We start from the raw sequence: 86,234 nt of genomic DNA, 5'->3' as shown, positions 1-86,234 counted from the left end.
CCTGAATGCCGTTTCCCAGGAAGCAGGCGATGCGCAGCGGGGTGGTTATCAGGTATTTCTGCATCGTCCTGTTTATGTGCGTACGGATAGTGTCCGGGATGCTACCATCAGCATCCCGGTAACTTATGGCCTCCCAGCGGTAATCATTCCGCCCGGCCGCTCTTAATGCGTTCCGTGGAACAAGCTGCTTCAGCTCTGATTTGCTCAGCCAGCAGCATTTGCGAAAGTGGGTAATGAAGGCCACTGGATGGAAATGCCACAGCCTGCCGGTGCCGTGTTCACCGGTCTCGAAGCACAGCGCTGAGGCATGACTTTTCAGCCGTTCATAGTCTTCTTCAGACATGGCAGGAACATCGTCAGAGCCGGTTCTGAGCCAGGCATAGCGCTGGTCAAAGGTGGCAGCATTCCACTCCAACGGAAAATGGCAGACCAGACGGCTGCTCAGGTCGCCGAAATGCCCGCTGTCCTGCAATCCAGCGATAAGGGGAGAATTACACTGACTGTTGTTGTCCGTGTCATCGTCCACCATCCGCCACCCTGTCCAGTGCGGGAAGTCGGCATCGCTGAATTTTTTGATGTCAGGGGAAGCCAGATTGACCATGCCCGTTCCACCGGGGAACCTGACGGTACGCCATAACGGGGCATCAGCAGGCGTCAGGGTTTCATGTTCAGTGCTGATGACCCGCCCGAAACGGAGCAATTCGAGCCCGGCAGACGGATTCTGCGGGTACAGACGGCACGCTGTCCGGTACAGATTGTATTCATATTTAAGATATGTTTCGGCAATGGAATTGTCTGCCGGACTGGCATCTGCATTCACCAGCGGCTCCCCCACTGTGTCGAAACGTGCCGCCGTGGTGGTGTTCTGCCTGCGGGTTACCATCGTGCAGTCGCCTTTTTCGAAGGTCATGCTGACGAATAACGGTTCCGTGGTGGTATGAACTGAATTCAGGCGGTCCGTGTCCGGTGAGGCAGCGTCAGTCACCGATTCATAAAAGTGTGTACCGGGCGGCAGATAAAAATGGATATCGCCGTAAAGGGTGTCGGTTCTGCCGTCACGGGTGATATCGAGTTCAGGAGTGATGCGTCCGGTCAGCTTCAGCATGTTCTCGTTGTCACAGAACACCTCAAAGTGAAAGGCATTGGTTTCGCTGACCATACCACTTTGCCCGATACGGTCCTTGCGCCAGACTTTTGCTCCGGCTCTGATTGCCGGGTCCAGCCGGTCCATGAGATGCATGTACAGGGAGTAGTACACGACACGACAGTTTTCACCGATATCGGTCTGATGCTTTAGCAGGACATAACCGTCATCGGTTCTGCCATCATAATGCAGCGGAAAAGTATCACGTTTGTGTGTGGAAGATGGAGAACGAAAAGAAACAACTTCCCCATCCGCAATCGCGCGGACAAACTCAACGCGGTCATAGCCTTCCTCAGTGCGGTCGGTGTGGAGGACGTGCACGCCCCCGTGCCATGATGCGTGCCGGTTGAGCGGGAAATTCCGGTTGATATCCACGGGCATCATTCGGCTGACCCATGATACGTCACTTTCTCCGGCATTCCGCGGGCGAACAAATGGTGGGCTGATTATCATGCAGTTGACTTCCTGTCAGGTCTGAAATCCAAGAGGTCGCAGATTAACGCATTTTTAATTATACAAACGTTGATGACAGACAGGGAAAGCGGCAAATCATCATGATTCGCTCAGGATTTTATTGACCGTGGAGTAGAAAATGTCGAGCTGACGTGAGTCTTATCTGTAACAATTTGGTTTATCCTCGTCCTGCTTTCCCAAAATAATGCCCCAGACCGTGACGCGCATCACTTATCGCTATATAATCCAATGCATAACGATTTTCGAGGATAGTTAATGAAGCGCTTCTGGCAGGTATGCACACTCGGTTTACTGATATTTCTTCCGCTCTCTTCCCACGCCTCACGCCAGATCACCGACCAGATTGGCCGCCAGGTTACGATTCCTGACCACGTTGACCGCGTTGTTGTGCTTCAGCATCAGACGCTGAACCTGCTGGTGCAGATGAACGCCACCGATAAAATCGTCGGGGTGATGGCGAACTGGAAGCAGCAACTCGGCGACGGCTATGCCCGACTGGCCCCTGAGCTGAACCCTATGGCTACGCTTGGCGATCTGACGCACGTTGATCCGGAGAAGCTGGTGGCGCTGCATCCGCAGGTGGTGTTTGTCACCAACTATGCCCCGCATGAGATGATCGACAGTATTACCGCGCTGGGGATCCCTGTCGTGGCTATCTCGCTGCGTCATGGCCTGCCGGGTGAACAGGACAAAATGAATCCGACCCTCACTGATGAGGAAATGGCCTATGACAAAGGTCTGCGCGACGGCATTACGCTGATTGGCGAGATCGTCAATAAACCCGCTGAAGCGAAAGCGCTGATTGAGGCTACCGATCAGGGGCGCAAAATCGTCAGCGACCGGCTGAAAGATATTCCGGCGGAAAAACGTATTCGCGCCTATATGGCAAATCCGGAACTGACTACTTATGGTTCCGGGAAATATACCGGTCTGATGATGCAGCATGCGGGAGCGGTTAACGTTGCTGCGGCGACCGTGAAAGGATTTAAAACTGTGTCGATGGAGCAGGTGATCGCCTGGGATCCGCAGGTGATTTTTGTCCAGGATCGCTATCCTTCTGTCATCAATGAGATCAACAGTTCGCCGCAATGGCAGGCCATTGATGCAGTAAAAAATCATCGCGTTTATCTGATGCCTGACTACGCAAAAGCCTGGGGCTATCCGATGCCGGAAGCGATGGGGATTGGCGAGCTGTGGATGGCAAAAAAACTCTATCCGCAGAAGTTTCAGGATGTCGACATGAGCACGCTGGCTAACCGCTGGTATCAGCATTTTTATCGCACCACTTATCAGGGGCCAGAGTGATGCAGATACTGGCGGCGGGCAGCCTGAAAGGCGTCTGGCCAGCACTAATGGCGTACTTTCCGGCGCCGGTTGACACCCGTTTTGGTCCCGCCGGCCTGCTTCGCGAAAGGATTGAGGCCGGTGAGTCGTGCGACCTCTTTGCTTCAGCCAGTGAGGATCATCCGCAGACGCTGCTGGCTGCCGGACGCGCGCTGGCAGTCATGCCGTTTACCAGCAACCGGCTCTGCATTACGGTGCGCAGCGAATGTCTTCTGCCTGGAGACGACTGGTTCACATTGCTCACCCGTGACTCGCTGCGAATCGCCACGTCCACACCTGGTACCGACCCGTCGGGTGACTATACGCAGGTTCTTTTCTCCCGGATGGGTAATGCCGGTGAAGCGGTGCGCCAGCGCGCCCTCCCACTTGCTGGCGGGCGTGACTCACCAGTAATTCCCACAGGAAGGCTGGCAGCAGAGTGGATTATTCAGGCGGATATGGCGGATCTGTTTATCGGCTATGCCAGCTATCGGACAGCCCTGAGTCGGGCTGCGGGGTTGACGGTTTTGGATATTCCGGCGGCTGTTAATCCTGTTGCACGCTATGCCTGTGCGGTCATCACGCCAGAGGCGCAAAGGCTGGCGACGTTCTTAGGTTCAGAGCAGGCAAAAGGGGTATTACGGGATGCGGGATTTGGTTGTGAATAAAAAGCGTTCTTGCTATGACTTTGCGCCCCGTCAGCCTGACGCTTCGGGGGCGAAAAATCGAATCAGAGCTTAGCGAAATCCACCTTAAGCTTATGACTGATGTGTTCCGCCTGTTCGGTGGCTTTGTCGCCCTCACCTGTCAGAGTAAAAGCGATGGCGAAGGCGAAATCAAACGCCGCGCCCAGATCCTGTCCGCTCAGCAGATTGCCATCTTTCACAACCGATGCATTAACATAAACGCCATCGGTCACACCCTCTGAAGAGGTGCCGGAACTGACATAACGCCGTCCCTTTAAAAGCGCGTGAGGTGCCAGCACTCTGGCCGCTGCGGAACAGATTGGGCAGACCAGACGACCCGCTTCATCATGCCGGCGAATAAAATCGATCACCGCAGCATTCGCTGACAGATTTTTGCTGCCGTCCGGGCCGCCTGGCACAATCACCGCATCAAACAGCCGCTCGCAATTCTCCTCCAGCAGCTCATCAGCCACGACCTTCACCTGATGGTAGCTGGTCACTTCCCGGTAAGGCTGACAAGCCACAGTGGTCACGCGAACGCCAAGCCGTGAAAGAATATCGAGCGTGATAATGGCTTCAGCTTCTTCAAAACCGGGCGCGAGCAGCAGGGCAACGTTCTTATCCATGAAAAATCCTTTTACATTGTGGGTGTGGATGGAGCAAAGAATGTTCATCCTGGTCTGTGCAGGCACACCGTTTACTGATCCGAATCAAATCCGGGCGGGGTTTAGTTCAGGGCTAAAAAGCGGCAGCGGAAACACGGCCGTCATGAGTTATGTCAAAAGCCGCCACCTAAAACTCTTCAGGTTCTCCCGGCAGCGGCTCGGTCAGTTCCTGTCCTTTCACACCGGCATACGTGATCACCAGTTCAGCGGGTTCATCCAGAGTGTAACCACGATGCGCGCTGTTAACCGTTTCATTCAGAGCTTCACCTGCTGTGAACGTGCGCTGTTCGCCGCTCTCTTTATCCTCAACAATCAGGGTGCCGGAAAGAATAAACGCCGCATTCGGCATCGGGTGGGTGTGCCAGGGCAATGACGTATGGGCAGGCAGTGACAGTCGCATCACTGTCAGTTCAGGTTCGCCGGTGGGATAAGCATTAATCACCTCACCGTTCCAGGCCTGGCCGCTGCGCATCACTTCGACTGCGTTAATCTTGTTATCCTGCTTTGACATGGTTAATCCCTGTTGTTAATTAATAGAATGCCAGTAGTGACTGAGCAGTAAGCGTAGAAGAAAATGGCGCTGAGGGTTTCATACGTGATGAACCAGTAAACGATCAGTCCGCCAGTGCAAAAAAATAGCGGGAATGATTGGGCCAGCAGAGTGGGTGGTTAATTAATGTTCGAAATTTGCTTTGCGGTTATAAGATATATTCCGCCGTCAGTACGCAACCTGTGCGTTCTGTATTATCTTTGAAGCCATCTACTATCTGAGGGATTTCTGATAATGAAAGGTTTGTTTACGGCATTACTCGCCAGTTCTGTTTTATTATTATCCGCCTGCTCTAAAGACGACGATAACAAAGTTAAAGTCGCGATTAATACCGGGCCGGATGAAGCAATCTGGCAGGTCGTACAGCAGGTTGCCAAAGATAAATACAAGCTTGATGTCGAAGTCCTTAACTTCAATGATTATGTGCTGCCAAACGAAGCACTGAATAACAAAGAGGTTGATGCCAACGCCTTCCAGAGCCTCCCTTATCTTGAAGACCAGTCGAAAGAGCGCGGCTATAAATTTGCGGTGGTAGGTAAGACTTTCGTGTTCCCGATTGCGGCCTATTCACACAAAATCAAAAACATCAGTGAACTGCCGAATGGCGCTACTGTGACGATCTCTAACGAGGCGACGACACTGGGACGCAGCCTGCTGTTACTTCAGGCGCAGGGTCTGATTAAACTGAAAGACGGTGTGGGTTATTTACCGACCTCGCTGGATATCATCGAAAATCCAAAAAATCTGAAGCTTGTTGAAGTGGACACGCCACAGCTGACCCGCACGTTAGATGATCCGAACGTCTCTTTATCCATCATCAATACCAACTTCTCGGCTCAGGCTGGATTATCAGCGCACCGCGATGGTTTATTTATGGAAAGTGCTTCGTCGCCTTACGTCAATGCACTGGTATCACGTGAAGATAATAAAGACAGCGACAAAATTCAGAAGCTGAAGTCTGCGCTGCAGTCACCGGAAGTCGCGGCGAAAGCGGAAGAAGTCTATAAAGGTGATGCTATTAAAGGCTGGTAAATCGCCCTTAATCGACCCTGAACGATCAAAAAAGGCCGCACTCTGATGCGGCCTTTTTTATATCTGCCCTTTAATCTGCACGTCTGTCGGCACGGTTGCGTACAGGCGACCGTCAGGAAAGCCAGAGGTGAAGTTACGCAGCTGCACCTTTAGGCTGAGCAGAGAGATGCCCTGCCCACAGACTCGCCACCCATTTCACCCCTTTTGAGGTGAAGCGCGCCTGAGAAAAAGCGTGCTGGTTTTCACCGGTGCCGGTATGCAGCGTAAAGTAGCCCGCCTGCATATGGTAGTGTTGCGGCGTCAGGGTTCCTTTGGCGCGGTACATGATGTTGCGCTCCAGCAGGAACTGGCGGAATTCTGGTTCTTTCACTTTCAGCATCTTGCAGAGCTGACGAAAGCCCAGCGAGTCGTCAACTTCCACGAAGCTATCAAAGAACGCCGCCTTGGGAGCCGAAAGGGCCAGTTGCTGCTCAGCTGCCTGACGCTGTTCAAACTGCTCAGCCCATGCGCGAGCCGCTTCAGCCGGGTTAGTGAAGTCAGGCAGATGCGTGGTTTTTTCACGATCCTGCCAGCGGTCCAGCACTTCAGCCGTAAAGCCCGGGGAAAGACGTGCTACAGCCAGCAGAGAGTCACGCTTGCTGAGACGATACTCCTGGCGCACTTCTCCATCCCGCTCATAGTCATTTACTTTGAGTGGCTGAGAAAGACGCTGAGCCGTTTCCAGACTTTTGATTAACCGCTTCACTTCTCCGTGTGTAATGCCGGTCATCTGAGCCAGTTCACGGCTGCTCATTGTGACCGATTGTTCCAGAGATTTGAGGCTTTCAGTCGAAATCATCATGGGTTCACCCCTCGCTAACGCTACCAATACCCGGCGGGCAGTCCATTTATTATACAAACACCTGTTCAAATATCCAGTATTTTATTTAAGCAATAACGTAAATGGAACCGGTTACGCAAATATGGGAGCAGAAAGCGTTTTCCGGTCTGGGAGACGTGTTCAGGACGAGCTATCGATGGCAGGCGTACTTTTTTTCATGCGGCCAGTAAGGCTAATGATGTCATCTGTTATTTACATATAATCACAATGATGGACACAGACTCTTTACATTGCAGTATAGTGAAGGCTCTCAGCAGGTTACTGACCTGCGATGCTCACTATTTTGATTCGGTGTGCTGAGGCTCAGTCTGGCCCGTTACCACTGAATGTTATCTATTACTGGAGTAAGTCATGCAGCCGTTGAAAGTCGCCTTTATCAAAGCTAACTGGCACAGCGAAATTGTTTCTCAGGTTCTGACCGGGTTTGAACAGGAACTGGAAAGTCGCGGAGCCTCATACGAGATTAAAACATGGGATGTTCCTGGCGCTTTTGAAATGCCGCTGCTGGCGCAACGTCTGGCACAGACCGGCAATTACGATGCGATTGTCTGTGCGGCACTGGTGGTGGATGGCGGCATCTATCGCCATGATTTCGTCGCTCAGGCGGTCGTGAGTGGTCTGATGCAGGCGCAGCTGACGACTAACGTGCCCGTCTTCTCCGTGTCACTCACACCACATAATTTCCAGCCATCGGCCGAGTTCATCGATTTCTATACCCAGCACTTTGTTAAAAAAGGTCAGGAAGCGGCACGCGCTGTCTGTCAGATCCACGCGCTCGACCTCTGATTAACCTGTCATGGATGCGGATAACGCATCTGCCCGCGCCGTTGAGGAGAGAAAGTTGAAAAATTCACGCCCGCCCTTACCGCCATTTACACGGCCTGAACAGGCAATGGAAAAAGTACGGCTCGCTGAAGATGGCTGGAACAGTCGCGATGCTGAACGTGTGGCGCTGGCCTATTCCGCAGATAGCCGGTGGCGTAATCGCGATACCTTTCTGACCGGCCGGGCAGAGATTGTCGCGTTCCTGCAGCAAAAATGGCAGCGGGAGCACCAGTATCGGCTGATTAAAGAGCTGTGGAGTTTTGACCAGAACCGGATTGCGGTGCGCTTTGCCTATGAATGGCACGACGAGCAGCTACAGTGGTATCGCTCTTATGGTAACGAGAACTGGGCGTTTGATGAGCAGGGTTTGATGACGCAGCGTTTTGCCAGCATTAACGATCTGAAAATCAGCGAAGAACAGCGGCTGTTTCACTGGCCACAGGGGCGTCGCCCGGATGACCATCCTTCGCTAAGCGAGCTCGGTTTATAACAGCCGTTTCCAGCGGAGAGCGCTGCTCTCCGCCGTTAATAACTCAGCCCTGCTCGCCCTTGTTCTCGACAAAGGTCGCTTTATTGCGGGTGACCGTATAGGCCACTTTTTTGACATCTTCAGGTGACGTGGTCACTTCAACTGGCGCAATAGTGACACGGCCCATACCAAACAGCGTCGGCACATACCCACCGACCTGATGCTTACCCGCCGGCACATGCAGCAGTTTGCTTTCACCATTCGGCAATCTGCCAGCGTCTTTGCCATCTACCGTCAGGAATACACTGGAGCCATCATCCGCACGGGTCTTGATATGCGAGACATCGATCTGTGTCGGACCAGCAGCAAATTCATCTGGTGCTTCGCTGGCGGCATGTTTCGCACAGCCGGTCAGTACAGCAGCAACCGTCATAACGGCGAGAGTAAAACGATAACGCATTGGACACTCTTTCTCCTGATCATCAGAACCAACTATTTTAGCGGTTTGCAGGCCGGATGTAAGGGGGTGTGAAGTCAGCATGCTCTTAAAATGGATAAAACAGCGCTGCTTTTGCGGACTATCTGCGTAAAGAATATTTACTGAATAAATACACAGTCTTTTTATGATGAGTCATCACGCATTTAACCTGCTGATCACCCTGAATTTAACCTGTTCAAAAACCCGAATAAGCGCAGCGTGATTGGTGCTATTTAGCGCTTTTAACAGGCGTTAACGCTGTTAATTAACGATTATAAGGTTCATAGTGGTTGTTCATCCCCGGTTAATTCCGGCGGCCTTTCCCTCAGCAGAGGGCACGATATGCAATTTCATACTACTGATACTGTTTGTGCGATAACCGGCACGCATCCTGCGAATCTGAAGCGCTGGATGAAGCAGGGATTACTGACATCACAGCAGAATGCTGACGAGTGGAGCAATGCTCATCTCAGCGAAATCCACACTCTGGTTGGCCTGACGGCAACCGGTGCAACACTTAATGAGATCAGGCAGGGTCAGCAGGACGCCTCATCGGTTAAGACCTACGGCTGGGCGGCGCGCAAGGGCGACATGCTCTGGCAGCTTGAATTTGGCACACCGTTGTCGCTTTCACGTCAGATGCACGACATGTCCAGTAACTATAGCGGTGATGATTTAATCATTAATTTGCTGCGACCGCTGAGCGTCTGGCTCTATGCCGACCACCGTCAGGGCGCGGCACGACGCCTTGACCGTTTTGAGAAAACCGTTAAGCAGCAGGCGGACAAAGTGATGCGTGTCTCATCGCGCAGTGAATCGTCCGTTCCTCTGTTTCTGGAAGCGGTAAGCGTACTGGATAAAACGGAAATCTGGCTGGAGGCAATTCGTCTGACGGCATTGGGCTTTAATGTCGCGGTTGACTCGCGTGCCACTGGACAGCCTGCCATTAAAACCGCCATTCATCAGCATCATGTGATGTGGTGTGGTGCGGGGATCAGTCAGGTGATGCAGGACTATTATGACCAGCAGAGTCAGGATGGTTTTCCGGTCATGCTCAGTGGACCTGATCGTAATCTGCATTTTTCACAAACCTCCTCTTCCAGCGCTGCCTGATAGCAGGCAGCTTCACTATTCCCCTGCTTTTCCGCGCCAGTAAATAATTTTTTTCGTTAAGAATCTCTTAAGGTGGCTACGTATACTGGAGTCTCAACCCTGACTCATTGACGAGACTACGATGAAAAAGACTTTACTGACCCTGACTCTGTGCCTGTCACCACTCGCTTTCACCGCTGCGCATGCGGCTTCTAATCTGACCGGTTGTGCTGCCAAACAGCAGGAGATTGAGACACAGCTCTCCTTTGCCCGCCAGCACAATAATACCCATCAGGTTGCCGGCCTTGAAAAAGCGCTGCGTGAAGTGGATCAGAACTGCACTGAAGAGAGCCTGTTAAAGCAGCGCCAGGAAAAAGTAGCAGAGAAAAAGTTTAAGGTGCAGGAGCGTGAAGAGGAGCTGGCAGAAGCGAAAGCGGAAGGACGTAGTGCCAGCAAGATTCAGAAGCGCGAAGATAAGCTGGCAGAAGCGCGTGAAGAGCTGAAAGAAGCCGAACAGGCTTTGCGGCAGTAATGCTTCGGGGCCAGCCTTGCGGCGCTGGCCCGCCAATTTTATTTTCCTCGCCTTATCATTCCTGTCTGTTCTAACCAGATGATTAAGCTGCTTATTTTCCGCTCAACCCATTACTTAAGATAATCCTTCGATTACTTATTCTCATGCACTTAATTGGTGCAGCAAAGTCAATGAAGTTAAGATCAATTATTTAACTTTTTGAACGTCCTCAAAGAATTGAAAGATAGCGAGCCCCCCCTTATATGCAGGCTGTACGCACCTGTAGCGCATTATTATTCGTCTTTAAAGGGCATCTCTCAAAATCTATTCACTACACACGCCCCAAAAAGGGGCATGTCTGCACTTTTCCAGGGCGGATACCCCATCTTATTTGTTTCAGAAGTGTTAGATTATGTCCGCGCCATACAATGCGCTCACCATCCACGGCTCCACACAATAAATAACTTCATTAAGAAAGGTTTTTTATGGATAAGTTATCTTATGCGTCTGAAAGCAGCACATCTGCCTGGTCCACCTACTTACAGCAAATCGACCGGGTTGCGCCCTATCTTGGCGATCTTTCACGTTGGATAGATACTTTGCGGCATCCAAAACGCGCACTGATTGTCGACATTCCTCTTCAGATGGATGATGGCTCGATTCGCCATTTTGAAGGCTATCGCGTTCAGCACAACCTTTCACGCGGCCCGGGTAAAGGCGGTATTCGCTATCATCCTGATGTCGATCTTAATGAAGTCATGGCGCTATCTGCATGGATGACGATCAAATGTGCGGCAGTCAACCTGCCCTATGGCGGTGCCAAGGGCGGCATTCGTGTTGATCCTTTCAAACTCTCCGATGGTGAACTTGAGCGGCTGACCCGTCGTTATACCAGCGAGATCGGCATCATTATTGGACCGCAGAAAGATATTCCGGCACCGGACGTCGGCACTAACAGCAAAGTGATGGCGTGGATGATGGATACCTACTCCATGAACCACGGCACCACGATTACCGGTGTGGTGACCGGCAAACCGATTCACCTGGGCGGCTCACTGGGCCGCGAAAAAGCGACCGGCCGTGGGGTGTTTATTACTGGCCGTGAAGTGGCTCGTCGCTCAGGTATTGACATCGAAGGCGCCCGTGTGGCGGTTCAGGGCTTCGGTAACGTCGGCAGCGAAGCGGCACGTCTGTTTGATGAAGCAGGCGCGCGCGTGGTGGTGATTCAGGATCACACTGCAACGATTTATAATTCAGAGGGCATTGATATGGCCGCGCTGAGCGAATGGCAGATCACCCACAAGCAGATTGCCGGTTTCCCTGGTGCGCAGAGCATTGATAAAGAGGCGTTCTGGACCACTGAGATGGATATCCTGATCCCAGCCGCGCTGGAAGGTCAGATTACCCGCGAGCGCGCGGAGATCCTGAGCTGCAAAATCGTGCTGGAAGGCGCAAACGGCCCGACCTATCCGGATGCTGATGACATGCTGGCAACCCGCGGCATTATCGTTGTGCCGGATGTGGTCTGTAATGCCGGCGGCGTGACCGTCAGTTACTTTGAATGGGTTCAGGACATGGCCAGCTTCTTCTGGAGTGAAGATGAGATCAATCGTCGCTCCGATAAGATTATGACCGAAGCGATGGTTCATATCTGGGAGAAGTCAAAGGAGAAGGATTGCTCGCTACGTACTGCGGCTTATATCGTGGCGTGTGAACGGATCCTGATGGCGCGTAAAGATCGCGGTATCTACCCGGGTTAATGCTTAGGGCGCTGTTGCAGGTAACAGCGCCCTTTTCTCGCCTATTTCATTAATACCTGAAACTTCGGGTTAAACTCATCAAAAATCGGTTACGCGGCGGCTCCCAGTGCAGCGGTATCGCTGCCGGTCATGCCCCTCTTCAGCCGCATATCTAACAGGTAACGTCCACGTACCGACTGATAAAGCGGCGGCAAGCGCGCGTCCATCTGTTCCAGCAATGGCGCAGGCATCATCCCGCCAATAATCACTGCCTCTGCATCAAACACCGACTCCAGAATATTGATTGCCTGGCGCAACGGCGTTGTTACGCTCTCTATCCATGCAAGGAAACGCGCAGGTTCAATCTGCAGCAGATCTTCAGGCAGCGCCCGCTTCGGATCGAGACCACAGAATTCATAGGCGGCCTGCAACGAGACATAACGTTCCAGGCAACCCTGATTACCGCAGTAGCAGTCGCGGCCGCCTGGCTCCACCACAATGTGACCAATCTCGCCACCGGTATAAATGTGGCCATCGGTGAAGATGCCGGCACCCAGACCGGTACCGATATAGAGATAGATAAAGGAGTTGAGGTTGAGATGGCGCGCCGTACCGTGAACACGTTCGCCGGTCTGGATAGCGTCTCTGGCGGGGCAATTCTGCTGGATAAAAAGCAGTTCAACGACCTGAGTCCCGCTGACCGGGATATTGTCAGGATGTTTCAGAGCTATGCGCTTTATCCGCATCTGACCGTCGCCGAAATTATTGATTAACACTCCCCCCAACTTCAACAGCAACCAGTCGTCGCTAAAGACGTTTTCAGGGGGGGAACGGGATTGCCCGAATTAATTTTTCCTGAACGGTGGCCGATCTAAATAGTGGACGGCAGAGCCACTGGATGTTATCGCTATTTCTTCGCCAATAACGTCAGCTAAACTTCTTCATCATTTTTTTAAAGAAATGCTCCTCATCTTTAACCTGACAATCAGATATTATTTCTTCAGTAACATTTTTCTCACTAATGTTTTCAACAAGGATCTTAAACCTACGCTTTACTTCTTTACCTGCAGGAGTGCAATCTCCTGAGCTTGCCAGATAAACGGCCGCACTGTATGCCGCATAGCAGTCATCAATGTTGGCCGGATGATCTTTACAACCACTATATACACTATAAGCCAGATCAGCATGACCTTTATAATAATTAATTTCAGGCGTATTTCTTAACTGTGAAAATACACCAGGAAGTAATAGTGCGAAGACCAGACTAAGTGTTACCATTCCCATCAGGACTATATATCTGAACTTCATCGCCTTGCCTTTTTAGTCATTAATGTTAAAAAACCCTTTCTACTGCACGCGCCAGTAAGACTGGTGGTTTGCCAGTGATATTGAAAATAACTCAGTCAATTCGTCATTTCAATACTACACTGTCCCTGGTATTCAACATAGTTGCGTTTCATTTATTAGATAAGGTTGTCTTCTTTCCTGTTATACCTCTTCAGAACAGGCAATTTCCCTTACTTTCCTGGCACAAAAGAATAGTTCTGTGTCCACAAAACAGACAAATTTAGCCAATACGTTGAAGAACCGTGTATTCATTTTCTATGCCCGGCATTCGTTTTATATATAACAGCCGCAGCCAGTAAATATGCCAGAGCAAACTCATGTCTGACCTCAATTCCCGCAGCGTCAACACGAGCGGATATGAGTTCGGCAGACATTTGTCACGACGATTAAAAGGGACATAGAGCATCAATGTAGCAAGACCTTATCGCTTTGACAGCTTAAGTTCCGCTGAAACGTATAGCTCTGCACGCTTTATCGCAACTTGCTGTATTACCCATAAAGTGCAGACAAACTTAAATAATGAAAATACAGAAGTATTAAGCTTCCCGAGAATTGGCTTTTTATGTTTGGGGATTTATCCCCCGATGAATTAATAAACAGGATTAGTTTCAGATATGCAGTATGAATTGGATTTGCTGGCATAAAAGGTGACGCTGGGACCATGTGCTGCTAAATAAGTTTCAGTGTGGCAATGGCCACAAGGACGAAGACGGGCGTACTCTGCTTCACCGGTGGTAGTTAATCACCCTATCAGTGTTAGCGAAAAGGGATGGCGCTCTTATCTCTTTGCGAAGGACGTATGCTATTTGAACCGCCGCCGCTTTATCCAGCAGCGACGGTTTTTCAGGAGTATCAGCCCGCTTTACGCCAGATGAAACTGCTCCACCGTCTGTGACAGTTGCTGCGCCTGATCTTCCAGTGAACTGGCAGCCGCCGACATCTGCTGCACCAGCGCGGCATTCTGCTGGGTAACACCATCCATTTCATTAACCGCTATCGTTACCTGACTGATGCCACGTGCCTGTTCGCTTGACGCTGTAACGATCTCACCGATAATTCCCTGCACTGAATTTACCGCCTGCATCATCTCCTGCATGGTCTTACCGGCATCGTTCACCAGCCGGACGCCACTCTCCACCCGTACGCTCGACTCTTCAATCAGTGCGCCGATCTCTTTCACCGCATTAGCACTGCGCTGGGCCAGATTACGCACTTCTGAGGCGACCACCGCAAAACCGCGACCCTGCTCTCCGGCGCGTGCTGCTTCTACCGCCGCGTTGAGCGCCAGAATATTGGTCTGGAAGGCAATGCTATTGATCATCGTGGTAATGTCGCCAATCTTTTTCGAGCTGTCATCGATCTGCGCCATGGTCTGCACCACTTCGCCTACCAGCGAGGCACCGCGACTGGCAATGTGCGTCGCGTTTTCAGTCAGGCTGGTCGCCTGCTGCGCATTGTCGGCATTCAGGCGGATCGTGGCGCTGATCTGCTCCATGCTGGCTGCGGTCTGCTCCAGCGCGGCGGCCTGTTCTTCGGTGCGTGACGCCAGATTCAGGTTGCCGCTGGCAATTTCGCCCGCGCCCTGTCGTACTGATTCACTGGAATCTTTAATCTGCCCGACAATCTGCCGGAGCTGGCTTTGCATAGTATGAAGCGCAAAGAAGAGGCTGCTGCGATCGCCGTTTTTCACTGCAATTGCGTTATCCAGCTTGCCATCCGCGACGGCCAGCGCAATATTTGCCGCTTCAATCGGCTCGCCGCCAATCGGCCGCAGCACCTTACGACTGAACAGCATGCCGAGTACGGTGCCGACCAGCAGAATACTGACCACCATCAGCAGCAGTGCCCACATCAGTTGCCGGTTGGCAGCAGCCATCACCTGACTGACCGGTGCGACAACGCCGAGATACCAGGGTTTGTCACTGTTACCAATCACCACCGGCTGCCAGGTGACTAATGCGTCTTCGCCCAGCACGGCATCAAAATGCTGTACGACTTTCGTCGTAAAACCATCTTTTTCGCCTTTCCAGGGCTTACCGGCTTCCTCTTTCACGGGTGAGGACACCACATTCCCGCCATTCGAGAGCAATAGCGCATAGCCGCTGCCCTGCCAGGGTTTGATCTGATTCACTTTCTGCTGCAGTGAGGCCAGTGAAATGTCAGAGGTGACGATCGCTTTTAAGGTCCCCTGATCGATAATCGCGGCAGCTACGGAAGTCAGCAATGTCGGCACGCCGTTGTAGGCATAGCTATAAGGTTCGGTAAGCGTATCTTTTTGTGATTTTTGCGGGATCAGATAGTAATCGCCCTGACCCGGTGTCAGATAGGAGAGAAGCGGATGCATCGCGTATTTACCTGATGCGTCACGATCCACAAAAAAGGCATAGCGTCCCTGTGGCGCCTGGCCCGGCTGTGACGCGAACTCCGCATCGCGGCCATCAAACGCATTCTGTTCGAATATCACCGACATCGACAGATAATCAGGGTTGGCGCGCAGCGCATACTCCATGACTTTATCGGCCACTTTACGGTCGGTAATAGCGGCCTGAGGCAACGCGATCAGACTTTGCCCGAGATGACTGGCAACATCACGGGCATGCCCCAGCTCCTGCTGCACCTGAAGCGCACGGCTCTGTGCAATCTGCTGCAGATAGTTTTCTGCGAGCACCTTCTGCTCTTTACCCGACTGCCAGCTGAGGACGCCGATGGTCACGGTAAATCCCAGCATAATTGTCAAACCACCCATGATCAGCATCTGCGCACGGGTACTCATTCTTTTCTTATGTGTTAACTGACTGGCCATAGTGATCCCCTGAAATTTACCTGGCTCAATACCTCCTTGTAGTTATGGTGCTCCTGAGATCATCTATCGGCGGCGTTTTTTTGAACTTTAATGGCCATTTCACCGCCGTGATGGGGGTCTCACAGAGCGTGATTACGGGAAGTTGATCGCAAAGGGATTATGGCGCTGCTAATGAACGGCCTTTTTTTGATCTGCAACAATACTGGTGCCCACCATTACTGTCAGTTTATGTCAACAGTTGCTGTAGCCCCCTTATCGCAGTGGAGATAGAACAATGATCGGTAAATCAGGATTAGCTATCGGGATGGTTGTCTGGCTGGCGTATGTCGCCTGGATCGTTCACTACTATTCAGACACCTTTATGCAGTTCTCCCGCTAAGCAAACAGGACCTTCGGGTCCTTTTTTTTGCCCTCAATTCAGCCGGGTTGACCTGTGAGCCAAATACTCGCTATTATCGGCTCATTCTGTGAGCCGAATAGCCTCCTTTATTCGGCTCATCCACCCTTAGCGTGAGCCGAATATGAGCATTACCTGGATCTGGCAACAGCCGGACTGGCCCGATTTTAAATGGCAGGATGCCGTGCTGTTACCGCGCCTGCGCCATCTGCAGCAGCAGCGCGGATTGCTGCTGGGCCGTGCCAGCCTGCAGTCAGACAGTGATTCGCAGACGCTGGATACTCTGTTAAGTAATATCCTTTCCTCTTCCGCGATTGAAGAGGAGCGGGTAAACGTACAGTCAGTACGCTCATCGCTGGCACGCCGGTTAGGCGTCACAGAAGAACAGCCTTATCCGGTCTCTGATCGCTCAGAAGGGCTGGCCGCCATGATGCTGGATGCCATCAACAACCGCAGTCAGCCACTGACGCTCGACCGATTATTTCAGTGGCATCACTGGCTCTTCCCGGCCGATGAATGGACGGTGCAGCGTCTGAGCGTCGGCACGCTGCGCGGCAGTGAGCCAATGCAGGTTATATCAGGTCGCATTGATCGCCCCACGGTGCATTTTGAAGCGCCGCCGCGACACGGACTGGAGCCGCAGCTCGCGCAGTTTATTGAGTGGTTCAACAGCAGTCAGCAGGATGTGATGCTGGACCCGATGCTGCGCGCTGCCATCTGTCATCTCTGGTTTGTTACGCTGCATCCATTTGACGATGGGAATGGCCGTATCACCCGTGCGCTAACCGATCTGGCACTGGCGCAGGCCGACAGTCAGAGCATTCGCCTTTATGCCATGTCACCCGCTATCCTGGCGCAGCGTGCCGGTTATTACCGCATCCTGGAGCAGACGCAGAAAGGCGGCCTTGATATCACAGACTGGCTGGTGTGGTTTCTTGATATCCTGGATGAGAGCCTGAAGCAGGCGATGCACGTCATCGATCGTACCCAGATGAAAGCGCGTTTCTGGCTACGTCACCAGGGGATGGGGTTAAGCGCGGAACAGGTGAAAGTGCTGAACCGGCTGCTGGATGGTGGCGAGCAGGGTTTCGAACGGGGGATCAGCGCCAGTCAGTATCAGAAGGTGGCTAAAGTGAGTAAAGCGACCGCGACCCGTCATCTGGCGGACCTGGTAGAGAAAGGTTGTCTTTACCGGCTTGAGGGTGGCGGCAGAAGCACCCGCTATCAGGTAGTAACAGATGCTAAAAAGCTATAGCGTTAATCACGTGATGTTCTGTAACGTTAACTACCAGGTTAGTTTAACCCTGAACATAACGCTCAAGCGACTCAGTACTTAATTGAGAGGCAGAAGCCCTGTCAGCGATAATTAACAAAGAAGGATGTAATTTCAGAACGGATGCAGGAATCTGCTCCGTCACCGCTCCCTCAATAACCTGTGCCAAAGCCCAGGCTTTATTTTCGCCGCTGACAATGAGTAACAGATTTTTTGCTGCCATAACGCTCATCGGCCCCATAGTTACATAATGATCAGGCACAGAGCTTAAATCACCCTTCATTTCAGTCCGGGCAATGAATTCAGCGAGATCACCCTCTATGGGATGCTTAACCACCGGGTGATGAAATCGGGTCAGGCCAGGGATGTTGCCGCAAAAATGTCCATCTGACCCCAGTCCCATTAGCACTAAATCTAATCCACCCTCCTGCTTTAACAGACGCTCAAAATCCAGAAAATTGTCATCGGTGAGTTTATGAATGTTCGTTTCTTTAATTTGTGCTGGTGACAGAAAAAGCTGACGCAGACTGGATATCGTAACGCCCTCACGATGTTGACCTTTGAACGCAATTTCATCAAAGTTATAGTAATGAACATGTGAATAGCCGGAGCGTCCGCCGATGGCTGAAACAAGATATTCGTACAATTTAGCAGGCGTACGACCTGCCGTTATTGCCAGATTCACACGTCGGTTTTGTGTCATATAACCCAGCATATGATGACTTGCGATCTGGCTCATTTCATTATAATTGTCCGTCACGATCAGTTTCATTTCATCATCCCGTAATCGTTTTACTGACAAACATCAATGTGGCATCGCGACCTGTCGTGAGCCACAATGATGGGTATTAACAGGCAGTCATCTCACCCTTTAAGTGAGGCTCCGTTTGTCGCTATAACCTCCTGATACCAGTAGAAGCTTTTCTTGCGGCTACGCGCCAGCGAGCCTTCGCCATTATCATCGCGGTCAACATAGATGAAGCCGTAACGTTTAGAGAGTTCGGCTTTGGATGCGCTGACCAAATCGATTGGACCCCAGCTGGTATACCCCATGACCTCAACGCCATCTTCAATGGCCTCCCGCACCTGAACCAGATGATCGTGGAGGTAGCTGATGCGGTAGTCATCCTGCACGACGCCGGTGGCATCCGGTATGTCTTTGGCCCCCAGTCCGTTCTCAACGATGAACAGCGGCTTTTGATAACGATCCCACAACAGATTCAGCAAGGTACGCAACCCGACCGGATCAATCTGCCAGCCCCATTCAGAGCTCTGCAGGTGGGGATTAGGCACCATGCTCAGAATGTTACCGCGCATCTGCTGATTCAGCGCCTCATCGGCGGTGACGCAGCCGGACATGTAATAGCTGAAAGAGATAAAATCGACGGTCGATTTGAGTATCTGGCGATCGGCATCGGTAATATCCAGTTGGATATCGTTTTCGCGGAAGAAGCGCAACATATAGCCCGGATAAGCTCCCCGGCACTGTACATCGCCAAAAAATTGCCATTTGCGGTTCTCCTGCAGCGCTTCAAGCACATCATCAGGCTTACAGCTCAGCGGATAGACCAGCCCACCCAGCAGCATATTACCGATACTGGCTTCAGGGTTACTTTCGTGACAGGCTTTAACCGCCAGAGCACTGGCCACCAGTTGATGATGAATCGCCTGATAAATTTCGCCCAGGCTGCTGGTTTCTGGCAGGCCTACGCCAGTCATCGGCGCATGTAAAGACATATTGATTTCATTAAAGGTCAGCCACAACCTGACTTTTTTCTGATAGCGGGTAAACACCGTACGCGCGTAATGCTCAAAAAAGCCAATCACCCGGCGGTTTCCCCAGCCGCCATACTGCTGAACCAGATTCCAGGGCATTTCGTAATGTGACAGTGTCACAAGTGGCGTAATGTTATGTGCTGCCAGCTCATCGAATAATCGGTCATAAAAGGCCAGGCCTGCTTCATTAGGTTGTTGCTCGTCACCGTTCGGGAAAATACGCGTCCAGGCAATTGAAACCCGCAGACAGCTAAATCCCATCTCTGCAAACAGTTTTATATCGTCCGGATAGCGGTGGTAAAAATCAATCGCCACATCTTTAAGGCTTTTACTCCCCGCAACGCGATCGACTACCGGGCCAAAAATCCCTTGTGGCTGGACGTCAGAGGTGGAAAGGCCTTTCCCCTCTTCACGCCAGGCGCCTTCAACCTGATTAGCGGCGACCGCACCACCCCATAAAAATGTATCCGGGAAAGTTTTCATCCTGTGCTCCTTTTACTGATGAATGATGCTGAGTAATGGCGTTCCTGCGGTGACAGCTGTCCCTGCCACCGTCAAAACTTCATGATACGCATCGCTGTTAGTGATAATGATCGGTGTTGCAAGGTCATATCCGGCATCAAGAATGGCCTGACGATCAAACGTCAGCAGCAGATCGCCGGGCTTAACCGTGTCGCCCACGTTTACATGTGCCGTAAAAGGTTTGCCATCAAGCCTGACGGTATCGATACCCACATGGATTAGCAGCTCAATCCCACTGTCACTCAACAGGCCGATGGCGTGCCGGGTCTGAAACAGAGAGGCAACTTCACCCGCGAAAGGTGCAATGACTTTGTTGTCGGAAGGAATGATGGCTGCGCCCTGTCCCAGCAGGCCACTGGCAAAGGTCGGGTCGGGCACCTGATCAAGCGCGATTACGGTACCGGTCATCGGTGACAGAATGTCATCTTCGCCAGTTATCACCGGGGTTGCCGTAACTGGCACACTGGTAGCAGGCATACCCGCTACCAGCGTCAGGCTACAGCCCAGTATCAGCGCCAGTGTGGTCCCGGCAATACCACCCCATAACGTGGCGTCGACACCGCCAGGCGGGATCATCTGGGCGATAGTGAAGATGTTGGCAAAGCCAAAGGAATAAACGTGTGTGCTACTGAAACCGACAATGGCACCGCCGATAGCGCCCGCCACACAGCCAAAGATAAAGGGACGACGCAGGGGCAGATTAACCCCATAGACGGCCGGTTCGGTAATACCAAAAATCCCAGCGGTCACGGATGAACCCGCCAGCATCTTCTGCCGCGCATCCCGGCTGCGCAAAAAAACGGCCAGCGCCGCGCCAACCTGACCCATGACAGCAGGCAACAGCATAGGCAGCATCGAGTCATGCCCCAGTACCGCAAGATTGTTAATCATCAGAGGTACCAGTCCCCAGTGCAAACCAAAAATTACACAGACCTGCCATAGCGCGCCCATGGCGGCGCCAGCCAGCCAGGGGGCCAGCGCATAAATCCACTGGTAGCCATTCGCCAGCATCTGACTTAAGGCCGTGGCCAGTGGACCGATCACCAGAAAGGTCAGCGGCACAGTGATGCTCAGACAGATCAGTGGCGCAAAGAAGTTTTTCATGGAGGCGGGCAGCCGACGGGTACTCTGTTTTTCCAGCCAGCAACTCACCCATGCGGCGAGGATGATGGGTATCACCGACGCGCTGTAATTAAACCAGGTCACAGGGATGCCGAGAAACGCTTCCGTCATGGCGCCGGATTGCTGGCTGGCATTGAAGGCGGCAATCATCGTCGGATGAGTGAGCGCCCCGCCAATCACCAGGGTAATAAAGGGATTCCCGCCAAACTTTTTTCCGGCGGTGTAGCCCAGCACTAGCGGAAAGAAGAAAAACAGCGCATCACTTGCCGCAAACCAGATTTTATATGTTCCACCTTCAACAGAAAGCCAGCCGCAGACCACGGCCAGAGCCAGCAAGCCTTTGAGAATACCCGAGGCGGCAAGTATCCCGATAAACGGCGTGAAAATGCCAGACACAACATCGATCAGGCGACTGAAAAGGTTACCTGACGCCTTATCTTCGGCTGATGCAGGGGCCTCATCCAAAAGTCCCGCTTCAGCACGGACAGCCTGCCAGACATCATGAACATGGTTGCCAATCACCACCTGAAACTGACCGCCGCTTTCGACGACCATAATCACCCCCGGATTTTTCTTCAGTCCTTCCGCATCGGCTTTATGGTTATCTTTCAGTTTAAAGCGAAGCCGGGTGGCACAATGAACCAGACTTACGATGTTATCTCTGCCACCGATATGGCCGAGGATATCCTGCGCCAGCGTGTGATATTCCATCTCGATTTCCTTAAACCGATGTCCATGGACATCCGTTGACTGAGCCAAAAATAAAAAAACCCGAGAACGTCCTCCTTTCAGAGGCCGCGCTCAGGTTTTGCCTGCGTTAAGCAGTAACAATCCTGTTTGATGGGGCTTAGTGCCCCTCTTTCCTCACCCGCTCAATATGAATAGCGAGAAACATAATCTCTTCTGCGGTCAGCTCACGCTGATAGCTTTGTTGCAAATGCTGCGCGATTTTCACCGCGCATTTCCAGGCTTTGGGGTAGTTATCTTTTACTGCCGTATGCAATGAAACATCGTCATCGTCGACTACGGTTCGCGTCAGCATACGCTGCGCGAAAAACTTCAGATGGGTGACAAAACGCTGGTAACTCAGCGACGATTCGTTATATTCCAGCCGCAACTGATACTTCACCAGTTGCAGAATCTCCTGCATTACCCGCGTAACATGCATCACTTCCGGCATTTCGTTATTGAGCTGTGCCGTCACCAGATGTAACGCGATAAACCCGGCTTCATCCTCAGGTAGTTCGACATTAAGACGACGGGAGATGATTGCCCTGGCCTCCTGCCCCAGTTCGAACTCTTTGGGATAGAGACGTTTGATGTCCCACAGCAACACATTTTTAATCGCCAGACCTTTTTTCTGTCTTTCAATGGCAAAGAAGCAGTGGTCGGTCAGCGTGATATACAGACTCTCCTGCAGTTTCCCGAGACGCTGTATCGCAAGATCAATAATGCAATTGGAGGTCGTCATCACTTCAGGCGGGATTTGATGTAACAACTCCTCCAGCCGACGGACCAGCAGATCACTTTGTGGTGCAAACACTTTCTCAATTTGCGCGTCATTGAGACTGTCGCCGACGCGCTTCTGGAAGGCCAGCCCACGTCCCATGACGACCTGCTCGCGCCCCTGCTCATCCTGAACCATCACCACGTTATTATTCAGAATTTTGGCGATTTTCATCGGAACCCCAGAAACAAAAAAACCTGACATCCGGCAGAGGCCAGAAATCAGGTTTTGCCTGCCTAAGCAGTAACAATCCAGTCCGGGCACTCTATCAGTTTTATTCGTGACCTCAATCTGTCAGGGTAAAAAGCGTGACAGCGATCGAAATCCGCTTATTAACTTAAAAAGTAACCACCGTTTTGAGTTCAGTCACCCAGGCATCCTGCGTATGGGCAATACCCGCCGGACGATGCCAGTACTGAAGCCCGGGTTGCAGTTCCAGCCAGGAAACGGGGCGGAATCGGTAATAGAATTCTCCATTCAGTGAATGGCCAGGCACCGGATGATAAGCCGCATCGTTGTAGTCAGAAATACCACTGATCGTGTTCATGTAGCGCTGGTTACGCGCGTATTGATTGCTCATATCTGTCCAGGTCAGGCCAAAACCTATCCAGTCTTCAGGACGAGCGTCAGACAGACCCCGATAGCGGAGCGAAGCCGCATAGACCGAGTGCATGTAGTTAGTGCGTTGATCGGCCAGGCTCATACTGAATGAAGTACTTAACCCGCGACTTGCGTCATCCTGATGTCGCGTCAGTTGCTGATTAAGTCCGGCGTAAAGAAACCCTGTCCGGTTATGCTTCTCATCACCGCCGGGATCACTGACTCCCGCGCCACCGGACCGGCCGCGATAGAGTTCAGTTTGCGGAGCATTGGTAAAAACTACGCCCAGGTTGTAGGCTCCCGGCAGGCCATTAATGATTGGGCGGGCTTCGATCTCAACCGGCAGCAGGACACCTTTGCTACGTCGGGTGGAACCACTCCAGGCGTGATGACGACTGGAAGCGTCCGGGTTCTGCTCCATCACGCCGCCTTTCAAAGTGACAATGGGCGTTAACCGGTATTCGAGCGTGGTTCCCCATGTATGAACGTTCCAGTTATTCCAGGTTAGTGAGTTCGCGGATTTTCCGCCACACTGTGAAAGCATCTGGAAATCACAGGGTATAATCTGATCGAAGGTCTGAACCTTGTTCATCATTCCGATACGCCATGTTATACGCCGATCATCAAAACTTCGGGCAAAGGTCAGCCAGCCCAGTCGGGTAATAGATTGTCCGCCCCAGCTCTCCTGCGTGAGATCGTTAACATTCACGCGAGGATCCTGCACCCGTCGCGTGGTCAGATCATCGTTGTGATTGCGGTTAACAATGTTCGCTTCAATACGTGCATCGGGAATATTTGTCCAGCGCGACAAATCCTGATTAAAGGTCAAAGCAAACTGATCGATATAAGCGACGTGTGACGCATGATTGTATCCACCGCCGCCATTCCAGCCAATTTCATTCAGATAACCCAGGTTAAAGGTAAATCCATTATTGTTAAGCGATTTACGAAGACCATACATATCACCCAGAACGGGATCCGGTGGAGATTCAAACCCTAATACCGTTCCGCTCCATTCCTGCGCTGTCGACAAGGGTGAAAAGGTCAATAATGAGAGTGCGCACAGCATACTTTTATATTTCATCTTAGCAACCTGTTTTTGATTTTAATGATGTACGGTTCGCAGGAGAGCCCTGAACCTGCTTTGCTCAACGTCATGTTTCCCTGGCCTGAATAGGTCGATTCGTTATCGCTATGGTTATTAATGATTTACGCTATGACGGAGTAAATTTATGGCAAAAAAAAACCTAAGCCCCCCACAGTGGTTAAGACTGTGGAACGCTTAGGTTTTGCCTGTTATCCAGTAACAACCCTACGCTGAAAACGGCTCTAACCTAACACTGCTTTTTAAAATTGAATAGCACTGCCGGATTATTTCACAAGAAAATGTGAGCCGATTAACAATTAATATCTCTTATTTCATGTGACTGGTGTTAATTAATATTTAAAATGAGGTAAGAAATCACCAAGAGAATATCATATTAGTTTTCTTGCTAATTCATTCAATTAAGACTGATGATGTTTATGCGTAGAGTTAAAATACGCAAACGGCGTCAAAGCTTAAAAATGAATGATCAAAAATCCAGATTATTGAATCCTGATTGATGCTATAGCGCTGAGTTCAAAAATGTAGCTGGTTGATTTGCGTGATTTACAGGGAGATTGCAGGCGGGCATTCAGCACAAGGAAATGACAGGAGGATGTGTTTTGTATGTCCTGACAAAAGGTCGGATAAATCCGTTAATCAGAAACAACAACGCCGGGAGGGTCGCTTCCGGCGTTGTGGCAATTACGCAGCTTTAACGGGGCGTACTTTCTTCGCAGCAGGCTCTTCCACCTGCTCATCCGCACCATTATCTGCCACGGCTTCAGGCTTCGTCGCGCCTGCGGACACGTCCGGCAGTTTGCTGGTACGCAGAATATGCTGCACTGTGTCTTTCTGCTCTGCAATCAGCAGGCCCAGCGTTTCTGCCTGAGATTCATCCAGTGCAGGTTGATGCTGTAACAGCCAGTCAGTAAAGGCTTCGGCCATATCGAGCATTTTGTCGTAGGCATCGGCCTCTTTCTTATTGGCAAACGTCATCTTCTCTTCACCCTTTCTGACTACAACAAATTTTGTTTCAACAGCCATCTTTTCGCCCTCAGGTACTGTGTATACATACAGTATATCATGCCGGTTATGCTTTGCCAGCAGAGAATCAAGTTTACTTGCTACGCGCAGGCTAACCTTAACCGGGCGCAGGTTTTTTTCTTTTTCCTGCCGCTTCTCTGCCAGAAGCCAGGCTGACTACACCAGCAGCTCTTCAAGGAACATCGCCAGCGCCTTACGCGGATCGTCTTCTTCGGAAACGATCACCTCGATCCCCCACTGCCCCAGCACCTCTTTGGCTACCGGGTTATTACGGTTAGTGAACAGATACGATTTGGGCCGGGCTGTCGCCAGCCCGGTGCGGCCCCACATCTTGGTCAGACGGTAAAACAGGAGGCGGATGTTGAAATCGCTGATGCTATAGCCGACAAACAGCACAGAGTTGCCCATTACGTCATGGGTCAGTTTGATGTCGAGCGGTGAGTCGAAATAGAGGCGTTCAAAATAGCTGCTCTCATCAAGCACGATAGAGGTGTCATCATCGAAGTCACCGTGCAGTTTGATAATGTGACGTTTATCTTCGGTCAGTGAGACCAGGTCAGCGGCGTTCGCCACTTTATAATAGGGAACACCGTGCGCATCGTGCGCTGCTTCCAGCCAGCGATCGTAGTTGGTAGTGTAGATACGCGAGAAATTACCCTGAGTAATCATGGTGTGAATTTCTGAAGACCGGACATCGATATCCGGGCGGTGCCACTCGCGATCCATCCAGCTGCGCAGCGGGCCAAGTGAACCTTTCTTCTGTTTGTAATATTCCGCCAGCGACAGATGCGTGCCGTAGGTATTAAAAATCTTAGGATCGTAGCCCAGCTCATTTGCGAGGTGAGCAATCAGTTCATGCCACTCGGGTAAGCCAAAATTGCGCGAAATACCGGCACCGGCAAAAAGAATCAGTTTGCCGGAATCATAGGCGCGTTTGAGTTCAGGTTTCATGCCACTCCCCGCGAGGTTTTTAAAAAGGTGGCGAAGCGATCCAGCGCGATGCGCCGCATTGAGATCTCGTTCTTGAGTTCGCCCATTTCTGCAAAGGTCTGCTCATAGCCTTCGGGAATAAACACGCAATCCCATTGAAAGCCGCGCGTTCCTGCAGGTTTAGGGGCGATGGTGCCGCGCAGTTCACCCGAGAACTGATACATTTTGCGGCCGTCGCAGTAGCCGAGCACCGTTTTGGCCGTCACGGCCTGGCTGTCCAGCCCCTGCACCAGCGCGGTAAAGCGCTCTGCGTCCAGGCGGTTCCAGAAGATGCGGGTCAGACCGGCCGGCAGACCATTCAGGCCGTCCAGATAGAGGCCGGTATGCTCCACAAACAGTGGCCGCCCAATCAGCGAAAAGGCTTTGGTCAGTTTATCGCGCACCAGGTCCAGCTCGTTTTCAGTCTGAATTTCTTCGATGCGACGGGCGATGGGCAGAACTTCGACCCCGATGGGTTCGAGTATTTTGCGCACCTCAGCCAGTTTTGGCTCATTGGCAGAAAGGAATCTGATTTTCATGGGGCTTCCAGGTCAATTACTCCGCCACGCAGTGAGGATTTTTACGAAAACAGGCGGGCAGGATAAATCACTAACGCTGGAGAGTGTAGTTCAATTCTGTGGGCATTAAATTGCAGAACCGGCTTCAGCAGGAGAGCCGGTTCTGTAGCCTCAGTAAACAATGCCCGGTGGATTCACCGTGGAGTGTGTAACCGCTTCATCCTGTTCACCCCAGCGGGCCAGCACCTGCTGATACTGCCCACCTGTAATGGTGCCATCCAGAGCGGCTTGTAAAGCCGGTGCCAGCCCATTGCCCTTTTTGGTGGTCACGGCAACCCAGGCGCGAAATGGACCGCTGCCAACCAGCTTTGTCTGTCCGCGTGAGGCCACTTTCCAGGCGGCCATCGAGTGCGGACCAAAGATCGCATCGGCTCGTCCCGACAGCAGCGTCAGCGTCGCTGAGGCATCATCGGTAAGATAGACTGGCGTCACCGCAGGCAGACCATTGGCCCGATTCTGCTGATCCCAGCTCAGCAAGATGCGCTCCTGATTGGTGCCCGACGAAACGATAATCCGCTTACCGGCAATATCAGGCGGGCTGTTTATCTGGCTGATTTTACTGTCGATTTTTACCGCAAAGGCGTGGTTATCAGCGCGATAGGTTGCGAAATCGAACTTCTTCTTACGCTCTTCGGTAACGGCAATATTAAACATCGCGACATCATAACGTCCGGCGCTGATGCCCAGCGGCCAGTCTTCCCACGAGGCCGGAACCAGCTTCAGCTTTAATCCCAGACTGTCAGCCAGCAGCCTGGCAATGTCCGGATCGCTGCCGATCCGCGTGACGTTGTCAGACGCCAGCAGCGACAGCGGCGGAGAATTAGTCGCGGCGGTCGCCACCGTCAGCGTACCGGGTTGTATAAAGTGAAAGCCAGCCGGGATTTTCGCGATCGCCTGCGGATTCGCCGGGGCATGGATTGGCGTCTCATTTTTCAGCACATCGAGCTTCTCCGCAGCCGAACAGCTCAGCACCGGGAGCAGCGTCAGCGCTGTTAAGGTCAGCGCCCTCATAACACGCGCGCCAGGAAACGGCGGGTGCGCTCATGGCGCGGATTGTTCAGTACCTGCGTCGTGCTGCCCTGCTCAACAATCCGGCCATCCACCATAAAGACCACGTTGTCCGCCACTTCACGGGCAAAGCCGATCTCATGGGTCACAATCACCAGCGTGGAGCCGGAACGCGCGAGCTTTTTGATCACGTCGAGCACTTCACCGACCAGCTCCGGATCCAGCGCCGAGGTCGGCTCATCGAACAGCATCACGCGGGGATTGAGCATCAGTGCGCGCGCAATGGCGATACGCTGCTGCTGCCCGCCCGACAGATGACGCGGCCAGGCATCGGCTTTATGGCGCAGGCCGACAATGTCCAGCAGTTCACCCGCCCGCGCTATCGCTTCAGATTTCGTCAGCTGACGATGGGCAATCGGCGCTTCAATCAGATTATCCAGCACACTGAGGTGCGGAAACAGATTGAAGTTCTGGAACACGTAGCCGACGTTGATACGCTGCCGCAGAATCGCCTTCTCTTTGAGTTCATACAGCTTGTCGCCGCGCTGCTGATAGCCGATATAGTCGCCATCGATCTGAATGAATCCCTCGTCGACCCGCTCCAGATGATTGATGGTGCGCAGCAGCGTGGATTTGCCGGAGCCGGATGGCCCCAGAATCACCGTGACCGAACCGGGTTCCAGCGACAGCGAAACATCATCCAGTGCTTTGTGTTTACCAAAACGCTTGGTCACGCCGGTAATAGTGATGGCACCTGTTGTGTGAGAAGTACGGTAATCAATGGCTTCGGACATGGCTGATCTCCTCGGTCGGATGAAGTGGCGTGACGCGATTGCGCCATTGTTGCCAGCGCGAAGGCTGCGGCTCACGGTTCACGCTGCGGGCCAGCCAGCGCTCAACGTAATACTGAATCACGGACAGGACGGTGGTGATAATCAGATACCAGGCGGCACCGACCATCAGCAGCGGGATCACTTCCTGATTACGGTTGTAAATCATCTGAATGGTATAAAACAGCTCCGGCATCGCCAGCACGTATACCATCGAAGTCCCTTTTGCCAGACTGATGATCTCGTTGAATGCGGACGGAATAATGGCGCGCAGCGCCTGCGGCAGAATGATGCGGAAGGTCCGGCGTGAGGCGGAAAGCCCCAGCGCGGAGGCGGCTTCAACCTGCCCGTGATCGACGCCGAGGATCCCGCCGCGGATAATTTCTGCACTGTAAGCCGCCTGCACCAGCGTCAGACCAATTACCGCCGCCGGGAACTGGCCCAGCACATTAATCGTCTGAAATGCGCCCCACGACAGGCCGGTAAATGGAATGCCGATCGACAGCGTGTCGTAGAGGTAGGAGAAGTTATAGAGAATGATCAGCACCACGATCAGCGGCAGCGAACGGAACAGCCAGATGTAGCCCCACGCCAGCGTGCTCAGCAGCCACGATGAGGAGAGACGTGCCAGCGCCAGCAGACCGCCGAAAAAGAGGCTGAATATCGTGCCCAGCAGGGTCAGCAGTAGCGTCTGACCCAGACCGTGCAGGATCACCGGATCGAAAAACCAGCGGGCAAACACGCCCCATTCCCAGCGCGGGTTAAAGGCCACTGACTGCACCACACCCGCCAGGATAAACAGCGCCACAATAGCGCCGGCGGTGCGCGCCGGATAACGTGCCGGGACCACCTGTAGATGTTGATGTTTGCTCATCGTCACTCCTTAACTCGCCTCAGCGACGTTATAAACGCCGATTACTTTAATAAAACGCAGTCGCCCGTCATGTGGCGGCTGGCCGTAACGCTCCAGATCGCCGCTCAGATCGAACTGTGGCTGATAGCCGTGACCGGTATAAAGCCGCACCGCCTCTGGCTGGCGAAAGCCGGTGGTGAGAAACAGCCGCTGATAGCCCGCCTGCAGCGCGCGCCGTTCCAGTTCCTGCAACACCACCAGCGCCAGCCCCTGACGGCGCAGATCGCTGCGGGTCCAGATGCGCTTCAGCTCAGCGGTCTGTGGGTCATAAGGTTTATAAGCGCCCATCGCAATGATTTCGCCGTCGCGTTCCAGCACAATAAACAGCCCCTGCGGCGGCAGATACCATTCCGTCAGCTCCTGCTCCTGCTCGTTACGGCGGGAAAAGAAGTCGCCATAACGTGCCGAATATTCACCAAACAGACCACCCAGAATCGGTTGCAGCTCGGGGGCCTCGGGCGAAACTTCGCGGAAAGTCGATTCACTCATGCTCAGCTCCTTAGTCGCCCAGCCCGGCGGGGTTAATTTCAGAACGATCGATATGCTCCACGCCTTCACCCCAGCGGTTCAGCACCTTCTGATAATCACCATTGCTGATGACGCCATTCAGCGCAGTGCTGATCGGTTCTGCAAGGCCGCTGCCTTTTTTCACCGTAACGGCAATGTGCGCCGCTTTTGGCCAGCCACCATCCACACTGCCGATCAGCCGGGTTTTACCGGTCAGTGCCGCTTTCCAGGCACCAATGACGTTAGGACCAAACCAGGCATCGGCCCGCCCCGCCTGCAGTGCCAGCGTCTGGGCGGCGTCATCTTTGGCGTAGATCGGGGTAAAGCCCTTCAGACCCTTTGCCTGATTCTCTTTATCCCACGCCAGCAGAATCGCCTCCTGATTGGTGCCGGATCCCACAATGATCCGCAATCCGGCAATGTCTTCCGCTTTGGTCAGTGACTTAATCGGGCTGCTGGTTTTGACATAGAAGCCAAGTGAGTCTTTGCGATAGGTGGCGAAGTCGAACTTCTCTTTGCGCTCTTTAGTCACGGTAATGTTGGAGATCGCCGCATCATACTTGCCCGAGGCCACACCCAGCGGCCAGCCTTCCCACGACGTCGGCACGACATTGAGTTTTAATCCCAGGCTATCCGCAACCAGTCGGGCAATATCCACCTCGCTGCCGAGCAGGGTTTTGTTGTCATCGGAAAATACCGTCAGCGGCGGAGAGTTCTGCGCCGCCACGGCCACGGTAAAGGAGCCCGGCACTACAAAGTGATGTCCCGCGGGCAGTTGCGCGATGGCGTCAGGATTCTTCACCGTATTAATCGGCGCTTTATTGGCTTCCAGGCTGACGCGCTGGCCGTTATAGGACACGCTGGTGCCTTCAGCCAGCGCATGGCTGCTGGCGGTCAGAATAAGCAGGGCAAGAAGACGCGATGTTTTTTTCATGACGCAGGCTCTTATTGTGAGGTGAACTGATTAACGGGTTGCTTCAGGGCGAAGCTGTCTCGCAGCGTACTGCCCGGGTAGTCGCGGCGCGTCAGGCCGCGAGCCTGCAGAATCGGCACCACGCGGTCAACAAACCGTTCAAAGGTGTCGGGTGTGCCGCCATTGATAATGAAGCCGTCTGTGGCGTGGGTTTCGAACCAGAGCTGCAGGCCATCCGCGACCTCTTCCGGCGTACCGTGAAACAGCGGACGTGGCGTTGCGGCTTCCAGTGCCGCCTGGCGCAGCGTATGGCCATGCTGCTGTGCTTTGCGTTTGATCTCGTCGGTGGTGCTGCGGAAGCTGTTCTGACCAATGTCGCCGATGTCCGGGAACGGCTGATCCAGCGGATATTGAGAAAAGTCGTGGTGGTCAAAGAAACGACCAAGGTAGTTAAGGGCATCGGTAATCGATACCAGCGCCGCCGTGGTCTGATACTGGCGCTCTACGTCTTCCGCATCATCGCCCACGATCACGCTGACACCCTGGAAGATGTGAAGATCCTCTGGCTGACGACCGTTCGCTACCAGCTGCTGTTTCACATCCTGATAAAACGCCTGCGCTTCTTCGCGGGTGGGCTGATGGGTAAAGATGGCGTCAGCATGACGCGCCGCCAGCTTTTTACCGTCGTCGGACGCACCCGCCTGGAAGATAATCGGACGGCCCTGCGGCGTGCGGGCGATGTTTAGCGGTCCCTGCACCTGGAAGAAGTCGCCATGATGATCGAGCGTGTGCAGCTTCGCCGGATCGAAGAACTGCCCGCTCTCCTTGTTGCGCACAAAGGCATCCTGCTCCCACGAATCCCACAAGCCTTTCACTACCTGCAGATACTCGTCGGCAATGCGGTAACGCAACGCGTGTTCCGGGTGTTTCTCGCGGGAAAAGTTTTTGGCGGAACCCTCCAGCGGCGAGGTAACAACGTTCCAGCCCGCACGCCCGCCGCTGAGGTGATCGAGGCTGGCAAACTGACGCGCTACCGTGAACGGCTCGCTATAAGAAGTGGAAACGGTGCCGACCAGCCCCAGATATTCTGTAACGCCCGCCAGTGCAGAGAGCAGCGTCAGCGGTTCAAAACGATTGAGAAAGTGCGGGATCGATTTCTCATTGATAAACAACCCGTCGGCAACAAACAGAAAATCGAGCTTGCCCTGCTCCGCCTTGCGGGCGATTTTTTTGGCGTACTCCAGATTAATACTGGCATCGGCCTGCGCCGCGGGATGGCGCCAGGCAGACATGTTTCCCGATGCGCCATGCAGAATAGTGCCCAGCCGAAGTTGTCTTGTGGTCATGATGCTCTCTCTTTTTTAGTCGTAGCGATGCCCGACGAGGGTTGTCAGAACCCCCGTGTTTTGGCGGGCTGCAGATGAATTCAGTTCAGAATGGCGTCCCGACATCGCGCATTGAGGTGTTGCAGCGCCTGGCGTGCCAGTCGGGCGAAGTAGTCGGCGGCGGGGGCAATCAGCGCCTCATCCGGGGTAAAACTGGCATGGTGCAGACCAAAATCACTGGCGCTGCCGATACTGACAAACGCGCCTGGCACCTGTTGCAGATAGAACGCAAAATCCTCACCCAGCAGATGCAGTTCGGCGGACTGCACCCGATAGCCAGCCTGCTGCGCGACGTCACTGCTGAAGGTTGCCCAGTGCGCATCGTTGATTAGCACTGGCGGGCCGGGCTGCCAGCTCAGGGTCGCCTGCGCGCCATTGGCTTCAGCAAAGTGCTCAACCAGCGTACGCACCCGCTGTTCCAGTTCGGCACGCAGTTGTAAATCGTGCGTGCGGGCGGTGCCGCCAAACTCAACGCCGCCCGGCAATACGTTCCAGCTTTTGCCGCCGTCGATGCGGGTAATGCTCAGCACCAGACTGTCCAGCGCACTAAAGCTGCGGCTGGTGAGTCCCTGTAAGGCCTGAATGATCTGGCTGGCGGTGACAATACTGTCCACGCCCTGCTCCGGATACGCGGCATGTGCGCCTTTGCCGGTGACGCGAATAATAAATTTGTCCGTATTGGCGTAAAACGCCCCGCTGCGGGTAGCAAACGTACCAACAGGCAGTGAAGGCTCGTTGTGCATACCGAAAATAGCCTGCACCTCATCCAGCACGCCCGCCTCGATAAACTGGCGTGCTCCGCGAGCAATCTCTTCAGCGGGCTGAAAGAGGATGCGCACCCGACCAGGCAACTGATCGGCCTGGTCGTTAAGCTGTAACGCCGCGCCTAGCATCACAGCGCTATGGAGGTCGTGACCGCAGGCGTGCATCACACCGGGATGACGGGAGTGAAAACGCACACCGCTCGCTTCATGGATTGGCAACGCATCGATGTCGGCGCGCAGGGCGATGACGGTCTCTCCGCTGCCAATTTCCGCCACAAGACCCGTCTCAAGGGGATAGTCGAGCAGCCTGATGCCCGACGCCTGCAACCAGCCCCGCAGCCGGGCGGTGGTGGCGAACTCCTGACCCGACAGCTCTGGCCAGGTGTGCAGTTCACGCCGCCATTCAATCAGTTGTGATGCATTGCTCATGATGACTCTCCACTCAGACTCAGGCTGCAACCAGATGATGCGTAGCCAGCAACTCCAGTGACTGCAGGCGGGCAACCGGCTCGGTAATCGGCGTGTCGATAACGAACTCATCAATGTCGAAATTATGGTGCAGCGCATCAAGCTGGGCATGAACCTGTGCTGCGGTGCCTTTCAGCAGTGACGGTGTGCGCGGCTCAATCTGATAATCGCGATATCCACCCTGCCGCACATAGCGCTCAGCCTGTTCCAGACTCGCGACGTTAACGCCAGGTCCGCCTTTCACCGACACATGATAATGACGCAGCGTGGAAACCAGCAGGTCAGCCTGGGCGGGCGAGTCGGCCACCACTACCTGAACAGCCACCAGAGCGCGCTGGCCGTTACTGAGGTGAGAGAAAGTACTCAGTGCATGCTCCAGCAACTGGCGGTCGCCATTGAGATGAGCTGCAAAGACAAACTGCCAGCCCAGACTTGCCGCCAGCCGGGCGCTCTCTTCACTGGCGCCCAGCAAAAATCGGTTAGCAGGACGTGATGGCAGCGGCGTCGCGGCTAAACCTTCGACATCAGGCTGCGCCTGTGTGGGTTTAAGCCAGCTATCCAGCAGTTGAAGCTGTTCGGCAAAGCTCCCTTTTTTAGCCGCATCGACACCCTGTTGCAGTGCATGTGTGGAAAGTGGCAGTCCGCCCGGCGCTTTGCCCACACCAATATCAATGCGGCCCGGTGCCAGTGAGGCGAGCAGGTTAAAGTTTTCCGCCACTTTATACGGGCTGTAGTGCTGCAACATCACCCCGCCCGATCCGACGCGAATATGTCGGGTCTGGGCAATGATCCAGGCAATCAATACCTCAGGTGAAGGACTGGCCAGCTGCGCGGTGTTGTGATGTTCCGCCAGCCAGAAGCGGTGATAACCCCACTCCTCTGCTAGCTGTGCCAACTGCAGCGTACGCTGCAGTGCTGCTACAGGCGACTCGCCCTGCAGCACGGGCGCCTTATCTAACAGACTTAATCGATATGCCATTCACCTGGTCCTTGTTCATTCCGGTTGCGGACCAGTGTGCTGCGCAGTCGATAATTGGTAAAACATCATATTGTTTTATGCTTTATTGAATTCGTCATAATGGGGAACAGTGAGAAGTGAAAGAGGGAAAACGGGCTCTGAAACAGGGAATCAGGCAGATATTTTGCGTATAACGTTTTTCGATGCCTGATATTCAGGTGAGTAAAATCGGCGAACTGGCAAAGGTCTGCAGAAAATCGTCTTACGTATGGAGAGATGACAGTTGTTATTAGCCGCGACTGCAGGAATTTCATTCATCAGGGATGGAGCATTATTGAGTCGACTCTTAACGGGGCAGAAAAATGAGACAGGAAAATAAGTCTTGTAAGCATTCGTACAAGTCAGAGGCTACACAGCATGTAGCCTCCGGAATATTGTTAACTGGCCGTAACCTGGCTGATCATTACGCCCTTGATGGTGCTGTTTTCACGATAATATTGAAGGCAATTCAACTGAGTAAATTCTCCGTATCGACGTGAATCATTGCAATATTGGTTAATTTTCCCTTCTGGCTTACTGGAGAACATCGAGAACAGAGTGTCTGAAGATGCATTGAGTAAAGGGATGCCTGTAACAGAGACATTCAAATACCCTTGATATTCAGAACACTCTTTTTTCGTTCCCTCGCTCGCAATGGCTATCGTCGTTAAGTCTCCCTGCCCCATCTCGTTATCTGAAATAAACCAGAAGTTTACATTTCTGGATGTCAGGCAGAACCACGATGCCTGATTATCGTGGTTAACTACAGCTCCGGTTTGTTTTGCAATGTCTTCAAGGCGGCTAAACTCCATGGCAAAAAGCCTGTCACCAATGATTACTTCGGGAACTAATTCTTTGCGTGTGTCGTGATAAGTGACTGATGATTTGTCATCATAATAACTGGCGCCGAAGCCAGTCATCTGAGCAGCCATCACAGCAGGAGAAAATATTGTAATGATAAGAAGTGATTTCATTTAACATTTAACTCCCTGTCACCACTTGCCCATATGCTTTTTCGTACACTGAGTGAAGCGATTATACAACCTTCAGATGAATCCGGTGGATGCTTCTTGCTTGCTCCATGAATACGAAACGCAGAGCGGCCACACATGGCATTGCTCAGAGCGGGTGTGAGATCGAGAGTATATTTTCCGGTGTGAACTGAATTATGCGGAGAACCAATGGTATAATTACCCTTGGGTAGTGGGCCTTTGCTGCTTACACATTCCTGAAAAAAATCATTCTTATAACCTGTCGCCCCGGCGTAATCTGCGGTGTATGTTTCACCATTGCGGCTGAAGGTGTGTGATGTGACATCATATTTCCATGCCATTATCCATTCCTCTCATTCCATGAATCAGAATAAATGACATTACCGTCCAGATAATGCCATGTAATTTTTTTATAGGAAAAATCAATAAACTCAACATGATTGTGCCTGGCCCACTGGTGTTTTTTAACATCCATCATCAGGGAATTTACTTCTGTAACCTTAATGTTCTCAAGGCTGGTTCGAAAATACTCCTCCTCCTGTCCGTTATTATTTATTCTATAGAATTTAAATACTGCTGACTTTAGTGTTTGCCCCGTAGACAGGGCTTTGTAAAGCCAGGGAGAAGAACTATCAATTTCTTTCATAAATGAGAATGAACTATGTAAGCATTTTGCGGTGATTTTTCCGGTTAAAGTCTCTGTAGGTTGTTCAATAGAGTGCATTAGTTCGCTAACTTCTATACTTCCCTCTCTGCCTTTTACATCAACGCTTCCTTTTATGGTCTTACCACTATCATCCATAAGCCATAGCTAAACTGGAATAGCCATTACTAACTCCCTTTTATTATCAGACAGTGTAATAATCATCTGTTATATCTTTTTAGCAAGAGAGTATTGGAAGATTTTTTGATATCAATCAAGTGATGGCATTTCTTTGGATTTTAGTGAAAAAACAAGTTAAGTCATCGAGTAATTACTCATGTAAATTAAAATCATAATGATATTGAACAATTTTATTTTTAGATGAAAGATCATTTTGTCTGATGATACCGAAAGCGGCTGATTAAAGCATGCTGCCTGGCATACTTGCTTACACGCCAAAGCGCAAACTCTATCCCGGAGTCAGCTGATTCAGGATCGCTTGCCTGTTGATGTCTGCGCAAAGTAATAGCGTTGATATACGTAAAAACAGGTGTCTAAAGCGTATTTTCTAAGGCCGTTGCGAGTTTTGTTTCAACGGGAAAAAGCGGGTGTTGATAAGCGCCACATTCACTTCACAGGGAACGCCGTCGTCGAGATAAACGGTTTCATTGAGCTGAATGACAGCATCCCCTTCCGCTAAATTAAGCAGAGTCAGCGTCTGTGAATCAGCGAGATTCACGGCCGTCAGATGCTGATCCCTGAGCTGCACTTTCTTACCGGTAACCTCTTCAATATAGCCATATTTTGAGACCTCCAGCTTGCTGAATTCCAGGCTATTAAACATATTCACCGGCAGGTGAATATGTTCCAGAGCCACGGGGATATCATCGAAACACATCAGGCGTAAAATTTTATAAATCTGATCGCTGTTTTTAATACGGAGCGCCTGCGCCATATCGGCTGAAGGGACTTTAATTATGCTGACCGAAATGATTTTCCTGACGCCTTTATGCCCCTTTCGTTGCGCCTGAAAATCAAACGGTGAAAGCACATGATATCTGTGCGCCTGACTGCTCACTTCAGTAGAGCCCACAAAGATACCTGAACCTTTGACGCGATAAATTCTCTGCTGCTCAACCAGAATACGTGTCGCTTCACGAACCGTCGCACGGGTAATGCCGATATTTTTTGCGATGGATATTTCGGTATCCAGCTTTTCTCCGGGGAGAAGGCCATCATCCTTAATTTTATTGAGGATGTAATCAACAACCTCTTTTTGCTTTTCTGTGATGCCATCAGCCATCGAATGTCTTCCTGTATGCGTGAAGGTGGAACGCCATCAATCCGTATCAGTACAGTTCTGCCTGACATTGCCGGATAAGTACTAATTCGGCGACCTGAATATGTGACCAACTTATCAAGTTGGCACTGATGTTAAGGCTGTTCAGCGATATTTTGACTTTACAGGTTGTGTCCATACACATCGAGGGACATCATCAGGATGACTAGACATCTTCAACATGTACAGATGTGATGACGAAGATGAAATACAACCTTACGTCCACGGTCAGCAACTAACTTTCTCGTAACACTATGAGAAGAGGCTTTTTTAATCATCTTAAGCCCTTCATTATCCTGAGCTTCGGTTGTCAGCAGGCTCAGTTAAAAAGTGGTGAAGCAGGAGTTTTAAAAAACTGACTGTACATACTCAGGCATTTTGAGGGAGATCAAAGCGATGTCACACCTGGCGAAGTGGTTAAACAATGAGAAAGTCCAGTACGTTGAACGCGTTGCGGACTGGCAGGAAGCGATAGCGATAGCCGGGCGACCTCTGCTCAGTGAAGGCGCAATATCGCAGGATTATATTGATGCCATTATTCGACAGAAAGAGGAGATCGGTCCCTTTTTTGTTATCGCGCCGCAGATTGCCATGCCTCACGCGCGCCCGGAACAGGGCGCGCACAAACTGGGTTTGTCGATTGTGCTGCTGGGCACACCTGTAAATTTTGACTCTGAAGAGAACGATCCGGTAAAGGCGATTTTTATGTTTGCGGCACCGGACAGTAATAGCCATATCGAAATGATTTCCCAGCTGGCGGAAGTGCTGTCCGATGAAGAGATCATGGCTCGGATCTTTAATGCGAGCAGCCAGGACGCGCTCATGACGATTTTATCAGACGTCTGATCCGCCCGTTAAAAGCGACTTGTAATCAACAGTTAATGAGGTTTGATATGAAGATTATGGCAGTGTGTGGTTCAGGCCTGGGCAGCAGCTTTATGATGGAAATGAACATCAAAAAAGTGCTTAAAACAATCGGCGTTGAAGCGGAAGTTGAACATTCAGATCTTGGTTCTGTTACGCCTGATGTGGCGGATGTTTTTGTGATGGCAAAAGATATTGCCTACAGCGCAAACCTGCCGGAACAGAAGGTCATCATCATCAACAATATTATCGACCTGAAAGAAGTGGAGCAAAAAATACGCGAGTATTTTGAGAAAAACTGACGCTAATAATCAGATAAACGCCTTACCTCGAGGTTAATATGTTTACTCAAAATCTTTTGCAGTTCGTCGTCGATGTACTGAAAGTGCCCTCAATCCTGGTCGGACTGGTGGCATTTTTCGGACTGATTGCGCAGAAAAAGCCGTTTCCAGATGTGATTAAGGGCACGGTAAAAACTATTCTGGGCTTTCTGGTGCTGGCAGGTGGCGCGACCGTTCTGGTCGGTTCCCTGACGCCACTGGGCGACATTTTCAAACATGCGTTTGATGTTCAGGGCATCATTCCAAATAACGAAGCAATGGTCTCTATCGCGCTGGCTAAATATGGCGCGCCAACCACCATGATCATGGCCTTCGGCATGGTTGCCAACATTGTGGTTGCCCGATTCACCCGACTCAAATATATCTACCTGTCAGGACATGTGACGTTTTACATGGCCTGTATGATCGCGATTATTTTATCGGTTGCTGGTTTTGAAGGTATTCAGCTTATTTATACCGGGTCACTGCTGTTAGGTATTCTGATGGCCACCTTCCCGGCTATCGCTCAGCCCTATATTCGCAAGATCATCGGAGGTGACCATGTCGCGCTGGCGCATACCGGGACAATAGGTTATGTCTTATCAGGTTGGATCGGCTCTTTAGTTGGTAAAGGTTCGAAATCCACCGAAGAGATGAATATGCCAAAAAACCTGAGTTTTTTGCGCGACAGTACAATCTCTATCTCCCTGACGATGATGATTATTTACTTAATCCTGTCGGTGTCTGCCGGTAAAGAGTACGTAGAGTCTAACTTCAGCAATGGTCAGAACTACCTCGTTTACTCCTTCATTCAGGCCATTACCTTTGCCGCAGGCGTCTTTATTATTCTGCAGGGCGTGCGTTTAATTCTGGCTGAAATCGTTCCGGCCTTTACCGGCTTTTCAGAAAAACTGGTGCCGGAAGCCAGACCCGCGCTCGATTGCCCGATTGTCTTCCCCTATGCGCCGAATGCGGTGCTGGTTGGCTTTATCTCCAGCTTTGTCGGTGGCCTGGTCGGACTGTTTGTCCTGGGTCAGCTGCATTGGGTCTTGATTCTGCCGGGTGTTGTTCCTCACTTCTTCTGTGGTGCGACAGCTGGCGTGTTTGGTAATGCGACCGGCGGCAAACGCGGAGCAATCTGTGGCGCCTTCGCTCATGGCCTGTTAATCACCTTCCTGCCTGTCGCCCTGTTGCCGGTGCTCGGACAGATTGGACTGACAAACACCACTTTCTCGGATACGGACTTTGGCGTAACAGGCATCCTGCTCGGTAATATGGCGCACTTTATGGATAAGGGAACCATTACCCTGATTATCATCGGCATTTTTGGCCTGCTTGTGGTTTATAACTTCATGGCCAAAAAGAAAGTTCCTGCTGAAACAAATGAAGTGTAATCAGCCGCTGTAATGCTAACCGGAAAAGGCCCTCCGCCTTTTCCGGTTTTTCACACCCGACCAGACTGACCGAACCCCCGGTATTCCCACACTTACTGGCTGCAGCGCGCCGATCCTGATATCGATTAATGTCATTTCTCCCCTTTGTTTTGCCCGTACGCTGACGCACAACGCCACTGCTCCCCTCATTTCTGGTTCAACCCGGTCCTGATTTTCCATAAAAAAAGGACTATTCCGAACGTAAAAAGTGATCTGAATCACATTTTCAACATTAGACATACTAATAAATAAAATTTAACAACAAAACAATTGAATGATAATGATTAACATTTACACTCTCATCCGCATATAAGAAAGCGTTAAACGCTGCCAAATCCACAAATAATATGCGGTATTTTCTCTTTTTAAGGTGAAAACCCTAACCCACGTAATGGTCAGGGTTTTTATCTGGTTAGTTAGTTTTATGTTTACTGGAGTTGTTGAGCGGATTTCTAACGCTGCTGACGTGGTGTCGGCAGGGTCACTGATATTCACGCACAGGAACTGAAAATGCTTTTACGCTCATCCACTCAGACGGCACTGGACCTCGCGCCAGCCTCCAATGCCAGCGGAGCCGAAACGGCTATTTTTAACGATCAGCAACTGGCGGCGTGGTCGCAGCAGACTCAGGAGGTGCTGGCGCTGATGACGCGCACCGTTACTGGCGTAGAGAAGCCTTTCAGCGGGATTCTGCCCCACGAACTGGCGGCGGCGTTCAGCGATGTCGATCTCGATCGTCCGCTGGGCAATAACGATGACGCGCTGGCAGAGCTGAGTCAGCTCTATCTGCGTGACGCCGTCTGGTTCCACCACCCTAAATACCTGGCGCATCTGAATTGCCCGGTCGTGCTGCCCTCTCTGATGGCCGAGCAGATTATGGCGGCAGTGAACAGTTCGGTCGATACCTGGGATCAGAGTGCCGGCGGCACGCTGATTGAGCAGAAGGTGATCGACTGGACGCTGGGCCGTATTGGTCTGCCTGCCGGATCGGATGGGATCTTTACCAGCGGCGGCACCCAGTCCAATCTGATGGCAATGCTGCTGGCGCGTGACAGCTGGTGCGCGGAACATCATCCGGGGCATCTGATCAAACATCGCGGCCTGCCGGAGACAGCGCCGAAGTGGCGGGTATTTACCTCGAAACTCAGCCACTTCAGCATTCAGAAGTCGATGGCGATTCTGGGTCTGGGCTATGACGCGGTTATCGCCGTTGATCACGACGACCACTACCGAATGGACGCAAAATGCCTGGAAAAAGAGATCGCACGCTGCCGCAGTGAAGGGCTAATCCCGATTGCCGTAGTCGCCACCAGCGGCACCACAGACTTTGGCAGCATCGATCCGCTGCCCGAAATCGCCCGTCTCTGTGACGATTACGGTCTCTGGATGCATGTTGACGCCGCTTACGGCTGCGGCCTGCTGGTTTCTGAGAATCATCGCGCACGGCTTAACGGCATTGAGCATGCTGACTCCGTCACTGTCGATTATCACAAATCGTTCTTCCAGACTGTCAGCTGTGGCGCCTTCTTTGTGCGCGACAGTCATGACCTGAAGCATGTCACGCACCATGCAGATTACCTGAATCCACTCAGCGCTCAGCAGGAAGGCACGCCCAATCTGGTGAACAAAAGTATTCAGACCACCCGCCGTTTTGACGCCCTGAAGATGTGGCTGACACTGCGTGTGATGGGCCCCGCGGCGCTGGGTGACGCCTTCGATACGCTGATAGATCTGACCCAGGCCACGCACCAGCTGTTAACGGCGCATCCTGCCATTGAAGTGCTGCATGCGCCTGAGCTGACGACCCAGATTTTCCGCTACGTTCCCGGCAAACATGCCAGCGACGCGCAGATCGACGAGATCAACGCTGCCATCCGTAAAGCGCTGTTCCGTTCCGGTAATGCGGTGATTGCGGGCACAAAAGTCGACGGGCGTCAGTATCTGAAATTTACCCTGTTAAATCCCACCACGACCACTGCCGACATTGAAGATGTACTGAGCCTGATTGCGCACTATGGCCGCGAACAGGTGCGTGCCTCTGCGCTGAGCGCGGCGAATCATGGAGAGATCTGAAATGAATAATCCTGTTTACGATTTTATTGGTATCGGCATCGGCCCGTTCAACCTGAGCCTGGCCTGTCTGAGCGAGCCGGTTGAGGGGCTGAATGGTCTCTTCCTGGATGAGAATCCGGGCTTTGACTGGCACACCGGCATGATGCTGGAAAATGCTCATCTTCAGACGCCGTTTATGGCCGACCTGGTGACGCTTGCCGACCCCACCAGCCCGTATAGTCTGCTCAACTACATGAAGGAAAAGGGAAAGTTATACTCTTTTTATATCCGTGAAGATTTCTTCCTGATGCGCAAAGAGTATAACCAGTACTGCCAGTGGGCCAGCTCGCGGCTCTCCAATCTGCGCTGGAACAGTCATGTCGAGTATGTCAGCCATGATGAGGCCACCGGGATCTATCATCTTCAGGTGACCGACACCCGAACGGGTGAAAAACTGCGCTATCAGGCGCGTCATCTGGTTCTCGGCACCGGGCCTAAAGCCTGGATGCCAGCGTGCAGCCAGCCGCATCGTCAGCGCCTGACGCACTCCAGCCACTATCTGGCTAACAAAGCAGAACTGCAGCAGAAGCGTTCAATTACCGTACTGGGCAGCGGCCAGAGCGCCGCAGAAATTTACTACGACCTGCTGACCGATATTGACCGCTTTGGTTATCAGCTCAACTGGATCACCCGCGCGCCGCGCTTCTATCCGCTGGAGTACACCAAGCTCACGCTGGAGATGACCTCACCAGAGTGGGTCGACTATTTCCACGCCCTGCCCGCCACCACCCGTGATGAGCTGAATGCGCGCCATAAGAATCTCTACAAAGGCATCAACAGCAGCTTAATCAATGACATTTATGACCTGATGTATGTCAAACAGCTCGACGGCGATCTCAACGTCAACCTGTTTACCCACTCGGCGCTGACCGCGATGCGCTGGCTGCCGCAGGGCGAATTCGAGCTGACGCTACATCAGGAGGAGCAGGATTGCACCTTCACCCGTCGCTCTGAAGGACTGGTGATGGCGACCGGCTATCACTATCAGCCACCAATGTTTTTAGAGGGCATTACCGCACGCCTGCGCTGGGATGACAAAGGCCGCTACGACGTGCAGCGCAACTACAGCATCGATCATCATAATCAGATTTTCGTACAGAACGCCGAACTGCATACCCACGGCTTTGTCACGCCGGACCTCGGCATGGCTTGCTACCGCAACTCTGTACTGCTGCGTGAACTGACCGGACGCGAGGTCTATCCGATTGAGCGCCAGATCGCCTTCCAGACCTTCCCGGCAAAATCGGAGCACTGAGATGAAATCACTAACACTGTTCAGTGCCGACCGCCCCGCAGGACGGTTTACCCTGAGACCGATGCTTGAGAGTGATGCGCCGCTAATCCACAGCTGGGTTACCCGCGATTACGCCCGCTTCTGGGGCATGCAGCAGCAGAGCCTGGAGCAGGTCGCGGCGTTCTACCAGACGCTGACGGCAACGGATCCCCATGCAGCGCTGATTGGCTGCTGCAATGATCAGCCCGTCTGCCTGATTGAGTGCTACCGCGCCTGTGACGACGAGGTTGGCAAGTTTTATCCGGCCGCGTCCGATGATTACGGCATGCATATTCTGATTGCCCCAGCCAGCCAGCCGATCAAAGCCTTTAGCTGGCAGGTCTTCACGCTGGTGATGGACTACATGTTCAGCCGTCCAGAGGTGCGTCGCGTGGTGGTCGAGCCAGACGTGCGCAATGAAAAAATTCACGTGCTGAATAAACGCGCCGGATTCCGCTACCAGCACACCATCGACATGGGCCATAAAACCGCCTGGCTGGCCTTTTGCCAGCGGGAAGATTATCAACACGCGTTACAGCAGGAGTCGCAGACCATGAACATTCCCCCTTCACTGACCGACGGCACGCATCTGACGGGCGACCACTGGGCGCAGGCAAACCGCATGCTGATCCGCAAGGCAATTGCTGAGTTCGCGCATGAAAAAATCATTGCGCCGCAGGAAACGGGCGATGGCAGTTATCAGCTGGCGGTGCCGGGCGGTGAAGCAACTTACCATTTCCGGGCGTCGCGGCTGGCGCTGGATCACTGGGAGATCGACGCAGATGCCCTGCGCAAGCAGGAGAACGGTCACGCGCTGCCGCTGGATGCGCTGAAGTTTATCGTGGAGTTCAACGGTGAGATCGGGATTCCGCAGGCGCTGCTGGCAACTTACATGGAAGAGATCAGCAGCACGCTGTGCAGCAGCGTTTATAAGCTGCAGAAGAATAACCCCGACAGCCAGGCGCTGGTCGCAGCTGATTTCCAGACGGTAGAAGCGGCGATGACCGAAGGCCATCCCTGCTTTGTTGCCAACAACGGACGTATTGGCTTCGATGCACAGGACTATCTGGCCTATGCGCCGGAAGCAGCCGCGCCCGTGCATCTTATCTGGGTCGCGGTCCACCGCCGCAACGCCCATTTCTCCAGCCTCAGCGAGCTGAGCTATGAGCAGCTGATGCGTGATGAGCTGGGCGACACTACCGTGGAACAGTTCAATGCGCAGCTGATAAAGAAAGGGCTGGCGACAGAGGACTATATCCTGATGCCGGTACATCCGTGGCAGTGGCAGAACAAACTGCTGACCGTGTTTGCAGCGGACATCGCTAATCACGATATTGTTTATCTCGGCACCGGCGACGACGCATACCAGGCGCAGCAGTCCATCCGCACCTTCTTTAACCGCAGCCAGCCTGAAAAGCGTTACGTGAAAACCGCGCTGTCAGTACTTAACATGGGCTTTATGCGCGGCCTGTCGCCCTATTACATGGCGACAACACCCGCGATAAACGGCTGGCTGGAACAACTGGTGGCGGGCGATGACTGGCTGAAACGCTGTGATTTCCGCATCCTGCGTGAAGTTGCGTCGGTTGGCTATCACAACCGCTACTACGAGCAGGCCATCAAAGGCGACTCCGCCTATAAAAAGATGTTTGCTGCGCTGTGGCGCGATAATCCAGCCGCCAGCCTGCAACCAGGCCAGCGTCTGATGACGATGGCCTCTTTCCTGCACGTCGATCACCACCAGCAGCCACTGCTGCCCGCGCTGATCGCGGACTCCGGTTTACCTGCGAAGCAGTGGATTGAACGCTATCTGACCTGCTATCTCAGCCCGCTGCTGCACTGCTTCTACCAGCACGATCTGGTGTTTATGCCGCACGGTGAAAACCTGATCATGTTGCTGGAAAACAACGTGCCGGTCAGCGCCTATATGAAGGATATCGGCGAAGAGATCGCCGTGATGAACCCTGACGCGGTGCTGCCGGAAGGCGTGCAGCGCCTGGCCGTCGAGGTGCCGGAGGAGCTTAAGTTGCTCTCTATCTTCACCGATGTGTTTGACTGCATCTTCCGCTTTATCAGCGCGATTCTCGATCAGTCAGAGACGCTGCCGGAAGACGATTTCTGGCAGGCAGTGGCGCAGTGCGTGAAGGATTACCAGCAGGCGCATCCGGAGCATGCGACTAAGTTCGCGCGCTATGACATGTTCGCGCCTGAGTTTACCCGCTCCTGCCTGAACCGCCTGCAGCTGGCGAATAACCAGCAGATGATCAACCTTTCCGATCCCGCCGAGAACCTTAAGTTCGCCGGTACGCTGGTCAACCCGATTGCCCGCTGGCGTTAACAGTTACACTGTCACTCGATTATTATGCGGTCACCCTGGTGGCCGCTTTTTTTAATGGTTTTATTGCAGGAATCTTTAATGGCTTCTTTTCAACCGCTGGCAACGCTGACCCGGCGACATCTGATCTTTCCGCTTTCTCTGGTGCTGTTCGAGTTCGCCACCTATATCGCCCATGACATGATCCAGCCCGGCATGCTGCTGGTGACGCAGGAATTCAAGGTCGGCCCGGAATGGGTTTCCACCTCGCTGACCGCCTATCTGTTCGGTGGCATACTGCTGCAGTGGCTGCTGGGTCCGCTCTCGGATCGCATCGGGCGGCGTCCGGTACTGCTCAGCGGCGTGGCCTTTTTTATGCTCTCCTGCATCGCGACCCACTGGGTGCAAAGCATTGAGCAGTTTGTCCTGCTGCGGTTTCTGCAGGGGATCAGCCTCTGCTTTATCGGTGCGGTGGGTTACGCAGCGGTGCAGGAGGCGTTCACGGAGTCGCTGAGCATCAAAATGATGGCGCTGATGGCCAACGTCGCCTTGCTCGCCCCGCTGGCTGGGCCGCTGGCAGGCGCGGCTTTTCTGACCGTGGGAGAATGGCGCACCCTGTTCTGGCTGATTGGCGCGGTTGCGGCGCTGGCGCTGGCCGGGCTGTGGTATGCCATGCCTGAAACGGCGGGCGATCGTCAGAAACCGCTGTCGCTGCGATCGATCATCAGTGGTTACGCGGCGTTGCTGAAGGATCGTCAGGTGATGCGTGGTTCACTGGCTATCGGACTGGTCACCGTACCCTGCATCGCCTGGGTGGCGCTATCACCCGTGATTTTGATCCACGGCGCGCAATTCAGCCGCATCGACTATGCCCTGCTTCAGCTGCCGGTCTTTGCCGCGATGATTGCGGGCAACCTGACGCTGGGCCGCTTATGCAGCCGTCTGCCGATTGAACAGCCGATACGGCTTGGTGCCTGGCCAGTAGTCTGCGGACTGGCTATTGCGGCGGTCGCTACCCTGCTGGAACCGCAAAGTTATCTGTGGCTCACCGCCGGAATGAGTCTTTACGGCTTCGGTACCGGGCTGATTAACGCCGGACTGTATCGCATGACACTCTATTCAAGCAGCGCCGGAAAAGGCAGCGTGGCGGCAATGCTGGGCATGGTAAGCATCCTGATTATTGCGCTGGGCATTGAAGCCGCCAAAACCGCGTATTTCAGCTTTGGAACCGGCGGCTTTAGCCTGGTGAACCTGATCTGCGGGTTGCTGTGGCTGGGTCTGGTGAGTGCGTTCCTGCGTGCCGGACAGCGTAAATTATGTGCCGAATTGTAATAACGCCCCCGCTTGCCGTTAAGAAAATATAATCCCGCGGAATGGCAGATGTTTATTTGCCATTCCGTACATTCAAACCATTCATAAATTCCCACCCACTCCCGCATTTATTATTTTCAGATAAGCTTTGACCAAATCGTTACTTTATCTGTGTGTTGCGTCATTCGATGATGATTCCGCCTGCTGAGGCAATTGATAACAAAGGAATTCACCATGACGACGTTATTTCCCCTTAAACCACGCGCACAGACGCTGGTTTTTACCTTACTTACTGGGATTCTCACCTTTAATGCAGTGGCCGCGCCGGTTAAAGGCGGCACGCTGATTTATCTTGAACAGCAGGCACATACAAACCTTTATCCGCCAGCCGGGGGCTTTTACCCTAATGGCGGCATTCTCAATCAGATCACCGATAAATTAACCTGGCAGAATCCTGAAACTTTACAGGTTGAACCCTGGATTGCGGAAAGCTGGACCACCAATGCCGATAAAACGGAATACACCTTTAAATTACGTCCGGGTGTGACTTTTTCCGACGGCACACCATTAGATGCCAACGCGGTGGCGAAAAACTTTGATACCTACGGGCTGGGAAATAAAGCGCTGCGCCTGCCGGTTTCAGAAGTGATTAATAACTACGACCACAGTGAAGTGATTGATCCGCTGACGGTGAAGTTTTATTTCAAAAAACCCTCGCCTGGATTTTTGCAGGGCACCGCCACCATTGGCTCCGGCCTGGTGTCGCTGAGTACCCTGGCACGCAGTTTCGATCAGCTGGGTGATGCCCGGCATATCATTGGTTCCGGACCATTTGTGGTCAGTGATGAGAAGCTCGGTCGCGAAGTGGATCTGGTGGCGCGCAAAGCGTACCAGTGGGGCCCGAAAAACATCAGGCAGCAGGGTCCGGCTAACCTCGACGGAATTAAAGTTATTGTGACGCCGGAAGACAGCGTGCGCATCGGTGCGCTGCTGGCGGGCCAGGCGGGCCTCATCCGTCAGGTGCAGGCTTATGATGAGAAGCAGGCGAAAGATCAGAACTTCCCGGTTTATGCCGCGCCGACCCGTGGCGTCAACGACAGCCTGAGCTTCCGTCCTGATAATCCGCTGGTGAGTGATATCCGGGTGCGTCAGGCGCTGCTGCACGCCACCAATGCGAAGCAGGTGGTTGAAACGCTCTTCTCTCCCAACTATCCGCAGGCAACCTCGGTCGTCGCGACCACCGCTGCCGGCTACGTCAATCTGGCGGACAAACTGACGTTTGATCTGGCGAAAGCGAAGGCATTGCTCGACCAGGCGGGCTGGAAACCGGGCGCAGATGGCATCCGTGAAAAAGCGGGCCAGCGACTGGCTCTGACCGTCTATGAATCCCTGCCGCAGCCGCAGAACAAAGAGGTGCTGCAACTGGTCGCGCAGCAGTGGCGACAGGCGGGGGTTGCCCTCACTGTGAAAGCCGGTGATGCAGGCAGCAAAACGCTGGATAACCTGGATCCTCTGAAAACGCCGCTGAATGTCACGGAAGTTGGCCGCGCCGATCCCGACGTGATTAAAAGCAGCTTCTACCCGGCTAACCGCGACAACCTGCTGCAGAAAGGCGGCTCCAGCGACAAAGTAAAAAACTTCCGTGATGACAAACTCAATCAGCTGCTGGTGGACGTCTCCTCCGAAGTTGATCCGGCAAAACGACTGCAGCTGACCGGTGATGTTCAGCGCTATCTGCTGGACCAGGCCTATGTGATTCCGATCTTTGAAGAGCCGCAGGTTTATGCGGGCGCGCCCTGGCTGAAAGGGGTCAGTTTTGAGGCGGTAGGCCGTCCGGCACTCTATGGTGCCTGGCTGGAAAAACAGTAACCGGAGGTGAGGATGCGCCACTATCTGCTGCAACGCGCCGGTCTGGGACTGCTGGTACTCTGGGCTGCCTTTACCCTGTCATTTGTGCTGTTGCAGGTGCTGCCGGGTGATGCGGTGCTGATAAAGTTTCAGAATCCGGATCTCGGCCTGAGTCCACAGCAGATTGCTGAGATGCGTCAGGCCTATGGCGCAGACAGCCCGCTGTGGCAGCAATATCTGCATACGCTGGCGGCGATGCTGCATGGTGACTTCGGCTATTCGGTGCAGGCGGGCGTACCGGTCAGTGAACTGCTGATCAGCAACCTGCCCGGCACGCTGCGACTGGCGCTGTGCGGATTTCTGCTGGCAACGCTGCTGGCTTTTGTGCTGGCGACCCTCTCCAGACTGCCCGCCCTGCGCTTCCTGCGGAATCTGCTGCAGTCCCTGCCCGCGCTGTTTATCTCCGTGCCGACCTTCTGGCTCGGCATCGCCCTGATTCAGCTCTTCTCATTCCAGCTGCGCTGGATCCCGGTCATCAATCCCTCGCCGTGGCAGGGACTGATTCTGCCCATTATCACCGTCGCCGTTCCGATCTCAGCGCCGCTGGCACAGATTCTGCTGCGCAGCATTGATGAGGTTTCCACCCGACCTTTCGTGGCAGTGGCGCGGGCCAAAGGTGCCAGCGAGCACTATGTCCTCTGGCGGCATATCCTGCGTAACGCGATGCTGCCGGTGCTTACCGTAGCGGGACTGCTGCTGGGGGAACTGATTGCCGGCGCGCTGATTACCGAAACGGTCTTTGGCCTGGGGGGGCTGGGTCAGCTGACGCAGCAGGCGGTGAACAATCAGGATGTGGCGGTGTTGCAGGCGGTAGTGATGATCTCCGCGCTGGGTTTTGTGGTGATCAACCTGCTGGTGGATCTGCTGATGCCGCTGTTTGACCCGCGCTTACAGCTCTTAAGAGGTGCAACATGAGTCTGGTTGATTACGCGGCCGCCCGGCAATCCGTCTCGTCTAAGCGTTACCGCTTCGCGCCGGGCCTGTGGCTGGCCCTATTCGTGATGGTGCTGGCCGTGCTGGCGGCCCTTTTTCCGGCCCTTTTTACCCAGGCTAACCCGCTGGAAGGCATCGCGGGCGCACAGCGACTGGCGCCGCAGGCCGGACACTGGCTCGGCACCGATCAACTGGGCCGCGATCTCTTTTCCCGCATTGTTTACGGCGCGTCACATTCCCTCTCTGCCGCCGTCATATCAGTGGCAATCGGTCTGCTGGCCGGAACCGCGCTAGGCGTCCTGGCGGGAGCCACGGGCGGAAAAACTGAATCGATAGTGATGCGCGCTGTGGATGTATTACTGGCGATCCCCTCGCTGCTGCTCTCCCTGAGCGTGCTGATTCTGCTCGGCTTCGGCACCCTGAATGCCGCGCTCGCAGTGGGCATCGCCTCCATTGCCAGCTTTGCCCGGCTGGCGCGGGCCGAAGTGGTGCGCATTCGCCACAGTGAATATATCGAGGCGGCATATGGCAGTGGCGGCCGCTTTTTCAGCGTGCTGTGGCGTCACATTCTGCCCAATGCACTGACGCCGGTGATCGCCTATGCCGCCCTGCAGTTTGGTCAGGCTATTCTGGCGCTGTCGACCCTGAGTTTTCTCGGCTACGGCACGCCGCCGCCGATTCCGGAATGGGGTCTGTTAATCGCTGAAGGCCGTAATTATCTGGCTACCGCCTGGTGGCTGACCACATTTCCTGGTGTGGTGGTAGTGGCTGTCGTGCTCGCTGCGAACCGCATCAGTCAGCAACTTTCAGGAGGACGCCGATGAGCGCTCAGCCGTTACTCGCCGTCAACAACCTGACGTTAAGCTATCGCCGCGGCAACCAGTGGCAGCCGGTGGTGAATAACGTCAGCTTCGAACTGCACGCCGGTGAGATGGTGGCACTGGTCGGCGAATCCGGTTCCGGCAAAACCACCACGGCACAAGCCATTATGGGCCTGATGGCAGAAAATGGCCGCCGCGAAGCGGGCGAAATCCGGCTCAACGGCGTTGATATCAGCCAGTGGTCACAGAAGCGCGTCGACTCGCTGCGCGGTGCGCGCATCAGCCTGGTGCCGCAGGATCCCGGCAACTCACTGAATCCGGTTAAAACTGTCGGCGAACAGGTGGAGGAGATCCTGCGCCTGCATCTGCGATTACCGGCAGCACAGCGCAAGCAAAGGGTCATTGATCTGCTGACCCGCGTCGGTCTCAGCCACCCGGAACAGCGGGTCAGGCAGTTACCACATCAGCTCTCAGGCGGCATGAAGCAGCGTGTTTTGATCGCTATCGCCCTCGCCCTGCAGCCGGAGATCATTATTGCGGATGAGCCGACCAGCGCACTGGATGTCACGGTGCAGAAGCGCATTCTCGATCTGCTGGATAACCTGCGGCAGGAGTCTAATACCGCCGTGCTGTTTGTCACCCATGACCTGGCGCTGGCAGCACAGCGTGCAGACCGCATCATTGTTTTTCGCCACGGTGAAATTCAGGAAGCGGGACGCACCGCCCAGGTCATCAGCGCGCCATCACATCCCTACACCCGTCAGTTACTGAACGATGCTGCGCCAGAGCGACCGGCCCGCGTAAAACCTGCGGCCGCCCGTTTTTCTGCTCCGGCAATTCGGGCAACCGGCGTGATGAAAAGCTTTTCGCTGGGTAAACAGCAGCGGTTACAGGCGCTGAATAACGTCAGTTTTCAGGTGGCACGTGGCACCACGCATGCGCTGGTCGGCGAATCCGGATCCGGAAAAACGACGCTGGCACGTATCATTCTGGGCTTTGAAACCGTCGATAGAGGCGCAGTGACGCTGAACGGCATTGTAGTCAATGGATTGCGCGGCGAGGCAATGCGTCAACTGCGCCGTAAGATCCAGGTTGTCTATCAGAACCCGTTTTCCTCGCTCGATCCCCGTCAGACGGTCTATGCGATTATCGAAGAACCTCTGCGTAACTTTGACCGGCTGAACCGCAGCCAGCGCCGCGAACGGGTGGAAGCGATCACCTCGCGGGTGGCACTGCCGCTCTCTCTGCTGTCACGTCAGCCGCATGAACTTTCGGGCGGTCAGCGGCAGCGTGTCGCCCTGGCGCGAGCGCTGATCTGTGAGCCTGAAATCCTGGTGCTGGACGAGGCGACGTCGGCGCTGGATGTCACGGTGCAGGCACAAATCCTCAACCTGTTGCAGCAGCTTCAGGCCGAACTGGGGCTGACTTATCTCTTTATTACGCACGATCTGGCGACTGTGCGACAGATTGCCGACAGCATCACCGTATTAAAAGCGGGCGAAGCGGTAGAGCAAGGTGACGTTGTCACGATATTCAGCGCACCTCAGCATCCCTACACGCGCGAACTGATCGGTGCGATTCCTCCGCTCATTCCGTTAACGCATAAGGAGTCAGCATGAGCCGACGTCTCGGATTTTTTACCCGACTGCTGGATAACGTCCCGGCTAAACAGCGCTATCAGTTGGCCACTGAGCAGATTCAGCATGCCGAGCACTGTGGCTTTGATACGGCATGGATTGCTCAACATCACTTTCATGAGGATGAGGGCGGACTGCCTTCGCCACTGGTTTTTCTGGCGCACGCCGCCGCCCATACCCGCACCATACGGCTCGGCACTGCCATCATCACGCTACCGATGGAAAATGCACTACGGGTCGCAGAAGATGCCGCAGTACTGGATTTGCTGTCGGACGGACGGCTGGAGATCGGGCTGGGTTCGGGCGGCACGCCGGACTCGTTTTTACCCTTTGGGCTGACGTCTGGCGAACGCGGCGCGGCATTTGCAGAAAATCTGCATACGCTGCTTAGTGCCTGGCGCGGTGATTCGCTGGGTCATCCTGATAATCATCTTTATCCTGCCGCGCCGCAGCTCGCCGGACGCGTGTGGATCGCCACCTTTTCGGTTGAGGGCGCAATCCGTGCCGGCCAGGGCGGACACGGTCTGATGCTGTCGCGCACCCAGCCACGGCCAGCAGGCCAGGCCGGACTTCCGCTCGATGCGCTGCAGAATCCGCTGATTGATGCCTATCTCGCGGCACTTCCGGCGGGAATTGAGCCGCGTATTCTTGCCTCCCGCACTGCATTTGTCGCGGATTCAGACCACTACGCGCGTCAGATCGCTGAACCGGGCATTCGCAAGCAGGCTGCTCAGTACCGTGGCGAAATACGCGGGGAAAGCTTTGATGACCTGCTGGCACAGTTTGATGCCCATGTTGGCGGCATCGATCAGGTCGCGCGCTCGCTGGTGCAGGACAGCGTGCTGCCTCGCGTCACCGACATCTCATTCCAGGTGCATTCAGCAGAGCCTTCGCATGCCGATACGCTGCGCTCGATTGAGCTGATTGCCGGACATATTGCGCCCGCACTTCGTGCTGCTGGCGAACCAGACAGGAGAATTTCATGAGTCAACCTGACGATTTGATTGCCACACTGGCCGATATCGACCCCGATTCCGGACTGGCCCACGCGCGCCAGACACGCCACGCCGCGACGCGCCATGCCCAGGGCAGCTACGAGGTGCTGTTCAGCCAGGGCGATGACGATTTTCCGTTAACCGAGCGGCGCCTTCTGGCGGCAAAGGTCGCAGACTGGCATGGACAGCCTGGTCTGCAGGCGCACTATCAGCCGCAGCAGCCCGTGCCCGATAGTGATCGGATTAGTGCCGCGCTGAATTTCGCGCATCGCCTCACCTTCGAGCCGGTTGCCGCCACACCTGCCGATCTGGAGGCGCTGAAGCAGGCGGGCTGGAGTCCGCGTGGCATTGTCACGCTGGCGCAACTGGTGGCGTTCGTCAGTTTTCAGAGCCGTTTAATCACAGGCCTGCGCAGCCTGCAGGGCCATGAAGCAGCGGTTGAAGCTGCACCGGTCGTCGCCGGTCACTGGCATGAGGCACTGCAGACCGCCAGCGGCAAAACGGCGCTGACCGCGTTTACGCAGCTGGAACTCGGCTGGGAACCGTGGCTGCCCGCCAGACCGCTGGCTGAATTCAGTGAGGAGGAGCAGGCGACGCTGGCAAAATTCGGTCACACCGATTCCGACTATTTCCGTCTGCTGGGGCGTAACCTGCCGCTGCTGGAGCAGCGTACCCTGACCGACAAAGGCATTTTCTATACCGCTGGCGGGCTGCCGCGCGCCGAGCGTGAGCTGGCCGCCACGGTGGTCAGTAAGGTCAACGGCTGTATTTATTGCGCCTCGGTTCATGCGCGTAAAGCCAGCCAGCTTTCGAAGCAGGATGACGCAGTACAGAAGCTGCTGAATGTTGCGCCCGGCGCAGTGTTATCCCACGGACACACTGCCCGCTGGCAGGCGATCATTGCCTTTTCGGCAGCGCTGTCGCTGACCCCTGCGCAACCTGCCCGGTCGCAGATCGCTGCACTGCGTGAGCAGGGCCTGGATACGCTCGACCTGCTCGACCTGATTCAGTCCACCGCCTTCTTTGCCTGGGCCAATCGCCTGATGCTGACGCTGGGCGAGCCTTTTCTGCCGGAAAAACAGGGATAAACATGACATTGCCTTTAACTGAACAACTGGTGCAGTGGCGTCGCGAACTGCATCAGCATCCGGAACTTTCAAACCATGAATTTGCCACAACTGAGCGTATTGCCGGCTGGCTTGAACAGGCGGGTATCCGGCTGTTGCCGCTGGAACTGAAAACTGGCGTGGTGGTAGAAATTGGTCACGGTGAATCACTGATTGCCCTGCGCGCGGATATTGATGCGTTGCCGATTGATGAAATCACCGATCGCCCGTGGCGATCTCAGGCGCCGGGCGTCATGCACGCCTGCGGTCACGACCTTCACAGCGCGGTGATGCTGGGCGTTGCCCTGCAGCTTAAACAGCAGGAAGCCTCGCTGCCAGGCCGTGTACGGATTCTGTTTCAGCCCGCCGAAGAGACGTTTGATGGCGCACGTCAGCTGATTGATGCCGGTGCGCTGGAAGGCGTACAGGCAATATTTGGCCTGCACAATGCGCCCGACCTGCCGCTCGGTACACTGCGTAGTCGGGCGGGCGCGTTTTATGCCAACGTCGATCGCTTTGTGATCCGCGTTGAAGGTAAAGGCGCGCATGCGGCACGACCGCAGGAGGGCATCGATTCGATTGTGATTGCCAGCCATATTGTGACCGCTTTACAGACGCTGCCGAGCCGGGTTTTCAGCTCGCTGGAGACGGTGGTGCTGAGCGTGACGCGCTTTACCGCCGGAAATACCTGGAACGTGTTGCCGCAAAGCGTTGAGCTGGAAGGCACCGTGCGCACCCACAATGGTGAGATCCGGGCGCAGATCCCACACCGCATCCGCTCGCTGATTCAGGGCATCGCCGCCGGATTTGGCGCGACCGCGGAGCTGGCGTGGACCGAGGGGCCACCTGCCCTGATTAACACCCCAGGCTGGGTGGATTTGGCACTGGAAATCGCACAGCAGAGCGGTTATCTCGCGGAGCATGCTGAGTCACCGCAGATGGGCGGAGAAGATTTTGCCTTCTATCTGCAACAGGTGCCGGGCGCTTTTGTCAGTATCGGCAGCGCCAGCGAATTTGGCCTGCATCACGCCGCCTTCGATCCGGATGAAGCACTGATCGGCCCGGCAGTAGAATACTTCACGCAGCTGGTCCCGCGCGCGTTGCAGATTGTGGCGGCGCAATGACCAGGAAAAGGAGTGCAGCGATGTCTGTTCCGGTTCCGCAACCGATTCTGGATCACGCGGTGATTAACGTTGCCGACCAGCTCGACAGCGCCAGTGCGCGCTTCCGGCGGCTTGGCTTTCAGCTCACAGAACGCGGTCATCATTCGCTGGGTTCGAGCAATCATCTGGCCATCTTTGGCGAAAATTATCTTGAACTACTTGGTTATGAATCCGGTAAAGGCAGCCAGCGCGCCGATCTCTGGCAGTCGCCATTAGGATTGAGTGGCCTGGTATGGAAAAGCAGTGACGCCGACCGTGAGTTTCAGCATCTGGAACGTCAGGATCTGGATGGTGATCCACCCGCCTCTTTTCATCGCCCGGTCGATCTGCCCGACGGTACGGTAACTGAAGCGCGCTTTCGTACCGTGCGGCTGCGCCCTTCGCTGATACCCAATGGCCGCAGCTTTTTTTGCCAGCATCTGACGCCTGAAGCGGTATGGCAGCCTGCCTGGCAACGCCATCCCAATGGCGTGCGGAACATCAGTGAATTTGTCATTGTGGCGCAGGACCCGGCGCACTCGGCTCAGGTCTATAGTCGTCTCTTTGGTGCCGCAAACGTGCTTGCCTGCCCTGAAGGCGCCTTTGTCCTGCGCGCCGGTGCCGCCACAGTTCGGTTTGCATCAGCAGAGTATGCGCAACGTCGCTTTGGTCCGCTGCCCGAAGACTATGATGGTAGCGCCCGCATGGTCGCGCTGGGCTTTGAGACCGGCGATCTCGCGCAGGTCAGAATCGCATTGCAGGCAGGTGATATTGCGTTTCAGGAGCACCCTGAGGCGATTGTCGTGGAGTCAGGTGAAGGATTTAATCTGGCCCTGCGTTTTACGTGAAGCACGGGCCTGCGTTGTGATGAAAAACGCCTCGGCTGAGGCGTTTTTTATCAATCGGAGTGATAAGTCATAATGACTTTTGGCGTTCGATCGGCGTTTGGCGTCGTCTTAAATCAAAAAAACAACGATGGTGACAGGCCAAATCGCGCGCACAACGCCCGTATGTGTGACACGGTCAACTGACGATCGCCGCTGAGGATTCGGCTGACCAGAGACTTTTTGCCAATTTCATTTTCGAAGTCACTCAGGCTGAGGTTGTGCTGCTCGATCAATACCCTCAGAACGCCAGGTCCGGTGCTGATTTCACGCTGGCGGCTATTGAAGTCGGCCATCGCAGGATCATTATCTTCATAATGAGCAATGCGGGCACAAAGCAAATCTACCAGCGGATTATCCGGCTCATGTTCAATAAGGTATTCGACCAGTTCCAGTGCTTCTTGATAATCATGTCGCTGGTTGCTGCCGGCCAGCAGCGGCACCGCTTCTGCCAGCTGGTTTGACAGCCTGATAGCTTCAGTATTCATTCGGTTACCTCCCGATATTTCTTAACAAGCTTGTCGTACTCAGCGTGCGTGCAGATATGTTTGATGAAGATTTTGCTGCGCTCAAAATCCGCGAAGAATATCACGCGCAAATGGTTGCCACTGACGTCAATGACCCACCATTTAGCGCGATACTTCATACGATCAAGGCTTGCATAAAGCGCCCTGAGATCGTCAGGACCACTGAAATCGCCCTGTCTGAGGTGACGGTAAAGCAGATCCAGTGCTGCCGCTGCATTGGGATGTTTTCTGGCCGCCTCGTCAAACGGCACGCATGAAATAACATGCATTCCATTGGCCCCTGACTGTTTCCATTATGGAAACCATCTTCTCAAAACGGCTGAGCGTTGACAAGCCGGAAACGCAGAAACCTGCTGGTTCCCGAGTACTTAATGCGCCTTAAGCTGATGTAAAAATCTGGCAGAAGCTTCACCAATATGAGAATGGATAAAGGGTTACTGATAAGAATCATCGAAATGCACAGGCAACATTGCAGTTTTCTGTCGGACGATAATCCTGCCTGTGCTCTGAAATCTTTTCTGGAAAAATTGTGCCAACAGAGGCGAGAGATAGCTGGCTGGATAAAAAAAACGCCTCAACCGAAGCGTTTTTCACAGGCTTACCCGCAGATAAATCAGAAGGTATAGCTGGCGGTTACCGCGAAGTTGCGTGGCTGGCCGTAGACAACGGAGCTGGCGACGTTGGTGTCATACTCTTTGTCGAACAGGTTATTAAGGTTGCCCTGCAGCGACAGATTTTTGTTCACCTGATAGCGGGCAAACAGATCAACCAGTGCATAGCTGCCCTGTCGGGCGCGCCATGTGCCGTTGCTTTCCGGTCCACCGACGTCGTTCCAGATATGTGTCTGCCAGTTCACGCCGCCGCCCAGCGTAAGCTGCTGCAGGGTCGGCAGGCGATAGCTGCTGAACAGGTTAAAACTGGTCTGCGGTAACTGTGGATTAAAGGTACTGCCGTCCCGGTTTTCCGCTATGTAGCGCGTGCCGCCAAAGGTCATCTGCCAGTTGTCGGTCAATGCGCCATTGACCTCAAACTCGACGCCACGACTCACTACGCCTTTACGGCCAATGTAGGCCACATCGCCTGAACCCTGAATGGTCTGGGTGGTCGCCTCGCCAGCGTTATCCAGTTCAGTGCGGAATACAGAAACAGAGGCAGTCAGGCGACTGTCCATCCAGTCAGATTTCAGCCCGGCTTCGTAGTTTTTCCCAATAACCGGCGACAGATAAGCGCCACTGGCATCACGATAATCCTGAGGCTGGAACACCGAGGTATAGCTGGCATAAGCAGACCAGTTTTCAGCAAAGTCATAAATCAGCCCGCCATACGGGGTGATGTTATTTTCTTCCGTTTCCCCGCCTGGCGTTTCACGATTCCAGTTGGTGTAGCGTGCGCCGAGGATCAGGTGCAGCGGATCGGCAAGCGACAGTCGGGTTGCCATGTACGTCGACTTCTGGCGAACCAGCTGGGTATCACTGGCGGGCAGACGTGGCGTCCAGTCAGATTCCGGGTACTGGCCATTGAAATCGTTGAAGTTGCCCAGCGACTCAGAGGAAATATTCTCAAAGGTGCTGAAGTACTTGTTATCCTGGCGGGTATAATTGACGCCCACCATCAGCTCGTGCTGACGGCCCAGCAGTTCATACGGGCCGCTGGCAAAGGCATCGACGGCATCTACTTTGCGCTTCCCGGTGTTATAACCGGTTCCGCCCACCACAGGATAATTGGCATAGGAAGAGACGCCCGCACCCGTGCTGCGATCAAAATAGCCATCAAGATAGATCTGCTTACTGTCCAGACGCATATCGGTGTGCGTGCCGTTTAACGTCAGGTTCCAGCCGTTGTCGAAGTCCTGCTTCAGGTTCACAAAGACTTTACGGTTCTCTTTATCGTTGTAGGCCCAGTCTGGCGCCGTGTTATAGCCGCGTCGGGTATGTATCTGCGTGCCGTCGGTGTACCAGCGCGGTGCGCCGCCCCACATCGTCGAGTCTGTATTGACCTGGCTGAACTCATAACCCACCGACAGCGTGGCAGAATCGGTGAGATCGGCATCAATCACGCCATAGAAAAACTGTTTTTTAGCACCGTAGCGCTCAATGAAACTGTTGTTGTCCTGCCAGCCGGCGACCATGCGGCCACGAATATTGCCGGACTCACTGAGTGGCGTGGAAAGATCGGCCACGTAGCGCTGTTTGTTCCAGCTGCCGTAACTGGCGGAAACGGTGCCACCGAACGCTTTGCTGTCCGCGTGCTTGCGCACCATGTTGATGGCAGCAGACGGATTGCCCGGCCCGGTCAACAGCCCGGTCGCCCCGCGTACCACTTCAACGCGCTCATACAGCGCCATATCGGTCTGAGCATCGCCCAGATTCCAGCGCTCCGCAAAGGCGGTAGGAATGCCATCAACCATGTAGTTGTCGATCAAAAAACCACGCGCATAGTAGTTAGTGCGGTCCATATCGCCACTGATACCATGAATGCCGGTGGTGTTGGACAGCACATCATTCAGTGACTGGAGCTGCTGATCGGCCATACGCTGAGTACTGACGATGCTGACGGACTGCGGCACATCACGTACGGTGCCTAGCATTTTGGTGCCAGCACGGGTAACCGGAACGCTGTAATCCGTTTGCGGTGACGTTGTCACGGCATTGTCGGCTGACGCGCTGACCGTTAGCGTCTGACCATCGCTGGCAGCGGGTGTGGACGTTTCTGCGGCACTGGCGGCGTTATGCGTCAGCGACGAAGCGATGATGGCGGCCAGTAAGGAGAATCGGAATGGGCGTTGCAGCGCAGACGCCCCTGTAGCCCTGGGGTCCTGAAGATCGAAAGCGTTCATTAATTCCTCAATTATCTTTATGTTTTTATGCTGCCACTGTCACGACCTTGCATCCTGCGGGCATCGCTGCCCTGCTTTGGGTTTGAGGAACCAGAAACCCTTTCCGTGAGCGCCTGTGCGCGGGTGTGATGAACTTTCAAAGCAAATGAGAAATATACGCATTGCGATTATCATTGCAAGATTTTGTTAACAAATAATGCGAGTTTTTTCAGGATATCGTCTGCACGTTAAGCTTTTTCAAAGCCTGCTATTAAGGAGAGAGTCTTAAAATAGCCGATGGATAAACGAACGATCTGAGCAGCAGAAATGCCACATCGCTTTTATTAATTATAAAATCCTGCATCAACCGCTCATTGACCTTAAGTTGCCACTCTTTGTGCGACAATACTCGTCTTAAAGCTTTTATTTCCTTATTTAACACCAGACTTAACAGGTATTCGCACATGCGCAAAACTTCAACTCTTAAAGCGCTGATGATGACAACCACCGTTCTCACTGCTTTTACAGCTCACGCCGCCACACTGGTTCAGAATGTCAGCGCAGGCTGGGAAAGCTTCAGTGATAAGGTTGCCACAACATGGCAGCAGCCAGAGGGAATCGACTTTTATCTGCCTGCGATTACGTGGCACAACCGTGCCACGTACGATCGGGAACACATCAATAAATATAATGAAAGGCCCTGGGGCGCAGGCGGGGGGATTTCCCGCTACGATGAAAAAGGCAACTGGAACGGCATCTATTTAATGGCGTTCAAAGACTCCTTCAATAAATGGGAGCCCTTTGGAGGTTATGGCTGGGTAGCCACATGGCGTCCGCTGGCTGACCAGAATTTTCACTGGGGTGCAGGTTACACGGCAGGCGTTACCGCCCGGCATAACTGGGACTATATACCGGTGCCTGCGTTGCTGCCGCTGGCCTCAATCGGCTATGGCGATCTCGATTTCCAGATGACCTACATACCGGGTACGCATAATAACGGTAACGTCTATTTTGCCTGGCTGCGCTACCACTTCTGATCGTGAAAACCGCAGCCTTAGCGTGACATCGCCATGATGGAGAGATTGCTCAAAGTGAGGGTCTCGCCATCATAGCGATGTCGCAGCAGATGATAACTTTCGCATTCAATAATCTGCTTAACCGCATCTGAAAAGGTATTCATTGCGCTACGCATCTGGCTCAGATAGTCATGGGTGTCATAGACCCGATCAATCCCCTCCAGCGCATGGTTCATGATTTTGCGGGCGACATCATTAGGCGTGTCGAGGGCTGAAAGTTTTGATCGGGCGGTTCGGCGCAAATCGCGTGGGGTAAACGGCTCCAGTCCCAGCCCACGCGGAGCGCGGATCATCCGGCGCAGCGCCTGATTCAGCGCACCTTTTGACAGCGGCTGTTGGGGATCGCGTGGTGCGGGCACCAGCCAGGGCGAATCCGGATCGGCAGCATTAAGTAACGCTTCGATGCACAGCCGCATCAGCGGTGAAATCGGCAACACATGCTCGCGCTGTGATTTATTACGGGTGCCCTGCATCCACAATCCTAACTGCAGATCGAATTCCCCTTTCTGCGCCTGCACAATCTCATCCGGCCGTCGGGCGCTGACCAGACATAAGCGCAGCGCCCAGCGTGCCTGTTCCGATAATGCCCAGTTATCCAGACCGTGCCAGAAAACCCAGATTTCCGCATCGGTGAGTTGCCGATTGCGCGGTGGCGTAGCGCGGCCTGCGACATCCCGTTTTTTCATCGAGGCAATAGGCGAATGATCGAGATAGCCCTGCATCTCGGCCCAGGCGAGAAATTGTTTGGTCAGCGCGAACACCCGACGCGCCTCCTCCTTTTTACCGTCGGCAATCAGGATGTTGTAAAGCCGGTTAAGGCGCAAACGGTTCAGCGTTTTGAGCGGCTGCGATCCGATGTTGGGCAGAACATGTTTCAGCAGAGACGAAATGGCGATCTCAGGACGCCGCCGGCTGATCAACAGTGACAGTTTTACCCAGACCTTCATCACCTGCTCTACCGTGCCTTCATCGCCAAAATTATCCAGTTCGCTCAGCGAAGCCGCTTTAACCTGCTCCAGCCAGATAAGGACATGACGGCCAACATGTGCTGAACGCGCTGCGGTTATTGTCGAATCTGTTATCACATTATTACCTGTTGCCCGTTTAAAAGCCGCCATTCTACCCATCGTTAAGTTATGACTCCAGACCTAATAAGTCTGGAGTCACAATGACGTATTCTGAGCCATTCTGAGAAACTTTTCGGGTCATGACAAAGAAGCATTTTTATGCGCTGTTTTGCTCATCTGCGTGATCAGACTGATGAATAAAAAGCCCACTGTCAGGGGATGTAAAAAATGCCTTAACGAGATATACAATGATAACTATTATCATTATCATACGCATTTGTTTACAGACCTTAATAATTCAGGGAGATTTTCTAAGTGAATGTAACCATGCGTGTCCATAAGCGCCCTGCCGCTCTGCTGCTGGCAGGTTTGTTAAGTACTTCTGCTAACGGCGCTACTCAGGAGGAGACAGAAAGGCTGGCTGATGATGAAACAATGCTGGTCACCGCGGAGCAGGAATTAAAACAGCAGCCCGGTGTTTCAGTGATTACCTCACAGGACATTGAAAAGAATCCGCCGGTCAACGACCTCTCCGACATCATCCGTAAAATGCCGGGCGTCAATCTTACCGGTAACAGCGCCAATGGTGTGCGCGGTAACAATCGTCAAATCGATATTCGCGGTATGGGACCGGAAAACACGTTGATTCTGATCGACGGTGTGCCAACAACCTCTCGCAATTCGGTGCGTTACAGCTGGCGCGGCGAGCGTGATTCCCGTGGCGACTCCAACTGGGTACCGCCGGAAATGGTTGAACGGATTGAAGTTATTCGTGGACCAGCGGCAGCCCGTTACGGTTCAGGCGCTGCTGGGGGTGTGGTTAACATCATTACCAAACGTCCGACAAATGACTGGAGCGGATCGCTGTCGCTCTACACCAACCAGCCGGAAGATGATAAAGAAGGGGCAACCCGACGCGCCAACTTTAACCTGAGTGGCCCGCTGGCGGGTGATGCACTGACTATGCGGCTTTATGGCAACATCAATAAAACCGACAGCGATGCTTTCGATATCAATCAGTCGCATAACGGCTCCGGCGCGGCCGGTCGTGAAGGCGTTCGCAATAAAGACATCAATAGCGTGTTGTCCTGGAAGATTACGCCATTGCAGGTGCTGGATTTCAGCTATGGCTACAGTCGTCAGGGCAATATTTACGCCGGGGATACCCAGTACAGTAACGGAGCCGGTAATAAGCTTATCGAATCTCTCGACGGCTCGGAAACTAATCGTCTTTACCGTCAGACCTGGGGCCTCTCGCACAATGGCATCTGGGACTGGGGACAGTCAAAACTGACTTTTAACTATGAGAAGACCAATAACACCCGTCTGAACGAAGGCACCGCGGGCGCGGGCGAAGGCCGAATCAACAGCAGTACGTTTTCGACCAGCCGCTTTGAAAGTTACCGGGCAGGAGGTGAAGTCAGCTTCCCGCTGGAACTGCTGCGTGAACAGACCGTTACGCTGGGCGCCGAGTGGAACCGTGATGAGCTGAACGATCCCAACTCCATGAATGGCACCAGTGCGCCAGGCGTTTCGATTGACGGTATCAGTGGTGATGCGGGCAGCCGCAACAGTAAAAACAGTGCGACGCTGAGTTCGCTCTATTTCGAAGATAATATCGCCGCGACCGACAGTACTGAGGTGATCCCGGGTCTGCGCTTTGATTATCACGATACCTTTGGGGCTAACTGGAGTCCGTCGCTGAATATTTCTCAGGCGCTGGGAGAAAGTTTTACCCTGAAAGCCGGTATCGCCCGTGCATTTAAAGCCCCTAACCTCTATCAGTCCAGCGAAGGCTATTTACTGGCTACACGAGGTAATGGTTGTCCGGTCAACATTACACGTGGCAGTTGCTATCTGCTGGGCAATCAAAATCTTGATCCTGAAGTCAGCGTCAATAAAGAGCTGGGTATTGAGTTCAGTCAGAGTGGATATGTGGCGGGTCTTACCTGGTTCCGCAATGATTATAAGAACAAGATCGTCGCCGGGACCGATGTGCTGGGTTACGCCTCTAATGGCAACAACATTCTGAAGTGGAGCAACGGCGGCAAAGCGGTGGTTGAAGGTCTGGAAGGTAACGTTACGATACCGTTGGTCCGTGACGAACTTGAGTGGCGGACTAATGCCACTTACATGATCCAGTCAAAGGATAAAAAGACCGGCAATCCGCTGTCGATTATTCCGGAATACACCATCAACGCCATGCTGGACTGGCAGGTGACGCAGGATTTCTCTACCAACCTGAACTGGACAATGTATGGCCGCCAGAAACCAAGGCAGTATGCGGAATCCCGCACAGAAAATGGCTCAATGTCGACTCGGGAAGTCGGGGCTTACTCGGTATTCGGGGTTAATTTCAATTATGACATTACCAAAAATCTGCGGGCCAACGCCGGCATCAATAACCTGCTGGATAAGCAACTCTACCGGGAAGCAGATGGGGCATCGACCTATAACGAACCAGGCCGTGCTTATTATGCGGGTCTGACCATGACGTTTTAATTAACCGAAGCGCTTCCAGCCGGAAGCGCTTTTTTCAGGAAAAACAACCCTCTTCCCTTACTTCGTTCCCAACTACTTAAAATCGACCTGCATCAATTCGGCAATTGTTGAATCACGTGTTGTCAGCACACAGCGATCCAGATACTCGGTGAATCTGGAAGGCTTATTCATGCCAAGCTGCAGCAGTTTGGTGTTATCAAACACCACATTCAGGTTTGAGAAGTGCCCATACAGGTTCATCGCGCGCAGCATGATGCGTTCATTGCAGGGGCCAAACAGATCCTTAAACGTTCTTCTGCTATCTGACAGCTGTTTATAGGACACCTTCTGATAATCCACACCCAGCGCCTTGTTTCCTGACGCTCTGGCCATCGCCTCATCAATTTCTGCAAACGTAACACTGCTGTGTGTTCCGGCAGAAATGTGAATGACTTCATTAATGACGTTATCTGCGTCGAGCAGCAGAACCAGTGCATCCGCGCAGTAATCAACCGGAACCACATCAATACGATCGTCAAGTTCGCAGGTGAATTTACCCAACGCCAGTGCCATCCTGAATACCCAGAAAATGCTGGCTGAAGGTAGGCATCCCTGATCGGAATGACCCACCACAATCGACGGACGGGCAATCACCAGTGGCAGGCCTGGCAATTTCTCTGTCATCAGCTTTTCAATCGAAGCCTTACTCCATGTGTATTCAACGATATGCTGATCCCGACTGGAGTTGAGTCCGCCCTCAGTCACCAGTGAGCCAGGTTCCGGCGCACAGGACATAGCGGTTCCAACGTGGATAAATTTTTTCAAGCCTTCAACCCGGCTCATTCGTTCGGCAAACCGGAACGTGCCTTCAACGTTCACTTTCCAGATGGCAGGATTATTACCAAATGAGGCGACGGCGGCGCAGTTAATGACATGGGTAACGTCATTAAGTCGTGAGTCATGAATAAAATCATCCGTAAATGCCAGGTCACCCAGGATAATATTTTCAGGTGCTATCGAATTGATTACTGACTCCTTTAAGCCAAAATTCTTCAGGTTGGCTGTAAGCCTCTTCAACCCTTCATCAACGGTCTCGCCTCTGACCAGCAGCAGCAGTCGATCCTTAACGCTGTTCTGTAATAAATTTGCGACGACAGCCCCGCCTAAAAAACCTGTAGAACCGGTAATAAGGATTTTTTTCATGATAGTGCCATTTAATCTGGTTGATCAAAGGAAAGCATTAACAGAACGCTTCCCGAACAGGAAAAATTATTGTGGTTACCATATTTATGGTGGTCTTAAAGATAAATTAAGGTTTGACGCCAAATCCTAAACTGACGACTTAAACACTTCTCAGCCTGAGAACCAGACCAGTATAAAGGTAATAACTATCGTCAGGCTCAACAAGACTGAAGATATTTCATTAAACTTGTTCATTTAGATTCTGTTTATATTCCATGATCAGAGTGCCACCTTTAAATATTTACACCCTCTATTGAACTCACGATCTGATTTGAACAATTTTTGCCATTTGGGATCAAGATTTTTTTAAAATTTTTTTCCTGAACTTATTATTAATTTAAAGAATGAAGTTTGTTGGTAGGTTATTTATGGAGAGTCAGTTCAGACTGTGTGTAGAACATGTGTAGAAGCTAAACAAAAACGATTTATCATATAAATCCCTGCACTTGTTTATCCCTTGTTTAATGTTCATCAATTACACCCTTGGCCGTTATAAAATATTTCCGGGCAGACTCTCCGGCGCATTCTCGCGTTGCACTTCAGGTGACAGGCATGTTTACAACACACTTAAAACTTAAAAATACCGGCTGGGAAGAGTGCACCCTTTCTGCTTATGCTCAGCTTTACACTGTATTTGGGGGAAGCGTATGCACCCATCCCCGTGTTCTCGCCTATCTTTCTGAGCGTGAAGGCGTCTGTATTCAGTACTATATAAAAAGGCGACATGGACAACCCATTGCTGGGGTATTTTCAATTAATGGCTCTCTGGAATATAAAAAATCAAAGCTTCCCTTTGTTTTTGATGATTTAATCCTCCCGATTAAATCGGGTGAGAAAATTATCCTCCCTTTTAAAACCAAACGGTTATCGCCCCATTCTCAGGGCGTAATTTTTAACAGCATCCGTCACAACCTGTTTAAGAAAAAAATAGCTCACATCAAGTCCGACTTTTCCATGAAAACCGCTAAGAAGCGTACCGGAGAGGTACGGCGATTCAGAAAAGCGGGTGGAACAGTCGAAGATGTCTCCTCTTTTTCCCCTGCTGAATTGTCGGCTATTTATCAGCACCTGTTCGATTTGCGGTGGCAAAACACCCTTACGTGTACTGACACCAGCATCCTGACTGAGACGTTCACTACGTTCAGAGATATGATTTTCGGCAAAGTCTTATTCATCAATGACTCACCCTGCGCTTTTGACCTCAATTATAAAGTTGAATGCCCATCATGGTTTTATTTCGAGGACGTTAATGGCGGAATTGACCCGCAGTTTAAATCGATGGGGGTGGGTTCTGTCTTACTCTGGGAAAACATTCAGCACGCCAGAGCGTTAGCGGCGTCATCGGATAAGAAATTTATTTTTTCTCTGGGGGCTTACAACCCAGGCTGGCATTATAAAAAACAGTGGTGCGATATTATGCCCTCAGGCCGTACGCTATTCTGAAGCGAGATCCTTTTAGGTGATTGCATTGCAAACTGAATTTCATCCCGGCAATGCAATCATCTTTTAAACGTTAAATAATTTAGCGTCTACACACAATCTCAACACACCCTCAACTGAGAATAAACGCGTGTCCGATAACATGGGTTATCACTTTTAGAGACGAGAAATCCATGTTATCCCGCAAACTTTTTTCGCTGCCTTTACTTTTGGTTGCCCTGATTGCCGCGCTGACGGGCTGCGATGAAAAAGCGATTATGGAAACTGAAGCCCCTGCTCCTCAGGTTGCCATTGAGGTGATCCAGCCACAGGTTTTATCGGTCAGCGAGACGCTTCCAGGTCGCGTTAATGCGCTGCACACTGCAGAAATACGGCCGCAGGTCAGCGGTATTATTCAGCGCCGCCTGTTTGAACAGGGCGCAGACATTAAAAAAGGCATGCCACTCTTCCAGATTAACGCGGCGCCTTTTGAAGCGGAAGTTGCCAGTGCTCAGGCCGGTTTACTGCGTGCCAAAGCCGGCAATGACAAAGCCCAGCAGCAGGCTGCGCGTCTGCGACCACTAATGAAAACGGGCGCAGTGAGCCGTCAGAGCTTTGATGAAGCCATTGCGAATGCCCGCCAGACGGCGGCAGATGTCGCGCAGGCCAGCGCTGCGCTCAGGCGCAAAGCGCTTGATCTGAGTTTTGCCACCGTTGAAGCACCGATATCCGGACGTATTGATCAGGCTCTGATTTCCGAAGGGGCGTATGTGACAGCCAGTGATAGCACCCCGCTGGCTCGCATCTACCAGACAGACCCTATTTATGTGGACGTCCACCAGCCCGCTGAGGTTTACCACCAGCTGCGCCAGCAGGCAGTGAGTCAGCAGAATGCCGCTACAGGCGTGCCGGTAAAGATTTTGTTACCCGGTGGCGCTGTCTATCACCAGCCAGGCAGGATCCTGTTCTCCGGCATGAGCGTCGATCCCGCAACGGGTGACGTTATGGTGCGCATTGAAGTGAGTAATCCTGACCGCGAACTCCTGCCCGGCATGTTTGTTCGGGTTGAGATCCTGCGTCAGCACTATGACGATGCGCTGCTGGTTCCCCAGCAGGCTGTATCACTTCAGGAGGGTCACGCTGCGCTTTGGGTAGTTGACGACAGGCAACAGGCCCGTCAGGTCAACGTGCACGTCGGGGAATTAATCCATGGCGCCTATCGCATTGCCGAAGGATTACCTGCCGGCAGCCGTGTTGTTGTCCAGGGCATGGATAAGCTCAGCAACGGCACCCAAGTCGCGGCAGTGATTTCAACTGCCTCCCCTGCAAATCTGACCATGAAGGCCGGAGAGTAATATGGCTGAGTTTTTCATCAGGCGCCCGGTTTTCGCCTGGGTTGTCGCCTTGTTCATCATTCTGTTCGGGATCATTGCGATCCCCAAACTGCCGGTGGCCCGTTACCCCTCGGTTGCACCACCGAATGTCAGCATCACCGCGACCTGGGCAGGCGCTTCGCCGCAGACGATGAACGACACCGTCGTCAGCCTGATTGAGCGCGAACTCTCCAGCGTCAAGAATCTGCTCTATTTTGAATCATCCACGGACACCTCGGGTCAGGCGACCATTACGGTCACATTCAAACCAGGCACAGATGCCGAACTGGCTCAGGTTGATGTACAGAACCGCATCAAGACGGTGGAATCCCGCCTGCCGCAGACGGTGCGGCAGAATGGGCTTCAGGTTGAATCGGCTGACACCGGCTTCCTGATGATTGTCAGTCTGACCTCCAAAGCCGGGAAAACAGACAGTGAAGCGTTAAGTGACTACATGGCCAGAAATGTGGTTGAAGAACTGCGCAGACTGCCTGGCGTAGGACGGGTTCAGCTGTTCGGCGCGGAAAGCGCGCTACGTGTCTGGATCGATCCCGCCAGACTGCTTTCACTCAACCTGACGATGAACGACATTTCTGCCGCCATCACCCAGCAGAATGCACAAATCGCCCCGGGACGGGTCGGTGACGAACCTGCATTGCCTGGACAGATGGTCACCCTTCCCTTAACGGTGGAGGGTCAGCTAACCACGCCTGAGCAGTTCGGCCGCATTGTGCTGCGCGCGAATCAGGATGGCTCCAGCGTCAAGCTCTCTGACGTGGCAAGAGTGGAGACCGGTTCTCAGAGTTACAGCATGCTGATGCGTGAAAATGGTCAGAACTCAACGGGTGCAGCGATTATGCTGGCGCCCGGTGCCAACGCGGTAAAGACCGCAGAGGCGGTGTCGACCCGGATGAAAGAACTGAGTCTGTCGATGCCGGAGGATATTCGTTACGCGCTCCCTTTCAATACCGCACCCTTCGTAAAGCTCTCAATCGGGAAGGTGATCCACACCCTTCTCGAAGCGATGGTGCTGGTATTCGTGGTGATGTATCTGTTTTTACAGAACATCCGCTATACCTTCATACCCGCCATTGTCGCGCCGATTGCCTTATTGGGCACGCTATCCGTCATGCTGCTCGCTGGCTTCTCCGTCAATGTTCTCACGATGTTTGGACTGGTGCTCGCCATCGGCCTCATCGTTGATGATGCGATTGTCGTGGTTGAAAACGTTGAGCGCATCATGCGTGAGGAGAACCTCAACCCCCGCGAGGCGACCTCAAAAGCGATGCGCGAAATAACGGGTGCCATCATCGGCATTACGCTGGTGCTCACGGCGGTCTTTATCCCCATGGGATTCGCCAGCGGTTCAGTCGGCATTATCTACCGTCAGTTTGCCCTCTCAATGGCGACCGCAATTCTGTTTTCCGCATTGCTGGCGCTGACACTGACCCCCGCACTCTGCGCCACGCTGCTTAAAATGCCTTCCGATCATGCCCGGCGCGGTTTTTTCGGCATGTTCAACCGCGGCTTTGATCGACTGACTAGCCGCTATTCCGGCTGGACAGCCATTACCCTGAAACGCTCCGGCCGAATGATGCTGTTGTTTATTGCACTGTGCGCAGGAACCGGACTGGCATTCAGTCAGCTATCTTCCGCTTTTCTCCCCGAAGAAGATCAGGGCTACTTCATGACGGCGTTTCAGCTTCCAGCGGAGGCAACGCAGCAGCGGACACTGGCTGTGGTGAAAAAATATGAAGATGCCCTAAGTTCGCGTCCCGCCATCGCAACTAATCAATCCATCATTGGCTTTGGCTTTTCCGGCGCTGGGGCAAACACCGCACTGGCTTTCACCGTCCTGAAAGAGGGCAAGGAACGCGGTGATAACACCACCCGGGGGGAAGTTGAATTTGTCGGGCAGGCGATGCGCGACTCACCGGAAGGCACCATCATGACGATGATGCCCCCGGCTATCGAGGAGCTGGGAAACTCTTCAGGCTTTACGCTGAGGCTGGAGGATCGCGCGAATCAGGGTTATGCAGCGCTGGAAGCTGCACAGACTAAGCTTCTGCAGCTTGCCGCTAAAAGCAGCAAAGTCACGCAGGTTTATCCGGACGGCTTGCCGCCGGGAACGACTGTCCGGCTGAATATCGATCGTGAAAAGGCCAATACCATGGGTGTCTCGTTCACCAGCATCAGCGACACGCTCTCCGCTGCGATGGGTTCGCTCTACGTCAACGATTACCCCAATAAAGGTCGAATGCAGCAGGTGATTATTCAGGCTGAGGCGAAAGATCGTATGCAGATTGATGACATCCTCAATTTGTATGTCCGAAGCAGTGAAAACCGGATGGTCGCGATGAAAGCCTTCGTTACACCGGTATGGTCATCCGCGCCTCTCCAGCAGGTCCGCTATCAGGGTTATCCCGCGATGAGGCTCTCAGGCAGTGCTGCGCCGGGTGTTTCCAGTGGTGATGCCATGAAAGAGATGGAAGCGCTGGCAAAACAGTTGCCGCCGGGTTTCGCGGTTGAATGGACCGGCCAGTCGTTGCAGGAACAGCAGTCTGCTGCACAGGCACCTATGCTGATGGTGCTCTCCATCCTGGTGATCTTCCTGGTGTTAGCTGCGCTCTATGAGAGCTGGGCCATTCCGCTCTCCGTATTGATGGTGATTCCTTTGGGGATCGCGGGCGCTGTCGCTGCCGTGATGATTCGCGGATTGCCTGATGACGTGTTCTTCAAGGTCGGGTTGATTACTGTTATCGGGCTATCGGCCAGAAACGCCGTGCTGATTATTGAATTTGCCAGACAGTTATACCAGGAGGGCAAGAGCCTGCGGGAAGCAGCAATCACCGCGGCCAGAATGCGTCTGCGTCCGATTATCATGACGTCAATGGCTTTCGGATTGGGCGTCGTCCCGTTAATCATTGCCTCCGGACCCGCCAGTGAAACCCAGCATGCTATCGGCACCGGGGTTTTTGGCGGCATCATCAGTGCTACGATTCTGGCCGTTATTTTTGTACCGCTGTTTTTTGTCATCGTGATGACTCTGCGAAATAAGCTGATCACTCATGAAAAATGATATGCAAACTGCGCTTCAAGCGGGTATCTCGTCTGATTTATTGTTTCACAGACCTGATATCATGATGGCAACGGCTGTAACACAATAGCGTTTATAGCGCACCCGGCGGCGCTCTTCAGAATAAGCGCTGAGCCGCCGTCCGGGCCGATTCAGATCGATGACAGGATAAGGATGAATAGCAGCGTGATTTTAATTGTCGAAGATGATGTCGAAATAGCCGCAATATTAACTGCCTATCTGCAGAATTCAGGTTTCACGGTAAGCCATGCGGAAAACGGAGCGTTAGCATTAGCGTTTTGTGCAACATCCTCACCTGATTTGATCGTACTGGATGTCCGTATGCCGATTATGGACGGCTGGCAGGTCCTGGCCGAAGTGCGTCGCCGGGGAAATATCCCGGTTATTATGCTCACGGCTAATGACGATGATGTGGATAAACTTTCTGCATTACGCATCGGAGCCGATGATTACGTCGTTAAGCCGTTTAATCCGGCTGAAGTGGTGGCACGGGTTCAGGCCGTGTTAAGACGTACCCAGGTTATCACACGCTCGAAAGATATTTACTCGACCCGATCGCTTTCCATTAACCTACAGCAGCACAGCGTTGTTGTTAAACCTGACGGGGTGGATATTGCCTCACGCCTGACAACAACCGAGTTCAGGCTAATCACCCAGTTCGTGCGCGAACCCAGCCGGGTATTTAGCCGGGATGAACTGCTGGAAGCGTGTTTTCCGGAAGGTGACACATTACCGCGAACTGTTGACAGCCATATCAGTAAATTACGCAAGAAACTCGATGATGCGGGTGCGTCAGGACTGCTGCAGAATGTGAGAGGCTTCGGATATCGCCTGGGAGAGAGTAAATGAAGCAACGTGGTCTTAGCGGGCAACTGAACTGGCTCATCGTCAAAGTCACGATCTACTCTTTTCTGACCTCCTTTGCCACCTATTCACTTTACCCGACCGTTATCGGATTATTTTCAGGTCAGCTGTTGCCACTCGACTTAGACATGGGGACAACCGGCGACTGGATTACCACGCTGGTGTCGACGCTGTTAACGATAGCCGTCTCGGTGTTTTTTTCTGCCCGCTTTGCGCGCCAGATGATCGTTCCGCTGGAGTCGCTGACTCACAGTGCAAAACGCGTGGCTGAAGGGGATTTAAGCGCGCGAGCCAGTCAAGGTGCTATAGAAATTGGCGAGATTAATGCGCTGGTCAAAGATTTCAACCGCATGGCGGAAACACTGGAAACCCTGTCAAATGATAGCCGGACCTGGAACGCCGCTATCGCTCATGAGTTAAGAACCCCGGTGACGATATTGCGTGGGAGACTTCAAGGCTTAGCGGACGGCATATTTGCGCCCGATCATAAGCTCTTCGTTAATCTGATTCATCAGACTGATGGTCTGACGCGGTTAATTGAGGATCTCAGAACCCTGAGTCTGGCGCAGTCGGGACATCTGCATATTCACTATGAGCGCGTGAATATCAAAAGAGAGATTGAATCGTTAGCTGAACTGGTGAAAGAGGATTTCAAAGCCAGTCACCATTCACTCGTGCTGAAAGTGAATCCGGCTATTATTGAATGCGATGCTTTACGCTTCCGACAGGTGATGCTGGCCTTTCTGGAAAATGCCCGCCGTTATTCCATCCCGGGCGTTGTTATGATTTCCTGTGAGCAGGATGCAGCAGGCGTCGCTGTGCACATAGACGATGAGGGGCCGGGAATCGATCAGGATTTTGCCAGGACGATATGGGATGCGTTTGTGCGCACCGATGATTCCCGTTCCCGCCTGAGTGGCGGGACAGGCTTGGGTCTGGCGGTTGTAAAAGCCATCGTGCTGGCCCATGGTGGAAAAGTCTGCTGCGAAAAAAACAAATTAAACGGTACGCGATTCTCTTTCTGGCTGCCCGATGCTAAAACAAGTCAACCTGTGCTCAACCCCGTCATCTTGTCCTGATGCGCATCATTTCTCGCTTATATCCCATCTGAAAATGATGCCAGCCTGACTTCATGATTAATAATGCATCACCTGCATTTGTCATTGCCCTGGTCATTGCCCTAAAAGCGTAACGACAGGTAACTAACTTCGTGATTCGTGTATCCTGGCGAGCGTAACATCTCAAAGCCTGGCTATGCTCAGCGGAGTTCAACCTGCAACTATGACTATCAGGATATAAAAAGATGAAAAAATTAACAGTTATTGTTATGGCTACCGGTCTGTTTTTGTCTGTGAATTTACAGGCTAACGCCGAAGGATGTCTGAAAGGCGCCGCAGTCGGCGGCGTGGCCGGTCATGTTGCTCATCATCATGGTGTTGCCGGGGCCGCAGCCGGTTGCGCAGTCGGTCACCATATGGCGAAGAAAAAACAGAAAGAGGCCGAGAAAAATCAGCCGGCGCAGAATTAAGCTGAGCTTTGGTTCTGATGTAAAATAGCTGATTGCCGGACACGCTGTTGTCCGGCAATCGCGTAAGACTAATTTTTTTATAAAATAGCAGATAAGAGGTTTGACAGTTTGCGGGATATTATCTTTCAGAGTTAACAGGTGTAAAAGGAGCCACGTTGACCGGCAATATTCTTTTTATACTGACTCGTTAAAAAATAACAGTAGCAGACTTAAGCCATAACCGGCTATTCAGGTATGTTCTTAGCTGACTATTACGTTATTTCCTTCCCTGAGATGTATTCGCTCGACGGCCTAAGCGTCGTGGCTATTACGCCACTCTTCAACCCTCTCCTTTGAGACTTCTTTTTTATAACAAATCGGTGCATATCCGCCCTGCTTGCTCCATGCGCTGCGCCTGCCACAGCTACTGCCGTTACGTGCGGAGTTAAAGGGGCATGCACAAACACCCGGGTATGAGTCGATTGAATCCTCTATGATGAGCTGGCGAATCTGATCATCGGTTTGCTTAGATGTTTTACCTTCAGATGCGCTAACCCAAAAAATCATCATGCCCATACACAGAGAAAAGACGATTTTTCTGTTATTCATGATTTCCTCCAGAAGTGAGGAGGTTACGTTAACGCAGAATAAAATCGGGCGATCCTCTGAATAAAAGGCTAAAGATTGTCAACTCGGAGGGATGTTCTTCGCCCGGGGGAAAGTGACTGATTTTACTGAACCAGGCCAATACGTCTTCTGAGAAAATTTGCTGAATCAGACATAAGCCGCCGCCGGGCGGCAGCGGGGAAATAATTATAAAGGCATTACTTTCTGCACCTGATGCTGAAAAACGTAGGGATCGGAGAGCAGTTCAAACTGCTCATCATCCGGATATGTCACGGCAATCTGATACTTATCGCCTGCAAAGGCTTTAATCGCCTCGACGTTTTCCCAGTATGTAGCAAGAAAAAAATGCTCCCATTCACCCTGCGTTTCCCTGCGCACACGGGCTCCCAGATTTCCCGGTGTCCCTTCTGAATGTTCTACACCGGTCTTTTGCAGGTGAGTCGCAAAGCCCTCCGCATGCCTGAGCGGTACGCATCCGTGCCATGTTCTGACAATCATTTCGCTCTCCTCATGTTGTGGAACGATTTAAAACATAAAAAAAGTCCATTCTCTTTGTCTATGGTAAGAGCAGCATGATAATCTTTAACCGCAAAATAATTTCGCCTGATCCATGCCCCACCTTACTACCTGCAGGTTCAGAGAATGTGCCAGTCGCGCCGTTATTCTCGTGACTCGTACTGCTTAAAACTGACTCATGGAGAGAGTTACAGATGAATTCCTGTTCGACACCTCGTCTGGCGCTGATAATCACCAGTGCTTTGGGCTGCATATTTACTTTTTTTGTGTGGCTCAATGAAATCGACCGCACTACCTTTCTGGCACAACCCGTACTTAAAGCACTATGGTGCGCCGTTCTCCCTCTGGGACTGTCCGTTTTTTTGATCATAAAAAAATGGGGTAAGGGGGAGCCTATGAAAGGCATGATGAATAACATCAAGCTTTTCGCAGGTGCCGTTCTGATGGTTATCTTTTTAGGTTACATGCTGCTCACCACCCTAGTCTGGCTACTTCCGGGTACCATCAGCACCTATACGGCATATAGCGAGTTTTCGGCTGGCAGTCGTAACAGTTGTTCTGGCGTAGATGTTAACGATCCAGATCTGCAAAGACGGATTAAAGTGTGCGAACCTGCGGGCAATTATTTTGGTGGAGGAATGCTTAGTGTTACCAAACGTAGTACTGCGGCAGGCATGACCATTGTTAACTCAGTTCTTAAAGATTGAGACGCAATCCGTCTCTATTCCTCGCCCCGAAAAGACGACCGCAGGCGGGTAAATCGGGCCAGATAATTTTCACTACAGTACTAAATTTGGCAGGCTGCTAAACCCTGTTTACAGACGTCTGACTTACTTCCAGGCGATATAGCCGCCTGGAACGCTCCTGAAAGCACGGCATTATGTATGATGTAACTAATTTCAATGGCTGACCCAGCGCGATTAGTTCAGCATTTCGGGAGAATCCCTTTCCTTTATAAAAGCAATCTTAATCGGGTAAACGGAGGCAACCAATATCTCCCATAGTCCTGATCACATCCGCACGCTTAAATGTTTAATTCTGATTTTAAAAAATGATGTATTCAATGACTGCAATATTTACCACAGCCATCAGCACGATTAATTCTGCTTTGTACCCGATATCTTCAGCTGCGCCCTGGCATTATAGAAACGTCGATAGGATAACCAGACGGCGATGATGGTTGACAGGCTGGCGGTGCCTATCAGCATGAACGTCACCATAATCTGATACTTAATCGCCTTGAGCGGATCGATTCCGGCGAAAATCAGTCCGGACATCATGCCGGGCAGGCTGACCAGTCCGACGGTTTTGGCTGCATCCACTGTCGGGATCATCGCTGTGCGAATGCTGTCAGTAATAATCCGGCCTGAGGCGAGCTTCACCGATGCACCCAGGCTCAACATCTCCATAATTTTCTGGTGGTTGTCAGTGAAGCGCTGATTCAGGTTGCTGAAACAGAGCCCCACTGCAACCATGGCATTCCCGGCGATCATGCCTGTAATGGGAATGACCTGCATCGGCACAAACGCTATCGCGCCGCTCAGTACCAGAATCGTCAGTGTTATGACGGTGCCGCTGAAGATTGAAACAAGCGCTATCGCAAACGCGTTATCAATATTCTGACTGCGTTTGCGGGCGTTAATCGCGGCATTCACGCAGATAAACAGCACCATCAATACTGTCAGCCAGCGGTTATTGACATCAAAAATCGACTTCAGCACAAAGCCGACGATGACCAGCTGAACAATCGCCCGACAAACACTCCAGACAATATCTTTGCCCATGCCAAGTTTTTCTTTCTGGCTGATCAACAGCGCGATGACGACCAGCGTCAGTGACAGCAACAGCGAAGTGTCACTGATATTATGCTGATTCACGCTCGTTTTCCTTCTCTGACGGTTCAAGGCGCAGCACGTGCCCGGCCTGCTGAATATCGCTGACATCATGACTGATCCGTACCACAGCCACCTTTTCTTCAGCTACGATCCGGTTAATCAGTGAAAGTACAGCCAGCCTGTTCTCCTCATCAAGGGCGCTGGTCACTTCATCCAGTAACAGTACGTCAGGCATAAACTGCAGATTGCGGAGCAGTCCGACACGCTGTTTTTCTCCGCCTGAAAGTTGTTCAACCGATTTTTCCAGCATGTCAGGAGAAAGTTTAACGCTTTCCAGCGCAGCAACGAGCTTGTCCCGCTGTGGATTCTGACGGCGAATCTCCCAGGGCAGCGCAAGATTGTCATAAACCGTCTGGCCGAACAGTTGTGGCGTCTGAAAACAGTACGAAACCTGCTGACGATAGGTCTCGGCTTTTAGCGTGGTGATGTCACTGTTCCTGAAAAGGATTTGACCTGTCGTTGGGGTAATAAGTGAAGCAAGGATTTTCAGAAGCGTGCTTTTTCCGCTGCCGGATGGACCGGTCAGTAACACATAACCGCCCTGATTTAACTGCAAAGATACCGGTCGCAGTAACTGGCGGTCCCCGACCGAAAAAGTCACATCCTGCACAGCCAGCAGGGGCAAAGCTCTGTCCATATTTACGCCTCGGGGCCTGACAAAATTCAGAATGACTGGAGTTTAGTATCCGTAAAAAGCGGGCGTTATGACTCACAGACTGATTACCGGTAGTGTACTTCCCTGCCCTTAAACACAACCGGAATAGCGCATCAGGGGCATCTACTGAGAGGAAAAGCATAGGGCATTACGCTGCGGCTGTTCATCTTTTGAGAACAATTGTGACCGGCCATGTTGCAGCCGGTCAAAACTGCAAGCGTGACAGACATGCCAGGCGAGACTTATTTTTTTTCCCAGCTTGTTGAAACCGGATTGGTTACGCTGTTTTTTTCCTGCGTATAGGTGCCGTTCTGCTGCGCGATAGCCTCGCCGGTATCCACAATCGCGTTCTGAATAAAAACGTTCTGCTTTTCATTTCTGATAAAGGTTAACTGGTGAAAGGCCGTTTTATTGCCCCAGTCGGATGAAGGCAGTGAGATAAAGCGTACGGTGAAGGTTTCATCCTCAAACCTGCCCTGCATGACATAAACGCCGTAATGGTTTTCACCCTGAGAAATGATCTTATAGGTGCCGTTATCGTAGTAATAAATCTCCGCATCCGGAAATGGTTTTTTGTCATACATTTTTCGATAGTGCAGAACCTGTTTGATGGTGGGCTGACCAAAGCTGACGGAAAGCTTGTTACCTTCTGCTGATGTCGTCAGACCTTTAGCGTGAGCACTGCTCATCAGCATTAACAGGCTTGTAGTGATCATGGCGGTGGCTTTCACTCTATTTCTCCTTATCGGATTTGGGGGCCAATAGCGTAAATCACCCACGAACTTACACGGCAGCGGGTGTCTGGTGAAGAGGCAGCTAACACCTTATTACACATTGTTATAATCACGACAGGTGACCAGATTATTTCAGAAGCTCACGTCGGATAAACGTTGCCCGGCTGTCGATTGATGACAACAGCCTAATTAAGCAAACTGGCACCGACATTGACCGATAAACCCAAAATAGCCAGGTTAAAAATAAATGAGATAACAGACTGCAATAACGTCAGCTTACGCATCTCTGTTGTTCCGGTGGCGACGTCCGCCGTTTGCGAGGCAACCGCAATGGTGAATGAAAAGTAGAGAAAATCCCAGTAGCCAGGATTTTTTGTTTTATCCGGAAATCTCAGCGGACTCACGCTGTTATCCCGGTAAAGATAGTGCTGATGGGCATAATGCATCGCAAAGGCGCTGGGTAACATGGCCCAGGATGCAATCAGCGTCAGTGCCGTCAGCAATAAATGCAGCAGTCTCGGCGTGCCGGTGAGACCTTTAAGCGTGGGGAGTTCACTCAGTATGGCCACAATGCTGACGATACAGGCCACGATCACAATGCCCAGCACCAGTGCAGCACTCTGATCCTGCTGTTGAGCAATGCGCCTGATGCCCGTTGCATCGGTACGCAGCATGCGAAACCAGAGAATACCAAGATAGAGCCAGGCCCAGACATTCCAGCTAATCAGTAACCGCTGCATCTGCCCGGGATGATCAGAGAGCAGAAAATAACAGATCAGTCCGGCAGTGATGGAGATCAGCAGTCTCAAACGAGCATAAAGCGTGGAGGTTAAAGATGTCGGCATCGTAAAACCATGGTGGTTTAATCGGAGTGATAACAACTGTAGTTAAAATCAGGTGAAAATCCTGCACTAAGCATTAATTCTTACACTTTTAATGTACCGGTGTGGGTTCAATGCTGAATCATGAAAAGTGTCAAACAGGTCAGCGCAAAGTGTTATGCAGACAGTCGTCACCTGATGCTGAGATCAATAAATTATAACGTTGTCTCTGACGCGCTTTTTAAGCGACTCTTTCAGGCTATTTGCATAGTTACACAACAATTAATAATCCGGAATCAGTGAGTCAACTCGCAAATAAAATACTGAATGCTTTAACAGTCATCTCTGAAACATTATTTCTGTGAAGCCAGCTGGCTCAGCAGAAGCTATTAATATTTTCCTCTAATGGAAGTAAGTAAGAAATGGCGGGCTCAGGCGTACTGTTTCCTGATAATTCTGAAAGTCAGTGTAAGATGTTGGAAATATAGCGCTGTGATTAAGTATGAGTCTGATTTGCTGTATAATTACGTATTCGTTTACACAAACGCGTTCTCTGTACATAACGGTTTGTGTTTTAATCCTTGAAAGTTGATGAGGCTCTGAAATTTTATGGATGATGTTGATCTGGCCCAGGAGCGCGAAGAAGCGCATCTCGCCGCTTCTCTGGCAGCCCGTAAGACCAAACTTATAAGTCCCAACGGTTTATGCGTCTGGTGCAAAGATGAAGCTGTCGTGGCCGAAACGGCTTTTTGCTCAGCTGAATGCGACGAGGATTATCATAAGTATCGCCGTGAGCAGAGTCAGCGTATTAGCTGATATTCCTGAGTGAGACATGCTCAAATTAGCACTGATCACATCTCTGTCCTTAACCCGACAGGGTGCCTTGCCCGTTATCCGTAAGGTCATCGTTGTCATGTCAGGCTGCATGTTTTTGCCGTAACTGTCGGCAGGACCTTTTCAGAGGGCAGAAAAGAGACCGGTGTTGATGCTAATTCCCGGTGGTGAAGGCATGCAGACACTGCATGCCTCACTGATTACTAACTCAGGTATTGATTGAAGAAGTCGGTCATCTTCGCAAATGGAATTTTACCCATACGATCGTATAAATCGACATGCGTTGCATCCTTCACGATCAGCAGTTCTTTTGGCCTGCGTAACACCGCCTGTAACACTTTCCGGCCGGGGATCCGGACAAAAACAAAATGTCTGTAACACGGAAGAACTTAACCGGCAGGGACTGAATCGAGAGCGGCCTGCAGCCGGTCAGCGCTTGCCTGCTCGTCATTCTCCATAAAGAAAGCCACCAGTTCAGCAAGCTGAGACGGCGTGACTCCGACATTCATGCTCATATTCAGGTGCGCTTTCAGCTGCGGCTCAGTGCCGGACATGGCGGCCAGCATCCCTATGGTAGCCAGCTCGCGGCTTTTCCAGTCCAGGTTGTTGCGATTGAAAATATCACCGAAAAGATACGTCTTCAGATACGCGTCGGCAGCCGGAGCAAACCCGAACAGGGGGCCGCTGACCGCCTTTCCAGCAAGCGCAGCGCACAGCACGACAACGGAGCAGAGACCCCGTTTCATCAGGTTACGTTCATGACCTGTCTGCTGAGGCGTAGTGCTCATCCGTGACCTGCTCCATCCAGTCAACGACCTTGCCGTCCTGGGCTTCGGCGATGGCAATATGGGTCATGGCAGTCTCCGGTGCGGCCCCGTGCCAGTGCTTAACGCCGGTCGGTATCCACACCACGTCGCCGGGCCGGATTTCACGCACGGGACCACCCCACTCCTGCACCAGGCCAGCACCAGCCGTCACGATCAGCGTCTGACCAAGCGGATGCGTATGCCAGGCCGTGCGGGCAGAAGGCTCGAACGTCACGGTAGCCCCGCCGATACGCGCAGGCTCAGTGCCCTGAAAAGGGGAATCGATACGAACCGTTCCGGTGAAATAGTCTGGCGAACCTTTTACGGAGGGTTTTGCTCCGCTTTGCATAATCGTAATCATCGGGGTGATCTCCTTTGCGTAGGTGACTGAAACAGACAGTGCCAGGGACACTGCAGCATTGGCAAGTCTCTTCATGCAGGCTCCGTTTTCCAGAGCTGGAAAAGCCGGACGCGGACATCACGCCCGGCACTTTTTAAGTGTAGGCCTGGCAGGATTGGTTGATAAGCCAGGTAAAACTGAATGCTTATGTGCAGGGCATGCAACAATGACAGCTGAAATCCTGACCGCGCACGATCACGCTATTGATTCCATTCTCTGGCCCCGACTAAAGCCTCTGCTGAAACGCTTTCCGGACATTCAGATAGAACTGAGTGTCGATTATTCGCTGACGGATATTGTGGCAGCAGTTTGATGCCGGCATCCGACCGCGTGATGCTCCAGCAGCGAGCTGCATAATCTGATGACAGCCTCTGCGGTGATCACCGCATGCGCCGTCTGTACGGCGGATTCACTGATGATTTGCACTTTATTCTGCACATTCAGCGCAGCCAGTGCCTGCGGCAATAAACCAGCAGCCAGTGCGGGCGTCGCAGCAATGCTGAGTGGACGATGCTGCTGATGCGCGATCGCCTGTGCGCGTAAGCGAATCTGGTGCAATGACAGCCGCGCTTTCTGCACATACTGATGCAGTTGCAACGCCTCTTCTGACGGATGGATACGCGGGCCATTGCGAATAAACAGCGGATAACCCAGCGACTGCTCTAATTCCTGAATCAGGCGAGAGACGGCGGGCTGCGAGCGGTTCCGTGCTTTGGCCGCCGCAGTGACGCTGTCCGCAGAAATTACGGCCGGGAAGGCTTCCAGCTGACGCAGATCGAGGTCATTTAATAAGGTCATAGCAAGAGTACTTCCCTAAGTCATTGATCGTTCCCGATAATCACCCGGGAAAATCCATCATAAAGAGAGTCAGGCAAACCAGCCACAGTGAAAAATCGCGAAGCCCCTGGCATTAATGACGGCAGAACGTGACCGTCGGGTGGCCTTGCGTCTCCTGACTCCCGCCCGTTTTTACATTCCAGATCGCGACACGCTAATCCAATGAGCTCAGTGGCATTTTCAGTCCAGGCTAGAATTCAATAGGTAAGCGTCAGCATAAAACCGAGTTAACGGCGCGACTCATCATAAAGAGGACGGAAATATGAAATTCGGTGTGATATTTGAAGATACTGGCGTCGAAGAGGAACATGATTTTGATTCCAAACCTGTTGCCGGCGATTTAGTGACGTTAACGCGTGACGGGGTTGGCAAAGATTATATTGTTATCATTGAGCCTGACCCGGACCACACCCATGATGACGGGCGTGACGGGCATCCAACAAAGGCCAGAGTCCGGCCCGCTTAGCGCACGGTAAGATGCTTTTAACCGCCCTCTGAGGCGGTTTTTAGCCAGCTTGCATGGAATAAGGACGACTTGCTTACCTTAGCGGCTTTAGCGCTACATCAGCACGATACCACAGCGTTTCAGAAGCAAAGCCCAGAGTGCGAAAAGCAGGAGAGTGATAGCGCAGGAGATGAGCAGCGTCAGCCAGAAGCCGGTGCGCTGATAGAGAAAAGGGAACAGAATAAACATGGGCAGTATCGGCACCACATACAAGAAGGTGTACCAGGCATGAGCACTAATTTTTGCCTGGGTCTGTCCTTCTACCTTCATCCAGATAAGCACCAGCACGGTAACCAGAGGTCAGGCCGCAAGTAAGCCGCCCAGGCGATCGCTACGTTTAGCCGCTTCTGAAATCAGCACGACCATAAAAGCCGTGATAGCATATTTCGATATCAGCCAGAGCCTGATTGTTCTCAATATTCCTGTTCATCCGACACCTGAGTGCCGGACCGTTTACAATCGTCCCGCTCCGGGATGTCAGCAGACGCAGTTACGGCATCATCCTGCGCAGCGTGTCATCTTTCAGAAAATAGTGATGGAACAGCGCCGCCAGCGCATGCAGACCGATTAACCAGTATCCCAGCGGGGCAAGAGTCTCGTGCCAGCCAATCAGCATACTGGCCGTGGCGGGATCGGGCGATGTCGCCACAGGCATATTGATCCCAAACAGGGCCCACTCTTTGCCACGCAGGTAACGCGAGCTCAGCCCGAGAATCGGTAAGACCACAAACAGCGCATAAATCAGTGTGTGCACCAGATGTGAAAGACCGATCTGCCAGCGTGCCACGGGCGGCGTAATCGGCGGCGTTACAGCACGGGTACGCAGCCAGAGGCGGGCTATCATCAGGATCATGACACAGAAGCCTGCGGAAAAGTGGGTGATCATCACTGCATTTCGCTGCCAGGTTCCCTTCTCTGCCATCCAGCGCAGTTCGATGGTGGCATAGGCGACGATAATCAGTAAGACCGTCAGCCAGTGGAAAAGAATTTGCGAACCCCGGTATTTCTTCAGCATAGATAAACTTCCGTCACTATTTTTTTGCGTCACTATACCAGTTATTTATTAGATGTTTATTAAGCGATTACTGGCGCGTTATGACAGGCCACACGGCTTAATGATACAGGCTGATAAGGACCAATCTGCCTCAAACGCAACGCAGGATCAGCTACGTGCCACAGAGATAGCCTGTGGTTAAGAGTGCCTGCCGCTGACATATTGCCTGCAGCGCTCAGCATTCGATTTCCTCTTGTCCTGCAGACCCACTGAGCAAATTCATGCGTATGAATATCCCGTTAATCCCTAAGGCTAATCAGGCTTTTTAGTTCATTACGCCTTTAACATTCAGCGCTGCGGATATAAGAAGTTTATGATTTAACACAGCGATAAATCTTAAACTTAACCTGATGTTCATCCTGTAAAATGGCGAAAGCATGCAGCTGACGCGCTGCGTGCCGCCATAAATACACTCCGCACTGGAACGATTAGCCCGCCCTGTGCGAATGTTTCTTTAAGTCAAATCCGCGCCCTGCCGCCATGACCCGCTTGCGCCTCGCTTAACTTTAGTACCAGCGTAAATAAGAGTAAAAATAACGCGCGTTACCGTAACCTTAGAACTCTACATTTCTCATGCAAAAACAGTAACTTCTCCTCTCATTAGAGTTCGCCTATGCTGGCTGCTCACGACATTTTGCGTCAGAGGGATTTGCTATGTTTAACGTACCCGCAACCTACAGTGCAGAGGCTGTTGAGTGCCTTTACGAAGTTATCGACATACTCAACCTGAACGGCGCACGATGCCACGTTATCTTTGATAGTCAGGCGTCCCGCGCCGCGGTGATCGAGGCAGATACAACAGAGCAACTTGGCGAAATGCGCTACCCTGTGCTGGCTGTGCTTGAGATGGAGCGCGTCACCAGCATTAATACCCTACTGCGTATTAAATCATTCTGGACCGATTCAGACGGTGCTCACCCTGAAATAGCGTCAGGCAGCCTGGCGAACGCGTTATATAAAGCGCTGACACTGAAAAAACATATTACGCTGGTGGGATTGTAAATCAGGCTAATAAGGAGCGCGCGCGTTGAGTTCCCCTGGAGCTCAGGCTGTTCAGACACGCGGCAAGAATGTCCTGGGCTGTTGAAGCACTGTGGGAAATATTCATAGAGGACCAAATCTGATCAGCAACGCTATCAGAGATAAATAAGTGCAAATAAACACGGGAACCGCAAACAAAGACTATATGCGCGCTTATTACAATCCGTTTTCCCCCATTTTACTGAAAGCGTTCTGAACTCGCGCGCATCATGATTTTTGGTTATAAAGAGTGATTAAGTTCTCGTCAGCACCAAAGGTGTACAGCTACGTTGGATGAAAAACTACCCGGCATGCTCAGCAGAAAACGTCAGGTAATTTTCGGGTGTAATAAGCTGATAAGGCACCCAGTTAAGCGTCTCAACTTTCTTCTTATCCAGCAGCGCTTTGGTCACCTGGACCGCACCTGTGGCCTGTCCTCTGGCATCCTGAAAAATAGTCAGCGCCATCTTGCCGTTTTTAATGAACTGCTGACCGTCCGGTGTTCCGTCGATACCGGCCACGAGAATTTTTTCATTCTTCGCCTGGTTTAACGCCATGATGGCACCGATTGCCATCTCATCGTTATTTGCGGCGATGGCATCAATCGGACGCTGATTCAGCAGCCAGCCTGACACGACATCTACCGCTTCATTGCGCTGCCATTTCGCCGTCTGCTTCTCAATGACTTTCATGTTCTTATATTTGCTGATAACGGCTTCTACCGCGCGGGTACGTTCCCGAGCCTCTTCATTCGACAGCGCCCCCATAAGAATGGCCACATTGCCTTTGTAGTTCATTTTTTTTGCCAGTGCTTCCATCTGCATTTCGCCGCCCAGCGCCGAATCAGAGCCGACATACGCCATGTTTTCGGGCAATTTCACTTCCGGTTTTCGGTTCACAAAAACCAGCGGAATACCGGCCTTTTTTGCCGCATTAATCATCGGCAAGACGCCCTGGGTATCGACCGGATTAAGAATAATGGCGTCTACGCCCTGGTTGATAAAGTCATCTACCTGCTGCACCTGCAGCGCGACATCACCTTTGGCATCGACAAACTGGCTGTTGAGCTGGCTGGCTTTCAGCTCCTGTTGCATGCGGGTACGAAGTATAGAGACAAAGTTAAGGTCGAAGTTAGCCAGTGCGACGCCAACGGTAAGGGTTTTGGCGTTGCCACTGACACTAAACAGCAGGACGCATAGGCAAAGAAGGAGGTTTCTGATGTTCATAGTGTGTTCCTGTAGGGTTGAGGTTGTTATTGTTTTCATTAACTTTATTTTGCGTCGGGCAACAGGCAGATATCCGACGCACTGCGCTTACAACGTAAAGTGATCGCGGAACTGCTGGATAGCCGCTGTAC

78 protein-coding genes and 6 pseudogenes (1 of these 84 running past the window's edge) are annotated in these 86,234 nt (G+C 52.7%); 38 read left to right on the top strand and 46 right to left on the bottom strand.

The window, feature by feature from the left end; all coding sequences use genetic code 11:
• Positions 1–1,873: 1,873 nt before the first annotated feature.
• Complete coding sequence (locus K6R05_RS20895) at positions 1,874–2,923, top strand: ABC transporter substrate-binding protein (protein ID WP_222925751.1); 1,050 nt, start codon at positions 1,874–1,876, stop codon at positions 2,921–2,923.
• Positions 2,923–3,609, top strand: a complete 687-nt coding sequence (locus K6R05_RS20890; protein ID WP_222925799.1) for a molybdate ABC transporter substrate-binding protein — start codon at positions 2,923–2,925, stop codon at positions 3,607–3,609. Before K6R05_RS20895 ends, K6R05_RS20890 begins: the two co-directional genes overlap by 1 nt.
• A 62-nt stretch (positions 3,610–3,671) precedes the next feature.
• On the opposite strand, the gene K6R05_RS20885 is transcribed toward K6R05_RS20890, so the two are convergent.
• Together K6R05_RS20885 and K6R05_RS20880 are read right to left on the bottom strand one after the other, a co-directional pair.
• Positions 3,672–4,253: a DJ-1/PfpI family protein gene (locus K6R05_RS20885; RefSeq protein ID WP_161734659.1), complete on the bottom strand. Its 582-nt coding sequence runs from the start codon at positions 4,251–4,253 to the stop codon at positions 3,672–3,674.
• 166 nt (positions 4,254–4,419) lie between these two features.
• Positions 4,420–4,803: a cupin domain-containing protein gene (locus tag K6R05_RS20880; RefSeq protein ID WP_161734662.1), complete on the bottom strand. Its 384-nt coding sequence runs from the start codon at positions 4,801–4,803 to the stop codon at positions 4,420–4,422.
• 273 nt (positions 4,804–5,076) lie between these two features.
• On the opposite strand from K6R05_RS20880, the gene K6R05_RS20875 reads away from it, so the two are divergent.
• Positions 5,077–5,874, top strand: coding sequence for a MetQ/NlpA family ABC transporter substrate-binding protein (locus tag K6R05_RS20875; protein WP_161734665.1), 798 nt, complete (start codon positions 5,077–5,079; stop codon positions 5,872–5,874).
• Between the two features lie 133 nt (positions 5,875–6,007).
• On the opposite strand, the gene K6R05_RS20870 is transcribed toward K6R05_RS20875, so the two are convergent.
• Positions 6,008–6,715 (bottom strand): phage antirepressor KilAC domain-containing protein, encoded by a 708-nt coding sequence (locus tag K6R05_RS20870; protein ID WP_161734668.1) that lies wholly within the window; start codon positions 6,713–6,715, stop codon positions 6,008–6,010.
• A gap of 390 nt (positions 6,716–7,105) precedes the next feature.
• Between K6R05_RS20870 and K6R05_RS20865 the strand changes: the two genes are divergently transcribed.
• A complete protein-coding gene (locus K6R05_RS20865; RefSeq protein ID WP_033735722.1) occupies positions 7,106–7,540 on the top strand; it encodes a 6,7-dimethyl-8-ribityllumazine synthase in 435 nt (144 codons plus the stop codon).
• A gap of 55 nt (positions 7,541–7,595) precedes the next feature.
• Positions 7,596–8,069, top strand: coding sequence for a nuclear transport factor 2 family protein (locus tag K6R05_RS20860; protein WP_161734671.1), 474 nt, complete (start codon positions 7,596–7,598; stop codon positions 8,067–8,069).
• A gap of 43 nt (positions 8,070–8,112) precedes the next feature.
• Here the strand turns inward: K6R05_RS20860 and K6R05_RS20855 are convergent, their stop codons facing one another.
• Positions 8,113–8,508 (bottom strand): hypothetical protein, encoded by a 396-nt coding sequence (locus tag K6R05_RS20855; RefSeq protein WP_222925750.1) that lies wholly within the window; start codon positions 8,506–8,508, stop codon positions 8,113–8,115.
• 360 nt (positions 8,509–8,868) lie between these two features.
• Here K6R05_RS20855 and K6R05_RS20850 point away from each other — a divergent pair, with 360 nt between their 5' ends.
• The 3 genes from K6R05_RS20850 to K6R05_RS20840 all read left to right on the top strand — a co-directional run bounded on the left by K6R05_RS20850 (position 8,869) and on the right by K6R05_RS20840 (position 11,889).
• Entirely contained in the window at positions 8,869–9,639 is a 771-nt protein-coding gene (locus tag K6R05_RS20850) for a MerR family transcriptional regulator (protein ID WP_222925749.1), read from the top strand.
• Positions 9,640–9,760: 121 nt separating this feature from the next.
• On the top strand, positions 9,761–10,150 hold the full coding sequence (locus K6R05_RS20845; RefSeq protein WP_222925748.1) for a DUF1090 domain-containing protein: 390 nt from the start codon (positions 9,761–9,763) through the stop codon (positions 10,148–10,150).
• Positions 10,151–10,614: 464 nt separating this feature from the next.
• On the top strand, positions 10,615–11,889 hold the full coding sequence (locus tag K6R05_RS20840) for a Glu/Leu/Phe/Val family dehydrogenase (protein WP_222925747.1): 1,275 nt from the start codon (positions 10,615–10,617) through the stop codon (positions 11,887–11,889).
• An 89-nt stretch (positions 11,890–11,978) separates the two neighbouring features.
• On the opposite strand, the pseudogene K6R05_RS20835 reads toward K6R05_RS20840, so the two are convergent.
• Positions 11,979–12,497 (bottom strand): annotated as a pseudogene (locus K6R05_RS20835) (ROK family protein); the annotation flags it as partial.
• Here K6R05_RS20835 and K6R05_RS22255 point away from each other — a divergent pair.
• Positions 12,495–12,629, top strand: a pseudogene (locus K6R05_RS22255) (ABC transporter); the annotation flags it as partial. The pseudogenes K6R05_RS20835 and K6R05_RS22255 sit on opposite strands and share 3 nt — an antisense overlap.
• 166 nt (positions 12,630–12,795) lie before the next feature.
• On the opposite strand, the gene K6R05_RS20830 reads toward K6R05_RS22255, so the two are convergent.
• Together K6R05_RS20830 and K6R05_RS20825 are read right to left on the bottom strand one after the other, a co-directional pair.
• The gene (locus tag K6R05_RS20830; protein WP_222925746.1) at positions 12,796–13,176 is read right to left on the bottom strand and encodes a hypothetical protein; all 381 of its coding nucleotides are present in this window, start codon (positions 13,174–13,176) and stop codon (positions 12,796–12,798) included.
• A gap of 901 nt (positions 13,177–14,077) precedes the next feature.
• A complete protein-coding gene (locus tag K6R05_RS20825; protein ID WP_161736813.1) occupies positions 14,078–16,018 on the bottom strand; it encodes a methyl-accepting chemotaxis protein in 1,941 nt (646 codons plus the stop codon).
• 521 nt (positions 16,019–16,539) lie between these two features.
• Between K6R05_RS20825 and K6R05_RS20820 the strand changes: the two genes are divergently transcribed.
• On the top strand, positions 16,540–17,670 hold the full coding sequence (locus tag K6R05_RS20820) for a Fic family protein (RefSeq protein WP_222925745.1): 1,131 nt from the start codon (positions 16,540–16,542) through the stop codon (positions 17,668–17,670).
• A 43-nt stretch (positions 17,671–17,713) separates the two neighbouring features.
• On the opposite strand, the gene K6R05_RS20815 is transcribed toward K6R05_RS20820, so the two are convergent.
• From K6R05_RS20815 to K6R05_RS20720, 20 genes are all read right to left on the bottom strand, one after another.
• Positions 17,714–18,460 carry a glucosamine-6-phosphate deaminase gene (locus K6R05_RS20815; protein ID WP_161736811.1) on the bottom strand — a complete coding sequence of 249 codons (747 nt, stop codon included), beginning with the start codon at positions 18,458–18,460 and terminating at the stop codon, positions 17,714–17,716.
• A 92-nt stretch (positions 18,461–18,552) separates the two neighbouring features.
• On the bottom strand, positions 18,553–19,947 hold the full coding sequence (locus tag K6R05_RS20810; RefSeq protein WP_161736810.1) for a glycoside hydrolase family 1 protein: 1,395 nt from the start codon (positions 19,945–19,947) through the stop codon (positions 18,553–18,555).
• 12 nt (positions 19,948–19,959) lie between these two features.
• On the bottom strand, positions 19,960–21,819 hold the full coding sequence (bglF, locus tag K6R05_RS20805) for a PTS beta-glucoside transporter subunit IIABC (protein WP_161736809.1): 1,860 nt from the start codon (positions 21,817–21,819) through the stop codon (positions 19,960–19,962).
• A 136-nt stretch (positions 21,820–21,955) separates the two neighbouring features.
• On the bottom strand, positions 21,956–22,789 hold the full coding sequence (licT, locus tag K6R05_RS20800; RefSeq protein ID WP_161736808.1) for a BglG family transcription antiterminator LicT: 834 nt from the start codon (positions 22,787–22,789) through the stop codon (positions 21,956–21,958).
• A gap of 163 nt (positions 22,790–22,952) precedes the next feature.
• Positions 22,953–24,284, bottom strand: coding sequence for a carbohydrate porin (locus K6R05_RS20795; protein ID WP_237566771.1), 1,332 nt, complete (start codon positions 24,282–24,284; stop codon positions 22,953–22,955).
• Positions 24,285–25,004: 720 nt separating this feature from the next.
• Positions 25,005–25,346 (bottom strand): YebG family protein, encoded by a 342-nt coding sequence (locus K6R05_RS20790; RefSeq protein ID WP_161736795.1) that lies wholly within the window; start codon positions 25,344–25,346, stop codon positions 25,005–25,007.
• 156 nt (positions 25,347–25,502) lie between these two features.
• Entirely contained in the window at positions 25,503–26,297 is a 795-nt protein-coding gene (locus tag K6R05_RS20785) for an SIR2 family protein (protein WP_003855101.1), read from the bottom strand.
• Positions 26,294–26,854: a non-canonical purine NTP pyrophosphatase gene (locus K6R05_RS20780; RefSeq protein WP_161736794.1), complete on the bottom strand. Its 561-nt coding sequence runs from the start codon at positions 26,852–26,854 to the stop codon at positions 26,294–26,296. Before K6R05_RS20780 ends, K6R05_RS20785 begins: the two co-directional genes overlap by 4 nt.
• A gap of 150 nt (positions 26,855–27,004) precedes the next feature.
• The gene (locus tag K6R05_RS20775) at positions 27,005–27,904 is read right to left on the bottom strand and encodes an ABC transporter substrate-binding protein (protein ID WP_222925744.1); all 900 of its coding nucleotides are present in this window, start codon (positions 27,902–27,904) and stop codon (positions 27,005–27,007) included.
• Positions 27,901–28,695, bottom strand: coding sequence for an amino acid ABC transporter ATP-binding protein (locus K6R05_RS20770; protein WP_222925743.1), 795 nt, complete (start codon positions 28,693–28,695; stop codon positions 27,901–27,903). Before K6R05_RS20770 ends, K6R05_RS20775 begins: the two co-directional genes overlap by 4 nt.
• Positions 28,679–29,605 carry an amino acid ABC transporter permease gene (locus K6R05_RS20765; protein WP_222925742.1) on the bottom strand — a complete coding sequence of 309 codons (927 nt, stop codon included), beginning with the start codon at positions 29,603–29,605 and terminating at the stop codon, positions 28,679–28,681. The genes K6R05_RS20770 and K6R05_RS20765 overlap by 17 nt, the downstream gene beginning before the upstream one ends.
• A gap of 9 nt (positions 29,606–29,614) precedes the next feature.
• Positions 29,615–30,133, bottom strand: coding sequence for a GNAT family N-acetyltransferase (locus K6R05_RS20760; RefSeq protein WP_098050091.1), 519 nt, complete (start codon positions 30,131–30,133; stop codon positions 29,615–29,617).
• A 10-nt stretch (positions 30,134–30,143) separates the two neighbouring features.
• Entirely contained in the window at positions 30,144–31,085 is a 942-nt protein-coding gene (locus K6R05_RS20755; protein WP_161736790.1) for an ABC transporter substrate-binding protein, read from the bottom strand.
• Between the two features lie 11 nt (positions 31,086–31,096).
• Positions 31,097–32,410 carry an LLM class flavin-dependent oxidoreductase gene (locus K6R05_RS20750; RefSeq protein ID WP_161736789.1) on the bottom strand — a complete coding sequence of 438 codons (1,314 nt, stop codon included), beginning with the start codon at positions 32,408–32,410 and terminating at the stop codon, positions 31,097–31,099.
• Between the two features lie 80 nt (positions 32,411–32,490).
• The gene (locus K6R05_RS20745; protein ID WP_222925741.1) at positions 32,491–33,642 is read right to left on the bottom strand and encodes an amidohydrolase; all 1,152 of its coding nucleotides are present in this window, start codon (positions 33,640–33,642) and stop codon (positions 32,491–32,493) included.
• 19 nt (positions 33,643–33,661) lie between these two features.
• On the bottom strand, positions 33,662–34,660 hold the full coding sequence (locus tag K6R05_RS20740) for an MsnO8 family LLM class oxidoreductase (RefSeq protein ID WP_222925740.1): 999 nt from the start codon (positions 34,658–34,660) through the stop codon (positions 33,662–33,664).
• Positions 34,661–35,076: 416 nt separating this feature from the next.
• Entirely contained in the window at positions 35,077–35,652 is a 576-nt protein-coding gene (locus K6R05_RS20735; protein ID WP_222925739.1) for a hypothetical protein, read from the bottom strand.
• Positions 35,649–36,011, bottom strand: a complete 363-nt coding sequence (locus K6R05_RS20730; protein WP_222925738.1) for a tlde1 domain-containing protein — start codon at positions 36,009–36,011, stop codon at positions 35,649–35,651. The genes K6R05_RS20735 and K6R05_RS20730 overlap by 4 nt, the downstream gene beginning before the upstream one ends.
• Complete coding sequence (tssD, locus tag K6R05_RS20725) at positions 36,011–36,472, bottom strand: type VI secretion system tube protein TssD (RefSeq protein WP_262390938.1); 462 nt, start codon at positions 36,470–36,472, stop codon at positions 36,011–36,013. Before tssD ends, K6R05_RS20730 begins: the two co-directional genes overlap by 1 nt.
• 409 nt (positions 36,473–36,881) lie before the next feature.
• Entirely contained in the window at positions 36,882–37,616 is a 735-nt protein-coding gene (locus tag K6R05_RS20720; protein ID WP_222925737.1) for a GntR family transcriptional regulator, read from the bottom strand.
• 432 nt (positions 37,617–38,048) lie between these two features.
• Here K6R05_RS20720 and K6R05_RS20715 point away from each other — a divergent pair, with 432 nt between their 5' ends.
• The 15 genes from K6R05_RS20715 (at position 38,049) to K6R05_RS20645 (ending at position 56,669) form a co-directional block, all read left to right on the top strand.
• The gene (locus tag K6R05_RS20715; protein WP_222925736.1) at positions 38,049–38,498 is read left to right on the top strand and encodes a PTS sugar transporter subunit IIA; all 450 of its coding nucleotides are present in this window, start codon (positions 38,049–38,051) and stop codon (positions 38,496–38,498) included.
• Between the two features lie 47 nt (positions 38,499–38,545).
• Positions 38,546–38,818 (top strand): PTS sugar transporter subunit IIB, encoded by a 273-nt coding sequence (locus K6R05_RS20710; protein WP_003855084.1) that lies wholly within the window; start codon positions 38,546–38,548, stop codon positions 38,816–38,818.
• Between the two features lie 38 nt (positions 38,819–38,856).
• On the top strand, positions 38,857–40,230 hold the full coding sequence (gene ulaA / locus K6R05_RS20705) for a PTS ascorbate transporter subunit IIC (RefSeq protein ID WP_222925735.1): 1,374 nt from the start codon (positions 38,857–38,859) through the stop codon (positions 40,228–40,230).
• Between the two features lie 549 nt (positions 40,231–40,779).
• Positions 40,780–42,342, top strand: a complete 1,563-nt coding sequence (locus K6R05_RS20700; protein WP_222925734.1) for a pyridoxal phosphate-dependent decarboxylase family protein — start codon at positions 40,780–40,782, stop codon at positions 42,340–42,342.
• A 1-nt stretch (position 42,343) separates the two neighbouring features.
• Positions 42,344–43,636 (top strand): lysine N(6)-hydroxylase/L-ornithine N(5)-oxygenase family protein, encoded by a 1,293-nt coding sequence (locus tag K6R05_RS20695; RefSeq protein WP_222925733.1) that lies wholly within the window; start codon positions 42,344–42,346, stop codon positions 43,634–43,636.
• 1 nt (position 43,637) lies between these two features.
• Entirely contained in the window at positions 43,638–45,992 is a 2,355-nt protein-coding gene (locus K6R05_RS20690) for a GNAT family N-acetyltransferase (RefSeq protein ID WP_222925732.1), read from the top strand.
• A gap of 78 nt (positions 45,993–46,070) precedes the next feature.
• Positions 46,071–47,300 carry an MFS transporter gene (locus K6R05_RS20685; RefSeq protein WP_222925731.1) on the top strand — a complete coding sequence of 410 codons (1,230 nt, stop codon included), beginning with the start codon at positions 46,071–46,073 and terminating at the stop codon, positions 47,298–47,300.
• A 213-nt stretch (positions 47,301–47,513) separates the two neighbouring features.
• Positions 47,514–49,148, top strand: a complete 1,635-nt coding sequence (locus K6R05_RS20680) for a TIGR04028 family ABC transporter substrate-binding protein (protein WP_222925730.1) — start codon at positions 47,514–47,516, stop codon at positions 49,146–49,148.
• 12 nt (positions 49,149–49,160) lie between these two features.
• Positions 49,161–50,102: an ABC transporter permease gene (locus tag K6R05_RS20675; RefSeq protein ID WP_161736337.1), complete on the top strand. Its 942-nt coding sequence runs from the start codon at positions 49,161–49,163 to the stop codon at positions 50,100–50,102.
• Complete coding sequence (locus tag K6R05_RS20670) at positions 50,099–50,944, top strand: ABC transporter permease (RefSeq protein WP_222925729.1); 846 nt, start codon at positions 50,099–50,101, stop codon at positions 50,942–50,944. The genes K6R05_RS20675 and K6R05_RS20670 overlap by 4 nt, the downstream gene beginning before the upstream one ends.
• The gene (locus K6R05_RS20665; RefSeq protein WP_161736335.1) at positions 50,941–52,560 is read left to right on the top strand and encodes a dipeptide ABC transporter ATP-binding protein; all 1,620 of its coding nucleotides are present in this window, start codon (positions 50,941–50,943) and stop codon (positions 52,558–52,560) included. The genes K6R05_RS20670 and K6R05_RS20665 overlap by 4 nt, the downstream gene beginning before the upstream one ends.
• Positions 52,557–53,564 carry a putative FMN-dependent luciferase-like monooxygenase gene (locus K6R05_RS20660; protein WP_222925728.1) on the top strand — a complete coding sequence of 336 codons (1,008 nt, stop codon included), beginning with the start codon at positions 52,557–52,559 and terminating at the stop codon, positions 53,562–53,564. The genes K6R05_RS20665 and K6R05_RS20660 overlap by 4 nt, the downstream gene beginning before the upstream one ends.
• Positions 53,561–54,661, top strand: coding sequence for an alkylhydroperoxidase domain protein (locus K6R05_RS20655; protein ID WP_222925727.1), 1,101 nt, complete (start codon positions 53,561–53,563; stop codon positions 54,659–54,661). Before K6R05_RS20660 ends, K6R05_RS20655 begins: the two co-directional genes overlap by 4 nt.
• Positions 54,662–54,663: 2 nt before the next feature.
• The gene (locus tag K6R05_RS20650; RefSeq protein ID WP_222925726.1) at positions 54,664–55,803 is read left to right on the top strand and encodes an amidohydrolase; all 1,140 of its coding nucleotides are present in this window, start codon (positions 54,664–54,666) and stop codon (positions 55,801–55,803) included.
• A gap of 20 nt (positions 55,804–55,823) precedes the next feature.
• Positions 55,824–56,669 carry a VOC family protein gene (locus tag K6R05_RS20645; RefSeq protein WP_161736332.1) on the top strand — a complete coding sequence of 282 codons (846 nt, stop codon included), beginning with the start codon at positions 55,824–55,826 and terminating at the stop codon, positions 56,667–56,669.
• Between the two features lie 113 nt (positions 56,670–56,782).
• On the opposite strand, the gene K6R05_RS20640 is transcribed toward K6R05_RS20645, so the two are convergent.
• From K6R05_RS20640 to fhuE, 3 genes are all read right to left on the bottom strand, one after another.
• Complete coding sequence (locus K6R05_RS20640; RefSeq protein WP_161736331.1) at positions 56,783–57,193, bottom strand: helix-turn-helix domain-containing protein; 411 nt, start codon at positions 57,191–57,193, stop codon at positions 56,783–56,785.
• The gene (locus K6R05_RS20635; protein ID WP_161736330.1) at positions 57,190–57,501 is read right to left on the bottom strand and encodes a type II toxin-antitoxin system HigB family toxin; all 312 of its coding nucleotides are present in this window, start codon (positions 57,499–57,501) and stop codon (positions 57,190–57,192) included. The genes K6R05_RS20640 and K6R05_RS20635 overlap by 4 nt, the downstream gene beginning before the upstream one ends.
• A gap of 344 nt (positions 57,502–57,845) precedes the next feature.
• Entirely contained in the window at positions 57,846–60,068 is a 2,223-nt protein-coding gene (gene fhuE, locus K6R05_RS20630; RefSeq protein ID WP_222925725.1) for a ferric-rhodotorulic acid/ferric-coprogen receptor FhuE, read from the bottom strand.
• 443 nt (positions 60,069–60,511) lie between these two features.
• Here fhuE and pagP point away from each other — a divergent pair, with 443 nt between their 5' ends.
• Positions 60,512–61,084: a lipid IV(A) palmitoyltransferase PagP gene (pagP, locus tag K6R05_RS20625; protein WP_222925724.1), complete on the top strand. Its 573-nt coding sequence runs from the start codon at positions 60,512–60,514 to the stop codon at positions 61,082–61,084.
• Positions 61,085–61,101: 17 nt separating this feature from the next.
• On the opposite strand, the gene K6R05_RS20620 is transcribed toward pagP, so the two are convergent.
• Positions 61,102–62,241 (bottom strand): tyrosine-type recombinase/integrase, encoded by a 1,140-nt coding sequence (locus tag K6R05_RS20620; protein ID WP_262390937.1) that lies wholly within the window; start codon positions 62,239–62,241, stop codon positions 61,102–61,104.
• Positions 62,242–62,517: 276 nt separating this feature from the next.
• Here K6R05_RS20620 and K6R05_RS20615 point away from each other — a divergent pair, with 276 nt between their 5' ends.
• Positions 62,518–64,692 (top strand): TonB-dependent siderophore receptor, encoded by a 2,175-nt coding sequence (locus K6R05_RS20615; RefSeq protein ID WP_202605063.1) that lies wholly within the window; start codon positions 62,518–62,520, stop codon positions 64,690–64,692.
• 72 nt (positions 64,693–64,764) lie between these two features.
• On the opposite strand, the gene K6R05_RS20610 is transcribed toward K6R05_RS20615, so the two are convergent.
• The gene (locus tag K6R05_RS20610) at positions 64,765–65,874 is read right to left on the bottom strand and encodes an SDR family oxidoreductase (protein ID WP_222925722.1); all 1,110 of its coding nucleotides are present in this window, start codon (positions 65,872–65,874) and stop codon (positions 64,765–64,767) included.
• 591 nt (positions 65,875–66,465) lie between these two features.
• Between K6R05_RS20610 and K6R05_RS20605 the strand changes: the two genes are divergently transcribed.
• The 6 genes from K6R05_RS20605 to K6R05_RS20580 all read left to right on the top strand — a co-directional run bounded on the left by K6R05_RS20605 (position 66,466) and on the right by K6R05_RS20580 (position 74,194).
• The gene (locus K6R05_RS20605) at positions 66,466–67,356 is read left to right on the top strand and encodes a GNAT family protein (protein ID WP_161736973.1); all 891 of its coding nucleotides are present in this window, start codon (positions 66,466–66,468) and stop codon (positions 67,354–67,356) included.
• 170 nt (positions 67,357–67,526) lie between these two features.
• Positions 67,527–68,687, top strand: a complete 1,161-nt coding sequence (locus K6R05_RS20600) for an efflux RND transporter periplasmic adaptor subunit (protein WP_161736972.1) — start codon at positions 67,527–67,529, stop codon at positions 68,685–68,687.
• A 1-nt stretch (position 68,688) separates the two neighbouring features.
• The gene (locus tag K6R05_RS20595) at positions 68,689–71,784 is read left to right on the top strand and encodes a multidrug efflux RND transporter permease subunit (protein WP_222925795.1); all 3,096 of its coding nucleotides are present in this window, start codon (positions 68,689–68,691) and stop codon (positions 71,782–71,784) included.
• A gap of 171 nt (positions 71,785–71,955) precedes the next feature.
• The gene (locus K6R05_RS20590; protein WP_222925794.1) at positions 71,956–72,651 is read left to right on the top strand and encodes a response regulator; all 696 of its coding nucleotides are present in this window, start codon (positions 71,956–71,958) and stop codon (positions 72,649–72,651) included.
• A gap of 176 nt (positions 72,652–72,827) precedes the next feature.
• The gene (locus tag K6R05_RS20585) at positions 72,828–73,745 is read left to right on the top strand and encodes an ATP-binding protein (RefSeq protein ID WP_222925793.1); all 918 of its coding nucleotides are present in this window, start codon (positions 72,828–72,830) and stop codon (positions 73,743–73,745) included.
• A gap of 224 nt (positions 73,746–73,969) precedes the next feature.
• A complete protein-coding gene (locus K6R05_RS20580) occupies positions 73,970–74,194 on the top strand; it encodes a hypothetical protein (protein ID WP_222925792.1) in 225 nt (74 codons plus the stop codon).
• Between the two features lie 291 nt (positions 74,195–74,485).
• Here K6R05_RS20580 and K6R05_RS20575 read toward each other — a convergent pair whose 3' ends face one another.
• Together K6R05_RS20575 and K6R05_RS20570 are read right to left on the bottom strand one after the other, a co-directional pair.
• Positions 74,486–74,749, bottom strand: coding sequence for a hypothetical protein (locus tag K6R05_RS20575; RefSeq protein WP_222925798.1), 264 nt, complete (start codon positions 74,747–74,749; stop codon positions 74,486–74,488).
• A gap of 237 nt (positions 74,750–74,986) precedes the next feature.
• Positions 74,987–75,298 carry an antibiotic biosynthesis monooxygenase family protein gene (locus tag K6R05_RS20570; protein WP_222925791.1) on the bottom strand — a complete coding sequence of 104 codons (312 nt, stop codon included), beginning with the start codon at positions 75,296–75,298 and terminating at the stop codon, positions 74,987–74,989.
• Positions 75,299–75,510: 212 nt separating this feature from the next.
• Here K6R05_RS20570 and K6R05_RS20565 point away from each other — a divergent pair, with 212 nt between their 5' ends.
• Positions 75,511–76,023: a hypothetical protein gene (locus tag K6R05_RS20565; protein ID WP_222925790.1), complete on the top strand. Its 513-nt coding sequence runs from the start codon at positions 75,511–75,513 to the stop codon at positions 76,021–76,023.
• A 390-nt stretch (positions 76,024–76,413) separates the two neighbouring features.
• Here the strand turns inward: K6R05_RS20565 and fetB are convergent, their stop codons facing one another.
• The 4 genes from fetB to K6R05_RS20545 form a co-directional block, all read right to left on the bottom strand.
• A complete protein-coding gene (fetB, locus tag K6R05_RS20560) occupies positions 76,414–77,193 on the bottom strand; it encodes an iron efflux ABC transporter permease subunit FetB (protein WP_222925789.1) in 780 nt (259 codons plus the stop codon).
• Positions 77,180–77,848, bottom strand: coding sequence for an iron efflux ABC transporter ATP-binding subunit FetA (fetA, locus tag K6R05_RS20555; RefSeq protein WP_222925788.1), 669 nt, complete (start codon positions 77,846–77,848; stop codon positions 77,180–77,182). The genes fetB and fetA overlap by 14 nt, the downstream gene beginning before the upstream one ends.
• A gap of 260 nt (positions 77,849–78,108) precedes the next feature.
• Positions 78,109–78,597: a hypothetical protein gene (locus K6R05_RS20550; RefSeq protein WP_222925787.1), complete on the bottom strand. Its 489-nt coding sequence runs from the start codon at positions 78,595–78,597 to the stop codon at positions 78,109–78,111.
• Between the two features lie 188 nt (positions 78,598–78,785).
• Positions 78,786–79,445: a DUF1345 domain-containing protein gene (locus tag K6R05_RS20545; RefSeq protein WP_161736497.1), complete on the bottom strand. Its 660-nt coding sequence runs from the start codon at positions 79,443–79,445 to the stop codon at positions 78,786–78,788.
• A 585-nt stretch (positions 79,446–80,030) separates the two neighbouring features.
• Between K6R05_RS20545 and K6R05_RS20540 the strand changes: the two genes are divergently transcribed.
• Positions 80,031–80,237, top strand: a complete 207-nt coding sequence (locus K6R05_RS20540) for a TraR/DksA C4-type zinc finger protein (protein WP_222925786.1) — start codon at positions 80,031–80,033, stop codon at positions 80,235–80,237.
• Between the two features lie 221 nt (positions 80,238–80,458).
• On the opposite strand, the pseudogene K6R05_RS22250 reads toward K6R05_RS20540, so the two are convergent.
• The 3 genes and pseudogenes from K6R05_RS22250 to K6R05_RS20530 all read right to left on the bottom strand — a co-directional run.
• Positions 80,459–80,572: pseudogene (locus K6R05_RS22250) on the bottom strand (alpha/beta hydrolase); the annotation flags it as partial.
• A 72-nt stretch (positions 80,573–80,644) separates the two neighbouring features.
• A complete protein-coding gene (locus tag K6R05_RS20535) occupies positions 80,645–81,001 on the bottom strand; it encodes a carboxymuconolactone decarboxylase family protein (protein WP_309568534.1) in 357 nt (118 codons plus the stop codon).
• Between the two features lie 10 nt (positions 81,002–81,011).
• A complete protein-coding gene (locus K6R05_RS20530) occupies positions 81,012–81,497 on the bottom strand; it encodes a (R)-mandelonitrile lyase (RefSeq protein WP_222925785.1) in 486 nt (161 codons plus the stop codon).
• Between K6R05_RS20530 and K6R05_RS22245 the strand changes: the two are divergent.
• Positions 81,496–81,796: pseudogene (locus K6R05_RS22245) on the top strand (LysR family transcriptional regulator); the annotation flags it as partial. The gene K6R05_RS20530 and the pseudogene K6R05_RS22245 sit on opposite strands and share 2 nt — an antisense overlap.
• Here the strand turns inward: K6R05_RS22245 and K6R05_RS20525 are convergent.
• Positions 81,786–82,259: pseudogene (locus K6R05_RS20525) on the bottom strand (LysR family transcriptional regulator); the annotation flags it as partial. The pseudogenes K6R05_RS22245 and K6R05_RS20525 overlap by 11 nt on opposite strands.
• Before the next feature lie 301 nt (positions 82,260–82,560).
• Between K6R05_RS20525 and K6R05_RS20520 the strand changes: the two are divergent.
• Positions 82,561–82,764 (top strand): hypothetical protein, encoded by a 204-nt coding sequence (locus tag K6R05_RS20520; RefSeq protein WP_013196355.1) that lies wholly within the window; start codon positions 82,561–82,563, stop codon positions 82,762–82,764.
• A 93-nt stretch (positions 82,765–82,857) separates the two neighbouring features.
• On the opposite strand, the pseudogene K6R05_RS20515 reads toward K6R05_RS20520, so the two are convergent.
• Positions 82,858–83,169 (bottom strand): annotated as a pseudogene (locus K6R05_RS20515) (DUF3147 family protein).
• Between the two features lie 124 nt (positions 83,170–83,293).
• On the bottom strand, positions 83,294–83,818 hold the full coding sequence (gene cybB, locus K6R05_RS20510; protein WP_222925784.1) for a cytochrome b561: 525 nt from the start codon (positions 83,816–83,818) through the stop codon (positions 83,294–83,296).
• A gap of 693 nt (positions 83,819–84,511) precedes the next feature.
• Between cybB and K6R05_RS20505 the strand changes: the two genes are divergently transcribed.
• Complete coding sequence (locus K6R05_RS20505) at positions 84,512–84,859, top strand: hypothetical protein (protein WP_161736492.1); 348 nt, start codon at positions 84,512–84,514, stop codon at positions 84,857–84,859.
• 320 nt (positions 84,860–85,179) lie between these two features.
• Here K6R05_RS20505 and K6R05_RS20500 read toward each other — a convergent pair whose 3' ends face one another.
• Both K6R05_RS20500 and K6R05_RS20495 read right to left on the bottom strand, forming a co-directional pair.
• A complete protein-coding gene (locus tag K6R05_RS20500) occupies positions 85,180–86,103 on the bottom strand; it encodes a substrate-binding domain-containing protein (protein WP_222925783.1) in 924 nt (307 codons plus the stop codon).
• An 87-nt stretch (positions 86,104–86,190) separates the two neighbouring features.
• A protein-coding gene (locus K6R05_RS20495; RefSeq protein WP_161736490.1) for a TIM barrel protein crosses the window boundary here: on the bottom strand, positions 86,191–86,234 show its final stretch. It continues 736 nt past the right edge of the window; only the last 44 of its 780 coding nucleotides appear in the window; its start codon lies beyond the right edge, outside the window; the stop codon is at positions 86,191–86,193.

The sequence above is a fragment of the Pantoea alfalfae genome (assembly GCF_019880205.1).
In the GTDB taxonomy this organism is placed as follows: domain Bacteria; phylum Pseudomonadota; class Gammaproteobacteria; order Enterobacterales; family Enterobacteriaceae; genus Pantoea; species Pantoea alfalfae.
The sequence above is the reverse complement of the archived record's forward strand: the minus strand, read 5'-3'. Positions and strand labels throughout refer to the sequence as shown.

Excerpts from the sequence above, each read along its gene's own strand:
- K6R05_RS20895 (WP_222925751.1), top strand. The coding sequence starts at position 1,874 with ATGAAGCGCTTCTGGCAGGTATGCACACTCGGTTTACTGATATTTCTT.
- K6R05_RS20890 (WP_222925799.1), top strand. The coding sequence starts at position 2,923 with ATGCAGATACTGGCGGCGGGCAGCCTGAAAGGCGTCTGGCCAGCACTA.
- K6R05_RS20885 (WP_161734659.1), bottom strand. The coding sequence starts at position 4,253 with ATGGATAAGAACGTTGCCCTGCTGCTCGCGCCCGGTTTTGAAGAAGCT.
- K6R05_RS20880 (WP_161734662.1), bottom strand. The coding sequence starts at position 4,803 with ATGTCAAAGCAGGATAACAAGATTAACGCAGTCGAAGTGATGCGCAGC.
- K6R05_RS20875 (WP_161734665.1), top strand. The coding sequence starts at position 5,077 with ATGAAAGGTTTGTTTACGGCATTACTCGCCAGTTCTGTTTTATTATTA.
- K6R05_RS20870 (WP_161734668.1), bottom strand. The coding sequence starts at position 6,715 with ATGATGATTTCGACTGAAAGCCTCAAATCTCTGGAACAATCGGTCACA.
- K6R05_RS20865 (WP_033735722.1), top strand. The coding sequence starts at position 7,106 with ATGCAGCCGTTGAAAGTCGCCTTTATCAAAGCTAACTGGCACAGCGAA.
- K6R05_RS20855 (WP_222925750.1), bottom strand. The coding sequence starts at position 8,508 with ATGCGTTATCGTTTTACTCTCGCCGTTATGACGGTTGCTGCTGTACTG.
- K6R05_RS20850 (WP_222925749.1), top strand. The coding sequence starts at position 8,869 with ATGCAATTTCATACTACTGATACTGTTTGTGCGATAACCGGCACGCAT.
- K6R05_RS20845 (WP_222925748.1), top strand. The coding sequence starts at position 9,761 with ATGAAAAAGACTTTACTGACCCTGACTCTGTGCCTGTCACCACTCGCT.
- K6R05_RS20840 (WP_222925747.1), top strand. The coding sequence starts at position 10,615 with ATGGATAAGTTATCTTATGCGTCTGAAAGCAGCACATCTGCCTGGTCC.
- K6R05_RS20830 (WP_222925746.1), bottom strand. The coding sequence starts at position 13,176 with ATGAAGTTCAGATATATAGTCCTGATGGGAATGGTAACACTTAGTCTG.
- K6R05_RS20825 (WP_161736813.1), bottom strand. The coding sequence starts at position 16,018 with ATGGCCAGTCAGTTAACACATAAGAAAAGAATGAGTACCCGTGCGCAG.
- K6R05_RS20820 (WP_222925745.1), top strand. The coding sequence starts at position 16,540 with ATGAGCATTACCTGGATCTGGCAACAGCCGGACTGGCCCGATTTTAAA.
- K6R05_RS20815 (WP_161736811.1), bottom strand. The coding sequence starts at position 18,460 with ATGAAACTGATCGTGACGGACAATTATAATGAAATGAGCCAGATCGCA.
- K6R05_RS20810 (WP_161736810.1), bottom strand. The coding sequence starts at position 19,947 with ATGAAAACTTTCCCGGATACATTTTTATGGGGTGGTGCGGTCGCCGCT.
- bglF (WP_161736809.1), bottom strand. The coding sequence starts at position 21,819 with ATGGAATATCACACGCTGGCGCAGGATATCCTCGGCCATATCGGTGGC.
- licT (WP_161736808.1), bottom strand. The coding sequence starts at position 22,789 with ATGAAAATCGCCAAAATTCTGAATAATAACGTGGTGATGGTTCAGGAT.
- K6R05_RS20795 (WP_237566771.1), bottom strand. The coding sequence starts at position 24,284 with ATGCTGTGCGCACTCTCATTATTGACCTTTTCACCCTTGTCGACAGCG.
- K6R05_RS20790 (WP_161736795.1), bottom strand. The coding sequence starts at position 25,346 with ATGGCTGTTGAAACAAAATTTGTTGTAGTCAGAAAGGGTGAAGAGAAG.
- K6R05_RS20785 (WP_003855101.1), bottom strand. The coding sequence starts at position 26,297 with ATGAAACCTGAACTCAAACGCGCCTATGATTCCGGCAAACTGATTCTT.
- K6R05_RS20780 (WP_161736794.1), bottom strand. The coding sequence starts at position 26,854 with ATGAAAATCAGATTCCTTTCTGCCAATGAGCCAAAACTGGCTGAGGTG.
- K6R05_RS20775 (WP_222925744.1), bottom strand. The coding sequence starts at position 27,904 with ATGAGGGCGCTGACCTTAACAGCGCTGACGCTGCTCCCGGTGCTGAGC.
- K6R05_RS20770 (WP_222925743.1), bottom strand. The coding sequence starts at position 28,695 with ATGTCCGAAGCCATTGATTACCGTACTTCTCACACAACAGGTGCCATC.
- K6R05_RS20765 (WP_222925742.1), bottom strand. The coding sequence starts at position 29,605 with ATGAGCAAACATCAACATCTACAGGTGGTCCCGGCACGTTATCCGGCG.
- K6R05_RS20760 (WP_098050091.1), bottom strand. The coding sequence starts at position 30,133 with ATGAGTGAATCGACTTTCCGCGAAGTTTCGCCCGAGGCCCCCGAGCTG.
- K6R05_RS20755 (WP_161736790.1), bottom strand. The coding sequence starts at position 31,085 with ATGAAAAAAACATCGCGTCTTCTTGCCCTGCTTATTCTGACCGCCAGC.
- K6R05_RS20750 (WP_161736789.1), bottom strand. The coding sequence starts at position 32,410 with ATGACCACAAGACAACTTCGGCTGGGCACTATTCTGCATGGCGCATCG.
- K6R05_RS20745 (WP_222925741.1), bottom strand. The coding sequence starts at position 33,642 with ATGAGCAATGCATCACAACTGATTGAATGGCGGCGTGAACTGCACACC.
- K6R05_RS20740 (WP_222925740.1), bottom strand. The coding sequence starts at position 34,660 with ATGGCATATCGATTAAGTCTGTTAGATAAGGCGCCCGTGCTGCAGGGC.
- K6R05_RS20735 (WP_222925739.1), bottom strand. The coding sequence starts at position 35,652 with ATGAAATCACTTCTTATCATTACAATATTTTCTCCTGCTGTGATGGCT.
- K6R05_RS20730 (WP_222925738.1), bottom strand. The coding sequence starts at position 36,011 with ATGGCATGGAAATATGATGTCACATCACACACCTTCAGCCGCAATGGT.
- tssD (WP_262390938.1), bottom strand. The coding sequence starts at position 36,472 with ATGGATGATAGTGGTAAGACCATAAAAGGAAGCGTTGATGTAAAAGGC.
- K6R05_RS20720 (WP_222925737.1), bottom strand. The coding sequence starts at position 37,616 with ATGGCTGATGGCATCACAGAAAAGCAAAAAGAGGTTGTTGATTACATC.
- K6R05_RS20715 (WP_222925736.1), top strand. The coding sequence starts at position 38,049 with ATGTCACACCTGGCGAAGTGGTTAAACAATGAGAAAGTCCAGTACGTT.
- K6R05_RS20710 (WP_003855084.1), top strand. The coding sequence starts at position 38,546 with ATGAAGATTATGGCAGTGTGTGGTTCAGGCCTGGGCAGCAGCTTTATG.
- ulaA (WP_222925735.1), top strand. The coding sequence starts at position 38,857 with ATGTTTACTCAAAATCTTTTGCAGTTCGTCGTCGATGTACTGAAAGTG.
- K6R05_RS20700 (WP_222925734.1), top strand. The coding sequence starts at position 40,780 with ATGCTTTTACGCTCATCCACTCAGACGGCACTGGACCTCGCGCCAGCC.
- K6R05_RS20695 (WP_222925733.1), top strand. The coding sequence starts at position 42,344 with ATGAATAATCCTGTTTACGATTTTATTGGTATCGGCATCGGCCCGTTC.
- K6R05_RS20690 (WP_222925732.1), top strand. The coding sequence starts at position 43,638 with ATGAAATCACTAACACTGTTCAGTGCCGACCGCCCCGCAGGACGGTTT.
- K6R05_RS20685 (WP_222925731.1), top strand. The coding sequence starts at position 46,071 with ATGGCTTCTTTTCAACCGCTGGCAACGCTGACCCGGCGACATCTGATC.
- K6R05_RS20680 (WP_222925730.1), top strand. The coding sequence starts at position 47,514 with ATGACGACGTTATTTCCCCTTAAACCACGCGCACAGACGCTGGTTTTT.
- K6R05_RS20675 (WP_161736337.1), top strand. The coding sequence starts at position 49,161 with ATGCGCCACTATCTGCTGCAACGCGCCGGTCTGGGACTGCTGGTACTC.
- K6R05_RS20670 (WP_222925729.1), top strand. The coding sequence starts at position 50,099 with ATGAGTCTGGTTGATTACGCGGCCGCCCGGCAATCCGTCTCGTCTAAG.
- K6R05_RS20665 (WP_161736335.1), top strand. The coding sequence starts at position 50,941 with ATGAGCGCTCAGCCGTTACTCGCCGTCAACAACCTGACGTTAAGCTAT.
- K6R05_RS20660 (WP_222925728.1), top strand. The coding sequence starts at position 52,557 with ATGAGCCGACGTCTCGGATTTTTTACCCGACTGCTGGATAACGTCCCG.
- K6R05_RS20655 (WP_222925727.1), top strand. The coding sequence starts at position 53,561 with ATGAGTCAACCTGACGATTTGATTGCCACACTGGCCGATATCGACCCC.
- K6R05_RS20650 (WP_222925726.1), top strand. The coding sequence starts at position 54,664 with ATGACATTGCCTTTAACTGAACAACTGGTGCAGTGGCGTCGCGAACTG.
- K6R05_RS20645 (WP_161736332.1), top strand. The coding sequence starts at position 55,824 with ATGTCTGTTCCGGTTCCGCAACCGATTCTGGATCACGCGGTGATTAAC.
- K6R05_RS20640 (WP_161736331.1), bottom strand. The coding sequence starts at position 57,193 with ATGAATACTGAAGCTATCAGGCTGTCAAACCAGCTGGCAGAAGCGGTG.
- K6R05_RS20635 (WP_161736330.1), bottom strand. The coding sequence starts at position 57,501 with ATGCATGTTATTTCATGCGTGCCGTTTGACGAGGCGGCCAGAAAACAT.
- fhuE (WP_222925725.1), bottom strand. The coding sequence starts at position 60,068 with ATGAACGCTTTCGATCTTCAGGACCCCAGGGCTACAGGGGCGTCTGCG.
- pagP (WP_222925724.1), top strand. The coding sequence starts at position 60,512 with ATGCGCAAAACTTCAACTCTTAAAGCGCTGATGATGACAACCACCGTT.
- K6R05_RS20620 (WP_262390937.1), bottom strand. The coding sequence starts at position 62,241 with ATGGCGGCTTTTAAACGGGCAACAGGTAATAATGTGATAACAGATTCG.
- K6R05_RS20615 (WP_202605063.1), top strand. The coding sequence starts at position 62,518 with ATGCGTGTCCATAAGCGCCCTGCCGCTCTGCTGCTGGCAGGTTTGTTA.
- K6R05_RS20610 (WP_222925722.1), bottom strand. The coding sequence starts at position 65,874 with ATGAAAAAAATCCTTATTACCGGTTCTACAGGTTTTTTAGGCGGGGCT.
- K6R05_RS20605 (WP_161736973.1), top strand. The coding sequence starts at position 66,466 with ATGTTTACAACACACTTAAAACTTAAAAATACCGGCTGGGAAGAGTGC.
- K6R05_RS20600 (WP_161736972.1), top strand. The coding sequence starts at position 67,527 with ATGTTATCCCGCAAACTTTTTTCGCTGCCTTTACTTTTGGTTGCCCTG.
- K6R05_RS20595 (WP_222925795.1), top strand. The coding sequence starts at position 68,689 with ATGGCTGAGTTTTTCATCAGGCGCCCGGTTTTCGCCTGGGTTGTCGCC.
- K6R05_RS20590 (WP_222925794.1), top strand. The coding sequence starts at position 71,956 with ATGAATAGCAGCGTGATTTTAATTGTCGAAGATGATGTCGAAATAGCC.
- K6R05_RS20580 (WP_222925792.1), top strand. The coding sequence starts at position 73,970 with ATGAAAAAATTAACAGTTATTGTTATGGCTACCGGTCTGTTTTTGTCT.
- K6R05_RS20575 (WP_222925798.1), bottom strand. The coding sequence starts at position 74,749 with ATGGGCATGATGATTTTTTGGGTTAGCGCATCTGAAGGTAAAACATCT.
- K6R05_RS20570 (WP_222925791.1), bottom strand. The coding sequence starts at position 75,298 with ATGATTGTCAGAACATGGCACGGATGCGTACCGCTCAGGCATGCGGAG.
- K6R05_RS20565 (WP_222925790.1), top strand. The coding sequence starts at position 75,511 with ATGAATTCCTGTTCGACACCTCGTCTGGCGCTGATAATCACCAGTGCT.
- fetA (WP_222925788.1), bottom strand. The coding sequence starts at position 77,848 with ATGGACAGAGCTTTGCCCCTGCTGGCTGTGCAGGATGTGACTTTTTCG.
- K6R05_RS20545 (WP_161736497.1), bottom strand. The coding sequence starts at position 79,445 with ATGCCGACATCTTTAACCTCCACGCTTTATGCTCGTTTGAGACTGCTG.
- K6R05_RS20540 (WP_222925786.1), top strand. The coding sequence starts at position 80,031 with ATGGATGATGTTGATCTGGCCCAGGAGCGCGAAGAAGCGCATCTCGCC.
- K6R05_RS20535 (WP_309568534.1), bottom strand. The coding sequence starts at position 81,001 with ATGAAACGGGGTCTCTGCTCCGTTGTCGTGCTGTGCGCTGCGCTTGCT.
- K6R05_RS20530 (WP_222925785.1), bottom strand. The coding sequence starts at position 81,497 with ATGAAGAGACTTGCCAATGCTGCAGTGTCCCTGGCACTGTCTGTTTCA.
- K6R05_RS20520 (WP_013196355.1), top strand. The coding sequence starts at position 82,561 with ATGAAATTCGGTGTGATATTTGAAGATACTGGCGTCGAAGAGGAACAT.
- cybB (WP_222925784.1), bottom strand. The coding sequence starts at position 83,818 with ATGCTGAAGAAATACCGGGGTTCGCAAATTCTTTTCCACTGGCTGACG.
- K6R05_RS20505 (WP_161736492.1), top strand. The coding sequence starts at position 84,512 with ATGTTTAACGTACCCGCAACCTACAGTGCAGAGGCTGTTGAGTGCCTT.
- K6R05_RS20500 (WP_222925783.1), bottom strand. The coding sequence starts at position 86,103 with ATGAACATCAGAAACCTCCTTCTTTGCCTATGCGTCCTGCTGTTTAGT.